The sequence below is a fragment of the Undibacterium sp. SXout20W genome, from assembly GCF_049340285.1.
Lineage (GTDB): Bacteria > Pseudomonadota > Gammaproteobacteria > Burkholderiales > Burkholderiaceae_D > Undibacterium.
Map to the genome: position 1 here is coordinate 1 of NZ_JBMPPH010000004.1, position 115,343 is coordinate 115,343.

Sequence of the window (115,343 nt, forward strand, 5' to 3'; positions counted from 1 at the left end):
CCATCCCGAACAGGACCGTGAAACGACTCTGCGCCAATGATAGTGCTGCAACCAGTGTGAAAGTAGGTTATCGTCAGGCTCCCTATTGCTACCCCTCCCTGTGAAAACAGTGAGGGGTTTTGCTTTTTGTCATGCAAAAATTCTTGAGTTGCAGAAATTTTTTGGAGATAACCGGGATTGCTCATCAAATTCTATTGCCAGATCACTTCCTAAATTAATCCATTGGTTAAGCAATCAGCCAAACTGATTTACCTCTCCGCCTCAATCTGATGCGCGAAACAGTACTTAAGCCTTCGCTATGGCTTATTGCCATTGACCTCGGATGAGTCAAAAATTTAATCAGTTTTCATTTCATTTCAATCCATTCCGCCTGAGCAATATAATTTACGTCGACGGGTAAGTAATAGCAAACACGGATAAACCTTAAACGCCAGGTTTTTTGACATACATAGAGAGAAATCTGATCAATATTTTCTCGAAAATAGATCACCTATATCCGTCAATTTTTCTACTTAAGATGTATTTAATATTAATTATTTAAGAATATTTTTGAGGATAAGTTGCTTAAAAAATATAGATATAGATATAATAAAATGTAAATTTTATATCAATCTGTATTTTGTTTAACTTTTCGGGATAACGGGATGACTAATGGAGCATCAAAAAAAGTGAATTCATTACGCTTTTTTATAGGCAGTTTGTTGTCGTTACTGTTAAGTGGTTGTTTTATTGCAAATGACATCGCTACTGCAATCGTAAACGACTTAGGCCCAGTGAGCTTTAACACCGTTTGCATCATTTCTAACTGTACAAATTCTAACGCTGATGTCGTCAGTGATATTCGAACTAGCTACGTGGTAACTCAAAAAAATGGAAAGGTAACCATCACAGCTTCGATCGGACAGACCGCCAATTTATTAACAGCGGTGGCAATTACTGGCGGAGATAGTTTGACTGCGACAGTTGATGGGCAAGCGGCCACATTTCAGTCGACACCTGATACCGGGACCCCCTATACAGCAATTGTGCCAGATGCTAGTTTGCAACCAGTCGTTGTGGTGAATTTTCAACGTGGTGCTTCCGTGTATCCAAGCACTGTGACATTGCCGCCATCATTTGTGATGCTATCGCCGATGGGCACTGTTAACTTGGGGAAGAGCGCAGGAAAATTGCAGGTACAACTCAGCTTATCACCGATGGCTAAGATCGGAGCCGTCGTCAATATGAAATGTAACAGAGCAGATAGTACTAGCTTTAGCGCGCAAGATGCGGTGCCAGTTTCGTATGTAGCGAATACAAATAATAGCTTTGCCATTTATACGTCGGATCTTGAAGTCGTGTTGAATGGCGCGAGCCAAACTCCAAATAACCAAGGGGTTTCAAATATATCGCCAGTCACAACATGTGGATTGACTATTGATTGGCAAACGAAAGTTTATGGCACAGTCAGTTCAGGTTTATACCGTTCGAGCTACATTGTTGGAATTCAATCGGTTCAGAATCAGGTGAATTACGATTCACGCCTTTAAATTTCAAGCATATAGTTTCCAAGAGGCCGCGATCACTATGCGGCCTTTTTAATTTCTTGCTACCTAAAATAGGGAAGTCAAATTGCGTGTTTTTGTCAGTGCTAGCGTTTGAATATTTTCACTATTAGAAATGTTCATTTGAATATCATATTTTCATATGAAATAAAAATTTCCGTCATAAGCCCGTCATAAATAGATAATATAGTGGTCTTATCGCTGAGAGACTCACTAAATGAACATTCCATACAGCCCATATTCTGAAACTCTGCAACTCGCTGCACGAAGCGCGATTGAGCGTGCCGAGGCGATTGTTGAGCTCGTACGTACGGCAGGATTTCAGAGTATAGAAAATCTGTCCGCGCAGTTCGGAGTTACGCCGCAAACAATACGTCGCGACGTCAATAGTTTATGTGATCGTGGTCTTTTACGACGCCGGCATGGCGGCGTTGATGTTCCTAACAATGGCGAAAATCTTGCCTATACGATGCGTCAGGTGTTGCATATTGATGCAAAACGCAGTATTGCCCGCAGAGTAGCACATGAAGTCCCCGAAAATGCCTCGCTCTTTTTTGGCATTGGTACTACACCTGAGCAATGTGCGCTGGCTCTCGCAGAGCATTCGCAGCTACGGGTTATGACCAACAATATCAATGTTGCCGTCGCCTTATCTTCTAATCCACACTGTGAGATTACCCTTGCCGGTGGGCGTATCCGCAATCTCGACCAAGATGTCGTTGGTAGTGAAGCACATTCTTTTTTTGGCCGTTTTTCAGCAGATATCGGTATCTACGGCGTTGCCGGGGTCGCTGAGGACGGTACGCTACTCGATTTTAGTAGCGACGAAGTGCATATGCGCACAGAACTGACGAACCACTGTCGCCAACGCTTTTTGGTGTTGGATCATAGTAAATTTGGCCGCAGCGCAACCGTGCGTGGAGGCCATATCACTGATGCCAGTGTCGTTTTTACTAACAAGCCAATTGCACAAGAGTTAGAAAATCAACTGCATGAAGCTGGGGTGCGATTGATTATTTGTTCCGACCCATTATTACCTCGTAACTTCCGGAGAAGTGGATGATGACATTTTTTAAAATTAGCCGCACGATTGCTTTCCTTGCGTTCAGTCTTGTGGCCGTCACTAATAGCGTTCAGGCAGAAGATCGCGCCATTTGCTACAACTGTCCACCAGAATGGGCCGATTGGGGCTCGCAATTAAAAGCGATACAAGCACGTTTGGGCATTCAGGTGCCGCCAGACAATAAAAATTCTGGTCAGTCAATAACGGCATTAATAGCTGAAAAATCGAATCCAGTTGCTGACGTGGTTTATCTTGGCGGTATTGCTTCTGATCAGGCGAAAGAAGCTGGAATTATCACGCCATACAAGCCTAAAAATTGGGACAAAATCCCCGCTGATTTAAAAGATCCTCAAGGAAACTGGTTCACGATTCATTCTGGCACATTAGGACTCTTTATTAACAAGGCAGCTTTGGGGAAAAAGCCGGTACCTCAAAATTGGTCGGATTTGCTTAAGCCTGAATACAAAGGGCTTGTTGGTTATCTCGATCCGACTTCTGCGTCCGTTGGCCAGGTTGGCGTGATGGCTGTGAATCTGGCACTCGGCGGCACCTATGAAAACATCACGCCTGGCATTAATTTCTTTAAGGCACTGGTAAAAAATCAAGCGATCGTTCCTAAGCAAACATCGTATTCCAGAGTCATCAGCGGCGAAATTCCAATTTTGATCGATTACGATTTTAATGCTTATCGCGGCCAGTACACGGACAAAGCACCAGTGGTTTTTGTGATTCCAAAGGAAGGTACGGTCGTCTTTCCTTATGTAATGGCATTGGTTAAAAATAGCCCTAACGCTGAAAATGGCAAAAAGATTTTAGATTTCGTTTTGTCCGATGAAAGTCAGCAAATGTGGGGTAATGCGTATTTACGGCCTGTGTTTTCTGACAAATTATCATCTGCCGCAAAAGCGAAGTTCTTACCGGACAGTGAATATGCAAGAGCTAAACCGGTTGATCTGAAGAAGTTGGCGGCCGCACAGTCAATGATTATTGAGCGTTATAAAAACGAAGCGAAATAAAGTATCGGCACCCTCGATTCCACCGCGGTGTCATCTTGAATTCAAATGACACCCGTATCAACCTATTTTCGCTCTATCGTCATAGCCTTCAACATGCCTATTGAAAACCGTCGTCTGATTCTTTTATTGCTTCCTACCGGAATCTTCTTTTCGGCTTTCTTTTTGCTACCGATGATGAAGTTATTTATGATTGGCGGCAGCGGTATCCACGGCTGGTCTGCTTATGCCGCCATTCTCACGGATCATAATTATCTCAACTCCTTGTTAGCAACGTTGGGAGTCGGATTTGCAACGACGATGACTACCTTGATTATTAGTGGCATTAGTGGCGTATTTTTACAGCGACATCAATTTCGCAGTAACGCGTTATTAGTGAGCTTATTGACTTTGCCATTAGCGTTTCCCGGGGTAGTCATTGGCTTTATGGTGATTATGCTTGCAGGTCGACAAGGCATTATTGGTGACCTGAGTGAGGCGTTGGGAGGAGAGCGTTTGGTATTTGCTTACTCTTTACCTGGTTTGTTTATGGGATATGTGTATTTTTCTGTGCCACGAACAATTTTGACGGTCATGGCGGCGGCAGAGAAACTTGATCCTCGTTTGGAAGAAGCTGCTCGTTCATTAGGCGCCTCACCTTGGCGAGTGCTCATTGACGTGATTTTACCGGGACTTAAACCTGCCATGATTTCTGCAGGTGCAATATGCTTTGCCACCGCCGTTGGTGCGTTTGGCACTGCCTTTACTTTGGCATCCAGTATCGACGTATTGCCAATGGTGATTTATACAGAATTTACGATGTCAGCTAATTTTGCTATGGCCTCGGCCTTAAGTTTTGTACTAGGTGTAGTGACCTGGTTGGTTCTCGCATTAGCGAGAAGTGCTAGCAGCGCGACTGTTGCGGCGGCAGCTTGAGGACGCAATCATGATACGGAATCAGTTTTTATTTGCGTTGCAGTTATTGTTCACGTTGCTGGTCTGTGTATTTTTGATCGTGCCGGTCGGCATGTCGATGCTCGCTGGTATTACCACCAATTATCAGGTTGGGCTTGAAAGTGGTCTGACACTACGTTGGATCACAGAAGTTTGGGATGGTTATCGTGACACTTTATTTGCCTCACTTGGTTTATCCGTTGCTTGTCTGATGGTGACCTTAGTGCTCGGTATTCCAGCCGCCTATGTCTTGGTACGTACACAAAATCGGTTTAGTCGCGTGATCGAAGAATTGCTGGTGTTGCCGATTGCGATACCTGGTCTGGCGACTGCCTTGGCTTTGATTGTGACATTTGGCGGTGTCCCAGGCTTTCGGACATCGTGGTTATTTATTTTAGTTGGCCACGTTTTGTTCACATTGCCGTTTATGGTGCGCTCAGTTCTTGCTGTCATGCATGCCATCGACCTCAAAACCTTAGAAGAAGGCGCAGCATCGTTAGGAGCCAACTTCAGGCAACGCTTTTTTGACATTGTTCTACCAAATTGCCGCGCAGGGATTTTAGCCGGCTCACTCATGGTGATCACCTTGTCTGTCGGTGAATTTAACATGACCTGGTTGCTGCATACCCCACTCACAAAAACGTTGCCGGTTGGATTGGCCGACGCATATGCGTCCCTACGGTTCGAAATTGGTAGTGCATACACGCTGATTTTCTTTTTACTGATCACCCCTCTGTTATTGGCGATACAGGCCATTGGTAAAGTGCGCAGAATGCGCTTTGTTTCTGATGATATCGCTACAGAAAGCAACTAATGGAAATGCAAGCTTCACTTTCAATTTCTCTGCAACAATGTAGTAAAACCTTTGCGGATGGCACGCGCGCGCTTGAGCCAATTAATTTGGAAATCCATGCTGGAGAAACTATAGTTTTGCTTGGCCCGTCCGGCTGTGGAAAAACTACCACTCTGCGCATGATTGCCGGTCAGGAACAGCCAGATAAGGGTGGCAAAATTCTTTTCGACGGTGTCGATGTGACCTCCGTGCCGATCGAAAAAAGAAACGTCGGTATGGTGTTTCAATCTTATGCGTTATTCCCGAATATGACCGTGGCAGAAAATATCGGTTACGGGTTAAAAATTCGGAAAATGCCTGCTTCGGAAAGCAAGCTACGCATTGCGGAAATGCTCGCAATGATGCAAATTGAAAAATTAGCTGATCGACAGATTTCGCAATTGTCGGGCGGACAGTGCCAGCGTGTCGCTTTGGCAAGAGCCATCGCCGTCCGTCCGCGTGCCTTATTGCTAGACGAGCCGCTGACTGCGCTCGATGCTAAGTTACGCGATAGCCTTCGATTGGAAATTAACGGATTATTGCGCCAGCTAAAAATCACGGCGGTTTATGTTACTCATGATCAGACGGAAGCTATGGCTTTAGGTGATCGTATCGTCGTCATGGAACATGGTCGCATAGCGCAAATTGGGTCGCCGCGAGACATTTATCAACGACCTGCAAACAGATTTGTTGCTGATTTTATTGGTGTGATGAACCGATTAAATGGCAACATCCGTGACGGTATATTTTATTGCAATGCTGGGCACTTGCACTGGCATCAATCAGATGCCGCAACTCGTTCAATTTTATTCCGCCCCGAAGATATTAAAATTACCGAGACGCACGAGCAAAGCACGTTACATGGCATTGTCAACACTGCGGTATTTATGGGCGATCGCACGCGGATTTTAGTCGATGTCGGAGAAGCTCAACCGCTGGTCATCGATAGTCACAGTCGTTATGATTTCAAAGCTGGTGATCGTGTTGGTCTCAATATCGATTTCCGCGGCATTATCACATTATAGAAATCTGTATGTTAATTGCACAAATTAGTGATACGCACATCAAGATGCCAGGTAAGCTGGCTTACAACATTGTTGATACAGCGAAAATGCTGCGCGACTGTGTTGAACATATCATGCAGTTAAAGATTCAGCCTGATTTGATCTTGTTGACGGGCGACCTGGTCGATTTGGGACGAGACGAAGAATATGTTTTTCTGCGCAGCATACTGGCACCCATTCAACAGCGCATCATTGCAATTCCTGGTAATCACGATGAACGTGAAGCAATGCGTCGCGCATTTAAAGATGAGGGCTATTTGCCCGAGAATGGCTTTTTGCATTTCGCGATAAACGATGAATATCCATTTCGCATTATTGGCCTCGATACTCTGATTCCTTTTTCTGGCGGCGGTGAGCTATGCCATGAACGTTTAACGTGGTTAGACCAAACTTTGCAACAACAAGCCGATGGTCCAACGTTAATAATGATGCACCATCCACCATTCTTAACCGGAATTGGTCACATGGATGACATTGGCTTAAAAGGCCGTGAAGAATTTGCGGATATTATGTCGCGTCATCCGCAAGTGAAAGCGATTTTATGCGGACATTTGCACCGGACTATCCATGCGCAAGTTGGCGGACGTCCTGCAATGACCAGTCCTAGTCCCGCACATCAAATCGCACTCGATATCCATCCATCCGCCCCCAGTTTTTTTCGTATGGAACCACCTGGGTATCTACTTCATTGGTGGCACGAAGGGCAACTAATCAGTCACACCGCATTGGTCGGCAGCTTTCCTGGGCCATTTCCATTTTTCGGGGATGATGGAAAACTAATTGTCTAGCGTATGAAGTTATCAATCACCCACCGACGATTTGAATAATCAGCACGCGGTTGTAACCCGTAGACGGCCTCTCGGCTTCAAACTCTATATTTACTGAGATGGTCACAACTGTGGCTTGTTTGTGCGTTAGTTCGTCGACTAAATCGTTCATGAGAACCATTGTGATTTAGTGTTGACTGAATGCTGACGAATTGAGGACTAATTTAGACTCCCTTAGACCACTTGAAGGCGATCTAAGGGAAGCTTGAAACCCGCTTGTACACAAGGCTGGATATAGTCTTGAGTGGTCTAAGCTGGTAAATATTCTGGTGGCGGAATGCGGACCCGGGTTCAAACTCGCTATCTTCGCTAGAGTCCGTCCGCAAGCATGTAGTCCTGATTTTCAATCATTCGGCCGTTTTCGCCGCCTTTCGTCCAGCCAAAAAGGCTGCCAAAGTTAATGTTTTCGATGTGCAAATTGCTCGCCAGTCACCATCCGAGCCGACGAGTGGAATGGAAGCGCCGGATGGTAATGCACTTGCATTGACAAGACAAGGCGATTGCATTACCATGGGCGCAGTACATCCCTTTAATCGGAGCGCGCTATGGCTGCCACCCTTGAAGTTGAATCCACCCTGACCGACCGCTACCAGACCACGGTGCCGGAAACAGTTCGCCGCGCCTTGAGGCTGGGCAAGCGGGACAAGATTCACTACACGATCCGTCCCGGCGGCGAAGTCGTGCTCTCTCGCGTGGAAATTACCGAGGAAGACGATCCGGTGCTCGGGCAGTTCTTAGGCTTTCTGTCCCGCGACATTGCCAACCATCCAGAACGGCTCCAGGCCGTTGACGCCAGTCTCGTGCAACGAATTCATTCGTTGGTCGGTGGCATCGAAGTCGATCTTGATGCCGCCTTATCGGCAGACGATGAATGAGCAGGGGTCAGCCCGCTCCCTTGGTGGTCAATGGCTGGACGATCTTCGCACACCCACTGTTCCTCGCCGAGCTTGAGACAATCACTCGGCAGGTCGAAGCGCTCAAGCAAAAAGACCCGGTCGGATTCACCAAGAAAAATGCCACCAAGCGAATGACAGCGATTGCCAAGCTGGCGTTTGAGGTGATTCCACAAGATCCGGCGCGGGCCGAATACCGGCAAGGCAACACGCTGGGCGACGACCACAAACATTGGTTTCGCGCCAAGTTTTTCCAGCAGTACCGGCTGTTTTTCCGCTATCACGCGCCCAGCAAAGTGATCGTCTACGCCTGGGTGAACGACGAGGACACCAAACGCGCCTACGAGAGCAGCGACGATGCCTACCGTGTATTTCGCAAGATGCTGGAAAGTGGCCACCCTCCGGATGACTGGAATCAACTACTGGCAGAGGCGCGTACCGAGAGCGACCGACTTCAGTGCATCGCGGCAGGGGTGGCTCAGGTGCAGCCCTGAATTGAGAGCGCGCTTGCCTTCCATGGTGAACAGAGGTGTCATGGTGGCATTTGGTGAGGAGATAAAATGCACCACCCTGTGATGACTGAGCGGCAAGTAGCCGCCCGCTGGAAAGTCAGCCTGAAAACCATGCGGCGCTGGCGGCAGGATAAGGTTGGCCCGGTATGGTACAAACTTTTCCATCACGTTCGTTACCACGAGGCTGACGTTTTCGATTTTGAGCAACAGAGCGCCCAGCACTGGCTCACAATTCTTGGTGACCGTGAGCGCGTCCCCCGCGTCGTGACGCATCCGCCAAAAGAAATCGCCGCTCCCAAAGATCAGGACATCCAACCGGACCCGGCAGTGCATTACGTCAGCGCCAAGGAGGTTGTTGCCGCCACCGGTTTGCCTGGCCATCTATTTCAAAATCGCGTTGATCGGGGTCACAAGCGCATTCCTCACTTGATGCTGGTCGGAAACCTGCGCTTCTCGATGGAAGCCATTTTGCAATGGGAGTTGGCTAACAGTGTGCCGGGTATCGCGCCAGAACCACCTCCTGCCATTGCCGCAGCAGAAACTGACAATCAGCCCGAGGTGCCGGTGCGCATTCCGCGTTGGTATGAAGTCGCCCGGGAGCAGGCTGGAGGGTAGTTCGATTCTCCGCAGTGTCCAAACAGGTGTCCCTGCTTTTGTTTCAAATGGCACTGTTTAGGCCATTTGTCCGCGAGTGGCGGAACACGGAACCGAACCCGCGTCCGCAGTCCGACGAGGATAGCAACATTTCGGCCTTGAGGACACGGTTTATATGATTTGTCAGGTTTGAGTACTTGCTCAGGTACAAGCAATGGCGCATAATGTCATCACTTTGATGATATGGACCGTCTAGCGATGAGCAACAAATCCGTATTTTTTGGTCTGACCGTCGTTTCTGGTAGATGAGGAGCACGGTTATGCACCCCCAACGTGTCGAAAGCCTGAGCCACGCCCAGCGTGAACGCCTGGCCTATATCGACTTCCGTCTCTACTTTATGGGTGAGGTCGGGCGACCTGATCTGGCGAGTCGCTTTGGGGTGGCCCCTGCGGGCGCGACTCGGGATCTCGCACTTTATCGAGAGATTGCTCCACAGAACATCGAGTTCGACGGTAGCAGCAAGATCTATCGAATCGGCAAAGAGTTCGGTCCTTTGTTTAACCATACTCCGCAGCGCGTGTTGTCGGCGCTTTCCCTTGGATTTGGTGATGGCGTGAATGGCGACGCGCAGCCAATGCTTCCCTGCGAATCACCGGCTGTTTTAAGCAGTCCGCGTATGGAGGTTCTTGCGCCGATTTGCCGGGCCATTCATGCCAAGCGTCCAGTTGCAGTTCGATATCACTCGGTTAGCAGCGGTGAATCTGACCGCGTGATCGTGCCATTCGCGCTGGTCGATACGGGCCTACGCTGGCATGTTCGAGCCTTTGATCGCAAGTCTGGAGAGTTCCGGGATTTTGTAATCACCCGTATCGAAGCGCCATTGCTTCTCGATGAAGAGCCCAAGGCTAACGAACGGTCTGACAGTGACATCCAGTGGACAAGAATCGTGGAGGTTCAATTAGTTCCGCATCCCGATCAGCCTAGGCCAGCAATCACCGAACGGGATTTCAATATGGTCAACGGCGCGATTGAGTTGAAACTTCGAGCAGCAACTGCGGGATACATGCTTCGCAGGTGGAGTGTTGACTGTTCGCCAGACCATAGTCTTCGCGGCCCTGAGTACCGTCTCTGGCTGAACGATCCACTGGCAATTTACGGTGCTAAGAACGCAATGTTGGCTCCGGGCTATCGCTCGCCTGACAAACAAGAACAAGGGAGAGCCATAACATGACATATGACCCAAAGCGGGCGCTAGAGTTGCTCCGGATAGGTTCGGGTCGCACCGACGCCACATTCCGTGAAGATCAAGAGGATGCGATTCGCCACATCGTCGACGGACGCGGTCGACTGCTAGTCGTTCAGAAAACAGGCTGGGGCAAGAGCTTCGTCTACTTCATCGCCGCGAAGCTTTTGCGCGACGGCGGAAATGGTCCCGCGCTTTTGATTTCGCCATTGCTGGCGTTGATGCGAAATCAGATTGCTGCTGCGGAACGTATGGGCGTTCGTGCCGCAACGATCAACTCCGACAACATCGACGACTGGACGCAAGTCGAGGCCAAACTCGCACACGGGGAAATCGACATCCTTTTGATCTCACCCGAGCGCCTGGCAAACGAGCGTTTCCGCACGCAGGTCCTGGCAGGCATTGCCGCACAGATTTCGATGCTGGTCATCGACGAGGCGCATTGCATTTCCGACTGGGGGCACGACTTCCGCCCTCACTATCGCCTGCTGGAACGGATCGTTAAAACACTGCCTCCAAACCTCCGTCTACTGGCCACTACAGCGACAGCGAACAACCGCGTGATGGAGGATCTCGCTGCTGTACTGGGTCCAAAGCTGGATGTGTCGCGTGGCGACTTGAACCGAACATCTCTTTCCCTGCAGACCATCCGTCTGCCGAGTCAGGCAGAACGCCTTGCCTGGCTGGCAGAGCAGCTAGCCACGCTGCAAGGCAACGGCATCATTTACACGCTGACGGTGCGCGACGCCAACCAGGTCGCCGACTGGCTCAAGTCCCGGGGCTTCAATGTCGAGGCATACACAGGGGAAACGGGCGAACGTCGAGAGGCGCTGGAGCAGGCTCTGCTAAACAACGAAGTCAAAGCGCTGGTCGCAACGACGGCACTGGGCATGGGGTACGACAAGCCCGATCTGGCGTTCGTCATCCACTACCAGATGCCTGGTTCCGTCGTCGCGTATTACCAGCAAGTTGGACGTGCCGGGCGCGCGCTGGACTCTGCCTACGGTGTGCTGCTCAGCGGCCAGGAAGAGTCGGACATCACGGATTGGTTTATCCGCAGCGCCTTTCCGACTCGACAGGAAGTCGCCGACGTCCTCGGTGCATTAGAGGATGAAGAGAACGGGCTGTCAGTACCTGAGCTGCTTAGTCGCGTCAATCTGAGTAAGGGGCGCGTCGACAAGACGATTGCACTGCTCTCCCTCGAATCGCCAGCGCCAATTGCCAAACAAGGCACCAAGTGGCAACTCACTGCAGCAACCCTGAGCGAGGGGTTCTGGGCGCGAGCCGAACGGCTCACGACCCTGCGGCGTGATGAGCATCAGCAAATGCAGGATTACGTCAGCCTGCCCTTTGGTGATCACATGGGTTTCCTGATCGGCGCGCTTGACGGCGATCCAAGTGGTGTCACGAAACCCGCGCTTCCACCTCTGCCAACCGGCGTGAATGAAGCGTTGGTTCGGGACGCCATCACGTTTCTACGGCGCACCAGCCTCCCCATCGAACCCCGCAAGAAGTGGCCTGATGGAGGGATGCCTAAGTACGGCGTCAAGGGATTCATTGCCGCCGGCCACCAAGCGCAACCCGGAAAAGCCCTGTGCGTATGGGGTGACGCTGGTTGGGGTGGTCTCGTTCGGCAGGGCAAGTATCACGACAGCAAGTTTGCCGACGACCTGGTTGGTGCATGCGTAAAGATGGTTCGCGAATGGGACCCACAGCCCAAACCGACTTGGTTGACGTGCGTTCCATCGCTTCGACATCCGGATCTTGTCCCCAACTTTGCGAAGCGGTTGGCTGCGGCACTGGGTCTGCCATTTCATATGGTCATTGTGAAAACTGACAACAGACCCGAACAGAAAACGATGGCAAACAGCACACAACAGGCGCGCAACATCGACGGCTCGCTGGCTCTCAACGGTCAGCCGGTCCCGCATGGGCCGGTGATCTTGGTCGACGACCTGGTGGACTCACGCTGGACGCTGACCGTGGCCGCGTGGTTGCTGCGCACGAGCGGAAGCGGTGAAGTCTGGCCTATGGCCCTCTCTCAAACGGGGCACGACGAATGACGCCCACACTATCCCCAAACACCCAAGCAATCCTGCTGCTGACAGCGCCACTCATCGCTGGACGAGGCACTTCATCATCGGAACTCTTGACGCCCGGTGAATACAAGCGCCTCGCCCGCCACTTGCGGGAGATACAACATCAGCCAGCAGACCTTGTGTCGCCAGATGCGGCCGATCTCATGCGGGCCTGCCAACCTGTGATTGACGAAGCACGACTACAACGCTTGCTGGGGCGAGGCTTTCTCCTAAGTCAAGTCATCGAACGCTGGCAAGCACGTGCCATCTGGGTGGTCAGCCGCGCTGATGCCGAGTATCCCCGCCGCTTGAAGGCGCGCCTGCGAGAAGACGCCCCGGCAGTGATCTACGGCTGCGGCGACATGGGCTTGCTGGAGTCAGGCGGCCTCGCTGTTGTCGGATCTCGCCACGTGGACGATTCGTTAATCGACTACACAATGGCCGTGGGTCGGCTGGCGGCTCGGGCTGGACGGACCCTAGTATCGGGTGGTGCCAAAGGCATCGACCAGGCAGCTATGCGCGGTGCGCTTGAAGCTGGTGGCAAGGTCAGCGGCGTCCTCGCAGACAGTCTGGAAAAGACAACCATGAACCGCGAGCACCGCAACTTGCTGCTCGATGGCCAACTGGTGCTGATTTCGCCCTACGACCCGAGCGCCGGGTTCAACGTTGGCAACGCCATGCAGCGCAACAAGTTGATCTATGCGCTGGCGGATGCATCCCTGGTCGTCAGCTCCGATCTCAACAAAGGCGGCACCTGGGCCGGTGCCATCGAGCAACTGGACAAGCTCAAGTTCGTTCCCGTCTACGTTCGATCGACGGGCGAGTCGTCTTCCGGCATCGATGCGCTGCGAGGTAAGGGTGCTATCCCCTGGCCAAATCCACAAGACGCTGACGCGTTTGAAGGTGTATTCGATGTCGCGGCACCAACTCCGGTGGTGTCTCCGCAGACTGGCCTCGCGCTGTTCCCCGGCAACGGACCGTCCGACATGGCATCCACACCACCAGCAGCTCCGGAAGTACTACCAGCGATCGAAGCGCCAACCGAAACAGCACAGCCACTAGTTTCTGCATCAACTGCCGAACCAATTGAACCGGTTCCAGATGGGGCGCCATCGACTACACAGGCACCTGTGGACATGGCCGAAGGAGCCAGCCTGATTGCGACAAGTGTTGCAACACCTGCGGATACGCTGTTTGCCACTGTCCGAGGAGTAATTCAGGTTCTGCTGAAAACTCCCATGAAGGATGCAGAAGTTGCATTGGCTCTCGAAGTGTCAGGCGCCCAAGCCAAGGCGTGGCTGCAGCGTCTTGTCGACGAGGGTGTCATCGAAAAACAAAAGAAGCCAGCTGGTTATATCGTCAAACAGTCGAGTCTGTTTGAGTAAGCGATGACTACAAACTTCAGTACCGGTCAAGAACACTACCACTTCAGGCTCAGTGACCCGCTGGGCCTATATGGAATCGACAACGTGAAGTCGCACCCGGTGTCCGAGCCTTGGCAAATAACATATTAAAGAAATAGGATAAAAATAAATGGCCATCAAAAAATCAGACCTTTACTCATCCCTCTGGGCGTCTTGCGATGAACTGCGCGGCGGCATGGATGCCAGCCAGTACAAGGACTACGTCCTGTTCATGCTATTCATCAAGTACGTCTCGGACAAGTACGGGGATTCTGATGACTTTGCCCCGCCAGTCACCATTCCGCCCGGTGCCAGCTTCAAGGACATGGTTGCCCTTAAGGGAAAAAGCGATATCGGCGACAAGATCAACACACAGGTCATTCAGCCGCTGATCGATGCCAACTCGCGCCTTGCCCGCAGCGACTTCCCTGACTTCAATGACCCGAACAAGCTCGGTGAAGGTCAGGCGATGGTGGATCGCCTAAGCAACCTGGTCGGCATCTTCCAAAAGCCTGAACTGGATTTCTCGAAGAACCGTGCCGAGAACGACGACATCCTCGGCGACGCCTACGAGTACCTGATGCGGCACTTCGCCTCGCAGAGTGGCAAGAGCAAAGGCCAGTTCTATACCCCATCCGAAGTCAGTCGGATCATGGCCAAAGTCGTGGGAATCTCCCCGGCCAATGCCGTGGCCTCGACCACCGCGTATGACCCCACCTGTGGCTCCGGTTCCTTGCTGCTCAAGGTGGCGGCCGAAGCTGGCAAGCACATCACGCTGGAGGGGCAGGAAATGGACGTGACCACCGCTGGTCTCGCCCGTATGAACATGATCCTGCACGACTTCCCGACCGCCAACATCCTGCAAGGCAATACGCTGGCCGCACCCAAGTTCAAGGATGGCGAAAGCTTACGCACTTACGATTACGTCGTCGCCAATCCACCGTTCTCCGACAAGACCTGGGGTACCGGCCTGATACCTGCGAGCGATGCCTACCAGCGCTTTGCTTGGGGCGAACCGCCGAAGAAGCAAGGCGACTATGCCTATCTGCTGCACATCATTCGCTCACTGAAAAGCACCGGCAAAGGTGCATGCATTCTCCCGCACGGTGTCTTGTTCCGGGGTAATGCCGAGGCGGCCATCCGTGAGAAGCTGGTGCGATCCGGCGTCCTCAAAGGCGTCATCGGCCTGCCGGGCAACCTGTTCTATGGCACCGGCATCCCCGCCTGCATCTTGGTGCTGGATAAGGAAAACGCATCGGCCCGCAAAGGCATCTTCATGGTTGATGCATCGAAGGGCTTCATCAAAGATGGCCCCAAGAACCGCCTGCGCGAGCAGGACATTCACAAGATCGTCGATGCCTTCACCAAGTTGGCTGAGCTGCCACGCTACTCGCGCATGGTGCCGCTCACTGAGATCGCGGACCCGAAGAACGACTACAACCTCAATCTGCCGCGCTACATCGACAGCACTGAGCCTGAAGACATCCAGGACATCGATGGCCATCTGCGTGGCGGCATCCCTGAGCGTGACCTTGATGCGTTGGGCGACTACTGGAAGGTGATCCCCGGTGTGCGCAGCGCCCTGTTCGAATCAGCCGGTCGCGCTGGTTATGCACAGTTGAAACTGCCCATCGCCGAGGTGAAAACCACCATCTTTGCACATCCCGAGTTCACTGCATTCAATCAGGCCGCCACCAAGGTGTTTGTTGACTGGAAGCAGGCCAGCACGCCGCAGCTGAAGGGCTTTGCGCAAAATGGCCACCCAAAGCAATTGATCGAGGCGCTGTCTGAGAATTTGCTTGCCCGATTCAAGCCGACGCCACTGGTCAACGCCTATGACGTGTACCAGCACCTCATGGATTACTGGGCAGAGACGATGCAAGACGACTGCTACCTGATCGCCGATGCTGGCTGGCAGGCTGGCGCGCAGCCGCGTGAAATTCTTCAAGTCAAGAACAAGGATGGCAAGCTGGCGTGGCCCGAGGCGCATGACTACAAGAAGGGCAAACGTCGCTTTAAATCCGATCTGATACCAGCGCCGATCCTGATCGCCCGTTACTTCATCACCGAACGCGACGCGATTGAAGCGCTCGAGGCCAAGCTGGCCGATGTCGAGCAGCAACTTCAGGAAATGATGGAAGAAAACAGCGGCGAAGAAGGGCTGCTGGCCGAGGTCATTGAAGGCGAAGGCGACAAGCAAAAGATCACCGCCAAGGTCGTCAAAGCACGGTTGAAGGAAATCGGCAAAGACCCCGACTACGCGGACGAACGCAAGGCGCTGCAGGACTACGCAGCGCTGCTCGACAAGCAAACCGATGTGAAGGGCAAGCTGAAAGCAGCGCAGGATGACCTTGAGGCCAAGCTGGATGCCAAGTACCCCAAGCTGACCGAGGAAGAGATCAAAACGCTTGCGGTGGACGACAAATGGCTGGCGACCCTGGCCGATGCCGTGCAAGGCGAGCTTGATCGAGTTTCTCAGACCCTCACAGGCCGCATCCGCCAGCTTGCAGAGCGGTATGCCACGCCGCTGCCGACGCTAACTAAAGAGCTCTCAACACTTTCAGCGCGGGTGGATGAGCACCTGAAAAAAATGGGGGCGGTATGGAACTGATGCCTGGCTACAAGCACAGCGATGTGGGAGTGATCCCGGGCGAATGGGATGCCAAGCTTCTGGGCGATATCGGCGACAGTCTCATAGGATTGACTTACCGCCCCTCCGAAGTTCGCAAGTATGGAACGTTGGTGCTGCGCTCATCCAACGTTCAAAAGGGAACCCTTTGCTTTGATGACAACGTTTTTGTCGAAACCGATATTCCTGAACGCATCATGGTCAGGCCGGGAGACATTCTTGTCTGCGTGCGAAACGGCAGTCGCGATCTGATAGGTAAATCCGCACTGATTGATGAGCGAGCCATTGGCATGACATTCGGTGCATTCATGGGGGTTTTCCGTAGTGACCACGGACAGCTCCTGCATCACGTATTCCAGTCTGGAATTTTCAAAAAGCAGATTAACGAGCATCTTGGTGCGACCATCAATCAGATCACCAACAAAAGCCTGAACTCGTTCAAGGTTCCGTTACCGCCAACGAATGAGGAACGAACGAAAATCGCAAAAGCGCTAAGCGATGTAGATGCTTTGCTCGCGACCCTTGACCAAGTGATCGTCAAGAAGCGCGATCTGAAGCAGGCGGCCATGCAGCAACTACTTACAGGAGAAAAGCGTCTTCCTGGATTCTCAGGCGATTGGAAATTAAAGTCGTTTGGCGACTTGTTTGATTTCAGTGGCGGTTATTCTGCCTCGCGTGATCAGCTGTCCGACGAAGGTCATTGCTATCTGCACTACGGTGATATCCACGGATCGTCAAAAACCTCTGTTAACACCAAACGGGACTTCTTAGACATTCCTAAGCTAGATATTTCGCTCAAGCGAATTTCGGAAAGCTCACTACTTAAGCACGGCGATGTTGTTTTCGTTGATGCATCAGAAGATGACGCTGGAACGAGCAAGCATCTCGTTATTGAAAATGAGGGCGATGTCCCATTCATTTCCGGTCTGCACACGATAGTCGCCAAGAGCAAGACAAATGATCTTGCGGATACTTATAAGCACTACTGTTTCCAGACACCGGCAATACGGCAGCAATTCATGTTCTATGCGGTTGGCACCAAAGTATCCGGTATCAGCAAGACCAACATTGCAAAATTGACGCTCCCTATTCCGTCAATTCCGGAGCAAATAGCAATCGCCGCTGTACTCTCCAACATGGACGTTGAGTTAGCTGCACTTGAAGCACGCCGCTATAAAACCCGCGACATCAAACAAGCCATGATGCAGGAACTGCTCACCGGCAAAACGCGTCTGATTGCCAAGGAGGAAAGCCATGTCTGAACAAGCCCGCTCAGAGCGCAAGACGCAGAACCGCGTTGCAGCCCTGTTTACTGATGCGAGTCGCCCTGACTGCCTTGGCTACGATCACCTGGGTGAGTGGAGCAAACGCGACAACAACCGGCCCATCGAAGCTGACTTGTTGCGCAGCAATCTCAAGAAGCGTGGTTATTCTGATGCGCACATTTCGGCGGCTCTGCAGAAGCTGCTGACTGCAGCAGATTCCACCGGCATCACCCTCTATCAAGCTAATCTACGCACCTACCAACTGCTGCGCTACGGTGTGCCCGTGCAGATTGCAGCCGGTCAGGCCCACGAGACCGTACACCTCATCGATTGGGAAACGCCCGGCAACAACGATTTCGGGCTAGCCGAAGAGGTCACCCTGCGGGGTGGCTATGAGCGTCGGCCTGATCTGGTGGTGTACATCAATGGTATCGCCATTGCAGTCATCGAACTGAAACGCAGCTCGGTGGAGGTGGCCGACGGTGTTCGCCAGCTCATCACCAATCAGGAAGAGATTTTCAACAAGGGCTTTTTCAGCACGGTACAGCTGGTGCTGGCGGGCAGCGACTCGCAGGGGCTGCGATACGGCACCACCGGCACACCGGAGAAGTTCTTCGTAGAGTGGAAGGAGCGCAAAGACAAAAGCGCCACCACGTCTGAGCCGCTTGCTGAGGGTGTTTTGCTAGATAAGCCGCTGGCGCAGATGTTTGACAAGGTGCGCCTGCTGGATCTGATACGCAACTTCATCATCTTTGATGGTGGCCAGAAGAAGGTGCCCCGCGTCCATCAGTACCTCGGCGTGAAAGCCGCCCAGGAGCGGGTGAAGCAGCAGGAAGGCGGTGTGATTTGGCACACCCAAGGTAGCGGCAAGAGCATTCTGATGGTGCTGATTGCAAAGTGGCTACTGGAGTTTGACCCGCACGCCCGCATCCTGGTAATCACCGACCGCGATGAGCTGGACAAGCAGATCGTGGGTGTGATGAAGAATGCTGGCGTGATTGGCGAGGATGCCGCATCGCCGCGCATCACCTCCCGCGCGGAATTGGTCGAAAAGCTGGGGGCGGCCACGCCGCGCCTAATGTGCGCGCTGATCCACAAGTTTGACACGACCGATCTGAAGGGTGAGCCTCCCAAAGTGGTGGGCCGTGTCTACGTCTTCGTCGATGAATGTCATCGCACGCAAGGTGGCGACATGAACAAGCAGATGAAGCGTTGGCTGGAAGCCGCGATCTTCATTGGCTTCACCGGCACGCCACTGCTGCGCAAAGACAAGCAGACCACCCGCGAGGTGTTCGGCACCTACATCCACACCTACAAGTTCGATGAAGCGGTAGCCGACAAGGTTGTGCTTGACCTGAAGTACGAAGCGCGTGATGTGCCGCAGCGCCTGACGTCAAAGAAAGCCATCGATGCGTGGTTTGATCAGAAAACCAAGGGGCTGAACAACTTTCAGCGTTCGGTTCTGCGCAAGCGCTGGGCGACGATGGAAGAGCTGATGAGTGCCGGTGAGCGCAAGCAGCGCATCATCGCCGACATCATCCACGACTTCGGTGTGCAGCCGCGCCTGAACAATGACCGGGGTACGGCCATCCTGGTGGCAGCCTCCATCTACGACGCCTGCCATTACTTCCGCCTGCTTCAGAACACTTCGTTCGGCAAGTACTGCGGAATCATTACCTCTTACGAGCCCAATCACAACGCGATCTCGCGCGAACCCAAGGACAGTGACGAGCGCTACAAGTTCGACACCTACACCCAGCACGTCCTGCAGAAAGACCAAACCACCAAGGACTACGAGGACAAGACCAAGCAGCGCTTCATCGACGAGCCTGCCAATCTGAAGCTGCTGATTGTGGTGAGCAAATTGTTGACTGGGTTCGATGCTCCCTCTTGCACCTACATCTACCTAGACAACGAGCTGCGTGATCACAACCTGTTCCAGGCCATTTGCCGCACCAACCGGCTCGACGGCGACGACAAGGACTATGGCCACATCGTCGACTACAAAGAGCTGTTCGAGAAGGTGCAGGACTCCATCGCCGTTTACACCTCGGACGAGTTGGACATCGACGATGGTGGCGACGACGGCAATGTCACCTTAAAAAACTGGCTGAAGGAAGGCAAGGCGCAGCTCGATGCTGCCCGCGAGGCGTTGCGCTATTTGTGCGAGCCGGTGGCCACGCCGCGCGAGATGGAGCAGTACCTGCATTATTTCTGCGGTGATGCCAACGATCCGGAGGCGCTGCTGAACACCGAGCCGCTGCGCATTTCGTTCTACAAGTCGGCAGCTGCGTTCCTGCGAGCCTATGCGGCAATTGCCCAGAACCTCGAAGAAGCAGGATATTCAGCGGCTGACATCGCTGCGCTCGAAAACGAAATTGAGTTCTACAGCGACACGCGCACTGCGATCAAAAAGCATTCAGGCGAAGAGCTGGACATCAAGCCTTACGAGGCGGATATGCGCCACCTCATCAACACTTACATCCAAGCAGACCCGGCTGAAGATTTGGGCAACCTGAGCTCGCTCTCACTGACTGAGCTGATCATTGAAACCGGTATTCACGATGCCATCGCCAAGAAGCTGAACCAGAAGGGAAAGCTCTCGAGAAATGCGATTGCTGAAGGCATCATCAACAACGTCCGTAAAACGATCATTCGTGACCAGCTGACTGATCCGAAGTTTTACGACGAGATATCCAAGCTCCTCGAAGACCTGATCAAGCAAAAGCGCGACGACACCGCTGCCTACGAGAAATTTCTCCAGAAGGCAGAGGAGTTGGTGAAAAAGATGGCGGCAAAGAATACGGGTAGCCATCCCCATGTACTCAACGGCCACCCAGAGGCCATCGCCCTTTTCAACAACCTGGCGAGCATCTCGACCACAACTTTCGTTTGTCCGGCTGACGACGATGGCAAAGCGACGCTCGCGCTTGAACTTGATCAGGCGATGCGAGAGCAGGCACCGGCAGGCTGGAAAGGCGATGACACTCGGGAGAAGCAAGTGCTCAATGCCCTGTTCCCCATCATGTCTCGTGATCGCGTGGCGACGCAGGCCATTTTTGAAATCATCAAGAACCAACCGGGGTACTGATGAACGAGACGATCCAACTGGGCGAGATTTCGATAACGGTGACCAGGAAGGACATCAAAAATGTCCACCTCACCGTTCATCCGCCTGATGGACGTGTGACCCTTGCCGCTCCGAGCAACACACGCCTAGAAGTAGCGCGCGCCTACGCGATCTCCAAGTTGGTCTGGATTCGTGAGCAGCAGAGAAAGTTGGAATGTCAGGCGCGGGAAACACCACGCCAATTCATTGAACGCGAGAGCCACCATGTTTGGGGGCGTCGCTATTTGATGACGGTCGACTACCAAGATGTGAAGCCCTTAGTTGTCCTCAGCAACAAGCGGATCACCTTGATTGTTCGTCCTGGCTGCAGTGCAGAAAGGCGCGCAGAAGTGATGCATGAGTGGCACAAGTCGCTGCTGCATGAGGTCGTACCGCCACTGATTCAAAAGTGGGAGCGAAAGCTCAAGGTGAACGTTTCAGGCTACTTCCTGCAGCGGATGAAAACCAAGTGGGGCAGTTGCAATCACGCAGCGGGAAATATCCGCCTCAATACGGAGCTGGTGAAAAAGCCAAAGGATTTAGTTGAGTACGTCATCGTGCATGAAATGGCCCATTTGATTGAGCCCACGCACAGCGACCGATTCATCGCAATCCTTGATGAGCATTTCCCTACTTGGCGCGAGGCACGGGACGAGCTTAATGAGCTTCCGTTGGCAGCAGAGGTTTGGAAAGAGTGAACATCGGAGAAAAATTTTGGCGTTGAATAGATACGATGCATTGTCCTCGACGTGGAGCATGCCGAGACATGGCAGTGGAGTTGGCAATGGCTAAGACCAAACGCCCCTCTTCGCTTAAGGCCATATGGCTGCTGGCGGATGTTGATATTGTTGTGACCGTTTCCACACCGATCTGGACCTGCTCCAAAAAGAGAAAAATATGGACCCGCAATCATCGCTAAATAAAGAATACGAAAGTGATGGTCTTTGCCGCATCCTTGCACTCGATGGGGGCGGTGCGAAGGGCTTTTACACGCTCGGCGTCCTCAAAGAAATTGAGGCCATGCTGGGCTGCCCACTCTACAAGCGATTCGACCTTGTTTTTGGAACGAGCACTGGGGCAATCATCGCGGCGCTCATCTCCCTTGGCTACGATGTTGACAAAATCCACGATCTCTACAAAGAGCATGTACCGACTGTCATGTCGCGCCGCACTCAGGCGGGTCGCACTGCGGCTTTAGCTGCTCTTGCCAAGTCAGTTTTTGCTGATAAGACCTTCACCGACGTGAAGACTGGGATCGGCGTGGTCACTGCGAAGTGGATGACCGAAAGACCGATGATTTTCAAGGGGAATATCCAACAGGCACATGGAATGCAGGGCACCTTCGTGCCAGGTTTTGGCGTATCCATCGCGGATGCCGTGCAGGCATCGTGTTCGGCATTCCCATTCTTCGAGCGCAAGGTCGTGACTACGGCTGGTGGCGACAAGATCGAGTTGATAGACGGTGGCTACTGTGCAAACAATCCGACGCTCTATGCAATCGCCGACGCAGTCGCGGCGCTTAAGAAAGACTATAAGAACTTGCGGGTGATCAACGTCGGCGTCGGCGTTTATCCAGAGCCGAAGAAACTGCTCATGTGGTTAGTGAAAAAATTCCCTTTCAATAGCATCGAGTTGCTTCAGAAGACACTCGAAATCAATACGCAATCGATGGATCAGTTGCGGACCGTTCTGTTCAAGGACGTACCGACTATTCGGATCAGCGATACTTTCGAGCGCCCCGAGATGGCAACCGATCTTCTTGAGCACGACCTTGGGAAGCTCAACATCCTGCGGCAGCAAGGGCGAGAGTCGTTTGCATCGCGTGAGGTTAATCTTAAGAAATTCCTTATTTGAGGGAGGCAACGTGGGCATACCTGAATCTCAGTTGCAAACGTGGTCACACCAAGGCTCGATAACGCAATCAAGCAATACCTACAACAGCATCAAGAATGTGCTGGAAGCCTCGACTACGCCGTATAGAGACAGAAATTTCGAGTGCTTTTTGCAAGGCTCATACGGCAATGACACGAATATATTCGCAGAGAGCGATGTCGATATCGTGATCAAGCTCGACGATTGTTTTCACAGTGATTTGGAATCACTCAACGAGGATGAAAAATCAAACTACAAACGGATGTATTCAGATGCGACATACTGCCATTCGGATTTCAAACGCGACGTACTAAAGGTCTTGACCGCCCAGTATGGTGCTGACGTCAAGGACGGTAAAAAGGCAATTTCCATTGCAGCACGCGGCAATCGCCGCAAGGCTGATGTGATAGTTGCCACGGCATTCCGTCGCTACCATTCGTTCAAGAGCTCAAACTTAGAAAACCACACCGACGGCATCTGTTTTTTTACGTCTGCTGGTATTCGAGTCGACAACTATCCAATACAGCACCGCGAAAACCTTACGATGAAGCACCAGAATGCCAATGAATGGTTGAAGCCGATGATTCGCGTCCTGAAAAATATGCGTAGCCATCTCGTCGCCAATGGGGTTCTTGAAGCAGGGGGTGCCCCCTCTTACTACATCGAGGGATTGCTTTACAACGTACCGGAAGACAAATTTGGATCGAGCTACGGCGATTGCTTCATCAACGCATTTAATTGGATTCAGACAGAGGCAGACAAGACAAAATTTGTCTGTGCAAACGAGTTGTACTATCTGCTGCGCGATGATTCGTTTACCTGTTGGCCAGAAGCGAACGGAGAGGCTTTCATCAATGCAGTAATCAACCTCTGGAACAACTGGTAAGCGATGGGCATCTACTCAGGTTGTTATCGACATTTCTGCTTCTCGCCGTCTATGCCGCTCCGTTCACACGTTCCGCCACATGCAGCCCACCCAGGCCAAGCATGCCAAGCGTGAGCGTGGTCAGCGGCCCGATGTCGAGCGAAGGCAGGTTGAGTGGATGCCCCACTGCGGCGGCTACCGCATTCGTCAGCGGCCCACCCACAAAATTCCAAGCGTACCCCGCGACGCATACCCAGCCCAAGCCCCCGCGCCAGTGCTGCAGTGGGTCCGAGCTTTGCGCCTCGGCCTTGTCGATATCGGTTTGTGTTTGAAGAAGAGCAAGCGATGCGGCGAGTTTGGCCTTGTCCTCTTCCGTCTTGTCGGGAAAGAACATGCCGATGATGCCTTTGGCGGCTTCTGCTGCCGTGCCGATGCCAGAGATGTCCATGTCAACCTCCTTCAGGCTTGGCAGGCGGCCGGCTCACAGCCTGGTGCCCAGTGATATTCGACGGTGTGCTCCCTGGCGCCGACGAATTCGATCAGTTGCGCCAGGGTCGTGCGGCTGTTGAGGATGGCCATTTGCGCGCTGCCGTCGTCATTCGCCAACGCTCCGTAGCGGCTGCCAACAAGCGTGCATCCATGCACCTGGGTTTCCATCCCCTGTGACACATCTCCCGCGAAATTGCCGCAATGGATCAGGCAGTTCTGGCGTCCATGCCTGTCTTGCAGACGCAGCACATCACAATCGAGATGATCGGAATGCCAGATCGACGCGCTGTAGCTGTCATCAATGATGCAAGAGATGCCGGGCGTGTTGTCCTGCCACGGCAACTCCAACGTTGCGCAGGCAAAGGTGTCGCCAGCGGGATTGGTAACGACCAGATCGCCAGGCGTGCCACTGGACGTCGATTGTTTTCGGGTGATGGTGATGTTCATTTCAGACCTCCGGTTTTGGTGTAGGTGTAACCAGCCAGCATCAGAATGCCGGCGATCAGGATGCGTTTGAGCCAGGACACGACGCCCCGGCCGATCAAGCGTTCGAATTGCGCTTGCAGTGCGTCAGACAAGGCTTGACTGAGCACCGGCGCGGATTTTTCAAAGGCATCGCACAAAGCAGCGGCAAGCGCCTGGCGATCGTTTTCGGACAGCAGGTCGCCCTGCCGTTCAACATGAGATTCAATGGGACGGCCGCATTCACAGACATCAGACATGCCTGACTCCTTTCATTCAAATTGGGAATGCCGCCAGAGCTGGCGGCGGGATTTACGCGGGCACGCGACCTTCGCGCAACCACTTGACTGCGATCCACTTTTCACCCTCAATCACGGCGTTACCGCTGTGCAGGGTGCGTGGATCGAGTCGGCCTTCTGCATCGCAGTAGGAAAAGAAACAGGCATTCCCCTGTACAGCAGCCACCTTGACGCCGGCGCTTGGAAACTCCGTTTCGCCGCCCATGGGCACCGTGTTCAGGTAAATCAGGAAGGTGGCGATGCGCTGTCCGCCCTTGTCTGGTCGAACGATGTCGGCAGATGACGCACTCTCCAGTGGGAAGTAGTCCCAGTGCGGAACGTAGTGCTGGCCTGGCTGGTAGTTCAACACCTGCAGGCCTTCGCCGTTCTCAACGGGTATGCCGGTGATGTCAGCAATGCGCTGCTCGATATCCGCAACGACGGGAAGCTCACCTCGCTGAAAATAGCAACCTGAACTGGTGCGCGAGTCATCGACCCGTATGCCGTCGAGGTGGTGGACTACGGAGGACCGCTTCATGCGCGGCCGAGCAAGATCAATCAGTGCCTGGCACGCGGCGGCATCCAGAAACTGGTCCAGTACAACCACATTCGGCTGCTTGATAGCGGCCAGAACCTGACAGCGTCGGCCGCCGGCTAAAACCTGAGCCGGCGGATAGCTCAGCTGGATCGTGGCCGAGTCACTCATGGCGCACCGCCGCGAGATACGTGCGGTTGAGCATCGGGTGATCCTGGTCGGTCGGTCCCCAATCCCCATCGGGGTGAAAGGCAATCACGTCGAGCCGTTCATCTTCGGTGCGAAAGCGATGCAGCTCCCGTTCCTCAATACAAAACAGCGTGCCAGCGGTCAGCGGAATTTCCTGATCAGTCAGGCAAGCGAATCCGGCGCCGCGCGCGACCACGCCCAGCCGGATCGATGGGTGAATGTGAAACGATTGGCGCACATCCGCCGGAAACGACAGGTGGTTCAGACTGGGGTCGCCACGGCGCGGCGGATAGACCAGGAGTGAATCGGAGCAGTTGTCGATGTAGCACAGCCGCCCCGATGCCTCGATCGGCCCACCGACCAGACCTTGTCCGCGAAAGCCATGGCGGACCACGGCAAAGACCTGTGCGTCTGCATCATCGTCGTCAAGCGTCAGCGTTGCCGGCTCGTCATCGGTCGCATGGCAAAAATACTGGCCTGGGCCGACTGACCGCAGGCGTTTGGACGTGGCGGCTCCATGTTGCCCGGCAATGATGTGCGCAGCCTGTTCCGCATCGGCCGACACCACAAACCCGTACAGCGTCGAAAACGGCGGTACGGTGATGTGTGCCGTTTCGTCTCTCGACAAGAGCCAGGCCTGCGATGGATACATCCCGTGACGGGCATCGATATACATGCCAGTTTTCATGGTCAGGCTCCCGTAGTGGTTGTTGCGACCACGATGCCGTTGGCCTTGTTGTAGGTCGATGCGGCACTGCTGAGCTTGGCCAGATCACTGCTATTGGCAGTCCGGAATTCGTTGTAGGCGGACTGACTCTCCCAAACGGTGGTCGTCGTTTTGGTGAGCCCATCGGGCGACATCGCGACCGATCGCGATTGCACCGCAGGGTTGGTGCGCAAAGCGTGGTCGATGTTGGCGATCGACGTGGCGACGTCCGGATCGATGTCAGCACTGTCTTTGAAAACGGCCTGGCTGTTCGATGTGCGGGTCGATGTTTTGGTTACGGTGAACGACATGGGGTCTTCCTCTCTCGGAATGGTGGGTTGAACAAAGGGGTAAACGATGAACTGCGATGGATGCCGCAATGCAGAAATTCCGCTCAGCGATTTACTGCGCGTTGAGTACGAATGCCTGCAGGCCAGCCTGGTCGACCGGCAAACCATCTGCCGTGATGGCCGCCACCGGCGGATACTTGAAGACCCGGCATAGCGAGCCGATCTTCAGCTTGGTCAGATACCCGGCATCGCCGGTGAAATCGACGATGTAGCGTTTTGCCGGCATCTTGTAGGTATCGATCCGATCCCCCATTTTGTCAAAGGGATGCGTCATGCTCCAGCACTGGAAGGCTTCGCTATCGAAGAAGTGCTGAACCCGGCCGATCAGCGCCCGGTAGTCGGCGCGCTGCTCATACAGCAGATGACGGAACTTCACGTGCTGCCACTTCTGCGAGAAATTCCACCACCACAAAAAATCCTGGGTGCTCGCCAAGCGGTACGGTGCTTGCGTCGCAATCGGCGCATAGTGGCGATAGATGGTCTCGCCCATCTGCGCATCGCCCGAGAGGCTGGCGAACAAATTCGGCAAGACCTCAGCGTATGGGCGCGAAAGACTGTCGAATCCCAATCGCCGGGTGCATTCGAGCATCAGGTCCGAGCCAAACAGCTGGTCACCCAATTCGCCGGTAAGCACCACCTCGTCAAACAAGCCAGCCTTGCCGACAGTGCGCTGCACCGCCAGCTTGCCGGCAATCTGCGTGTGATAGAAGGCTGGGTTCTCCATGATGCTGTGACTGGAGAGAAACACGGTCAGCCGGTCGTGCTCATGGACGGGAAGCGCCTTGAGCAAGGCGACCAGCGTCACGGTCGAATCGATTCCGCCCGACCACATGATGTGCAAGTGAGGATGGGCGGCGAGCAGTTCCTGCGCGCGGGCATCACAGCAATCAGCGAAGGAAACATCTTGTCTGCCAGCCAGGCTCGCCGGATTTGGCATGGGACAGCAGGCAGCAAAGCGCAGCAAATCAGGTTTGATGACCAGCCGCGAAGTGGTGACAACGCCTCCCAGGACCTGACGCAGTCCACTGGCCAATGAATGGCCCGCGACCAGATTGCGTGCCACAAGCAATTGAGTCGGCAGTTCAGTCATGGCAGCCATACCTCACGAACAGTGAATCGAGATCGTGGTGATCGCGCGTGGCGCAAACCTCCGCGAGTGCCTGGAGCCGTCGCACCTCGGACTGCACCAGCGCATCCTGCCGGTCAGCGAACTCGATGCGCACGCGATCGGCCGCGACGGCAAGCGTCGTGTTCGAGGCCTGCGCCATTGCGTCCAGCAGTGGAAGTGCTTCTGAAGTCTTGCTCGTTTCCAGGCGCTGACACTCGACATAGGCCAAGTCGAGCAACCGATCCTGAAGCGGCAATGCGCCCGGAGCATGGGCCGCACGCTGAGCACGCAAGGCCGCATGCACGCGGTCCATCAATAGAAGTCGCCGGTAGTGGAAGCGGTAGTCCTCCGCATCCGGCGCCGCTGCTTCCACCACCCCGTCACGCAATCGATACCGATAGGGCTTGCGGTAGTTGAAATCGTCTGGCACTTCGCCCCAGTAGTGGAACGGCTCGTAGCGCTCGTCTAGCTCGCGAGCAAGATGCTGCCGGTCGAGATCGACGTAGTTGATGACATAAACGATGACGCCAGTCGGCATGAAAGCCAGCCCGGCCATTTGTACATACATGAATGACTCCCTTGATCAACCACCGGTTGGCGGGGGTGGGGGTGGAGGCGGCGGTGGCGGAGGAACCGGCGGAGGTGGTGGTGGCGGAGGTGGCGGTACCGGCACAGGTGGCGGCGGCGGTGGTGGCGGAACCGGCACGGGTGGTGGTGGCGGCGGTGGCACCGGTGTTGGGGTCGGAGCCGGCGTCGGTGTCGGTGCCGGTGCTGGTGGTTGGTAGGCCGCCAGCGCAGACGCAATCGCCACGTTGACCATGTTTTGAATGGTCGGCAGCTCTGCGGCAATCGCAGCGCGAATCAATGCCTCTACGGCCAGCGTGAGCTGGTTAAGGCTGTTGCGATCCGGCGCGAGGCCGCCCGCGACAATGGCGTTGCGAATCTCTTCGCTGATCTGAAAGAACCAGTAATCTCCGGGTGTGGTGGCCGGTGTATTGGTCGCCGGGTTGCCATCGGTCGGGTAACCAATGGACGGATTGCTTGGCACGGCAGGTGGCGTTTGGGCAGCATTGGCTTCCCATACTCGGTTGTCCATGAAATCTCCTACAGTTCGTTCACGTATAGCTAAACAGCAAGGTGGTGTGCGCGGGCTTGATGCGTCGCATGACGCACTCAAGCAAGGTGTTGCCCCAGGCAGCCAGCGGATCGGATACGCGACCGTTGACGGTGAGCGTGGTTTTCGTGTCCCCTACGGGCGTGGTGATCGTCCATACATAAATCCAGCCGCTATTGGCCAGCGGGTTGTTCACCGGCGAGATGACGGTATCGACTTCTTTCCAACCCTCAGTGATCGCGATGGCAAAACCCATCGCCCGCGCCACGGCAATGAAATAGGCACGTGACTGACCGCCAACCTGCACGAGTTTGGAAACCAGCGCGGCTTGCAGTTGCGGCTGCATCTGTTGGCCGCCAAGCGCAATCACGCACGGATCTGGTAATCCCGCGACGCGCTCCCAGTCAGCGAACAGTTCAGATGTCGTGCGCGGATCGGCCTCCTCGATGAGTTGCCACGCGCGCGTATCCAGCCGCGCCAGTTCCTGCGCAAGCCCCGTAAACAAACGGGTAATGCCCGCATCAGGGTCATCCGTCCATGCAGGCCCGTAGGGCAGCAACTGCTGCAACAACGTCTGATAGTCGGTCGCCGCCAGCGGCTTGCTGACCTGGTTGGTCACCGCCGAGCTCATTGGCGTGTTTACAGCCACGTCACGCCCCCCATGACCGGGATCTGGCCGGCGGACATGACGATGTTGGCAGCAGGCGTTATCAGGACGTAGTCCCACTCTCCAGCCGCCGCAGAGATGGCCGAGCGCATATGCGAGAGCAGGATCGTGCCACCAGGCTGCCCCTCGCGTGCCAGCAGGTCAGCCAGTTCAGACGTGACCGCTCTTTGTTCGGCCAGGGTATCGGGGCTCAATCCCTCGACTGTGAAGTTGACTGGCACTGCGACAGGCGCGTAGACAGTCACATGGGCCGTCACCGGGCGCAGGCCATCGATGAAATTCGCTATTGCCGCAATCTGCGCTGCGGTCGGCAGGATTGCGGCGCCGGTGCCGTTGCCGTCGCACACAAAGGCAACGCCGACAGTGCCCCGGCCGAATTGTTCCGGCACACACCACGCTCGGGTGGCTCCACCGCCCGGGGCTGCCAAGGTCCATTGCACGTAGTCATTGGCATCGCCACCCTGGGGCGGCTGCTGAATGCGATTGAGCAAGCGCGCACGCAGGCTGTCGTCTGATTCGAGATCGCTGCCACCAGAGAGAGGGCCGAGCGTGGCAGCTGTCTGCACGCCGAGAATGGGCGTGACAAGATTGACGGTTTGGTTGGCGTAGCCATTGCCGGCTGCGGCAGGATTGACGGCGGCAACGGACGCTGTGGCGAGATTTCCAGAGACGGTGATGTCTGCCGTAGTGTGAAACTGCGTGCCGTCCAACGTCTGCACCAGGGTGCCAGCCGGGATGTCGGCAGCGCCGGGCGTCACTGTGAAAACAATGCTGCCCGTGGCAGGTGTGGCGACCAGTCGCTGCACACCCCAGACGGATGCCCAGCGCTCCAGAAACTCGGCTTCGGCGGTGTCAATGATGATCTGGCGACTGATCCATTCGATGAAGCCGTACAGGCCATGTGCGACACCAGCGAGCACACGTGCATAAACCTGAGCGTCGGCGCGGCGCAGTACGTTGTCCAGTTGCAGCCGCTGAAAAACATCATTCGTGGTGCGGTTGATCAGATCCGCGAGGGACGGTCGATTAAACATATTCAGACCACATTCAAGAAACTCCAGAGGTTCTGGAACCGGATGACGGCCAAGGCGCTGCCATCCGCGTTGTAAAAAGTGCAGCCAAGCGCCAGGGTCGACAAGCCTTGGCGCTCAGCAGAGACATCAACCCGTGCTGCCACGCCATCGTCGAGCAGCCACTGCAAGGCTTCCCTGGCATAGTCCTTGGCCTTTTGAGCCGTGGTGTCGGTGAGCTTGGCGCGTGACAGCAGCCAAAGCCGGGAACCGATGCGGTCGTTCGCTGCCGGCGGGTACGAGTCACCCCACCAACCCATCCGTGAACCCGAGACATTGGGCAAGGCATCGTCCGCATTGGCGCGTCGCCAAGTGAAGAGACTGACAATGACCGCTCGCACCAAGGGATCGGCCTTGTCGTTGTCGATGTCCTGCAAAAGGCCGAGCGGAGTCATCCGACCGTCAACGGTGACGGTCAGCGGCATCGTGTCGCGCATGGTTTATTCCTGTTGGTTCGGCACGGCCGTGGTGAAACCGTCGCCGTGGCTGTCGGTGCCGCTGTGCGTATGGCCGTTGTAGGTCGCACGCATGCCGGCCATGGTCTTTCCGCCACCTTGGTCCGCCACGTCGTGCGCAGCGGTGATGGTCTGGTCGCAGGTCAGGTTCTGCGTCACTTCCAGAGTGCCGACTATTTTTGAGTTGGCATTGATGGTCAGGCCTGCGGCGAAAGTCATTTCACCGCTGCCATCCCCATTCATTTGCACAGTCGAACCGGCCTTATCGGTCAGCCTGATCCCGCCACGCATGAGATAGACCGATTGGCCCTGGTCGTCATGCAAGATCACTTCGCCAGTCGTCAATCCTTTCACGCGATAGCGTCGATCGGCAACGCACACGACGACACCATGCGAGCGATCGCCATCGAGGAACAGCGCCAGGCACTCCGCGCCGGGATTGGGTTGGCTGGTAAAGCCATAAGGCTCGAAGTGCTCGACCTTGTCCTTGGACTCACCGGCCAACAGGCGCAGCTGCAGCGATTGCATTTTGGTCGTGGCATCGACCAGCGTGACGGTGCCGCGCGCGATCATGTTGGACAGCCGCCGGGCATAAGGGGCAACCAGTTTTGCGAAATCTGTCATTGCACGCTCATCTCACATCACCCCAGGTATCGGCGCCGCCTTTTTTGACTTTGCCCTTGACCGGTTTGGCTGCCTTGGATCGATAGCCGTCCGGCGGGCCGACACGCAGTTGGGTGCGCAAGCCACCGGCGTCGAGTTGGTAATGCACTTCGGCGATGACCATGGTTTGATCAAACCCGATCAGGCTGTCCGTGACGCGCACCAGCAAGTTGGGTAACCACAAGCTGCCATCAAGCTGGCGCCAGCCCGCCACCGTGTAGGTGGTCTCAAGCGCCTTGGCCGCCCGGTGCGCGCGCTCATACAGGGCGCGGTCCTCGCAGGTGCCCGAGTCCACATGGCCGGCCTGCTTGAGCACCAGCACCCGAAAGCGCTTGGACCTTGCATCCAACAGGCTCGCGGTAACCGGCGCACCGGTGTCCGTGATGCCGCCCTCGAATTCGGCTTCGCTCTCGTCATCCCCCTCGGCTTCATTGGCATCGACGCCGAAATCACTATCGTTACCTGCGCGCTGCCCCTTGACGACATAGCGCGACATCACCGCCTTGAAGTCGAGCTCGCAGGCGGCATCAAAGATGTTCTGGCCCAACACCAGCGCGGTGCTGGCATTGCCGGCGCTTCCCACGTCGATGAAGACGAGGTCACCTCTTTCGTTGTCGGTGGAGAGCACATGGCGCAAGCGCATCAGCCGGTCGATGCTCTCGAACACCGTTTCTCCAACCTGCACGTGATGCTCCGCGATGGGCGAACCTGTATCGATTTCGGATAGCACGCGCACGCCATAGGGCGCGGCAAGTGCTGCGGCAATGGTCTCGAGCCTGGCGTTGCGCCAGACGTTGGCACCACTGCCAGCAACGGCTGCAGCGGGTTTGATCACCTTGCCCGTCTTGCCATCCTTGCCTTTCACGTCGGCCCACAGGCTGTTCCCGGGTGATGTCGGCGGCGAACCGCCTGAGTCTGGCGGACAGCAGTCCACCAGATCACAGGTCTTGCTTCTGCCTTTAACGGTGACGCTGAGCGAATGGCCGCCGTACTGGATCGGTGTGGCATCGACAAAACCGGTGAGCACCAGGTCGTTGCCGATGAATACCTGAGCCGCGTCAAACGGACGGATGCTTCGCGAGAGAAAGGCAGCAGAAGTCGGCTGCCCCGGCCAGCGGTCGGTGACTTCCAGCTCAAAGCTGCGGGCCTGACGTTCGATGCCGGCCTCGATGTTGATTTTTTTCCAACCGCCATACTCCTGACCTTTGATAATCAGGCGCACCTGATTCTCCGGCGCATTTGACAATATCGCCGCCGGATACCCTGGGTCACTCGTCATGTCAGGCGGCCAGTACTGAAAGCGGAATTGGCGGCGTCATACCGGGATGCCGGATGCCGTTACGAAAGAGAATCTCAGCGTCACGCGTGGCATCAAAGTAGAGCTCGTAGGCGATGGCCAGCATCGGCATCGTCTCCAGCGGTGTCCATGTGGTCAAACGAGCCGCGCTTTGCGCACGGCTAGTCAAATCCAAGTAGACAGCAGAGCGCACTTCTTGCAAGGCATCAAAGGTGGCATCGCCACAGAGGCGCATTTCTGCATCAAGCGCCGACAGCAGCGTGTCGCGCACCGCCAGCATGGCGTCCTGTGTCACCTGCTGAGTGACCGCCTGCGGCTGTGTAACACCGGCTTGGGCGTTGTCCTGTTCGGTGCCAACCAGTGATGAGATGCCGACCGCCTGCGCCAGCAGCAGTTGCCGGCCGAGTCCATACACCGCGCCGGTATTCGTGTTGGTTTGTTTCCGCGATGGTGTGTCGTTGCGAGTCACTGGATTCACGCCAGGCGGCAGCATCGCGCTCGACGATGCGGTCCCACTGATCAGCTTAACGACACTGGACCACGCGGCAACGCTACCGGCGGCACCGGACAGACCGAAGGCACCCAGCAGCGTCTGCCCCAGCATCGCAGGATTGCTGATGAATGATGCGGCTTGCGTGATGAGATTGGCAGTGGTGGTCGCAGTGCCGAGCACTTGCGCAATCTGCCCGGCGCCGAGAAATCCCAACATCGTCGACAACTGCCCCTGCGCCGCGCTTGACACAAAACTCTGAAAACCCGTGACGGTGAACGACTGCGAGAAATCAGCCACTGCAGCAGAGGCCAAACCGTCTGCAGTCAGCCTGCTGGCCGCCTGCGTCGAACTGGTCGGATTAGGGAACGCCAGTTCACCCGACTCCACGAAGGACATGGAAACGGTTGCCATGCCCAGCTCGGAATCGAAGCGCACGCGTGCAGGTGCCGAAAGGCACACTTGCATCGAACCCAGCCAGGGATGCACGAGCGTGGCCGCACCGGCAGTTTCCAGTGCCGCCAGTAGTTGGTTGGCCTGATCGACATAGTCGGTACCGATCAGAAAGCCATCGAACGACATTTCACGGGTAGCCCGGCCCAGGTCCTCCACCCACGGTTGATCGCGCTGGGGGTATTCATGAACCTGCACGCGGCGGCCGACACCGAGATCGGCGCCATTGACCTGAAAGGGCACGCCACGAAACGAGGCAGGCCGCAGCAGACTGGATAAATGACTCATCAGGAATTTCCTAAGGAAACGCAGATTTATTCATCAAACAAGCCAACCTAAAACTAGCTCAAACGTTATGAGAGAAGTTCCAACGACTTGATCGAAAAAAATGAATTCAACGACTCCAACCCAAATCAGTTTTGCCGAAGCGGAATACGCGAAGAAGAAAAAGCAGACACGTCGAGAGTTGTTTTTAGCGAAGATGGAGCAAGTCGTTCCTTGGGCGAGGCTGATGGAAGTGATCGAGCCGCACTACCCCAAGAGTGGAAGAAGAGGCCGCCCGCCGATGGGATTGGAACGCATGCTACGGATGTACTTCATACAGCAATGGTATGGATTAGCCGATGAAGCAGTAGAAGACGCCATCTACGACTCACAAGCGCTACGTCAATTTTTAAGCATCGATCTGAGTCAGCACAGCGTGCCTGACGCCACCACCCTGATGGGGTTTCGCCATCTGCTTGAAGCCCACCACCTAACGCAAGCGCTGCTCATTGAAATCAACGCGATGTTAATCGAGCGAGGCTTATTGATGAGCAAAGGCACGTTAGTCGATGCCACCCTGATTGCCGCCCCCAGCTCGACCAAGAATCAACGTCATTCGCGCGACAGCGAGATGCACCAGACCAAAAAGGGTAATCAATACTACTTTGGCATCAAGGCACACATCGGCGCAGATGAAGAGTCCGGGCTGGTTCACACCGTCATCACCACCGCCGCCAATGTCAGCGACATCAGTCAAACGCACGCATTACTGCACGGGCAAGAACAAGAAGTGGGCGCGGATGCCGGCTATGTGGGTGTAGACAAGCGCGCAGACATGCAGCAAGCGTTGTTGAAGAATGAGCAGGACGTTCAATGGCGCATAGCCAAGCGACGCACGACCATCAAGAAGATGGATGAAGGATGGAAGAAGGAATTAGCGCAAGCCTATGAGAAGTTAAAGGCCAAAATCAGAGCGCGGGTAGAGCATCCCTTTCACGTCATCAAAAACCTATTTCGTCATAGGAAGACGCGCTACCGAGGTATCGCCAAGAATGATGCGCAGCTTCAGATGCTGTTTGGTTTGAGTAATCTATACATGATGAGGGAATCATTACGCCCATAGTGGGCGTTGTGGTGCTTGAAGCACCAGGAAATGCAGTAAAAAAGGCAAACAAAACGGAAAAACAAACGCCGCAAGAAATAATTCATCGTGGCTTCATGATTTGATGCAAAAAAAAATCGCATCAAATCAGTCGGATCGGTGAATGTTGATTAAATCCGCGTTTCCCTAAAGATTGCTTTTCATTGATTGCTGGAATGTGCGCCTGAATAGCTTTAAATAAGCTGTCAGGGTCTACAAAGCAAATTTGCATTGTGTCGATCAATGCGCGTGCTGATTTTTCGCCTGAGATGTAGGCGATGACGTGGTTAAGTTCGCTCATGGCTTAACCCTTGATAATTTTGTAACTAGCAGATTGCGCATTTAAGCGACGCATCAGGGCTTCATCTACGTAGTTGCATCCGACTTCCTCGGCTTCCACGCTGATGCTGTTATTAGCCTCCATTGCTTTGCCCCATATTGCACTCAGAGCGTTGGCAATGTCGTTAAGGTGCATATAAGCATCCGGCGATTCAAGGCGGAATAATGCCAATTTAGCGATCGAGACTATTTCGCTTGATGCGTCAGAAGATATGCGATCGATAAACTCAATAGTATTGTGGAGTTCTTTAACATCGATAGATTTGCCTTTTGAGGTGGATTTGTTGTTAGACATGGTTAGTCCCTCGATTTCTGCAAGTGCTTTTTTTGATATTTCTAGATTGCGCTCAATTAATCCGAGACGGTAAGTCGAAAGACTGTAACCAATGCCGCACAATTTACTGATGACGTGCTCGTCACTACGTCCAGAAATAGAAAGGTGCTGAATAGCTTCAAAAATGGCAGATAAATCACTGATTACTTCATGCGCAAGCGAATGAGCATCGACGGCATCCTGTGCCAAGGAAAAAGCAATTTCGGATTGAGTTTGATTGGAGTTAAGCATTGTACGTTCCTTCGTTTTGATCTAAACAAACCACCTCACTCTCAAATGAGGTGGTCAGCGAGCGATAGAGTTTGAGAGACAGGCACGAAAGTACACCTGCGAGTCTTGCGACTCCTCTACCGCCGCCGACCATTGAAGGCAAACGAAGGCAAACACACGTAAAAAAACCGCATTGCGCGGTTCGTGCGCTTTCGTAATTCTGGCTCTCACCCCAGGTCACTTCTTTTTCAGTGACGTACAAAGAATAATTGCTTACATCCAGATTCGTCAAGAAGTTTTTTGATGGTTTTAGTAATTGAATCATTACTTCACCTCAGCGCGGTAGTTCAATGGGTCGGCAAAGAATCGGTGAAGCTCAAGATTAGGGTAAGCGGTGCAACGTTCGGAAAATTTGACTGGCTGTGGTGCGCGTCCGGCTTTGACAAGTTGGCGGAATTTCTCACGGCAGAATGGGGAGAACGGGGCGATTTGATTCCAACGGCTCATGCCGTCGGCTGGAAGGGTTTTACTTTGTGGTGTGTTTGATTGATTGTTCATGATTGCCTATCTTTGCTCGTTGCCGCCTCAATGTGGCGGGGTGATGCAACGATAGGCAATTCATACAAAAACTAACTCGATTTCGATTTTATACAACTCGATTTCGGTCTAATGGCTAATATTCATGCAGGTTTCCAAAGGGTCGAGTTATTTTGATTTTGGTTTCTCAATAACCTGTGCTGCTTCTTTAATCCACTTGCTCATCGTTTCTGAAGTAATAGAAATACCGTTTTTTTCAAAATCTCGCACAATGTCATCTAGCTTGTCCAACCGCTTAGCATGGATATCCATCCCATATCCGCCAATAGCTAGGCCGCCAATTAGTCGGAGTGCTGTCGTTTTGGCTTTGCCATCTAAATCTGAAATTTTCATATCTTCCGCAATATGAGGGAAACGATCAGGAAGTTGCCAGCTCTTCGATTTTGCCCAATTATAAAAAGCGTTCGTACTGATCGTTCTTTGAGGAATTGGAAGCGTTGATAATTCACCTTCAAAATCAACATCTCTATAAGACGCGACGGCGATTTTTAAGCGCCTAGTAAGCTCGTAGGAAGTTATAGAACCGAATGTTCGCTTACCGTTCGTTTTGTCAACGTCAAGCGGGAAAGCTTTTTTAAAGCTTGGAGAAATACCACATGACACCATTACTGTATCGACGAGAGTTGCTCTTGGCATTTCCCCCCACAAAGCCCAATCTGGAGTAAAAAAATCGATAGTTTTCTGAAATAGAAGCATCTCTGTATCGTTTGCGGGTACTTTTTCTTTAATTTCATCGATTAATGTTTGAATCACGCTTGCCCCTTATCCCCTTTAAAGCGGAAACCATGCCGGCAAGCAAAGGGGCAATGCTTGTTTTCCCGCCGTCGCGGTAGGCATGGTTAAACTGGTGTAAGGCACTTGGTTGCATGTGCCGTTATGTGAGTCGCTATCGACCCGTATTAATTTACTCCTATACTTGGCATTATTGCATCAAATAACCGCGTATGTGCAAAGTATGTCAAGCCGTGTGAATGTTGGCTAGTCGAATTTGCGAAGTATTATTCTGTGAAGATGCTCAAATAAACCTGAAGATGCTCACGTTTTTTTCTTGAGCATCTTGAGCGCCTTGAGCACCTTGATATTAGGTTTGCAACTTTAAAGATTGAGAATATTTACATCAGGAATAGCCTGAAAGCTAAAAACTCAACATCAACTGTCGCAAGTGTCGCAACTGTCACTGTCGCAAAACCTCAGAATAGATAATCTGTGATACCAAGTTATAAGGTGTTACTTCGTAAATTTTTCTTGAGGTGAAACAAGGTTTAATATCCAAGTCGCGTTTCAAACGCGGTAGGGCGCTACGCTGCTCTAAATGGTATGACCTGAGCGCCAGACTTTAGGCCGTCCGCATAGTCCGCCCACGCTTGCATCATCTTTCTACGTTCATCAAGATACTGCGCTTTCTGATATACGCCTTTAACGCCTTGTTCTTTATGGGCTAACTGACGGTCGATAGCGTCTGTATTCCAGCCCATTTCTGCCAGCATTGTTGCTGCTGTATGCCTGAAACCATGCGGTTGAATAATGTCACTGCTGTAGCCAAGGGTTTTCAGCGCGGCATTGATCGTATTTTCAGATAGTGGACGTTCGCCCGCGCGAACACCAAAGACATATTCACCATGCCCGGTAAGTGCTTGTAACCCCTGTAGTTTCGTGGCTACCTGATTAGACAAGGGTACGATATGGTCTGTCTTGGTTTTTGTCGCAATATAGCGCCACTCTCTAGTCTCAAGGTCAATATCTCGCCATTTGGCGCACCTAAACTCAGCGGGTCGGGTAAATACCAAGGGCAATAGAGAAAGGGCGACCTTCACCATGGGAGTGCCAGCATAATTATCTATGTCGCGTAGAAGTTGCCCTAACTGCTTAGGGTCTGTGATATGAGAGAAGTTTTTGCCGACATGCTTAGGCAGCGCGCCAATTAGGTCTGCGGCAATATCACGCTTTGCTTTCCCGTTAGCGATAGCATATCGCCATATTTGACCATTGACAGCTCGCAACCGGTTAGCCGCTTCTGTTGCGCCGCGTTGTTGAACTCTGCGCAAACATTCCAATAGATCAGGTGCTTCTATGTCGGCAATAGGTTTGCGGCCTAACCACGGTATTAAATCTTTTTCAAGATAAGCTAGAGTGCGGCTGGAATGACTTTCTGACCATGATGGCTTCATGCCCTCGAACCACTCCATAGCAATATGAGCAAATGAATCAACAGTGGGTAAGCCGGAATCTTCGCGTTTCTCAATGGCAATTTGCTCTTTCTGCTTCGCTATACCTTCTTTGCGTAACGCGCTGGGATCTCTCTTGGCAGATATCTCCTCCCGCGCTGCCTTTGCCTTTTCTCTGGCTGTTGCTAAAGTAGTATCGGGATATTTGCCGAGACTAATAGATTTTCTTTTGCCCGCGAAAGTGTAGTTAAAGCGCCAAGCCCTGCCGCCGCCTTTTACTGCCAGCAATAATACTAAGCCGCCGCCATCATCAAGGCGCTGTTTGCCCTTGTATTCGGTCGCACCTGCCTTAATCGCTCTCAGGGTTGTATCACTGAGCTTTTCTATTGCCATGATGCACCATGTAGTAACTGTAAAATGTAGTAACTAGAAAGTGTAGTAACTCATTAAATGTCAGTTACTACGATAGTTACTACATATTAGCGTAGGTTACTACAGCAATCAATGGGCAACGCTAGGCGAAAAAAAACCCAGTTACCTATGAGAGTAGCTGGGTTTTGGTCATACATTGTCATGCTTTTGCAGTAATTTGGTGGAGTCGGCGGGAATCGAACCCGCGTCCAGAAGCACTCTACAGACAGTTCTACATACTTAGTGCTGCCATTTGATTTAATCTTGACGACGCGGACGCACACGCTGCGGCAAGACGAGTTACCTATTATTTAATCCTGAGCCAAGTAACCCGACCCAAGACGATTCCATATGAATGTCCTTACTGCTGTTGCCAGCCCACCCTATGGACGAGGTAGTGTAAGGTTAGCCGGTATTAAGCGGCTAATGCGTACGAGTTATCGTTTGCAGTTATAAATTTCAGATTGTATTTACGAGGTAGTCTGGCCTCGGTATGCCCTGCGCTGCTTTGCAACCCCTGTCGAAACCTGGTCGACCCCTAAGCTTGCTAGTATACCTCAAATGGAGATGAAGGGCAGGAGATTCAAGAGCTGCTCGTTTTTAAATGTTTGGCACGTACTATGTCCAGTAATTCTAAAGGGCTATGTAAAATCAAATCTGCCTCCCAATGAGCAGGTTCTGTTGCGCCACAATAACCCCAGGCGGCGGCGATACTATGCATGCCGGCAGCCTTTGCTGCTTGGATATCACGCAAATCATCGCCCACATACCAGCAATGTGCAGCATCTATACCGAGTTGTCTTGCTGCTTCATAGAGCGGCGCTGGATGAGGTTTTGCGTGTGGTGTCGTGTCACCTGAAATGATGCATCGCGCTTGCTTTAAATCCAGTAAGGGTACGAGTGCATCCGTAAAACGCATTGCTTTATTTGTGATAATGCCCCACGGCAACAGCAACTGATCAATGCCACTCAGCAGGCCTGGAACTTCTTCAAACAAACAACTTTGGTCGGCAATTGCAGATGCATATTGATCTAAAAACTCGACACGCATTGCTTCGTAGATAGGATCTGTTGGCGCCACATTAAAACCTGCGCCAATCAGGCCGCGAGCACCTGCGGATGCGTAAGGACGCAGTTGCTCATAGGGTGCCGGTGGCAAGTTTCGTCTGACGCGCATAACGTTGACTGCTGCCGCCAAATCGGGTGCCGTATCGGCCAGCGTACCGTCGAGATCAAATAGAATTGCTTTTGGAGTTTGCATGAAATTTAAAAAAGTCGTCTGAGCTGAATCGGAATGATTGAGCTCAGATTGGGTATAGGCGGCGTTGACTTAAACTGGTTTTGTGCAAGCGATCATGTAATTGACACTCGTGTCATTATTGAGCGAATACATTTTTGTTATAGGGTTGTAACTGAGGCCTTTCATTGCATGTAAATCCAGGCCTGCATTACGCACATCTTGCGTCAATTCTGCCGGGGTTATGAACTTGGCATAGTCATGTGTGCCCTTAGGGAGTAATTGTAGGACGTATTCTGCCCCGATAATTGCGAACAGATAGGATTTTATATTGCGATTGAGAGTGGAAAAGAAGACATTGCCACCTGGTTTGACCATTTTGGTACAGGCGCGAACGATGGATGCCGAGTCTGGCACATGTTCCAACATTTCCATGCAAGTGACGACGTCGAATTGTCCGGCTTCAAGCTCAGCCATGTCCTCGGCAGGTATTTTTTTATAACGCACTGCAACGCCTGACTCAAGGCCATGTAAGTCCGCAACTTTCAAGGCTCTGTCGGATAAATCAATGCCAGTGACGGTCGCACCTTTCTTAGCCATCGATTCCGCCAGGATGCCGCCCCCACATCCCACATCAATGACGTTTTTGCCAGCCAATGGAATGCGCTGATTAATCCATTCAAGGCGTAAAGGGTTGATTTCATGAAGCGGGCGGAATTCAGAGGTTGGATCCCACCAGCGATGGGCAAGTTCACTGAATTTTTGAATTTCTGCTGGATCTGCGTTGATAGTAGACATGATGTAATCGCTGAAGCACATGAGGTGCGAATGGCAAAGAACGTATTGTAGGCCATTCGGACAGATGCCGCATTAGCCGACATCAAATCGTGAAGGTTTGAGGGTGGCGGCGTAAGCTTCTTATTAAAGCTAAGTCAGGCTTGCCAGAGTGAAGTGCTTGCTTTGCAATGCATGACTTGAGTCTGGAAAACAAAAAGCCCCGCAATTGCGGGGCTTTTACACAACTAAACCGAAGTTTAATTATTTAGTTACTGTGTGAGTACCAACAACTTCGATCTCTACACGGCGGTTTTTAGCACGGCCTTCTGCTGTTTTGTTGTCAGCAACAGGTTGTTTTTTGCCTTTGCCTTCAGTGTACACGCGGTTAGCTTCGATACCTTTAGTTACCAAGTATGCTTTAACTGCTTCAGCGCGACGGATGGACAATTTTTGGTTGTATGCATCTGTACCAACAGAGTCAGTATGACCAACAGCAACAACAACTTCCAGGTTGATTTGTTTCAACTTATCAGCCATGTCGTCCAGTTGTTTTTTGCCTTCTGGTTTCAATACAGCTTTGTCGAAGTCAAACAACGCGCTAGCAGCGAAAGTTACTTTTTCGGAAGTAACGACTGGTGCAGCTGGTTTTGGTGCTGGTGGCGCTGGCACTACAGCTGGAGCTGGTTTTGGTGCAGGAGCAGGAGCTGCTTCTTTTACCAATGGTGCATCGCAACCTGCAACTGCGTCAGCTGGGGTGTAGTACCCAGTACGCCAGCACAGACCGAATGGGTCAGTAGCGATAACACCGCGACCATCCTGAACGTAAGCACTGTTAGGTGTGCTTGCTTTGATGTCTTGTGCGGATACAGAAAAGGAAGCCACTGCGGACGCTGCGATAACGAGCTTAACTAAAATTTTCATATTTCTCCTCTCGGGTGAGATTGAATTACCGCAGATTAAACTGCGCAAAATGCTGCATAAAACCGGATGATACCACGAGCTTGAAAACAATACCATTTCGGCAAACAAGCTTCGTTCCTTCGGACGTATTTTGCCATAGTTAGAACCGACATAGGCCCTCTTGATAATTCATTAGAGCGACGAGTTCGCAAATATGTCGTGTATTGGCAACGAAATTGTCAGAAGTTTGTTGGTTTTAGAGTAATTTTGATGGGTTTTTTGGAAAGTTTCTCCAAATGTTAATCTTTGTCTTTGAGATGGTATTCATGTTGTTGCTAATGTGATGACATCTTTATTTCTCATAGATTGCCTGGAAGTGGTGTATTTCGTCGAAAAATAATGTCCTTTTTTGTGAAGATAGTTCGCCCTTTTCGCAAATAAGAATGTAAAAAAACTTTTTGAATATGTGGAAATGCTGCAACGCACTATCTTTAATTGAAATGTGAACAAAAAAATTGATTCAAAACAATGTAAGCACTTTGGGTACGCATGTATTTAACTGCACTTAGGTAAAGTGTGGATAAGTAAAGTATGGAAATGCTATTTATGACGCTTCAAGAGCCACAGGCATGTTAGAATCAAGAGTTAAATGTCATATAAATTAATCTGACTTACACAAGTCGTCTGGGGCAGTTGACCAGGTTCAGCGTTGGCCTGTTTGTTGAGGTACCAGTTGAATGGCGCTGTCCAGATGTGTGGGGGCTCTGATTAATATTCATGGCGTCATCAATTAACCAAGCTCTAATTTGCCGGCCTGCCAATGGATCAATTCGCAAAAGAAACACTCCCGATTTCCCTTGAAGAAGAAATGCGCAAGAGTTACCTCGATTACGCCATGAGCGTCATCGTTGGTCGAGCCTTGCCGGATGTGCGTGATGGCTTAAAGCCAGTGCATCGTCGCGTTTTGTTCGCGATGCATGAAATGAATAACGTCTATAACCGTCCTTTCGTGAAATGTGCACGTGTGGTCGGTGAAGTCATGGGTAAGTATCACCCGCATGGCGACGCTTCTATTTACGACACTCTGGTACGTATGGCGCAGGATTTCTCTTTGCGTTACACGCTTGTTGATGGTCAGGGTAACTTCGGTTCCGTCGACGGCGACAATGCTGCGGCGATGCGTTATACCGAATGTCGCCTCGATAAAATCGCCAATGAAATTCTGGCCGATATTGAAAAAGAAACCGTCGATTTCGTCCCTAACTACGACGGTAAAGAAAAAGAACCATCCGTATTGCCGACCCGTATTCCTAACTTGCTGATCAACGGCGCTTCCGGGATCGCGGTGGGTATGGCGACAAATATTCCGCCACATAATATTACTGAAGTCATTAACGGTGCGTTGCACGTGTTGCGCAATGCAGATTGCACGATTGATGAACTGATCGAAATTATCCCGGCACCAGATTTCCCGACAGCCGGTATTATTTATGGCGTCTCCGGCGTACGCGATGGTTATCGCACAGGCCGTGGCCGCGTTGTGATGCGCGCTAAGACGCATTTTGAAGAATTCGGCAAAGACAATCGTACTGCACTGATCGTCGATGAGTTGCCGTATCAGGTTAATAAGAAATCCTTGCTTGAACGTATCGCTGAATTAGTGCGCGACAAAAAGCTCGAAGGTATTTCTGATATTCGCGATGAATCGGATAAATCCGGTATGCGCGTTGTGATCGAATTAAAGCGCGGCGAAGTGCCCGACGTCGTTCTCAATAACCTGTACAAACAAACGCAATTGCAAGATACGTTTGGTATGAACATGGTGGCGCTGGTCAATGGTCAGCCAAAATTGCTGAATTTAAAGCAAATGCTGGAATGTTTCTTGTCGCATCGCCGTGAGGTTGTGACACGCCGTACCGTATTTGAATTACGCAAAGCCCGCGAGCGTGGTCATGTGCTCGAAGGTCTTGCTGTTGCTTTGGCAAATATCGATGATTTCATCGCGATCATTAAAGCCGCTCCAACACCGCCAATCGCGAAACAAGAATTGATGACGCGTGCGTGGGATAGCTCCATGGTACGTGAAATGTTGACGCGTACAGCGGCTGACAATCCAGGTGGCATCGCTGCCTTCCGCCCAGAGAATCTGCCTGCGCATTACGGTATTCAAAACGACGGTTTATACAAACTGTCGGATGATCAGGCACAAGAAATTCTGCAAATGCGTTTGCAACGTTTGACTGGTCTGGAGCAAGATAAGATCGTCAACGAATACAAAGATGTGATGGCTGAAATCGCTGATTTGCTCGATATTTTGTCGAAGCCAGAGCGCGTGACAACCATCATCACCGATGAATTGACATTAGCGAAAAACGAATACGGCGAAGGCAACAAAGATGTACGTCGTTCAGAAATCACGCATAACGCCACGGATCTGGAAACCGAAGATTTAATTACGCCGCAAGATATGGTCGTGACTTTGTCACACACCGGTTACATGAAATCGCAACCGCTGTCTGAATACCGCGCGCAAAAACGCGGCGGTCGCGGCAAGCAGGCGACAGCAACCAAAGACGATGACTGGATCGAACAATTATTCGTCGCCAATACACATGATTACATCCTGTGCTTCAGTAACCGTGGTCGTTTGTACTGGTTGAAAGTCTGGGAAGTACCACAAGGTTCTCGTACTTCACGTGGTAAGCCTATTGTGAATATGTTCCCGCTGCAAGACGGTGAAAAAATTACAGTCATTCTGCCTTTGTCAGGCGATAACCGTAGCTTCCCTGAAGATCATTATGTCTTCATGGCGACTAGCCTTGGTACTGTGAAGAAAACACCGTTAACGGATTTCAGTAACCCACGTAAAGCCGGCATTATTGCGGTCGATTTGGATGAAGGCGATTTCCTGATCGGTGCAGCATTGACCGATGGCAAACACGATGTCATGTTGTTCTCTGATTCTGGTAAAGCAGTCCGCTTTGATGAAAATGATGTACGTCCTATGGGGCGTACCGCACGTGGCGTTCGTGGTATGAATCTGGATGAATCGCAACAAGTGATTGCTTTGTTAGTGGCAGAAAATGAGCAGCAATCAGTCTTGACAGCGACGGAAAATGGCTTCGGCAAACGTACACCGATCACGGAATACACACGTCACGGTCGTGGTACCAAAGGGATGATCGCAATCCAGACGTCTGAGCGTAACGGTAAAGTCGTCGCTGCAACCCTGGTTGAAGCAACTGATGAAATCATGCTGATTACAACGGGTGGTGTGTTGATCCGTACCCGCGTTTCTGAAATTCGCGAAATGGGTCGTGCAACACAAGGCGTGACACTGATCGCCGTTGAAGACGGCACGAAGTTGTCTGGCTTGCAGCGTATCGTTGAAACGGATGCAGACCCAGAGGCGATTGATTCTGCCGATGTTGGTGAGGTTGATGCAAGCGCTTCGGATGCCAGTCCAGATGCTGATGTAGCGGAGTAATTGAATGACGGTCATCTACAATTTTTCAGCCGGTCCGGCGGTCTTGCCTAAAGAGGTTTTGCAGCAAGCCGCTGCCGAGATGTTAGATTGGCATGGCAGTGGTATGTCTGTCATGGAGATGAGTCACAGGGGCGCGGAATTCATGTCGATCATGGATGCCGCGCAACAAGATTTGCGTGATTTGCTGGCGATCCCGGCAAATTACAAAATCCTGTTTTTGCAGGGTGGTGGTTTAGGTGAGAACGCGATTGTTCCCATGAACTTAATGGGCTTGCGTCCAGATGCGACAATCGACTTTGTGCATACCGGTTCGTGGAGTGGCAAGTCCATCAAAGAAGCGCAGAAATACGCTAAGGTGAATGTCGCAGCCTCTGCTGCTGAAAACGGATTCACCTCTGTGCCTGCACGTGATAGCTGGAAATTGACAGCCGATGCCGCGTACGTGCATCTGTGCACCAACGAAACCATTGATGGGGTTGAGTATCATTTCGTGCCGGACGTCGCAGCTGATACCAATGGCGCGCCTATCGTTGCAGATATGTCTTCACATATTTTGTCACGTGAAATTGATGTGAGCCGTTACGGCGTCATCTTTGGTGGAGCGCAAAAAAATATTGGTCCCGCTGGTTTAACCATTGCGATAGTGCGCGATGATTTATTGGGGCAGGCGTTGCCGTGCTGTCCTTCTGCGTTCGATTGGAAAATCGTTGCTGAAAATGGTTCTATGTATAACACGCCACCAACCTATGCAATTTATATTGCGGGCTTGGTGTTCCAATGGCTGAAACGTCAGGGTGGCGTCGCAGCGATGGAGCAAAAAAATATCGCCAAAGCAACCTTGCTTTACGATTATCTGGACGCTACGGATTTTTATGAAAATCGCGTAGAAAAAGAGTTTCGATCGCGAATGAATGTGCCTTTCTACCTGAAAGATGAATCCTTAAATGCGAGTTTTCTTGCTGCGGCAAAAGCGCGCGGATTACTGCAATTAAAAGGGCATAAATCTGTTGGTGGTATGCGTGCATCAATTTATAACGCGATGCCCATTGAAGGTGTTCAGGCTTTGGTTCAATTTATGCAGGAATTTGCGCAAGTCTCTCACAAGTAAATTGCAACAAATTGGATTTATCTCACAGCAGAGATTGCAATAATCAGAAATATTAAATCTTCGGTGTAAAAATCTTTGTCGGCAACGCTTTCTGAGCATGGTATCCCCCATCACCTGGAAGCCGTAGCGTTGCCGGACCAGATCACAAGTCTGGTATAAGTACACGAAATATCACGCAGCTCGCCTCGAGTGCGAACTGCCTACACATTGATAAACACGGTTTTTAGGTGCAGCATGAGCGATAACAAATTACTCCCCTTACGTCAAAAAATAGACGCTATTGATGCACAGATTTTAGATCTGTTGAATCAACGCGCACGCGTCGCCGAAGAAGTCGGTCACGTTAAAGCAGAAACAAACGCGCCGGTGTTCCGTCCTGAGCGCGAAGCACAAGTATTGCGTAGCGTAGCGGAACGCAATCCCGGCCCTTTATTAAGTGACGATATTCAACTCATTTTCCGTGAAATTATGTCGGCCTGTCGTGCGCTGGAACGTCGCGTTGTTGTGGCGTTTTTAGGGCCAGTCGGCACGTTTAGCGAGCAAGCAGTTTATAAGCAATTTGGACATGCAATTCAGGCTTTGCCTTGCGTTTCGATCGACGAAGTGTTTCGCGCCACAGAAGCGGGTACTGCTGATTTTGGTGTGGTACCGATTGAAAACTCTTCCGAAGGCGCAATCAATCGTACGCTTGATTTGTTGTTGCAAACTAGCCTCGCCATCAGTGGAGAGTTAGCGATCCCAGTGCAACATAGCTTGATGAGTAAATCAGGCAACATGGAAGGGGTGAGCCGTATCTGTGCGCATTCGCAAGCACTGGCGCAGTGTCAGGCATGGTTGAATCAGCATTACCCGCATGTCGAGCGTCACGCTGTCGCATCGAATGCGGAAGCAGCGCGTATGGCGAGCGGCGACTTTACAGTTGCAGCAATTGCCAGCGAGATCGCTGGCCATCAATATAATTTGGGTATTGTCAGCGCACATATTCAAGATGATCCCCATAATCGCACTCGTTTTGCGGTCGTCGGGCGTTTGCAAACCACGCCAAGTGGCAAGGATCAAACCTCGATCGTTTTAGCAACGCCAAACAAAGCCGGCGCTGTCTACAACCTGCTGGCGCCGTTATCTAAACATGGCGTGTCAATGACGCGTTTTGAGTCGCGTCCGGCACGGACTGGCAATTGGGAATATTACTTCTACGTTGACGTCGAAGGGCATGTCAAAGACGCCAAAGTTGCGGCAGCCATGGCAGATTTGAATGACAAAGCGGCCTTCTTCAAGGTCCTCGGTTCTTACCCGTGTACTTTGTGAGCGAACGATGCAAACAGTGTTTAATCGTATCGTCATTTTCGGTGTTGGTTTAATCGGTGGTTCATTTGCCTTAGCTTTAAAAAAATCAGGATCGGTCAAGCAAATCGTAGGCGTAGGTCGTAGCCGTGCATCGCTGGAAACCGCGCAGCAGTTGGGTATCATTGATGACATTGCTGATTCGGTCGAGGAGGCTGTTAATGGTAGCGATCTGATTCTGATTGCCGCACCTGTAGCGCAGACCGAAAGTATCTTGCGTGCTATAGCGCCATTTTTGCCGGCAAATACTATTGTTACTGATGCAGGAAGTACCAAGGCAGATGTGGTGCTCGCGGCACGTGCGGCTTTGGGTAACAAAATCGCACAATTTGTTCCCGCACATCCTATCGCTGGACGTGAGTTGAATGGTCCGGAAGCAGCATTGACTGATTTGTACGTTGGTAAAAAAGTCGTTATCACACGCTTGCCAGAAAATACAGATCAAGGTGTTGCGGCAGTTGGCTGGGCATGGCAACAATGCGGCGCAATCATTCATCAGCTTAATCCGGCACAGCACGACGCTGTATTTGCGGCAGTCAGTCATTTGCCACACTTGTTGGCGTATGCTTTGGTCGATGACGTAGCGCGTAAGCCGCATGCAGATACCTTGTTTCAATATGCGGCGAGTGGCTTTCGGGACTTTACGCGGATCGCTGGTTCGTCACCGGAAATGTGGCGCGACATTACGCTCGCTAACCGCGTGGCAATGCTGGAAGAGTTGGATTCTTACACCGCACGTTTAGCGATACTGCGCGAACATCTGGTGCAGGCGGATGGCGCTGCTATCGAAGGTATATACAGCCATGCTCAAAAGGCGCGTCATAATTGGATTAGCGCGATCGAGGCAGCCGAAAAGCAGCAGCGAGAAGGTGGCGATTAATTGCCGCGCCTTTTAATTTATCCTCAGATAACATTCAGATAAAACACCAATAAAAGACAGAACGAGAATGACACAACACAGCAAACATTATCCGCATTACATCGATTTGCAACCTGTGATGCACGCCCAGGGTACCGTGCGCCTGCCGGGGTCTAAAAGTATTTCTAATCGTACATTGCTGCTTGCCGCCTTGTCTGAAGGTGTGACCGAAATTAAAGATTTACTGTCTTCTGATGACACGATGGTGATGCTCAATGCCTTGCAAAAATTGGGCGTACATTGGGAACGTGAAGGCGAAACACAGAACTACATTGTGCACGGTGCCAATGGTAATTTCCCGCATCATAACGCTGATCTGTTTATGGGTAATGCGGGTACCGCGATACGCCCCTTGGTTGCCGCACTGGCAGTGATTGGCGGCGATTACACGGTGCATGGCGTTGCGCGCATGCATGAGCGCCCGATCGGCGATCTGGTGGATGCTTTAAATCACGCCGGCGCTCAAATTGATTACACCGGTAATCCTGGCTACCCGCCATTGCATATCCGTCGCGGTCATATTCATGCGCAACGTTTGCAAGTGAAAGGTAATGTATCAAGCCAATTCTTGACAGCGTTGCTGATGGCAGCGCCACTCATGGCGAAAATGCATGATGTTGTGATCGAAGTTGTAGGTGAGCTGATTTCAAAGCCATATATAGAAATCACACTGAATCTGATGCAAAGATTTGGCGTACAAGTTGAACGCGATGGTTGGCAAGCATTCACCATTAAGCAAGGGCAGCACTATAAAGCACCTGGTGTCGTGCACGTTGAGGGCGATGCATCGTCCGCTTCTTATTTCCTGGCGGCGGGCGCTATTGCGGGTGGCCCAGTGCGTGTAGAGGGCGTTGGCGCCAATAGCATACAAGGTGACGTCCGTTTTGCGGAAGCGCTGGAACACATGGGGGCGACGATTACTCGCGGCGATAACTGGATAGAAGTGCAATCGAATGGCGTGTTGCAGGCGATTGATATGGACTTTAATCATATCCCTGATGCTGCAATGACGATTGCGATTGCGGCGTTATATGCCAATGGCACCACCACTTTACGTAATATTGCGAGCTGGCGCGTCAAAGAAACGGATCGTTTATCCGCCATGGCAACAGAATTGCGCAAACTCGGTGCGGAAGTGGAAGAGGGCACCGATTACATGAAAGTCACGCCGCCAGCGCAAATCTTGGCAGCCACGATTGATACCTACGACGACCATCGCATGGCAATGTGTTTTTCACTTGCAAGTCTGGATGGCAAGGCACGACGCGGTGCGCAGATGCGTATCAATGATCCGCACTGTGTGGCGAAGACTTTTCCAGATTATTTTGAGGTGTTTGCTAAAATTAACCATCAAGAGCTTTTTTGATACTCCCAGATAGTATATAAAAATAATCTTGATTTTTTCATGATATATGAATGATTTTCACGGATACTCCCAAAAATGAGTCAGATTAGCCCAGTAATTACGATTGATGGTCCCACCGCCTCAGGTAAGGGAACCGTCGCCCACCGCGTCGCTAAACATCTTGGCTACCATTACCTCGATTCTGGTGCCCTTTATCGTTTGACGGCGCTGATGGCGCACAAGCAAGAAATCGCGCTCGATGATGAGCCAGCGCTGGCTGCTCTGGCACGTGAATTGCCTTGTCGTTTTAATCATGGTCACGTTCTATTGGATGAAATTGATGTGACAGAGGAAGTGCGGGCGGAAGCGATTGGTGTGGGCGCATCCAAAATTGCCGTTTTGCCTGAAGTGCGTAAAGCGCTTATCGATTTACAGGTGTCATTCAGAAACACCCCTGGTCTGGTGGCTGATGGTCGCGATATGGGAACCGTTATTTTCCCGGATGCGCAGTTAAAAGTTTTCTTAACAGCAAGTGCTGAGGCGCGCGCGAGTCGGCGATATAAGCAATTGATTGAAAAGGGAATTTCTGCTAATATGGAAAACTTGGTGAAAGATTTGATGGAACGCGACGCAAGGGATAGTGCCCGAACCGCAGCGCCGCTCAAGCCTTCACCAGATGCAATTATTCTCGATACGTCAGAAATTACCGCTGAACAAGCGGTGCAAAACGTGTTGGAATGGTTTGCAAAAACACAAAAATCTGCGTAGTTTTTTAAAGATACTTGTGTTGTACGTCCCCTTTGACGAGGCAAGCTTGTTAAAGGGTTGTTTAACCTAACCCGGTAAATAGTGCCATTGTGCTATTCCGGCTAACTCGTAAATATTATGTCTACTGTATTCATGTCCCAAGATTTCGCAACCGGTGCAGACAGCTTCGCAGCTTTGTTCGAAGAGTCCCTGTCACGTCAGGATATGCGTTCCGGTGAAGTGATTTCTGCTGAAGTCGTTCGTATCGACCACAACTTCGTGATCGTGAACGCAGGCTTGAAGTCTGAAGCCTTCATCCCTGTTGAAGAATTCAAAAACGACCAGGGCGACCTGGAAGTTAATATCGGCGATTTCGTTTCCGTAGCGATTGACTCGCTGGAAAACGGTTTCGGCGACACAATTTTGTCCCGTGACAAAGCTAAACGTCTGGCTTCCTGGCTCGCGCTGGAAAAAGCGCTGGAGTCTGGCGAGATCGTTACTGGTACAGTTAATGGTAAAGTTAAAGGTGGTTTGACTGTTTTGACGAACGGCATCCGCGCTTTCTTGCCAGGTTCTTTGGTTGATACACGCCCAGTTAAGGATACAACTCCTTACGAAGGCAAAACCATGGAATTCAAAGTAATCAAGCTTGACCGCAAACGTAACAACGTTGTTCTGTCGCGCCGCGCTGTTGTTGAAGCGTCCATGGGCGAAGAGCGTCAAAAATTGATGGAAACCCTGAAAGAAGGCACAGTGGTTACCGGTGTTGTTAAAAACATCACCGACTACGGCGCGTTCGTTGATCTGGGTGGCATCGATGGCTTGTTGCACATCACCGACTTGGCATGGCGTCGTGTACGTCACCCTTCCGAGGTGTTGACAGTTGGTCAGGAAATCACTGCAAAAGTATTGAAATTCGACCAAGAGAAAAACCGTGTTTCTCTGGGCGTAAAACAATTGGGCGACGACCCATGGACAGGCTTGTCCCGTCGTTACCCAGCGAACACACGTTTGTTCGGTAAAGTCACTAACCTGACCGATTACGGCGCGTTCGTTGAAGTAGAACAAGGTATCGAAGGTCTGGTACACGTTTCCGAAATGGATTGGACAAACAAAAACGTTGCACCAAACAAAGTAGTTCAATTGGGCGATGAAGTTGAAGTCATGGTTCTGGAAATCGACGAAGAACGTCGTCGTATCAGCCTCGGCATGAAACAATGTAAAGCTAATCCTTGGGATGATTTCGCGATCAATCACAAGAAAGGCGACAAAGTTCGTGGCGCAATCAAATCTATCACTGACTTCGGCGTGTTCATCGGCTTGTCCGGCAACATCGACGGTCTGGTACATTTGTCTGACTTGTCCTGGAACGAAGCTGGCGAAGAAGCAGTTCGCAAGTTCAAGAAAGGTGACGAGCTGGAAGCCATCGTTCTGGCAATCGACGTTGAACGTGAGCGCGTTTCCCTGGGCGTTAAGCAATTGGAAGGTGACCCATTCAACAACTACTGCGCAATGAACGACAAAGGTGCTATCGTTGTTGGTACAGTCAAATCTGTTGAATCCAAAGGCGCAGTGATCCAATTGGCAGACGACGTTGAAGGCTACCTGCGTGCATCAGAAATCTCCCGCGATCGCGTGGAAGATGCTGGTACACACCTGAAAGTCGGCGACAGCGTTGAAGCGTTGGTTCTGAACATCGACCGTAAAGCACGTGGTATCCAGTTGTCTATCAAAGCAAAAGATAGCGCTGAAACACAAGAAGCAATGCAAAAAATGTCGACAGCCGTTGACGCTAACGCAGCTTCTGGTACTACAAGCCTGGGCGCGTTGTTGAAAGCTAAGCTCGACAACAAAAACTAAGCTCAATCTAGTCATTAGGTCTCATACATATGACGAAGTCGGAGCTGATAGCTCGTCTGGCAGAGCGATATCCACAACTGGTCGCTAAAGATGTGGATGTCGCTGTCAAAACCATCCTAGATGCGATGTCCGATGCTTTGGCAACCGGGCAACGCATTGAGATCCGTGGTTTTGGTAGCTTTGCTCTGAACAGTCGTCCACCAAGGATAGGTCGTAATCCTAAGTCTGGCGATAAAGTGATGGTGCCTGAAAAACGGGTGCCACATTTCAAACCAGGTAAGGAATTACGCGAACGTGTCGATGCCATGGTAGGGCAGCCGATACGAGATGATTAGACGGGTCGTCAGACTTCGCGCTTGACGCAAAATAAGAACGGTATATCGGTTTCTCCGATATGCCGTTTTTTTTCAGTACAATGTCTACTTTGGTAGTAAATTAGTTCACAATATAAGCTGGGTCTGAGTCACAACGCCATTGTTGTTTCAATTGCTTGGTATTGCTTTTTGGTAATTTTGCATTGAAGACATTGTCTTGCGGGTCGGTGTGGTGTGTTGCCCCTTTTTCTTTTTAGGATGCGTCCATGAAATATGTTTCCAGACTGCTTACTTTTGTACTTTTTGTTTTGTTTTTTGGCTTCGCGCTAAAGAATGATAGTGAAGTCACACTCCATTATTTTTGGGGGTATGAACAAAGAGCACCTTTAGTGATTATGCTGCTGGTATTTTTTGTTGCCGGTGCGGTTTTGGGAATATTAGCGATGGTGCCGATGATTTACCGCCATCGCCGTGATTTATCTCGCCATAAAAAGACCTTGGCTGAGATTGAAAAAGAACGTCAAGAGGCGGAGCGCGCAAGCACACAGGCACCACAACCTGATAGCATTCGTAATACTTGATTCAAGAGAAACTGAGGGTAACTATGAAATCAAAAAATTGATCGATGCCTTACTCTTTGCCGGAATCATTGGTGTTCATGCTGGATCTTTGAAAGAAAATAAGAAAAAATGGAATTTGAAATTTGGTGGTTGCTAGGCATCCCCTTGTTTTTCACTCTGGGTTGGATGGCGGCGCGTGTTGATATTCGGCAGCTATTGTCGGAATCACGTAGCTTACCCAATGGTTATTTTAAAGGGCTCAATTTCTTATTAAACGAGCAGCCGGATAAAGCGATTGACGCTTTTATCGAGATTGTTCGTCTCGATCCTGAATCCGTTGAGTTGCATTTTGCCCTTGGTAACTTGTTTCGCCGCCGTGGAGAGACGGAGCGAGCTATTCGCGTGCATCAAAATTTGCTGGCGCGTCCAGATTTGCCGATTGAGCAAAAGACGCAGGCTCGATTTGAATTGGGTCAGGATTATCTGAAGGCAGGTTTACTTGATCGTGCTGAAGAAACGTTTACAGTTTTGCTTACTGGTAACTATGAAGCTCAGGCAAGACGTGCCTTATTAGAGATTTATCAGCGTGAAAAAGAGTGGGCAAGAGCCATTGAGGCAGCACACGCATTGCAAGAAGCAGGTGCCGGCGGAAGGCAAAAAGAAATCGCCCAGTTTTACTGCGAAATCGCTGAGGATGAATTAGTGCATACCAATGCCGAGGCAGCAATGGTGATGCTGGATAAAGCGCTGGCAACTGATCGTCATAATGTTCGCGCTACGATACTTTCTGGTGATGTTTATCAGGCGAAGGGTGATACTGAGAAGGCAGTATTAACCTGGCGCCGCGTCGAACAACAAAGCGTACCCCACGTGGCATTGGTGGCGCAGAGATTGATGGATGGTTATCGCAAGCTGGAACGTCCTCAAGAGGGTTTGAATTTACTAAAAAATTATCTGGCAGAAGCGCCATCGATCGATTTGTTAGAGGTGGTGTTTAAGGCCACGCTGGAGCTTGATACGGTCGCTGCGGCAAATCAACTGGTTCGCGATGAATTGCGGCGGACGCCGACCCTGCTCGGTCTGGACAAACTATTGGATGCGCGCATGATCGACGCCCCGGCAGAAGTGCGTCCAGAATTGGCGATTGTTAAAAATTTGGTACATGGTTATGCGCAAAAACTGGCACGTTATCAGTGCTCACATTGTGGATTTAAAGCACGTCAATTTTATTGGCATTGCCCTGGCTGCAGTCGCTGGGAAACCTACCCGCCAAGGCGCACTGAAGAACTGAATGTGATGAACTAAGTGATTGACTCATTAATGAGTCAGTAATGAGTCAGTAATGAGTCAGATAGCGAATCAAAAAATGAATCAAAAAATGAATCAAAAAATGAATCAAATAATGAATCAAATAATGAATCAAGCAGAGAATTAAAATTTGCCTTAAACCTTGAACTAAGCCGTGAATTCGTTTTTGAATTATTCGGTGAAAAGAAGTGACGATACGAATGCAACGCGACAGCTTTTAAAAGAAATCGCTGCTTGCACCATATTTGCGTTCATATCGAAACACGACCTCAGCATTTTTAGATTGTGATCATAAAATGAAAATTACTATTATTGGCACCGGCTACGTTGGATTGGTAACAGGTGCGTGTCTTGCGGAATTAGGCAACGATGTTTTTTGCCTTGACGTTGATGCCAGAAAAATTGAAATTTTGAATAATGGTGGTATCCCAATTCATGAACCTGGATTAGAAGAAATCGTTGCACGCAATCGTGCTGCAGGCCGGATCCGTTTTTCAACTGACGTTGAAGCCAGCGTTGCCCATGGCGATGTGCAATTTATTGCTGTCGGCACACCACCTGATGAAGACGGTTCTGCGGATTTGCAATATGTTTTGGCCGCTGCCAGAAACATTGGTAAATACATGAACGGCTTTAAGGTGATCGTCGATAAATCGACCGTACCAGTTGGCACCGCTGACCGAGTTGCCGCCGCGGTGCAGAACGAAATAGCGACGCGTAACAGCGATGCACAATTCTCGGTTGTGTCGAATCCAGAGTTCTTAAAAGAAGGCGCTGCGGTTGAAGATTTCATGCGACCAGATCGCATCGTGATTGGCTGTGATAACACGCCACAAGGTGAAAAAGCGCGTGGTTTGATGAAGAAGTTATATACGCCGTTTAACCGCAATCACGAACGTACTTACTGGATGGACGTTCGCTCGGCTGAATTTACAAAGTACGCCGCCAATGCGATGTTGGCTACACGTATTTCGTTCATGAATGAGTTGGCGAATCTGGCGGATCACGTTGGTGCGGATATTGAGGCAGTGCGCCACGGCATTGGTTCTGATCCTCGGATTGGTCATAGTTTCTTATATGCAGGCTGCGGCTATGGCGGTTCATGCTTCCCGAAAGACGTGCAAGCACTTGAGCGGACGGCACAAGACTACGGCTTGAACCTGTTGATTTTGCAGGCTGTTGAAGCTGTCAATGCGCGTCAGAAGCAGGTGCTCGGAGGCAAAATTTTGCAACGGTTTGAACAGAGTCTAAAAGGCCGTCACTTTGCGATTTGGGGATTAGCATTTAAACCAAATACCGACGACATGCGCGCTGCATCATCCCGTGTATTGTTGGGCGAGTTGCTGCGTCATGGTGCGACAGTGGCGGTCTATGACCCAGTTTCAATGGAGGAAGCAAAGCGCGTATTTGCACTGGATTTTGCAGATGCGCCAGAATTATTATCGTCAATCCGATTTGCTGAAAATCCTATGGATGCGTTGAATGATGCTGACGCATTAGCGATTGTGACTGAGTGGAAAGCGTTCCGCAGTCCCGATTTTGATCAAGTCAAAGCGCGCCTCAAGCAACCAGTTATTTTTGATGGGCGCAATTTGTTTGAACCTGGAGTTATGACGGAGATCGGTATTGAGTATCATGGCATCGGTCGCTCGGTTCTCACACGTAAGTGAGGCAACTTGTGAGTGAAACGGTAACTCAAGTAAAGAACAACTCCTTCGCCAGCAATCAAAATAAACGTATTTTGGTTGCTGGGGATGTGATGATGGACCGATATTGGTTTGGTGAGGTCAATCGTATTTCCCCTGAAGCGCCGGTACCTATCGTTCGCGTGGAACGTCGTGAAGAACGTTTAGGTGGCGCTGCCAATGTTGCCTTAAATGCGGTCGCTTTGGGCGTTGATGCTGGCTTGATGGGCGTGATAGGGAATGATGAGGCGGGCGATAACATCAATCGCTTACTCGAAAAATCTGGGATTGACTCTTATCTGAGCTGTGATCCGCAAATTTCGACGATTATCAAACTACGTGTCATCGGACGACAGCAGCAGTTGATTCGCATCGACTTTGAAGAGCGTCCGACTGAACATGTTCTGCAGGATAAGCTTAATCGCTTCAATACCTTGCTCAATGCTGCTGACGTGGTGATTTTTTCCGATTACGCCAAAGGTAGTTTGGTCAATGTCACTACCATGATCTCGGCCGCAAAAAGTGCTGGTAAGATAGTTTTGGTAGATCCTAAGGGAAGCGATTTTGTGCGCTACGCAGGTGCGACGCTACTGACACCAAATAAGTCTGAGCTGAAACAGGTTATCGGCGAATGGTTTAGTGAGGATGAACTGACTGAAAAAGCACAAAAATTGCGTCGCGACTTAGATTTGCAAGGCTTGTTACTGACGCGTTCAGAAGAAGGGATGACCCTTTATACCGAAGGTGAAATTGTCCACGTTCCAGCGATGGCGCGCGAAGTTTACGACGTATCCGGCGCTGGTGATACGGTCATTGCAACAATGGCGGTCATGATGGCAAATGGGTTGTCCATGCATGAGGCTGTCGTGATTGCTAATCGTGCCGGCGGCATTGTTGTTGGTAAGCTCGGAACCGCCACTGTTTCTCGCGAAGAATTATTTCCTGAGCAATTTGTTCAAGGTTAAAAATAGTAAAAAATAGTCAACCTTTTTGACGTCAATATCGTTCATTTATCAGGGTGATGGCTAACATGCAAAAGCAGTGTTTTCCAGCGTTCTGTCTTGTTGATTATTTTGATGACTATTTTTAGGAGTATTTTTCATGTTTAAAAAATTATTATTCGCCGTTGCTGCCATGGTCATGATGATGGGTGCCGCATTTGCCGACGTGGATGTTAATAAGGCAGATCAGGCTGCGCTGGATGGTATTAAAGGAATTGGTCCGGCAAAATCGAAAGCCATCATTGCCGAACGTTCAAAAAATGGTACCTTCAAAGACTGGAGTGATTTTGAAACTCGTGTAAAGGGCATCGGTGACAAAAATTCGGTCAAATTGTCGGCAGCTGGATTAACCGTGAACGGCCAACCGAAACCAGGCACTGCACCTAAAGTAAATGATAAAGTGAATGAAAAGGTGAACGCCAAGCCAGTGAAAGCCGACGCTGGTGCAACGTCAGCAAGCGCAGCATCTGTTAAAGCTAAATAAGCGCTGACAGAACAATTCCCAAATTGACATCGGTCATCCTTAAAAACCTCTGACTTATCATCAGAGGTTTTTTCTTATTTACTTATTTGAAGAATGTATAAAGTGCTTAATCACCTGAATGATGAAGGTAAACTGAAAATTACAATAATTTAAATGGTAAATAAATGATTTTGAGAGACTTTAATCGACAATCGTAAAAATCAGGCTTCGCATAATGACCCGAGAAAGATGCACGCATTTGCCGCTGCGTTTAGAATGACAGTTTGAATGACGAGAGGAAAATAAATGGCTTATCTGACGATAGAAGACACAATAGGTAATACCCCGCTCGTGCAATTGCAGAGAATTCCTGGCGAGGACAATGTGCGTCGTAACAACATTATTCTCGGCAAGCTTGAAGGCAACAATCCCGCAGGTTCAGTCAAAGATCGCCCTGCGCTTTCAATGATAAAGCGGGCAGAAGAACGCGGTCAGATCAAACCTGGTGACACGCTGATTGAGGCGACGAGTGGTAATACCGGCATAGCATTGGCAATGGCTGCTGCAATGCGCGGTTATAAAATGATTTTATTGATGCCAGAAAACCTCAGTATCGAGCGGCGTCAAAGTATGGCGGCATATGGAGCACAGATTCTATTGACGCCAAAAACCGGCGGAATGGAGTACGCACGTGATTTGGCTGAACAAATGCAGGTAGAAGGCAAGGGCGTGATTCTCGATCAGTTTGCCAATGCGGATAACCCACTAGCCCATTACGAAGGAACCGGTCCGGAAATTTGGCGCGATACCAATGGTAAGGTCACACATTTTGTCAGCGCAATGGGCACGACAGGTACGATTATGGGGGTGTCTGCTTACCTGAAACAGCAAAATCCAAGTATTCAGATTATCGGCGCACAGCCTGAAGATGGGTCGCAGATTCCAGGTATTCGTAAATGGCCTGAAGCCTATTTGCCTAAAATTTATGATAAAGCACGCGTTGATCAGGTTGAGTCCGTCACGCAATCAGACGCTGAGCACATGGCACGCCGACTGGCCGTTGAAGAAGGCATCTTCTGTGGTATTTCGGCAGCGGGCGCTTGCCAGATAGCATTGCGTATTGCACAAACAGTTGAAAATGCGACGATTGTCTTTATTGTTTGTGATCGCGGTGATCGCTATTTGTCGACAGGGGTGTTTCCTGCTTGACCTGCAACAATGTGGTGAGAATAACATCGGACGTGATTATCTGTTCAGCGTTGACCCGCGGATTGTCCGGTGACAGATTGTAAAATGAACGACATTGAATTTAGAAATGTTGGCTAGTTGTCAGACTAAATAGTTGGCCATTTTTTCGAAGACAAAAAAATACCGAAATTACTCGCAGGAGTAGCTTCGGTATTTTGCCTTTGAAATACGAACGCGTGGATTCGTATTTAAGGGGGTGTTTATTATGCAGCTTCTTTAGGTTTGAATTGCTTGTCGCTGATACGGAACTTAGCACGACGGTCGCCCATCAGTTCACGTAATTCTTTGATGCTAACATCGCTAATTTCATGCATGCGAATCAACAAAGACGCGCCAACAGGCAAGCGACGATGTCTGATTTTACTAATCACTGGTGGTGCAACTTCCAGTGCTCGTGAGAGCGCTGCGTCATTTTTTAAATGCAATTGTTTGATCAGAGTGTCCAAAAGATTATTTGGATCGTAGTCTATTTCATCTGATTCAAGCTGGGTCAGATTTGCCATAATTACCTCGCTGTCTAGTCTATTGATGCTGGATTTAGTTGCTTCAATGAGAATTAATCATACGGTAATATTGTATCTTTAAGATAGAAAATTCTTATCATAAAAATAGCAAAACATTGTTAAATCTATTGACACATTTCATTAATTGCATGCCATAGTATCAACGAGATTTTATCACTGTAGTTTAATTTATATTGAATAACAATTATTTTTTGAAAATAAATGATGGATAGATTTACCATCTTTTTTGCCTGGTTGAAAATACCCTGCAATACTAGTATTGGGCAAAATGTACTTTAGATCAATTGGTATATGTGAAACATATTGTTAAAAGTTGTTTTCTTCTCGCTATTTTTAGCTAATTTTTCCTTGCTATACTAATAACGCGGCCTAGATCAATCACTGACATTGCATAAAAGTAGCTACGGTTATATTGCGTAATCGCGTAAAAATTATCGGTACCTAGCCAGTATTCAGTTGGTTCATCACCGTTTTGCAAGTCAACAACGCCATATTGGATACCACCTGGCGCTTCTGCACTGGCTGTAGTTAATAGGCGCCCTAGATCCCCTAATGAGTAGGTGGCGCGCAATCCCTGCGATAAAGCAGTATGTAATTGCGCTTGCTCATCATTCCCTGCAATCAAAGTCGCTGGAAACACAGTAGGTAAGTGACGTTTCCAGCCGTGCACCGCAAGATAGTTGGCGACACTGCCAATAGCATCTGCAGGTGAATTCATCAAATCGATTTGCCCGTCACCATCAAAATCGACGGCATATTGACGTATGCTGCTTGGCATGAACTGTGATAAACCAATTGCACCAGCATACGAGCCTTTGAATGCAAAGGGATCGGCGTCAGATTCTTTTGCGATGAGCAGTAAATTTTCTAATTCTGATTTAAAAAATTGCATGCGTGCGGCACGCGTCGGCGTTTCTGGGTAGTCAAATGCCAGGGTAGTCAGTGTATCCATCGCTCTGAAGCTACCCGTATTTTTTCCGAAAATTGTTTCGACACCGATCAAACCCACAATAATTTCAGCAGGCACCCCATATTGCGTCTCAGCGCGAGCCAATACATCTGCGTTTTGGTTCCAGAATGCGACGCCAGCATCAATGCGGTGGGGTTCTACAAACCGGGCGCGATAGGCTTTCCAATTTTTGGGCTTCCCCGGCGGTGCCGGCCGCATTAGCTGGCGTGCAGTTTCGACATAACGCGCTTGATTAAAGGTAGCAATAAGTTCAGCTTCTTTAAACCCGTGTTTGTTGACCATATCGTTAATGAAACTGGTGACTTCCGCCCATTGCGTAAAATGGACATCCTCCTGCTGCCGTCCGGCGGAGGCTTTTTGCGATTTATTTGTTTTCTTGGTCGTGCTGGCGTGCGCCTGATCCGGGACAAGGCCAGCGTTAAATATCAGTGCGCTCAGGCTGAGGAGCAATAAAAAATGAGAATGTTTCAAAATTCGTATCTGCAAATTATCGGCAGGCAGCCAGTAAAACTTTCAGCCTTTGGGTGACACTGCGGTCTGATAGGTCATGCTTACCGTACTTAGCAGTCGTATAAAAATTTAAAAAATGTTCTACTGGCGTCAATTTATCACCGGGTAATTCATTGCGCAGACGATGCAAATAGGCCTGAGGCCCTTCGTCGATTTTACGGGCTACCGCCAACTTCTCCATTCGGGAGCAGAACGAAAAGTATACTCTATCCAATGGTGATATTGTTGGTTTGTTAAGCACCAATGGTAGGGCAATGACACTGATCAAAACGCAGCCGCTCATAAAAAACAACAGACTGATCTGCCCCCAATCGAAATTTTTAAATCCCAGCGAGTCGAGAAGATTTCTTTGTGTGTTCTGGTTGTAATTTAAGATCCATTGATTCCATGAGTTATTCAATGCGTCCCAGCGCATGTGTAGCCCCTTAACCCAGGAGATGCCGGAGAAAGCTTGCCCCATGAATCCAGCTAATCCCTTTTGTGGTATTGCCCGAGCAAGATTTTGTGTGACACGTTCCGGCGCTACCGCGGCAGTTGGATCTATTCTGACCCAGCCTTCACCCTTCAGCCATACCTCTGACCAGGCGTGAGCGTCTGATTGGCGAATTTCAAAAAAACCATCAACGTCATTGAGTACACCGCCTTGATAGCCAGTAATCACCCTTGCCGGGATATTGGCTGCACGCATAATATTGACGAACGCGCTGGCATAATGCTCGCAAAAGCCAGCACGACTTTTAAATAAAAAATCGTCGATGCTATTGATCCCCAAGAGAGGTGGCTCTAGTGTGTAGGCGAATTCCTGATCATGAAAATAATCCAGCACGGCCCTGATTAATTGGTGATCATCGCTATAGTTGCGCCTCAACTGTGTCGCGAAATTGTGCATGCGCGGATTGTATCCGTTGGGTAAGTCTGTATCCATGATCCGTTCGTCAGCCTCGAGATCAAGCTGAAATTGAAATTGCGGCGTTGATGCGATTTCATAACGTAATCGTTGAATAACGGGTTCTGTACTTCTTAGTTCCATGTATTGGTTGAGCTGGCCCACGCTACGTTCTTCAAACGTCGCGGATGAGCTGGGCATATCGATCGCAAACATCCAGCGCTGCCCTTGTGGCTCGAGGATAATTTGTTGGTTGATTTTTTTGCCGGAGAAGGAAATCATCGCAGTTTGGTTCCTCGTACCGGCTGGTGCGGGGCTCCAGGTTTTTCCATCGTAGTCGCTCATCACAATGCCACGCCAGTAGAGCATCGACTTATTGGCTATGGGCTGGTCAAATTTGGCGCGGAAGGCGATTTCTTCTGATAGTACCAAATCGCTAATCCCACCCGGCGCCATCGTTTCTGACAGACCTGAGCGTCCATTATGCGCGTCACCCGGCAAGCCCCAAAGCGGGCCCTGGATTCTGGGAAACAGAAAGAACGCACATAAAGTTAATGGAATTGCGAGCCCCAAAAGACTGATGCTAAGCTTGAATTTTTTCCGCAGAGTTGGTACAAGCCCGGTATATTGAAATGACAGCTGGGCAGTTAATAAGAGCGTGGTAGCTAACAACGTAAATGCCGCAGCGAAGATCGTTTGCTGATAAAAAAAGCTACTTAATAATAGGAAAAAGCTGAGAAAAATGACGACAAATAAATCCCGTTTTGCATGCATTTCTAAAAGTTTGCATGTCAGCAGAAGTACGAGCATTGTCACGCCAGCTTCACGTCCTAAAAACGTGCGGTACGTCAGATAAACACCAAGCATCAGTAAGCCAGCGATCGGTAACAACAACCATGTTTTTGGCAAACGCCTGCCAGTCAGTGTTAGCCATGCACGCCAACTGAGCATGCAGCCACATCCTGTCGTGACCCACCAACTAACATGACCTGCATGCGGAAGAAGTACACACAAGCAGGCGGTTAACAGCAGCAAAGTATCCACTTTGTCGCGGCTTAAAATGGTAGAAGAGAATCCTGGGCGCATGGATTTACAACTCGTAGAGTGCGAGTACACGCAAGCAGGCGTTGCGGTGCGCAGGCCCCTGCGCCGCGATAAAATTGTTACCACCAAGGCGAAACGCGTAGGGCAAGCCGCTACGGTCAGCTTCGAGTACCCAACTGGTCATGCGGGAGAGCTTCAGTTCGGTGTCCATCAACTTGGGGAGCACGGCAAAGTCAATGACGATATCGCTACCAGCGCCACCTGCAAATTGTTTTGTTACCAGTTGGCCGCCAATGGAGGTATCAACGCGGGCAATGTGTTTCCATGCCAGATGTTTCATGGGGTCACCCGCTTGATACGCACGCACGCCGGCGAAATCGTCGTGTCCTGATTGTCCATGCACGGCATCTTTACTTTCTCCGGCGATGGGAAGCGGAGGTGCATTCGGCTCGGGTTGTGGGTAAATGAGCGCTTTGCTATCTGGCAGCCAGGTACTCCAGGCACGGAGTAGCCCCAAAGGAAACCATGTCTGTAAACGAATTCTTGGGATCGCTTGCCAACCTCGTTGCCGTGCAGGGTAACTGAGTTGTAAAGCAATTTGGCTCTGTGGTGCAACATCGACCGCCGTTTCTGGATGTCCAGGCTCTGAAATACCAACCCAAATGGCAAAACGTTGATGGGAACGACGGTTAATCAGCATGATCGTGAACTGCGCTTCTTCACCCGCAAATACCGCTTGCGCTGCACCTGCCTTTAAATGCAAATAAGCAAGATTGCGGAATCCGAAAAATGCATTGATTGCAGCGACACTTGCCAAGACAAAGGTTAAGGCAAATCCCAGACTCAGATTGTAATTGGTGGCAGTGACAAACATTAATAACAACAGTAAGACAAACATCCAGCCTGGCTTACTGGGAAGCGTAAAGACGCGTCTTTGTTTCAGAAATACTTCACCACTTTCTGGTTGATGTTCCAGAAAAATGATCTTTCTCAGCCGTTGCCGCCATAAATCAAGCATGGTCTTAAACTGGTACACGTTTCATTAATTCGGCGAGCAATTCGCTACTCATATTGATTTTTCCGGTGACGGATTTAAGTGGCCTGAGGCGATGCGCAATGACCGGAATGATCACCGCCTGTACGTCTTCTGGCAGGACATGATCGCGCCCTTCAAGCGCCGCCCACGCCCGCGCTGCCTGCAACAGAGCGATGGACGCGCGTGGGCTCATGCCTTCAGCGAACAAATCGCCTTGACGGGTCGCGCTGGCAAGAGATTGTACATAGTCGATTAATGGGCCTGAGGTATGGATTTTTTTGAGTTGTTGCTGCGCCTGAACCAATTCCTCGGCTTGCATAACTGCTGGCAAACTTGCTAATAAGCTACGACGGTCTTCGCCCAAAAGTAATGCCCGTTCAGCTGCCGCATCCGGATAGCCCAGTGACAAACACATCAGAAATCGATCAAGTTGTGATTCAGGCAATGCAAAGGTTCCCACCTGATGCGCGGGATTTTGCGTTGCAATCACAAAGAATGGCGAAGGCAGGGGGCGTGTTTGTCCCTCGACGGAAACTTGTCGTTCTTCCATGGCTTCAAGCAAAGAAGACTGCGTCTTAGGCGTTGCCCGATTAATCTCATCGGCCAGCAATACTTGCGTAAAGACCGGGCCAGGATGGAATATGAATTGATTTTTTTCACGATCAAAAATGGAAATCCCGACCACATCGGCAGGCAACAAATCGCTTGTAAATTGTAATCGATTAAATTTCAGACCCAGGGAAATAGCCAAGGCATGCGCCAACGTGGTTTTGCCGACGCCTGGCAAATCTTCGATCAATAAATGCCCACCAGCGAGCAAGCAGACTAAAGCCTGTCGAATCTGCAGTTCTTTGCCAATGATGACATTATTGACTTGTCTGGCAACCTGATGCATTTTGGCAAACATGCTTTTCCTTCATTTAAAAATCAAATCATAGTGTAAACCGATTTGTTGACTTGTGTTGTAATCCAAGATGAACAGCCACGCCGATTTGCAAAAGCGTGCAAATAGGCGGAAACTTATTAAAATTAATAAAAATTTGAGACATGACAACCGCGTATTATTCACACCCAGACTGCAAACGCCATGAAATGGGCGCTTGGCACCCAGAGTCCCCTGATCGTTTGCAAGCGATTGAAGATCAATTGATCGCGAGTCGTATCAATACCTTGCTTGACTATCGTGAAGCCCCTTTGGCGCTCGAGTCGGACCTCGCCCGGGTACATACCTCTGACGCTATTTATCGTATCCGCGAAAACTGCCCTTCGGAACGCTCTGACTATGAGCATTTTCCTTTAGATGCAGATACGTCCTTAAATGCCTACACGTGGCGTGCTTCTTTACGAGCGGCAGGTGCTGCTATTGCGGCAACCGATGCAGTCATTAACGCCGAAATCGAGAATGCATTTTGTGCGATCCGTCCGCCGGGTCACCACGCGACCAGCAAAGAAGCAATGGGTTTTTGCATGTTTAACAATGTCGCTGTGGCAGCCAAGCATGCCTTAGAAGTACGTGGTTTGCAACGCGTGGCAATTGTTGATTTTGATGTCCATCACGGTAACGGTACAGAAGAGATTTTTAATCACGATCAACGTGTATTAATGGTGAGCTTCTTTCAGCATCCTTACTATCCGTACAGCGGTGCAGAGCAACCATCGGAAAATATGGTCAATGTGCCGGTTCCTGCGCATAGCTATGGCAATGTTATCCGCGAATTGGTCACTGAAAAGTGGCTGCCGGCGTTGCGGGAATTCAAACCAGAGATGATTTTTATTTCGGCCGGTTTCGATGCGCACCGCGAAGATGATATGGGGCAGCTGGGCTTGGTGGAAGCGGATTATGCCTGGATGACCCGTGAGATCATGAACGTGGCGAAGTCGTATTCGCAGGGACGTATAGTGAGTTGTCTTGAGGGAGGGTACAATCTGTCCGCCTTAGGACGAAGTGTGATTGCCCACGTCAAAATGTTGGCAGATCTGGAGTGAGTCCAAGGTTCTGGTTTTTTTGACTTGAACCCTAAGATTGCTCGGACGGCCATTACCTGCCACTTATAACGGATTTGTAAAGGATTCATAAGGAATTCGTTTGCCCCATGGGATATATCTATGAATAAACTGTGCCGCATCTTCTTGCTACTTTCTTCATTGGTTTTTGTTCCGGCCGTTGTTACCGAAGTTGCCGACGCTGCCGACCTTGCTAACGCTGCCAATAGTCAAACTGAGACGATACAAAAACTGAATCAATTTATTGACGGCTGGCACGACGATGCGGCGCATGCGCGGCTTGCTTATTTTGACAAGATGACCGCTGATGCGGTGTATATCGGCACCGATCAATCCGAGCGCTGGACTCGCGATGAATTCAAAATCTGGGCGAAGCCAGCCTTCTCAAGGCCTGGCGCTTGGGCATTTACCGTCATCAATAGACATATTGCGATGACCGAAGACCAAAGCGTACTGTGGTTTGATGAGCAATTACAGACCAAAATGGGGATTTGCCAGGCATCAGGGGTAGTCAGGCAGACGGCCGAAGGTTTTAAAATTGCGCACTACCAATTGTCGCTCACAGTGCCCAATGCGCTGATTGATTATCTGGCAGAAGGTGTAAAAAAACAGGCGCAGTCAGAAAAAAATAAACCATCACCTTAAACGCATCGTCGTCATAAATAAAGGCGGTGATCTGTCACCACCTTCGATGTGTCCTAGCCACGTTGCTTGGCTTTCATATAGCTTTCCGGCGTCAATAAGGCGGAAACACCGATAAATGCAGGATAGGGATCGGTAATCACAAACGTTGGAATTTCTTGAAGGTAGCTGCTAAATCGACCCTTTTGTTCGAAGCGTTGACGGAAAGGTGATTCAATAAAAAAATCCCCAAGGCGGGGAACAATTCCGCCACCAATATAGATACCGCCCTTGGTTCCCAAAGTGAGCGCAAGGTTGCTCGCTGCGGTACCCAAGATTTCACAAAACGTATTGAGTACTTCGCGGCATAGCGGACATTGATTTGAGAGCCCGCGCGCCATAATGTCGGGCGGTTCAAGGTCATCAAATGCGACATTTCTTAAGCTTGCAAGAGCGTTGTAGATCAATCGCAAGCCTGCGCCAGAAAGTAGTCGTTCCATCGAAACGTGCGCATATTGTTCAAGCGCATATTCCAATATCGCAATTTCTCTGCGGTTTGCGGGTGAAAATGATGCGTGTCCACCTTCGCTTTCAAGTGCTACCCAGCCATTGTTTGTATGAATTAGGCCAGAGACACCCAAGCCGGTTCCGGCGCCTAATAAGCCAATGACACTTTGATGCTGCGGTTCGCCTTGGCCGCATTGGTATTTTTGATGTTCATCTAAATGCGGTAGGGCCATGGCCAAGGCATTGAAATCATTCATTACCAGTAACGTCGACAAATTGAATTCGGCTTGTACTGCGCTGATCGAGAACGACCAATCGTGATTTGTCATTTTTATCAAATCACCATGCACCGGATTAGCGATCGCAATGCCTGCTTTTTGAATTATTTGTGCGCCTGCCAGGATGGGAGGAGCACTCGTTAAATAAGTGCGTATGGCGGCTGAAATTGTCGGATATTCCGAGCATTGTAAAACGGCGATTGTCTCACATTTTCCATGTGCCGTTTCTATAGCGAATCTGGCGTTGGTGCCACCGATATCAGCCAGTAAATGAGGATATGACATGTCTTGGAGTTAAGTTTAATTAAGAATGAGAATGCAGTTGAGACTTTGTAATTACTGCTCGCAAGTTTGATTGATGGCGAGCATTTCTTACTTACCTATTGAAACTTTACGATGGCCTTGTTTTTACTTGATACTTGATCGCTGATATGAGCATGGTTTGAAAAAAAAGACTGTAATGATCTACAGTCTTTTTTTGTCAATCGATTGTTTGGCGATGCGCATGCTGTTGAAGTTTTTCCTCATCAGCATGCGTTTAGCTCATTGCGACTTTTACCAGAAGTAAATGTTTTGAACGTAGACTGTTCCACCGCTAGCAGGTGTAACACCGACCAACATTAATTGGAAAACATTTTTCATATCAACACCGGTAAAGCTACTTAACGGAATATCGATGCTGTTCCAACCTGCTGTTGTCGTGGTCGCCAAAGTCAATGGGATGTTCACTTGCGTTTGTACTGGACCTGGTGAGATCAAATTCAAACCAAGGCTAGTGACGTTAGGCGTCCATACATCGATGTGAATGCGAGTCGCCGTAGTGACGTTTGTGTTAGCCGCCAAAGCGATACCCTCGTAGTTCAACGCGGTATAGCCTTCAGTTTCAACACCACCAACTGTTGTCAAAGTACACTGCGTAGCCTGACCCCAGTTTGGACAGAGATTTGTGCCAGCAATATCAGCACTGCTCTGCGTTAAGATTGAAAATAATACTGGGTGGCTTGGTGCAGGTGCTGCAACCGTCGGTGCAGTGACTGCAGGTGCTGCTGTTACGGTAACGGCTGTCGAGCCTGCTACAGAGAGTGATCCGAGTTTTGCCGTGATCGTGCTGTTACCTGCTGACACGCCAGTAATCAAACCTGTTTTGTCAACCGTGGCAACTGCTGGGTTGCTTGAAGTTAAAGTGTACCAACCCCAACCCACGTTATTTTCAAAACCGCTTGGCAAACCGCTAAATCCAACGGTATTTGGTGCAGAACCGTTAGCAGAAGACATCGATGTTGACGTTCCTCCGACTGCGACGGAAACCGGTGCGAAAGTGCCAACTGCAGACGTTGCGACAGGCGCTGGGCTCAGTGTTTCATATTGAATATTGTTGAGCCAGACGGTGTAATTATTGTCACCATCAGCGAAATAAAATAAACCGCTGTTAGCGCTGAATTGCGCAGGGTTTGGCAGTGGAATGATGAATTTTTTCCATGTTGAAGTGATTGAAAATCCGATAACTTCTGCTTGGAAGGCACTGCTCGTCGCGCTACCGTCTTGACCGATACCAACTTTAAACGAGGTCGTTGTCGGGCCACTTGTTTTTGCCCAGAATGTTAAGGCATTAAATGCGCTCAGATTCTGTGGTTTTGCAGCAATCAACATGCCACCAACGTAACCGTCGACATTGCTGGCTGGTACAACAATTTTCAGAGAAGCAGTCAGGCTGTTCGCTGGATTTGTGGTGCTGGTATCAACGGTCATGACAGGTGTACTGTTGGCACCGTCAAAACCAGTAAATGTGACGCCGGACGCATAATTATTTTGGAACACGGCTGCTGTTACTGGTGCTGCAGCGACGTTAATGGTTAGCGGTGCTGAATTTAAACCTGTTCCCGTGTCAGTTGCAATCACTTGAGCAGTACCACCTGCCACCGCGGTAACAGTTGCGCCAGAAATGGTGACGGCGCCACTTGGAGAAACATTGCTCAACGCATAAGTGACGGCTGTGTCAGCGCCAGAGCTATTGTCTGTATGCGTTGATGTCACTGCAAGAGTTGAAGTCTGACCGACTGTTAAAGCCAGTGGACCTGTGGCCGGTGTCGTAATCGCAATTGATTTGACGGGGGAAGCCAACACGTTCACGGTCAAGGGCGCTGAGGTCAAACTTGCTGCGGCATCATTGGCAACCACTGTCGCGGATCCTGTGCAAACACCAGTTAAAACTGCACCAGAGACGGTTACGCAACCAGCAGGGCTGACATTGCTTAATGTGTAAGTGACTGCCGTGTCGACGGCAACTGTATTGGTACTATCGGTCGATGACGTTACCAAAGTTGATGTGCTGCCGTAGGCCAAATTCAATGGACCTGTTGCGGGGGTTGTGATGGCAATAGAGGTCAGCGTCACGGCAGGATGCGTAACGGTAATGACATAGGCAGATGATTTAGTACTAGTAGCCGTATCTGTAGCGATCACCGTCGCGCTACCTGCTGCAACAGCGCTAACCTGAGCGCCGTTGATCGTCACAGCGCCAGCCGGGCTGACATTACTTAACGCATACGCAACACCGGTATCCGCTTTGCTTGTACCGTCACTGTAGGTCGCAGTAACCGCGAGTGTGGTTTGGTGCCCCGCCTGCATAGACAGGCTGTTGTTGGTTGTTGGAGTCGTAATCGCAATGCTGCTAAGCGTTGCTGCTGGAATATTTGGCGTGACCGTATTGGTCCCGCCGCCGCAGGCCACCAGCGCAATCCCCGTATACGTTATCAGGCCGAGTCGGGCTAATCGATGAAACAAATTCATTGTATGTCTCCTTAACCAATCCGTTGCTCAATGGCCTCAAAGTGGTCAAATAATTTTTTAGTTAAAGTGGGAAAGTCTAATGAAAGCGCTTTCATAAACGAATATATTGGAATCAAATATTCATGTCAAGAAATATGCGTTGGAAGCGGCGAGCGAAGGTCAGGATTATGAATATGGATCTTTCATAAAATCTCTATATTTCATTGGTAAATGATGAAATTATTCAGGATGTTTTTTTGTGGAAACATGTACCTAAATTACGACTAAGATTAGCTCGCCGGGTGATTTTTAATTTTTATGAAAAATATTGCTTTTTGAAAGCGATTTCAAAAATGACACTATATTTTTAAAATAGTCGTTGTATTCATTGAATGAAACATGCACGAGTGGCAAGCTTTTATTGGTTAGTTAAGTACAATGTTTGAAGGATCATGTTGCCTGGCAATATTGCCGCAATATGTTTATAAAAAATGAGACTCACAAGTCAGATCAAACTAGGCAAAAAAGAAATGACTAAACGACGGTGGATTGGATTTAATCGCTTGGTTACTCAGCCTATGCTTCACTGATCGAGGCGAGATTATTTTGTGTTTTCATTGGATTAATATTGAAAAATAGACAGTCATCTTCAACAGTAATCTGGTTACGCCCGACGGCACCAGGTAAGCCGGACGTAGGGCAGCCGTGCAATGGATGCGGAGTGTGCTGCGCCGCTGAACCTTGTCCCGTGGCGTTAATTTTTTTGTGGCAACGAAAGGGCAGTTGCCGCGCCCTGGTATGGGAGGGGGAGCAGCATCATTATCGCTGCGGTATGCTCATTCAACCAGCGAATTACCTGTGGTGGTTGCCTGAGCCGTGGCAGCGATGGTTCGCTCGGCGTGTCAGACGTTGGATCGCTGCTGACGTCGCTTGTGATTCTTATTCAACGATAGAATTCAACGACAGAATTCAACGATAGAGCAAAAAAGGGGCAAAAGTAAAACAGGCGCGAAAGTAAGACAGGCGCTAAAGTTACATGATTTTTTCGCGCTGCATTATTTTATGGCTGCTATGGCCGTCTAGGTAAATCGGCTTTTCGCCAAAGGCGGATTACGGGCGAAGTATTTTTTAATGCCCTTCATCACAGCTTCCGCCATCTGATCCTGATACGCTTCATCAGTCAGTTTTGCTTCTTCTTGCGGATTGGAGATAAAGGCGGTTTCTATCAAAATACTCGGAATATCGGGTGCTTTTAATACTGCAAACCCGGCTTGTTCAACGGCTCCCTTATGGAGCTTGTTGATACCGCTAATTTCAGATAAAACGACTTTGCCAAGTTTGAGGCTGTCATTGATCTGCGCTGTGGTCGATAAGTCGAGAAGGACGCTCGCAAGTTGCTTGTCATGCGATTTAATATTAACCCCGCCGATCAGATCAGCGGCATTCTCATTGTCTGCGAGCCAGCGCGCGGCTGCGGAGCTGGCGCCTTTATCAGATAACACAAATACCGATGATCCTTGTGCCGAAGCATTTACAAAGGCATCAGCGTGTACTGACATAAATAAGTCTGCTTGAACTGCACGTGCTTTTTGCACCCTGACGTTGAGTGGTACAAAGAAATCAGCGTCCCGTGTCAACATCACGCGCATATTGGGTTGTTGTTCAATTTTCGCTTTTAAGCGCTTTGCGATGGACAGTACAACGTCTTTTTCGCGGTTGCCGCCGCGGCCAGTAGCTCCAGGATCTTCACCGCCATGCCCGGGGTCGATCGCAATTGTAATCATGCGACCATTGCTGATTGGTTTGTCAAAGAATGGTATCTCAGATTTGCTTTCGGGCTTGGCATCTGCTTTTGCTTCCGCTTTGCCGTCCATTTTTGCATCAATTTTTACATCAGGTTTTGAATCAGCTTTGGTGTCAACTTTCGTGTCAGCTTTTGTGTCACCGCGGGCGATCGTGGTCGATGCACCAGGTGTTGGTATATTGGTGGCTGGCGCGGGGATGATCGGTGTCGTTGGCGCCACTTGCGTCTGTTTTCCAGGGCTTTGCCATTCACCTTTCTCGATCATTGCCATGATGGGATCCGGTGCGGTGGCGGGATACAAGTCAAACACGAGTCGATGTTTATAATTACCGACTGGTTGCAGGGTAAATACCTGCGGACTGACTTCTTCCTTTAAGTCGAATACCAGCCGTACTACGTTTGGTTTATTCTGACCGACCCTGACTTGCTTGATATACGGGTCATTGGCTTGAATTTTTGCAACCAGCTCTTTGAGTGTTGGGTTAAGTTCCAGCCCTTCAATATCAACCACCAGACGTTCTGGATTTTTGACCGTAAAATAATTCGTCGTAAGTTCAGTGTCATTTTCCAGAGTGACGCGCGTGTAGTCGTCGGCTGGCCACACCCGTACGGCCAAAATTTTTGCCGCCTGTGCGGTGTGTGGGACCAGCACTGAAAGGAGCAACGTTCCCCCGGCTTTGAGCAGGGTGCGACGTTTTTGGGCGGATTTCAAACCGCCGCGCTGTGGGTGATCTGTGCTGATTTCAGCGCTTATAGATTCGGGACAAATTGGAGTGATGCGAGACATGCGATACCTTTGGCGGACAACGCTTGTAATTCTACCTCACGACCTTCACCCGAAACGCGTAAAAATACATGTAAATCTGGCTCTGGCAGCAGTCCATCCGCTTTTTCTGGCCATTCGATGATACAAATAGTGCGTTCGTTAAATTCTTCCCTGAATCCTGCCTCCAGAAATTCTTCTGCACTGATCATCCGATATAGGTCAAAATGCATGATCGTTGTTGCGACGCCCTTGATCTGGACCGCATACGGCTCAGCCAGTGTATACGTCGGACTTTTGACCGTACCTGCATGGCCAGCCGCATGAATCATGGCACGTGTGAGCGAGGTTTTGCCTGCGCCAAGATCGCCGTGTAAAAAAATGCACATTCCGGGAGTCAGCGTATGCGCAAGGCATTTACCTAATGCCTGGGTAGCAGCTTCATCGTGTAGTGTAGTTTTATAATGTGACATTTCCAGCCTGAATCCTATTCATGAATTCGCTAAACATAGCATATTGCCCAGCCCTTGTGTATTCACCGGAGTATTCTGCGTGAATCTGAACGAACAAGCATTAGCTGATTTATCAGCGAAAATTAAACAATGGGGTAAAGACCTGGGCTTTGCTGAAATTCGTATTGCTGATACTGATCTGAGTCAGGCTGAAGGTCAATTACAGCAGTGGCTAGAGGCTGGTTATCATGGTGAAATGGCGTATATGGCGAGCCACGGGACAAAACGCAGCCGTCCCGCTGAATTAGTCCCGGGTACAGTGCGTGTTATTTCAGCGCGTATGAATTATTTGCCGTCGTCGGCAGCGTGGCGCGCGATCGAAAAACAGCACGCGCCGGACACCGCCGTTATTTCCATCTATGCACGCGGCCGCGATTATCACAAGGTATTGAGGACGCGCTTGCAGCAACTGGCAGAGAAAATCAACACCGACATTGGCGAGTTTGGTTATCGGGTGTTTACTGATTCAGCCCCGGTCATGGAAGTAGCGCTAGCTGAAAAATCAGGCTTAGGATGGCGCGGCAAGCATAGCTTGCTATTGAGTCGCGAAGCCGGTTCGATGTTTTTTTTGGGTGAGATTTTGGTCGATATTCCGTTACCAGTGGACGAACCTGTGGGGGACCATTGTGGCCAGTGTCAATCTTGCATGGATGTCTGCCCGACCAAAGCGATTGTTGCACCCTATCAGGTCGATGCCCGTCGTTGCGTTTCATATTTGACGATCGAGTTACACGGCAGTATTCCGGTGGAACTGCGCCCTTTAATCGGTAACCGTGTGTATGGTTGTGATGACTGTCAGTTATTTTGCCCATGGAACAAATTTGCCGAACCTGCGGTAGTCGATGATTTTGCCGTTAGAAATGGTCTTGACCATGCGCGCATGGTGCATTTATTGCTTTGGAGTGAAGAACAGTTTTTGCGTATGTTGGAAGGAAGTCCAATCCGGCGTATCGGGCATGAACGTTGGCTGCGCAATATGGCAGTCGGGTTGGGCAATGCTGCTAGTAGCATGCGCGGGGATGCTGAAATCGTCGCGGCTTTACGAAGCAGACTAGCGCATCCGTCGGAAATGGTGCAAGAGCATGTCAAATGGGCACTAGCACAGCACGGCGATGGAGCGTAAATAAAATAGCAATAATTTTTAAAAAAGAATTTCTTTGTTGGAAATGTTTGTCGTTTTCCAGGTGTATCTGGCGTGCATGGAAAGGGAAAGTGAGCAAAAAAAACCTACCCGTACTCAAGTTGGCGAAATTTACCGCTATGATTGCGGTTTTCGTGTCATGCGAATGAAATACTCCGGACTGAGGCGAAGTCAGTGCAGTAAGCAACTAACAGCAAGCGGCAAGCAGCAAGCAGCAAGCACCAGACTGAATTTTTGTCGGTTCTATGAAATTGTTACGTATATTCTGCGTTCATTAGTAGTACATAGTATGCCAGCGAGTATGCCAGCGCAGATTCATTTGAACATCAGAGTTGAACATCAGAGTTGAACATAAGAATAAGGATAGATTTTGAGACAATCATCATTACTACAGCAATTGACACGCACCAAAGCGGTCGAGGCGCATGACATTATTTCCGAAGATCAACAGCAAAACAGTTTACATCGCTCCTTGGGCATTTTTTCCCTCACCATGATTGGTGTCGGTGCGACGATAGGAACGGGTATCTTCTTTACGATGGTCGAGGCTGTTCCTAAAGCGGGACCTTCCGTCATTTTATCGTTTCTAATTGCAGCGATGACCGCCGGATTGACGGCCTTGTGTTATTCAGAACTGGCAGCGCGGATTCCCGCTTCGGGGTCCTCGTACTCATTTGCGTATGCGACCGTTGGCGAGTTTGCTGCGTTTGTCGTGGCTGCTTGCTTATTGCTCGAGTATGGGTTGGCCGCTAGTGCGACCGCGATCGGCTGGTCGGATTATCTGAATAATTTCCTGCAAAATGCGATGGGCTGGAAAATTCCAGAAATGCTACGCTCGCCGATGATTGTATCGGGGCCAAATGGCGTCGAAGTGCACCCCGGACAATTCAATTTACCCCCTGTGGCGCTGGTTGGGCTTTGCTGCTTTTTACTGCTTCGTGGCGCCAAGGAGTCTGCGACGGTGAATGCGATCATGGTGATGATTAAATTGGCAATTTTAATATTTTTTTGTGTGATTGCTTTCTCTGGTTTTAACATCGAGCACTTCACCCCATTTTTTAATACGGACAATAGTAAAGGGATGGCTGGGATGGCAGGTGTGACTTCTGCTGCTGGCACTGTATTTTTCTCGTTCATAGGACTGGATACGGTGGCCACTGCAGGCGCAGAAGTCAAAGATCCTAAGCGAAATGTACCGCTGGGCATTATGGCGGCGTTAATTGTGGTAACGGTGTTTTATATGCTGGTTGCCGTCGCTGCCGTAGGAGCGCAACCAGCAAGCCAATTTCAAGGTCAGGAAGCGGGGCTGGCTGTCATTTTGCAAACGGTCACTGGCAAGGCGTGGCCTGCTTTGATTTTGTCGGCAGGTGCCGTAATTTCCGTATTCAGCGTGACCTTGGTGACCATTTATGGACAAAGCCGGATCTTGTACGCGATAAGCAAAGATGGTCTCATCCCATCGTCGTTTCAAGTGGTTCATCCGCGTACCAGAGCACCAGTTGTGAATACGGTATTGGTTTGTATCGCCGTTGCGATCGTTGCTGGATTGGTTGATTCCACCTTTTTGTGGGACATGGTCAGCATGGGCACCTTGGTGGCCTTTATCGTCGTGTCATCGGCGATTCCAGTGATTCGCCACAAAGGCATCGGCCGTGACAGTGATGGCTTCCGTGTACCATTTGGGCCTTATTTGATACCGGCGTTGAGTATCTTTGCGTGCTTATATATTTTGAAAGATTTATCTGCTACAACATACAAGGTCTTCTTTATTTGGATGTTTGTGGCGATTGGAATTTATTTTGCCTATAGCAAGCGTCATTCGCGCTTAAATAAGTAACATCGTAAATAAGGTACATCGTAAATAAGGTACATCGTAAGCAAGTAACATCGGACAAAAAAGGGTTCAACCCAGTTTGCCTAATCGCAGGCACTGGAAGAGATCCAAGCATCCGGATATGACAAATAACGAAAGAATGGTGATAAATATGAAATCAACAGTTCGCGCATTAAGCTTGATGGGGTCCTTGCTGGTTGCTAGCACAGGTTTAGCACACGCTGAAAATGTGGGTAGTGTCAATACGGTTTTTAAATTGTTCGGGCCGGACCATAAGATCGTCGTTGAAGCGTATGACGATCCGAAAGTGAATGGGATTACTTGTTATGTCTCCCGTGCCAAAACCGGTGGTATCTCTGGTGGTTTGGGTTTGGCTGAGGATAAATCCGAAGCGTCAATTGCATGCCGTCAGGTTGGACCGATCAGTTTTACGGGGCCATTGAAACAGGAAGAAGAAGTGTTCAATGAAAGTTTGTCGATTATGTTCAAAAAACTCCGTATCGTGCGGATGGTTGATCAGAAACGCAATGCGTTGGTTTATCTCACCTATTCGGATAAAGTGATTGAAGGATCGCCCAAAAATAGCGTAACAGCCGTGGCAGTTGATCACAGTACGGTCATTCCAGTTAAATAAAGTCGTGCTATCTTGGGTGTAATGTTAATTGAATGACCACTTGGCTAAGCTAGTCAGTCATCCCTGCTAGCCTAGCTCTCATGTACAGTAGAGTAGAACTTTTTGCTGATAGAAAAATTTCTTAAAAGCAATGAGTACGTTAAAATACGGTATGCCGAAAATGACTTTTTCACTGTTTTAACATGACACCTCCGAGTAATCCATCTGTTGCGAATGATCAGTCTGTTGACGCGTTGATCAAAACAATCCGGATACCGCCACGCCCAAGCATGTTAATTGACGTGCAGACAGAATTAGCCTGCAAAGAACCAGATCCACGACGCCTCGCAGCGACGATCGCCAATGACGTGGCGTTGGCAGCGTCGCTCTTGAAGTTGACGAATTCTCCATTTTTTGGCTTGCGGTTGAAGGCCAGTTCAGTAGAGCACGCGGTGCATTTGCTGGGCATGCGTCAATGCGGATTACTAATGACCGGAATTATTGCTCGCCAATCGGTGCAGGTAAGCAAAGTTTCATTGGTCAAATTCTGGGATTTTTCTTCAAAACGTGCGCAAGCCATGGCACATCTGGCAACGCACATGCGGGTATGTTCCACCGATATGGCGCATACCTTTGGTTTGTTTTGTGATATTGGTATTCCTTTATTGCTCGAAAAATTTGCCGGCTATCAAAAAACATTGGATCTCGCCCATCAAGAGTTTGAAAATAACTTCACCTTGATCGAAGAGCAACGCCACAGCACGAGTCATACCTCGATCGGTGCGTTGATGGCACGCACCTGGGGTTTGCCTGAAGAAGTCTCGACCGCGATTTTATTGCATCATGATTACGATATACTCAGCGATGGTGCAACCTCAGAAACGGTACGTTCATTAATTGCTTTGGCCTTGGTTGCCGAATATAGTATTCATAAATACCACGGCGAAGAGACCCTCGCCGAGTGGGACAAAGGCGGACAGTCCGCTTGTGATTTTCTTGGCCTCGGGAATGACGAGCTGGAAGACCGCTTTGAAGAACTGCATGATGTTTTTAATCATGCCCATTGATGGCACGCAAGGTGCATCAACTTGCTGTAATACTTTTGCAACGATCGCTAGCTAGACTTTCGATCGTTTTACAGCAATCTATTCACCAGCCTTGCTGGCAGCATGACGACCGCACGCAGTAATTCAAACACACCTTCGACAGCGATGCCAGCCAGGCGCAACGGCAATAACAGCAGCCATATCAATGGATAAAGTACGATTGCCATTAAAGCCAGTGGCCAGCAAAATATAAACAAACCCATCCAGATAATAAACGTCAACATGTCGGTCTCAATTTGTGAATAAACGCACCAGATTGCTCAACATCACTAAAGCGATAGTAGCGATGACGACGGCATCCATATTAGCACTGAGTTTCATGATATTTCCTTTCGAGTTCGGGTTGGAGTGATGTCACTGTAATCCACGATAAAAGGCAATACGAGATCAATGAGATAAACGGTCATTTACGCATGACAGGATGCTGATAAGGGTGATGAAGGTGGTTTGAAATTTGACCGACGTGAACTGCAAGGCTGAATTCAGAGAAAGACGTTCACTGATTGGCAAAAACATGATCTGCCAATCAGTGTAAAGCGGGTTTTTGTGAATAAACCAGACGCACTCAGAGGCGACTAATCAAAGTCCCTTTTGCATCAAAAGCAAGCACGTAGTCGTGATTAAATTGCAGTCCTACAACGTCACCGGCGGCGAGCTGCACTTGTGAATCACTTTGTTTTATTTTGAATAATTCTTCGCCACCCTGAAGTTTGACGTGGACAATCATGGCGTCACCCAGATACTCCACTAGCAACACTTCGGCGGGAACGCCTTCTTGCGCAGACGCTAAGCGAATGTGTTCTGGTCGTACACCAACGCTCGCCGCGGCAGGGTTGGTGCAGTTTAATTGTTGCCACAGGAAATGCACCTGCTGTGTTTTGCTTTGATCTGGCCGATTGACGAAATTGATCGTTGGTGAACCTAAAAAGTGTGCAACAAACTTATTTGCCGGGCGTCGGTAAATATCCATAGGACGGCCGATTTGTTCAATCAAACCGCCATTGAAAATGGCGATTCGGTCGCCCATGGTCATTGCTTCAACTTGATCGTGGGTCACGTAAATCATCGTTGTCCCAAGTTCTTTGTGAAGGCGGGATAATTCGATGCGCATATCCACCCTCAGAGCGGCATCCAGATTGGAAAGAGGTTCGTCAAATAAAAAAACTTTAGGCTTTCTGACGATGGCGCGTCCGATGGCAACGCGTTGTCGTTGGCCACCAGAGAGCTCTTTTGGGTAGCGATCGAGCAGCTCCGTAATTTTTAAAATACTGGCAGCATGGTTGACCTGTTCGTCACGTTGAGTGCGTTTTACACCAGCCATCTTAAGAGAAAACCCCATGTTTTCTCTGACCGTCATGTGAGGATAAAGCGCGTAACTTTGGAACACCATTGCCGCCCCACGATCGGCTGGATTGGTATCATTTGCGCGTAATCCGTCAATCAGCAAATCGCCGCCGCTAATCGACTCTAGTCCTGCGATCATCCTCAATGTGGTTGATTTTCCGCAGCCGGATGGACCGACAAACACCATGAATTCCCCATCCTCAACAGCAATGTCGATCCCTTTGATGACATCGTTGTTTGCGTAGCTTTTGCGAATTGCTGTTAACTGAACTTGACCCATATCACTTCCCATCCGTAGTGGTGTGCTGCAGAAAATCTTGATACCACAATGCGCTATCTTTCAAGGTGCGCGATTGCGTTTCGTAATTGACGTGAACGATACCGAAACGTTTTTCATAACCGGACGCCCATTCAAAATTGTCCAAGAAACTCCAGACCATATAGCCGCCCATTTTGACGCCCTGTTGCATCGCTGCATACATGGCGGCAATATGGCGTTCGATATAATCGGTTCGTTCGACATCATGCACGCGACCATCATCGTTGATCTGGTCTTTAAAGGCGCCGCCATTTTCGGTGACAAAGAGGGGCGGGACATTGTAGTCATTGTGGACGCGCAGTAAAAGTTCTGTGAGTCCTTCGGGATAGATTTCCCACCCCATATCAGACACCGCTTTGCCGTTGCTTTTGGCATCCCAAGGCTCGCCTGCGCTGACGATCGTACGGGAGTAATAGTTAATACCTAAAAAATCCATCGGCGTCGCAATAATGTCAAGGTCGCCGTCGTGTACGATCGGCGCATCGACGCCCAGATCAGCCCAGACATCGTTGGGATAGGATTTCTTAAACAGGGGATCCATGTACCAACGCAACAGCTTGCCATCTTCTAATTGCGTTTTTGCCAGGTCAGCGAGGCTATTGGTTGCGGCGTGCATTGGTGCCAGATTGAGAACGATACCGAGTTGGCAGGTGGCGCCTTCTGCACGCAATGCACGCAAGGCCATGCCGTGGCTAAGAAGTAGATGGTGCGACGTTTGTGCCGCGATTGCCCGGTCTTTAATGCCCGGTGCAAAGATGCCTTGTTCATGTCCGAGTGTGGCAACCACCCATGGCTCGTTATGCGTAGCGATTGAGGCGACTCGATCACCAAAACGTGCGTGAATACCTTGCGCATATTCAACAAAGCGATAAACAGTTTCACGGTTGGCCCATCCGCCCTGATGTTGCAACGCTGCGGGTAAATCCCAATGGTTTAGCGTCAGGTAAGGTTTGATACCGCGCTGTATCAAACCATTAATTAAGCGATCATAAAATGCCAGACCGGCTTCATTCCATTCCCCCGAACCTGTTGGGCGCACCCGTGGCCACGAAATTGAAAAGCGGTAGGCATTCACATGCAACGATTGAATCAGGTCGAGATCATTTTCATAACGATGATAATGATCGCAAGCAATGTCGCCGTTGCTGTTATCGGAAATGACGCCGGGAAGCTGGCAAAATTCATCCCAGATAGAAGGCCCTTTGCCATCCAGCGTGGCCGCACCTTCAATTTGAAAGGCACTGGTCGCCACACCCCAAATAAAATCTTTGGGAAATTGGCTCTTAGTGATACTGGCGGACGGTTTAAGCAAAGATTGAGTCGACATAGCTTGATTAAAATAGGTGTTGAAAAGTACAGTCCATCATTTGACAGCGCCGGCCGTAAGTCCGGATATCAATTGCTTGGACGAGATAATAAAAAGGATCAACAACGGTATAGTGGCAATCGCTGAACCCGCCATGAGTGCCCCCCATTCCGTATTGACCGGGCTTTGCAAACTGCGTAGTGCCAGTGGTAAGGTCGCCATGTCGGCGGAGCGCATGACGATCAATGGACTGATAAAATTATTCCACGATGCAATAAAGGTGATGAGCCCCAGAGTGCCCATTGCCGGTTTAAGCAGCGGTAAAACGATGCGCAGGTAGATGCCGATTTCTGAGCAACCATCCATACGTGCAGCTTCGATCAAATCTTTTGGGATCGACGTCGAGACAAATTGGCGCATCAAAAAAATCCCAAATGCACTGGCTGCCCCCGGGATATACAGAGCGCGTGGTTGGTCAATCCAGCCCAACGCATCCATGATCATGAAGGTGGGAATCATGTTCATGAACGACGGCAATAACATCGTACCCATGACCAATCCAAACAATTGATTCTTCCAGCGAAAACGGAACATCGCAAACGCGTAGCCGCCCATAGAACAAAAAATCAAGGTCAAAAAGGTCGACAATAAGGCGACATACAAACTCCAACCCAGATTACGCCAGAAAGGAATGTGCTCGAGAATGATATGCAAGTTCAGTAAAAAATCTTTACCAAAAAACACAGGCGGTGGCAAACTGAAAATATCTGTCCGTGAGTGCGTGGCAAACACAAACATGAAGTAAAACGGCGTTAACATGACGACCGCACCGACAGCGACCAACGCATTCGCCAGGAATTGTGTGGTTTTAAGATTGTTCATGGATTTAGTTTTCCTCTTTTGACGTACTGCGTTCACGGAAAACACGGTTGGTCAGATAAGTCAGTCCTGCAATGATGACCAACAAAATCCACGACATCGCACTGGCAGCACCAAAATCATTGAAATCAAATGCCATCCGGTACAGGTAAATGGCGCTCGTCATACCCGCCTGATCTGAACCGCCGTTGCCGTTGGTGAGAATGAAGGGCTCTTCAAATAATTGCAGACCGCCGATCAGCGACAGCGTGACGCCAAAGAAAATCATCGGACGCAAACTAGGGAGTGTGATATACCAGAATTGCTGCAGACGTCCCGCACCATCCATGGTGGCCGCTTCATAAATATCAACAGGAATCGCCTGCAATGCGGCCAAATAGAGCACTACGTTAAAGCCCACATAACGCCAGAACACAATCATGGCGATCGCTGGTTTAAGGTGTTCGGGATTATTGATCCAATCTATGTGTTCTTGTGGAAAAATATGGCCTATTCCCGGTAAAGAGGCAAGCTGTTCAAGCCCCTGATTGATCAGTCCATAATCAGTAGAAAATAGCGTACCGAACATGATCGCTATCGCGACGGTTGATGTGATGTACGGTACAAAGTACACGCCGACCACCAGATTACGTGCTCGCTTAAACGCGGCATTGATAAAGCATGCCAACGGGATTGCAATCAGATGTTGAGGGATTCCTGAGGCCAATGTGAGCCACAAGGTATTTTTGAACGATTTCCAAAACCATTCGTCTGCTAACGCAAAACTGAAGTTACTGAAACCGACGTATTGCATCGATGTCAGACCCGCGGTGGGCTCCCAACTTTGGAAGGCGAGAAACAGCGAAAACAGCATCGGAAACAAGCCGAAAACGATAAACAAACCAACAAACGGCACCAGAAAAATATACGGTGCGTAGCGTTTAGATACGGTCAACCTGAAGCGACGATGTGCAGTTGGATAGGCGTGGTTCATCGAAAGGCTCTCTTTTCCAGTAAGCGATAAGCGTCATCTAGCGCAACGTTGATATCTTTGCCGTGGTCCAGCACTTTGTCGAGTTCGGTGTTAATGACTTCTTGGGCAAATTTGTCTTGTTTATGCACGGTTACTGCCTGAATGTGTGACGTGGCCTCACGCCACATCACTCGTGCCTGCTGACCACCAAGAAATGCAATCGGTTGATCAAAAAATGCATCGTTAAACGTCGAAAGCAGGGCAGGAAATGCATTTTGATCCTTGAAGGCGGCAATTTGCATTTGCGGATTCAGTGTCAGAAATTGAATGAGTTTCCAGGCGTCTTGTTTCTGTTGTTCAGCAATACCTTTTGGGATGGAAAAAAAACTGCCACCAAAGCCCGCCCAGCTATGTTCTGGTAGTTGCGCGGCACGCCACAAACCGCTGGTGTTGGGGGCTAACCAGTTGCTGAGGTGACCAGCTAACCAGGCGCCAGACATCTGTGTCGCCAACGTCCCACGCTTAAAACTTTCCGACCACTCTGAAGACCATTGTGTAGTCTTGGCATCCAATTTATTGAGGCGTACTTTCTTTGCCAACTGAAATGCTCTGACAAATCTGTCAGATTTAACTAATACGTGTGATTGTGAATCGAAGTAAAGTCCCTCACCGGGCTTAACGCCGGTGCGAATGATGATGTCAGTGATGTCCTGGACGTTCGATACCAAATAGGCACCGGTCGTTTTTTTAATTTTGATACCCGCATCGATAAAACTATCCCACGACGTATTGAGATCGTTTTCCGTCACGCCAGCGCGAGTGAGCAAGTCAGTGCGGTACAGAAGCGTGCCAGGGCCGATGTCAGAAGGGGCCGCGTAGATCGCACCAGTTTTGCTCGTCGCTTGTGCGATGGCGTACGGGACATAGAGCGATTGGTAATGACGAATGCCATATTGTGGCGCGGCCAGATTTTCCAGACCGCCCCCTTGCGAGAAGCGTCCCAGGTAGCCGACCTCCAATGCCATGACATCCGGTAAATGTGAGCTCGTTGATAGCGCTGTCGTCATGGCGGAATGGTGATCAACGATCTGACGACTGATGACATTGATGTCGATATCCGGATGAATCTTTTTCCATTCAGGAATCGCGGCACGAACGATGGCATCGACAGATGGAAACGCGGCCACCGTGAGCGTGGTCGTTGCGTGCACAGAGGTGCTTAAAGCCGTGTTTAAGGATGTGCCTACCAACAGGGCGACAGAACTGCCCCACAACAAACGGCGTGTTTTACGCCAGGTCGCACCGCGCTGAATGTGCGATTGCTTGTTTACCTGCATCTTGTCTCCGGTATAAATGGGGATTGTCATTTTTATGCGCCCCTTTTTTATAGTACTTAACGCAATGATCTCAGAGCCTGGCGGTGCCAGGAGCTGATATCTTCAATCCTGGCAACCCTATTTTCTTATGAGGATATTACGCAAGTTCTCGTTACAGTTTGAAGCCTTTTTGATCTTTGAAAGCGCTTTCATTGGTTGATTTTATGAATTCAGGCAGTGAGTGTCAACACTTTCCTCAGAATTATTCATGCAAACTGTTTTTGCAGTCGCTTTATGCGACAGAGGTGGTTGAATAGTTGAGTAAAAGTTATTTTGAAGCGACGTTTATCGCGATTAAATAAAATGGGAAGGAATGGAATGGAATGCGTAATTTTTTACGGATCAATGAGGCGCAGGGTGAGTTGAATTCGCGTGGTCATCGCGCATGAATAGGGTTGGCGGGTTGCATCCTTCAAGAGGAGCATGCGCTAAACTGTGCTTCTTAGCTCTTACCTGCGCATGCGGCGGCTTGATTCACGCACAATTAATTGTGGCTTTGGAACAATGGCAGTGGGTTTTTTACCGGCCAAGAGTTGTAACATGGCCGTCGCCGCTAACTGGCCGAGTTCATACGCTGGTTGATGGATGGTAGAGAGCGGTGGAATGCCATACAAAGATGCTGGCAGATCATCAAATCCTATCACTGAGACGTCTTCTGGTACGCGTAATGAACGACGGTTTAAACCTAACGATGCACCAATCGCCATCTGATCATTCGCGGCGAAAATAGCGGTAAATTGCTGGTTTGTATCGAGCAAGTGTTCAACTGCAAGCAAGCCGCTGACCTCGTGATATTCACCTTGAATCACGAGTTTGGGATCGAATGGAATATTGGCAGCTTCCAATGCAGATTTATAGCCATTGAAACGTTCAACAGAATCCGGATGTTCGGGGCTACCGCTGATAAACGCAATTTTCCGATGGCCTAGCTGAATCAGATGTTGGGTAGCCATTTCACCACCCTGTTTGTTATCAAAATTAAGTGAAAATAATCCTGCCGATTTCATATTTCGCCCGGTCACGACGACCGGTATGGTTTGAGCCAGTTTTGATAAGGTTTCATCGGGCAATCGGCCGGTCAGGATAATAACGCCGTCAACGTAGCGTGACTTGAGCACATCGAGACAACGCATTTCGGTTGCGGCATTCCAGTGACCACTGACAAACAGCGAGCTGTAGCCCAAGGGTTCAAAGGTTTCTTCGATACCGCGTAATGCGGCCCCATAAAATGGTGAGTCGATGGCTTGCGTAATAACGCCAATACTCATCGTACGACCGCCAGCGAGACCGCGGGCGACAGGATTGGGAACAAATCCCAATTTAGAAATGGCCTGATCGACAGCGTTTTTTTTGTCTTCGCTGACAATCGCGGTACCGTTCAATATGCGTGAAACCGTGCTGGGCGATACACCGGCTTCCTGCGCCACCATCTCCAGAGTGACTTTTCCTCTGGAGACGAGTGTTGTAGATTCAGTAATGGCAGATTTCGTTTTCAATTTACATCCTATTTTTTTAACCGAATTTTACTCTGCTTCACCCTCAAAATGTAGCTATCCGCATGTTATCGCAGATGTAAAACGGCAAGGTAGACTGAAAATGTCGACGAAAACTGACCCTTTAACTTTTTTTTAATTTAATCTTTTCAATTCATGCGCAGGAACCAGCATCGTGATGCCATCACTGAAGTGCACCTCGATTTGCTTGTCAGAGGCGTTATAAGCCAGATACGTACGTTTCCCAACGGCACTATTAAAGACGCTGTAAAGCGCCGTATCGGCGCTGACGGTAAAGTCCGGCTTTCCCATTTCTTTTAAACTCAATAACCAGAACAAAGTGTGGCTGCGGGTTTCGCCAAGTTCGACGCTGCCTTTTGGTTTCCAGTGCTCAAGCGCGCCTTGCGGTTCAGCGAGTGCGTAATACGACATCAGAACATCTTGCCATATATCGCCAGGCGTGCCGTCGTCCATGCCACGTTTGGTATAGGCGCGCTTTTCTGGTCCCAACCTGCTCATAAACTGGATAACATAAGCGGGATCGCGACCCAGATACAAGGCGGCGGGCGTGATCGGCATCAGATTAATGCCTTGAATCTGGCGCGGTTCCTCGGTCCACCAGGTGTTGTACGAGTAGCGTCCGCCAAAGACTTGTGCGGCTACGACCTTGCCAAACTCTTTGGCAAACACCGTGTGACGTTGATCAAACCAGTAGTCGGAGATGGATTCCGTTTCTGTGGTGTACAACCAAATACCTAAATCCCGCAGTGCGATGTTGTGTGTGGCTTCTCCCCACAAGATCAGGCCAGCCCAGGCATTGACTGCTTCTGAGGATGATTCTTGATTATTGCCATCAATAAAATCAGCATCTCCTGACGCCCAGGAGTGGCCCTCATAGGCATCGAAATTACGTATAAACGGAAAATCAGCGCGTCCGCGTTGTGCCGTAGCGATATCGGCGGCAATCAGATTTACCATGCCGCCCCAATGGTTTTGCTCGGCCCACACAGGGTCGCGCAGTGCTACCTGGGCTGCTGCATTGATCCAGTAGCCGTAGTGGAAGTGGTGGTCATTTAAATGCTGGATGCTACCGTATTCTTCCGGGTAGCCAAATAGGGCACCGACCTTGGCATCTTGGACAAAGTAGCCATTGGCTGCATCGCCTTTAAACCAGGTTTCTAAGTGCTGTTTGAGCGATGTCAGCAAAGCATCACGCATCGCCATATCACCTTCTTGCTCAGCGACACACATCAGTTGCGCGGTCGCAGAGAGGGCTTTACCGTACCAATAGGTTCCTGTGCCTAATTGGTTTGAGTACAGATTGTGGGCGCGGGCGGCATCGCCGGACATAATGCTATGAAGTTGATCACGGTCGGCAGTTTCTTTTAAGCCACTCCAGAAGGGCAAAATGCCGTGATAGCGATAGCTTGTTTCAAATTGATTTTGAGCGGCAACCTGAATATCGCCACGGATTGATTGATAGTGAAATGGCTGTTTGAGTGGTTCACTGAGTGCACGTGACTGGTGCAGATAAAGCCCCATCAACGCAATTTGCTGTTGGTTTTGCATAGGCTTACTGTCGACCGAAAACCGCGTGGTGACTTTGCTGTGTTCAGCGTCGTACTGCCAGGCGACGTGCGTGTCAGTGACAAATGCGAATGCGTGACGGGCGAATTCATTGACTGTATGTTGATCGTCATCTGGCAAAACGGCAACCGAGAAAAAACGACCTGAGGAACCGAAATGGATGACAGGATTCGCGCTGCTCTTATCGACCCAAGTCGCGTCGCTGGGTGCAAACACCGCGTACGCACGTTGTCCTATGCGTACACACAACCAAGCCTGATCATTCGCCGCACACGGTGTTGCGCCAGCGGCTAAATGAACTCGTATATCACCAGCGTCTAACTGGTAATAGCTCATCGGACTACCATGGACGATCGTCGACAAGAGCGCATGCCCCTGCGTATCTGCCATCGAAATGCGGGCAGAAAAATCACCGATGCCATCGAGTTTGGCGTCAGCTGGTTTAAATTCTGTGGGTGTCAGTGTCAATGCAGGATGATGTTGGTAGGCGATGTCTATCCCACGTCCACCGGCATCGACCACGGATTGTGTTGGGTAATCAATTTCAAAACCCTCGGGTCCGGCGCGATAGGTCGCTGGGTGAGCGTGAATGGGTTCTGACCATTGTTTGAACATGACCGAGGAATACCATTGATTGCTGGGAAGCGCCTGTTTGAGCATTGCAGCGGTGCGAAAGGGCGCTGCAGGTGACTGTGCAGATGTCGTAGCAAATGCGCTCCCTTTGGCCTGCGTTGCGACCATTCCTGATCCAACATTAATCGCGTGCGCATCGTCGGCAAAGGACTTTTCTGTCAGGGCGACGACGGTTCCTGTCGCTCCCAGACAGTGGATTAGTGCGGCGGCGACAAGTGGTTGAAATTTCATCCGGACTCCTTCAATTGACGGGATGACAGCGGACACTGCGACGCATAGTGATGTGCCCAGCTTAGAGTGAACAGATCCGCTTGATGATGCAAGGTTTCCCGGACAGCCGATGGCAATTGCGCAGGCTGACCCGGGATGATAGTAGGACTGAATCAACACTGAATCAAAACTTGATCAGAACTCGATCAAAACTTAAACAAAACACCGACAGTGCCACTCACGGACGAGCTTTGATTGCGCGGATCGACACCAAACACGGCGAGTTCATTTGGTAACGACGTAGGCGCCGGATTGAGTCCACCAAAACGTACATAACCCAAGCCACCATAGACCTGCAAGTGCTGAGAAATCTCTGGCAACTGGCGGTAGACGCCGAAATGCAGATACGTTGCCGTATTGCTTTGTCCCCATTCAGTTGGCGTCGTGGTGTACGCCTTGTTGTAACGGACAAAACCGCCGGTATAAGTCCATGGCCCTTTAAAGTACGACAAACCGCCCATAAAATCATATTCAATTGCCCGTCGTGGGACATTGTTGACGTCGTTATTGAATCCTTGCGAGGAGAAATAACAGCCAATACCCGTCACGAAATCGCATTGACGCATCGAGCCAGACCAGTCACTGCGTTTGGCACCCAATGTTAGTTTTAAGGACGGATTAAAGTAATGGTCACCTTGCAGTATCACCACGTTTTGATGCGGTGCGCTGTAGTTGGCCAGATTGTCTGCATTGCCGACATCACCGACCAATGCGCCTTTGGAAAACGACGATTGCAAGCCACCACGGCTGTTTTGCCAGATCAGCTCGATAAGATCAACGCTATTGGCAAACTGAACAAAAATTTCCCCGACCTTCGGGCGTGGTGGACGCTCGTTGTATAGCACTAACGCCGCATTTTTAGCAAAGTTAATATCGTTAGTCCCAAAGGTGCCTTCGAGCACCAATTTGCTGCCAAATAGTTCGATCGGGGAGGCGGTGTAACGTAATGCTTCTTTGAATAAACCATACCCAGCGCCGGTTTCACTCCACGCGCTGGACATCCCCAGTGGATACGTAAAGCTGTCGGAACGTGACCATGAGCGTGACAGTTGTGTACCGAAGCGCACCTCACCGAAAATCGGATGGCTCGCTGCAATATTTTTTTCGACAATGGTATTACCGTAAATATCGGCTTGGCCATTGCGGCTGCGGGTACTGATCTTGCCATCGACTTTCCATGCAGAATCAAACTCATGCGACAAACCTGCGCTGACGGACACTAAATTCAATGGTGGTCCGCTGGCAGTTTGCGCTGGTCCAGGCTGGCAAAAGGGGCCACCTGTAATGCCTTTGCCGTACACGCCGCGAGGATCTGGCGTAAACGCACAATTCAACAAACCCTCGGATCGGTTTGTTGAGATACCGTATTCACCGACACCGAATCCGGATATGGAAAGTTTAGCGAGGTTGCCCAGGCTAAACGTGCCGAGTTTATCATCATCACCAAAATCGGTAATTTGCTGAGCTGAGGCAAACCCCGCTGTGAGTGACAGTGTGACGACCGCCACATGCGCCAATTTTTTCATCTCGTCTCCATAGAGCATGTATTTGCTCAATGCTTTTTTTATGTGCGGATTGCGTTGAGCCATTGCTTCTTACAATGGGCAATGGCCTCATCGACAAACCACTCTTATAAGGTATTTAAGGTGGTGATATCGGCAGCTTTCATGGTGCCAGTAAAGCCAATATTTCCAACGACGACGGTATCAAATTCACCCTTGAGAATGCCTGGATTTTTGCTACCGACAATCTTGACGGCCACTGTCGTCACGCCAGCCGACTGCAATGTCGCCAACGAACCTACGCTACATGTAAAGGCGCTGAGTGGAATGGCATACGTACGTGCGCCCATGGCGGTTAACGCGACATTGTTGCCGACCACGGTGAGTTTTTGATCGTAAGAGCAGTCGCCTGTTGCCGCGGTGGTACCGGCAGCATTGTTAATATCGACGGTAAACACATTGGCATTACCACCGGTCGTGCTCGGTGCTACAGAGTTACCCATTTGAATCAACAACGTCGCTGCCTGGCTAATATCGACGGTGCTATTGCCAGGTGCCAGCATGGCGACATACACATAATCACCAGCAGCGGTTGCAGCGGCTGTTGCCTGCGCTTGCAATACGTAGAGTCCTGTCCGGTTAATATCGCCCTGAGACGAGCTATATTGGCCATAAATTAAATTACCGCCAAAACCTGTGTAGACGTCGCCTGATTGGGCACTATGCAAATAAGCGCCATTGGTTTGCGCCGAATAGCCGATATAGCCAGACGAAAATAAAATGTTTGGTGACGCTGTTACTGTCGTTCCACCGCCGCCACTGCTACCGCCGCCGCTGCCGCCGGATGCGGCATTGGGAGTAACCCCGCCACCATTGCAGGCAACCAGACCAGCGAGGGATAAAGATAAAACGGCAAGGGAAATGCATTTTTGGGCGAACTGACCCGCTGAACTGTTGTCTGGCATGATTGTCTCCGTCATATTTATTTGATAGCTGCTTTATGCAAGCTTTTGAAAGCGCTTTCATTATAATGTCGATTTTCTTTAAAGTGCAAGCGCAACTGTTGCATTTCTTGTGAATTTCAACCTCCTTCAGGGCTTACTGTAAGGTCAGCGATAAAATGATTTGAGAATAAGTAGCAATGGCTTTGCATAATGGTAATTTATTCATTTGCCACCTAAAAAGATCAAAATAACGGTATGTCGAAATGAACAATAAAAAACAGGAGAATGTGGTGCTGGGCACAGCCAATAATCGCCTTAACGCCAGGGTAGCCACAGCTATCTTGAGCATCTATTGTTTTGGGACGCATACTGCGAACGCCGAAATTATAGAAATAAGCCTGAAAATACCGGTGCAGGTTGAAGTTCCTGATCATCGTCAGTATCAGCATCAGCATCAGCATCAGAACCCGAACCCGAACCCGAATCAGCATCAGTTGACGATAAAACAGGATATCGTGGTGACCGTGGTGCGAGATACAGCGCAACGACATGCAGCGATCGCCTTGATTGCCCATGGGCGGCCAGCGAGTGCAGCCGATCGACTTCGGATGGGCCAAGTCAAATATCCCGGCAATGCACTCTGGTTGGTGCAGCAAGGTTTTGTGGTGATTGTTCCTACTCGTATGGGCTATGGTGCGACTGGCGGTCCAGATGTGGATTACAGTGGTGAATGCAATGATAAGCAATATTTGCCTGCTCTACAGGCGGCACAAAGCGAATATCGACAAGTTTTGGACTATGTGCGACGACAGTCTTATGCTGATTCGAAGCATACCTTACTGATTGGCGAATCGTTCGGTGGCATGGTGGTGTTAGCAATGACAACGGGTACGGCGGATCCCGGTGTTGATGGTGTCATTAATATGGCTGGCGGTGATGGTGGCGATAGTAGTCATCCTGACCAGCCTTGCCAGCCAGAACGGCTGGAGGCGAGTTTTGCTGCACTGGGTAAGCAAAATCAGCAAAATAAACAAAATAAACAAAACCAGATTCCTACACGCTGGATGTACAGTCTGAATGATCGGCTATGGGGCTCGACCTATCCGCGGCAATGGTTCGATGCATTTATACATGCCGGTGGTGTCGGGGAGTTTATCCAGCTACCGGCAGATAAAAATAATGGTCATTTTATTTTCAACCGCAATGTGCTTGCATGGCATCCGGCGGTTGAAAAATTTTTACTTGATATTAACCTCAGTGCGCCTAAAACACCGGCCGCACTGAGTCACTGACTGCTTGAGTCATTTAATTATTGAAAGTAACCAGCACCCGCATAAGGGTCAGGTGTGGCGCAAGCAGGCGCACCAGCGACCGCCGTACCGCAGAGAATATAGCGCGGGGTACGGTTTTGATCCCAGAGACCCCAACCGTCGTCGTTGCCTTTCCATGCTTCGTCGAAGCTTTCGAAGTAAAAAATCGTTTGTGGCCCGGTGCCTGCATTTTGCCAGGTGTTTAACAGGTCAAAATAATATTTCTGGTTGATAGGTTTGGCGGCGACAGTTTCAATCTGGCTGCCTTGATTTGTCTGCACGGCCTTCCATCCGGTTTCACCGATTACAATCGGCATGGCGGCACCCGTCGTGGTCTTAACATTCGCGCTATTGGTGAATGAGTAATTGGCTGCTGATGCGTAATTTGCCCGTGCATTGGCAATGGCGGCATTCATCATTGCAACCGCCCGTCCTTGACCTGCTGCGATGGCAGTTTGTTGCCAGTTCCAGCCACCATAATTACTCATAGGATAGGTGTGAATCGACGCAAAATCGATCAGCGGCAAAATTAGATCAGGCTTTTCGCCACTGGCTGTTAGACCTGCATAAAACGTATAGTCATCGTCAGCCGTCACTGGTTGGGCAACATTGGTTTTGACGAGGTTGACGTAGGTTGCCAGGCAGCTTGCTGGCAGATTATTGGCGAATGAGGTTTCATTGCCAACGCTGACAGTTGCGACATTGGAATAGGTGTTTGCTTGCTGAATGCCAGTTTGCATTTGAGCAGTATTCACCGCATTGACGCAATCAGTCGAGGCGCCAACCAGATAAATGCCAATCTGAAATTTTAAATTCGGAAAGTTCGCCTGTGCGGTGCTGAGGACGCGCGTGGAGACCTGATCGGCGCCAAACAATCTCAATAAGGTATAACCTGCAGATTGCAATAACTGCAGATCCTGCGTGATATTCGCCACACTCGGCAATTCTCCTTGATTTGGCCCACCAGCGCGGTAGGCGCTGTAATTGATTGCCTTTGCATTTTTGTAATACGTCGGGAGGCTGCGCTGTGCCATACTGTAGCTGCCCGCGCTGATGCCGATACCAGAGCTGCCACCGCTCCCGCCACCGCTACCTCCGCTTCCTCCGTTACTGCTGCCGCCAGGTAATCCGGTTGTCCCATCGCCACCGCAGGCACTGATTAAGCAGCATGCACTACAGGCAAGGATAAGAGGGCGTACTCTGAATTTAGCAATGCTGAATTGTGTGAAAAGCATATGGGGTCTCCGTAATTTGTTTTATGTTCTTGCTGATTTCATCCTGACAAAACGAACGGCAGCTTTTAAAACCAGCCTGAAGCTCATTTAAGTCGTTAATTTAGCAAATTATTCAAGGATATGAAAGCGCTTTCAAGCTAACTGAATTGAATGTTGTTGTCAAGTTGAATCAAATAGCCAACACTGAACTTAAATAGCGCGCAGACGTTGCCGTGAAATCGCTTTTTTACGAAGCAAGTTGATGGACTAATTTAATTACCCACATAAATAAAAGCATCTAACTGAATGCAAAAAATGAATCAAAGACACGATTGTCGATGGCTATATGTTTAAGTGGCTGTGCAATTAATTTGAACGCATCGTATGGTTGTTGATTAATTCACATTGAATTTTTTTATAGAGATTACAATTTCAAATAGCAAATTGAAAAATTTTGCTAAATAGTTGATTTTTAACGACAATATTTTATTAAAACGCTAATTTAAATCGGAGTTGTTACAAAATATTTCCATCTTTCTTTTGGATTTTTTATATACTTTGTTTGTATTACTTTTCGTAAATATTTATTTTAGGCAAACCCGACGAAAGCCGGGGACGCAAAGCTTCCGACCTACGGCGTAGTTATAAACGCTAAGGTAGCGGGGTTGCCAGTGTTGACATGTATTCTGACACTGTGCGTGCGCAGCCTTTTTCCGCCTTGGAGAGCTGACACCATGAGTAACAGACAAAAACGCTTGATTTCATCCGTTTTTTCTTCTTTTTCTTCCCCATTAGCCTATGCGTTAGCTTCTGCTGGCGTGTTAAGTTTGCTGAGTGCTTGCGGCGGAAGCTCTTCGTCCCCAACCGCTAGTGCCGATACCCCAGCGCAGATTTCCAGCGCAGTCTTGACGTTTGGCTTGAATCCAGACACACCAGCAACATCGGTGGACGCACCAGTACCAGTGCACCCAAGTTTTCATCTGGCGCCGGTGATCCTGTCTGAGCCTTCAAATATTGACGTGATCAATCCTGGTAATTCAGCCCGCATGTCGCCGAATCAACAGGCAATCCCAACCGAGTTCCAAGGCGTGAAAACGCGCGGCCTGACCTTGCAGGCGTTGCGCGCCGCACGTGCAGGCGGTCCTGCTCTGGCGGCAAACTCGACAGCAGCTGGCGTAACACCAAAAAACACGTCGTCAGTTGCGGTAACCTATACGCCAGCGCAGATTCGTGCGGCATACGGATTACCAACATTGCCTGCTAGTTTCACTGGTTTGACTGCAGCCCAGGCGGCACAGCTCGGTGCTGGTCAAACAATTTATATCGTTGATGCGCAAAGTGATCCAAATGTCAGTGCCGAATTGACGGCTTTTAATCAAAAATTTGGTCTGCCTGCGTGTACAGTGAAAACAATCGCAACAAACGCATCGTTGCCTTTACCGGCTCCTTCTGCAGCGTCTTGTGATTTGTCTATCGTCTACAGCACGCCGTCTGGCGGCATGACATCGACGGCGCCAGCGTATGACTCTGGCTGGGCGACTGAAATTGCATTAGACGTCCAATGGGCACACGCGACAGCACCATTAGCGCGGATTGTGTTGATTGAGTCTGCCGATGCGACCAATACAGGTCTGATCGGTGCGATCAATTTGGCAAATAACATGGGCCCTGGTGTTGTTTCCATGAGTTTTGGCGGATCTGAGGGAAGCTGGACTGCCTCTGTCGATTCCGCGTTTTCTAATACCCAGATGACCTATTTAGCAGCGACGGGCGACAATGGCGCTGCGGTCAGCTGGCCATCAGTCTCTTCTCGTGTACTTGCGGTCGGTGGTACGTCCCTGACATACACCGGCGGCACGCGTTCTGAAACTGCCTGGACTGGCACCGGCGGTGGTGTGAGTGCGTACACGGCAACACCAGCTTATCAAACAAGCGCCGTGCCTGGCATGGGAACGCCAGCGAAACGGACTGTCGCCGACGTTTCTTTTAATGCAGACCCATCGACGGGTCAATATTTGGCTGTTATTAGTCAGGGTAGTACGGCGGTTGGTTGGATGAGTGCTGGTGGAACAAGTTTATCGACACCACAGTGGGCAGGTATTATTGCCATTGCCAATGCGATTCGTGCACAGTCCGCCAAAGCAGTTCTTGGTGCACCACATAGCGTCTTGTACCAACAAATTTCGACGGTTGCGGCGACGTACTCCAGTAGCTTTGGCGATGTCAAGCAAGGTAGTGATGGTAGTTGCGGCACTTGTACCGCGAAAACCGGCTACGATTTTCTGACTGGTTTAGGCACGCCAAACGTGACTAACTTGTTGACTGCCTTGGCGGGTTCTGGCGCAGCAAGCGCACCAGTAGTGACCGGTGCTAATGTGACCGGTGCGGTTGGTACGCCACTGTCTTTCACGGTATCGGCAACTTCCCCAAATCCTTTGACGTACAGCTTGAGTGGCGCGCCAAGTGGCATGACGATCAATGCCAGTGGCGTTGTTAGTTGGGCGACACCGGTGGCTGGAACCTATTCAGTAACGGTAACGGCAACCGATGCCAAAGCAAATTTGTCTGGTAAAGGCGTGTACACCGTAACCATTACACCGCCTGTTGCGCCAGTCGTGACAGGTAGCGCTGTGAGCGGTAAAGTAGGTACAGCATTGTCGTTCAACGTCAGTGTTACTGATAGCAATCCTTACACTTTGAGTCTGAGCGGTGCACCGTCTGGCATGACGATCAGCGCAACAGGTGTGGTAAGTTGGGCGACGCCTGTATTGGGTACGTATTCCGTGACCGTGACGGCAACTGATAGCAAAAATGGTCTGAGCGGCAAGGGCGTGTATGTCGTAACGATCGCAGCACAACCGGCGCCAGTGGTGAGTGGCGGCAGTATTTCCGGCAAAGTTGGCAGCGCGTTGTCATTCACAGTCAGCGTGAATGACACCAACCCGTTGACTTACACCTTGAGTGGTGCGCCTTCTGGTATGAGCATCAGTAGCACTGGTGTCGTCAACTGGGCAACACCAGTTGCTGGAACCTACAATGTGACCGTGACGGTAAAAGATACAAAAACCGGTTTGAGCGGACAAGGCGTCTATGCAGTCGTCATTAGCGCAGCAACACCCGTCGGTCCAGTTATCACAGCGCCAGCAATGACCGGCGTTGCTGGTAAGGCGATGTCGGGCACCATTAGTATTGCTGATGCTGGCGCGACTGGTTTGTCGGTGTCTATTTCTGGTGTTCCTCTGGGCATGAGTCTGGCGCCAGGTAGCGGCAGTACTTTGACGTTAGTTGCATCTTGGGCGAATCCTGTCACTGGTACTTACACCTTAAAAGTGACTGTTACGGATAATCTCGGAAGAACGGCTTCGGCCTCCATCCCAGTAACGATTACTGCGCATTGATTGCTTGTTACTGTTGCAAACAAGCTAAATAAAAAAAAGCGGTACTGAAGTCATCAGTACCGCTTTTTTCATTGGCCGCTTTGTTTTTTCGTATTTTGATGGACGTCGTATTCAATAAATACTCCCCCAGGTATTTTTGGAGTGCGTTTATTTACCTCGATAATTTGAATAAGATCACACATACCCCCTTATTTCCTCTTAAATGACCTAAATATTCGGAGGCAGGCAGAAACTTTTGGGTCAAGCGCAGCAGACTTCCGTACAATATCGCTTTGATTTAGCAAAAAAGAAGAATAAGCATGTCCATACAATGGTTCCCCGGCCACATGAACGCCGCCCGCAAGAAAGCGGCGGAAACCATGGAAAACACCGATTTGGTGATTGAAGTGTTGGATGCCCGCATCCCGCAAGCAAGTTGTAATCCCATGGTGGAGCAACTGCGGGTATTTCGCCAGCGTCCTTGCCTCAAAATTTTAAATAAAGCTGATTTGGCTGACCCTAATGCAACGAAACAATGGTTGGATTTTTATAACGCCCAAAAAGATGTTTTTGCGGTCGCGATGAGTTGCAAAAAGCCAGCAGACGTTGCCAAAGTACCTGGTTTTGCACAAAAATTGGCGCCCCATCGCGCGGTGCCGACCAAGCCACTGCGCATGATGATAATGGGTATTCCTAACGTCGGTAAATCGACTTTGATGAATGCCTTGCTGAAAAAACGTGTTGCCAATGTGGGTGATGAACCAGCCGTGACCAAAACGCAGCAGCGTTTGTATCTTGGCAAAAATATGATTTTGACCGATACGCCAGGTATGTTGTGGCCGAAGATTGAACATCCTACCGATGGTTTGATGTTGGCTGCCAGCCATGCGATTGGTGTGAATGCATTGATTGAAGAAGAGATCGCAACGTTTTTGGCTGAGCAATTGCTGCTGCACTATCCAAAGTCTTTGGTGACACGTTATGGTTTTAATCTTGATGGCATGGATGCGGTTGCCGTGATTGAAGGCGTCGCGATGAAGCGTGGTTACAAGCTCAAAGGCGGTGATTGGGATTTTGAAAAAGCCTCACATACCTTGTTGCTTGATTATCGTAGTGGTGCTTTGGGACGCATTAGTCTGGAAACACCTGCGAGCCGTGAACATTTGTTGGCCACGTATGTGCCGCCTATCTTGTTAGGTCAAGGTAAGAGCGTACAAACGGGTATGGAACCAGAAATTGAGGATGACGATCAGTCATGAGCCTGCCAGCCTCATCACTTTCCGCACTCGTGTTGCGCCATGTTGAGGCGGGCGTGTGCACCCTAACCTTGAATAACGGTGATCGTTTTAATGCCTTGTCGGAAGACATGCTGACGGCATTGCTCGTCACGTTGAAGGAAATTGCACAAACCCCAGAGGTGCGTGTGGTCGTGTTGGCAGCCGCAGGTAAAGCATTTTGCGCCGGCCACGACCTCAGGCAAATGCAAGCAAATCCTTCGCAACAATATTATCAACATTTGTTTCAGCAATGCACCAAACTGATGCTCGCTATTCAACAATTGCCGCAGCCAGTCATCGCCCGCGTCCATGGGATTGCCACTGCAGCGGGTTGCCAGTTGGTTGCGATGTGCGATCTGGCTGTCGCGGAAGAAAACGCAAAATTCGCGGTATCTGGGATTAATGTTGGTTTATTTTGTTCGACACCAGCGGTCGCTTTGTCGCGCAACATCTCTCGCAAGCAAGCAATGGAAATGCTGCTGACGGGCGACTTTATCGATGCGTCAACGGCACTGCAACGTGGATTGGTCAATCGTGTTGTTCCTTTTGCCATGCTCGATACTTGTATTGCCGACTTAACGGCCAGCATCGTCAGCAAGCCAGTTGCTGCCATCGCCATGGGTAAGCAACTATTTTACAAACAGCTAGAAATGGGTGTCGACGCCGCTTATCAATTAGCGGGACAAACCATGGCATGCAATATGATGGAAGACAGTGCGCAAAAGGGTGTGCAGGCTTTTATCGAAAAACGCCATTCAAAACAATAGAAAACCAGATGTTCGCTGCTCAAGACAGTCATCATTATTGATGTGATTTAGCTGATTAACTGATTAGCTGATTGATTTTTCCCTCTGTCGATTTTTTCATGCGCTCATGAATAGCTACCTCGGACTAATTTTAAAGATTTTGTGTTGCTATGCAATTTCCTGGACGATTTATCATGTAATCAGCCCAGTGAGTTTCGAGGCTGCCATTATTACGTTGTTGTCGACCCTATTTTTGTGGGCGCATTTGTTTGCCAGAGATATTCTCAATTTTTTCATTGCCATTAAGCACAAAGCGGAGCGCGATGCCTTATCGTCCTGGAGTGGTCGCTACTACGAATTCGATGGACACCATATTCGGTTTTATTTCCATGACGAAAAAATCTGGATTCCACTACGTGATTTGACATCACTTGTGAAACCGGAAATCGGCGAACGTGAACTACGCTTGTTGGGTTCTGATTATTTTCTGCTGCCGGAAATAAACGAATGGGCAGTCAGCGAAATTGGTGTAGAAAAATTGTTGATGACGCGAACAGAACATCGCCGCGCCGATTATCAGATGATCCGTCTTAAGCGCTGGCTCACGCAACAAGCGCTGCCAAATGTGCGACGCTTGCCCCGTTCATCTGTGACAGGTTCTCACTAGCGTAGTCACCACTCTGCAAGTGTCACCTGGTCAGACGGGGACCAGCCGCGCGAAGGACTCCAGATAATCCATCAAACCGTCGATGGCTTTGGTTGCCATCTCTGTTTTACCCTTTGCGACCGCTTTTGCAACTAATAAATGGCATCGCGCACACTCTTCTAAATCACCTTCATGTTGGTGTGCATACCAAAAACGTCTGCTCTTGATAATCAACGGTATTACCGCCGCAACAGCGGATGGATTTGCGCAGGCATTTTGGATAATGTGGTCAAAAGCCTGATCGGCAGCCATGTAGTCGTTCAGCGTATGGCGTTTGGCTGCAATCAACATTTGTTCTGCACAAACCACGAGTTCTTTACGTTGTTGGGGCGTGGCTCTCTCGGCCGCATTTTGCGCAATTAATCGTTCCAGTACGCGCCGTGTTTCTATGAGCGATAGGTGTGCTGATACCTCGATATCACTGACCACCAGCCCGCGTCGTGGCATGGGTAAAATCAGCCCATTCGATGCCATGCGCATAAGCGCTTCGCGCAATGGGGTTCGTCCGAGCCCGGTTTTATCAATGAGATAGGCCTCAATAATCGGGGCGCCGGGCTTTAATTCCATCGTCACGATCATGCTTTCCAGCGCATCGTACGCGACATCAGCAGCACGTTTTTTTTCGACAGGATCAGTTATTTCAAAATTGGTGAGCATGGACTCGGCTTTTGAGTGGGTAAATATATTTTATGTTGATAATATCAAGTTATTTCCAAATTTTACTCTGTTTAAAGTAAATATTTCAAATATTACCTTGCATGGGTGTACTGAGACACTCTTGAAATATGGCGAGTGCGCGACGTTGCTCGCAATAACCTGATTTCGAAGGGTAAAATACCCTTGAACCAACTTTTTGTCGCGTCAGTCAGGATTCTTCGATAATGGAAAAAAAACAACTCTCTTTGTCTCAACAACGACTGGATCTGGCCGCACAAGTGGGTGACGCTTTTTTTGCAGAGACGTTGTTTGATGCGATGGACGACATTGTTTTTTTTGTCAAAGATCTTGCCGGACATTATCTGGTGGTGAATCAGACTTTGGTACGTCGCTGTGGACTCAGAGAAAAATCGGCGCTGTTAGGACGCACCGCCAGTGATGTTTTTCCAAGTAAATTAGCAGCAAATTATGTGGCGCAAGATGCCTTGGTGTTGAGCGGAGCCAAAGAACTCCGCGACCAGCTTGAGTTACATTTGTATCCGAATCGCTCGCCCGGTTGGTGTCTCACGCAAAAATTCGCTTTGCGTGACAGGCATCAGAAAATTATAGGAATGACCGGTATTTCACGCGATCTTGCCAGCCCGGATCAACACCATCCTGTCTACGAAAAGATTGCCGTGGCAGTGGCGCATTTACATCATCACCATGCGCAAAATATCAAGATGTCCGATCTGGTCACACTTACCGGGTTGTCGCTGGCGCAGTTAGAAAGAAATTTCCATAAAATATTTTCGATTACACCACGCCAGATGATGGTCAAAATTCGTCTTGATGCGGCATCAACCATGCTGAGTCAGTCCGAACAAAGCATCACCGATATTGCACTCGCTTGCGGCTATCAGGATCACAGCGCTTTTTCCAGAGTTTTTAAAGCCACGGTTGGCATGACGCCCAGAGAATACAGGGACATGCTTGCCGCCTCATAGTAAATGCGACAAACATGGCGATGGCGCTTACGGTTCAGCGTATTCCCCAAACAAACGGGTCATTGTCATCCAGTAATAAGTTCGCCTCTGCATTGATATATGCGGTACCGCGCAGACTAGGCAAAATCGTGGAAATTGCCACTGTGTTATCCGAATCGCTCGCTTGCTGAGTTAGTTGATTTAGTTGATTTAGTTGATTTAGTTGATTTAGTTGATTTAGTTGATTTAGTTGATTTAGTTGAGCTTGTGGATTTTGATAAGAGGCCACGAAGACACTCCCAAGGATGCTTTCCTGCCGCCATAATTCGCCGGGCAAGAGCTTACCATCGGCAGCCAGACAGGCGAGCTTTGCACTGGTTCCCGTACCACATGGCGAACGATCGTAGGCTTTGCCAGGGCAAAGTACAAAATTTTTGCTATCGTTTTCTGGATGACTGGCAACGCCAAACAGTTCAATGTGATCAATCAGGGCGCCATTTGCGCCAGTGATGCCATTGGCTTCCAATGCCCGCCGAACGCGCCAGCTGTAGTCGGTTAATGTCTCGACATTGGAGAGAGTCAACTCTTGCCCATGGTGATTCATCAGAAAAAACCAGTTACCACCCCACGCGATATCACCGGTGGCTATACCAATTCCCGGAACCTCGACGCTGACCGCCCGCCGAAACCGATACGCAGGAACATTATGGACGGTTACAGAATGATCTGCATGTAATTCAGCCTCTACGATACCAACTGGCGTTTCGATGCGATGTTGACCGATGCCGATTTTTCCTTGGTAGGCGAGAGTGACGATGAAACCTATCATTCCATGCCCGCACATACCGAGATAACCAACGTTATTAAAGAAAATCACGCCGGCGACGCAATTCGGCTCGCTCGGCGCGCATGCCAATGCACCGACCAGAACATCTGACCCGCGTGGCTCACAGACAGTGGCACTGCGGAAATGATCAAATTTTTCCTTAAATACGATCAATTGCTCTGCGACGCTGCCATGCCCCAGATCGGGACCGCCGTCAATAATGATACGGGTTGGCTCACCCCCTGTATGGGAGTCAATAACATGTAATTTTTTCATTGTAGACTCTGCGTATGATGGATGACATTAGCATACGTGGATTGCACTCAATTTGTCTTGCTCGGAAATTATCCCTGCGATGTGGAAATCGGCATAACGGTATCGGACGGTAAAGGGGACTTGATCGCTGCCCGCAAAGACATGCTCAGCCGCTTATATGAATAAATGATAAATTCACTATGAAATGGCTGCGAATCATAGGGACGGATGGTACAGTAGCAACCCAGACTTTTAAAACTTTAGCAAAAACAGTAGGGACGAAAAGCGCTTGCATGAATCTGTTTCCGCACAAATACGACCATAAAATGCCGCTCGATGTGAAACGTCGCTTGACGGCGGCGATCGTTGTTTCAGTATTAGTGCATGCTTTCGTCTTATCTTTACAGTTCGTCACGCCTGGTGCCGGGCAGCCTGATGTTGCCGTGCCTTTGAGTAAAAATAGCAGTGCAGTTGCAGAAATCAGCGCGGTGCTCATACCTGCCGGGCCGCTGCCAATACCAATTGAAAAAAATCCAACATCGGCCTTGAGACCTGTTCAGCCAACCGTGCCAGCAGATCCGCCAATATCTGCTAAGTCGGTGCAAAAGCAAGGAATGCAGCTAGTTGCGCCGATGCCCGTTGCTAGCTTGCCGCCACTTGCGGCAAAGGAGAACAACAGTAAGCACGCGCCGCATCGCCTGAGAAAATCTGCCAGCGCGCTAAAACAAGCCCATAAATACAAATCCTTGGCGACGGAAATTCCTGATTTGATCACACAGGATGTGTTAAGAGATGACAATTTTATTGTTGCCGTGCGTGATCCTGATGAGGTAAAAAAGGATAATTTGCCGCAGGAATTGGGTTCGACCTTGCCCGATCCTCATAACTCTGAACAAGCCGAGAAAAAGCTTATGCTTGCGTCAGAAGAAAAAATAATCACCCCATTAGCCGACGCTGATGCGGCAGTGGCGAGTGTCGCACGTTATGAAGTAGACGAAAGTCAACGCCAAAAGAAAGAAGCTGAACGTCTGCAACGTAGCCGACAATTAGCGGCAGAAAAAGCCCAGGATCTGTCAGCGCAGGAAAAAATGTTGAAGCAATTAGATGACGATAACCGCCAACAAACAGCACAACTGCTACGCGCTGAGGCCGCTGCGGCGGCACTAAAACACCAATTAGAGCAGGAAGAACAGACCCGACAGGCGCAACAAGATGCAGCCAATGCGGCCACCGTCGCACTCGCTGAAAAACAGAGTAAAGAGAATATTCGCCAGATTGATGAAAGTCTTAAGCAGCAATTACAGCAGGAATTAAATCAACGCGAACTTCAACGTAAAGAACGTTTGCGGGAACTGGCACTGGCTCGTCAGAAAAACGATGAGCTCGTAGAACAAAAAGAACGTGAAGAACAAGAAAAGCGCATTTTGCAAGCTGCTGAAATGCAGCGACAACAGCAAGCACAACAAGCACAACAAGCACAACAAGCACAACAAGCACAACAAGCACAACAAGCACAACAAGCACAACAAGCACAACAAGCACAACAAGCACAACAGTTAGCAGAACAAGCGGCAAGGCAAGCGCAACTTGCGGCACAGGCCGCGCAAGCCGCAAAACTGGCACAGGCAGCACAGGCAGCACAGGCAGCACAGGCAGCAAATCAACTCGCCCGAGCCCATAACGATACGCAAAGTCAGTCTGCACGTGTGGCGACGCAGGCTAATTCCGCGCAGAACAATGATGATATTTTTGGCTCTGGCAGCACGCGCGGTTCAGCGGATAACGGCAACTTGCCCAAGCCGTCTCTTGTATTGCCAAAAAACTTGTTCAACAGTGATCTTGCCAATCGTGCCCAAGATGCCATAAAAGGCTTAGGTATTTTGCCTGGTAAGCCACCAAAGCCACTTCTTGATGAAAAAGCCCGCCGCCACACCATTTTTAATAGCACGGAAAAAGATGTTCAAGTCCGTATGTATGCGGAAAGTTGGAAGCAAAAAATAGAACGCAACGGGAATTTGAATTACTCGCAAAGTTCTAGTAATAAAGCCCGTGGCGATCCTTTAGTCAGTGTCGCAATTCGTAGCGATGGTAGTGTTGAGGATGTGACGATATTGCGCTCAAGTGGTCGTGAGGATTTGGATCAGGCGGTGCGCAATATTGTCCGGCTCAATGCCCGTTACGCCGCGTTTCCGCCAAGTATCGCTGCACAGTATGATGTACTTGAGATCCGACGCATCTGGAGTTTTGATGATAATCTGAAGATTGTTGAGGAACTTCGTTAAATCCATCGTCATTTTTTGACCCGATTATTTACTAAAATAACAAGACAAGCAAAACATGGAAATTTTAATTACTGGCGGAACCGGCTTAATTGGTCGGCGCTTATGTGCTGCGCTGACGGCTCAGGGACATAGTCTGACAGTTCTTAGTCGTCGCAGTAAAATGGTGCCAACACTCTGCGGCGCGGGTGTAAAAGCAATATCCAGTTTGGATGAGTATCATTCCGACTTGTGTTTTGATGCTGTGATTAATTTGGCTGGGGAGCCGATCGCGGATGCGCGTTGGAGTGAGCAACGCAAACAAAAGTTGCGCCAGAGTCGGATTGATTTAACGGAATCGTTAATGCAAAAAATCCGGATGGCGTCACATCGACCAAAGGTCTTTCTCAGTGGCTCTGCGGTGGGTTTTTATGGCAATGGTGGCGACGTCGTTTTCAGTGAACAAGCACCGGCGGGTGGTGATTTTGCCGCACAACTCTGCGTCGATTGGGAGGCCGCGGGCATGGGCGCGGCAGCCATGGGAATACGTACCTGCATTTTGCGCACTGGTTTGGTGTTGGATAATACGGGCGGTATTTTACAAAAAATGCGATTGCCGTTCAGTCTTGGACTGGCAACAAGAATTGGTGATGGCTACCAATGGATGAGTTGGATACACATGCAAGACTACATTGCCATCGTCCTGTTTTTGTTGCAGCATGAAAATGCGGTCGGCTGTTTTAATTTGGTTGCACCTGAACCAGTCACAAATCGTAAATTTACGCGTCTTTTAGCCATCGCCTTGCACCGCCCTGTGTTATTTGTGACCCCCGCTTTTTTCCTGAATCTGGTATTAGGCGACATGGCGGAATTAGTCGTTGGTGGCCAGCGCGTCATTCCTGCCAAGCTTAAGTCGCTTGGATATGAATTTAAGTATCCGTCGCTGCTGCCAGCATTGACGGACTTGTTACGATCATCAAGGTAATGTTGCAGGCGCAGCGTAATAAGTGGTGCTGAGTTTTTTGAACTGCCCGCCATCGGTCTTGATGGTGGTTTGATGTACCTCACCAGCGCCAAACACGACGCCGAGAGCGCCTGCATTGACCAGATCAGCCGTATGATTCATAAAATAGTGCACCCGATTGTCACGCCATAATCCTGGAGATCCGCCGGCGGTCGTAGATGGCACGCCCAATGGGGTTTGCCACCATAAAAGTGGCAATTGTAAGGTGCTATTGAAATTCTTACCCTGCGTGATATTTTGAGCAAAGTTTGGGGTGCTCACATTTGCTTCATCCCAATACCAACCCGTACCAATGCGCGAGCAATACGATGGCTGTGGTACGGTTTCAAAACACCCCGCGTCACGATCGAGTGTCTGCATCACCACAAAATCAGCATTACCGGCCCCAAGCTTTTGCATAAAACCCAAAGACGCCGGATATAAATCGCTTGCTAATGAAGGGGGAAAGCCAACATAGGCTTTTGGCGCATAGGTGCGGGCGGTGAGCAGCAAACATTGGGCAACGCCACCCACCGTGTTGGCTAAATTGGGACAATCGGTGTTTGAATTGACGATCGCTGCCACGGTACTTGGATCTGAATTGGTGCTGGCTCGTTGTGCGTATTCCCAAAAATCAGGCTCAAAATTCACTAAAACGGGTTTTCCGTAAAGCTTAATTTGTTGAAATAGCAGCCGGACGTTGTTCCAATAGGCGCTCATAAAGGTCGGGTCCGTTAATACGGATAAATTACCATCGCCATTCGCTGCCATTTGATAGAGCGTGAACATGGGCACGGCACCTAGCGTAGACGCGTTTTGGCCCACGACTTGCACATACGCACCAGAAGGACTATTCCAGGTGGGCCAGGCGCCGCTACCGACGCCGGTCAAGTATTGATCATAGAGATCAACATGAATATTTTGCGTTTGAATATCGATAACATCGGTTGTTCCCAGTCCGATTAACAAACGCTTAGACAGACCGAGGTTCGTTGCCAGAACCCCCGGCTTTTGCTGCAAGGTGGGCGGCGTTGGCGTTGGCGTTGGCGTCGATGAGCTACCACCGCCACCGCCACATGCGGCGATGAGTAGTGCGGTACTTAAAGGTATCAAGCGTAATAGTTTCATTTTGGAAAGCCCAGCAGGTCAGCGATATAGGTATGATAGTCGAAGCGTTGCATCGATGTTTTGGTGCTGTGTAAATCAGTGTTTCAATAATTGCTATGCAGAAACGAAATTGTTTCACTTCAGTGAGCTGTCGTACAATGCAGACCTCTTTTCAACCGTTCTTTTAGGGTTTTCATATGCGTTCTGACAGGTGCGCACCTAGCACTAATTCTCGCCACATCTGCTCGCAATGTCAGCGTCCACTAACCAATTGTATTTGTCGTTGGGTAATGCCTGTGGCAAATTGCGTGGAGGTTCTGATATTGCAACACCCTCTTGAAGTAGGGAATGCAAAAGGTAGTGCGCGCTTACTTGGCTTGTGTCTGAACGCTTGTCAGTTAATGGTTGGAGAAAGTTTTGAACCCCAGACCTTACGAGAGGCGCTACATGCGTCCCCAATCAACAAGATGACTTCCAAGGCGTTACAGCCTGTGCTCCTTTATCCAGATACCGTTGACAATCAAGCGGTAGACCTGGTGCGGCTTGCACGATCAAACATGCCGGAAACGACCGATCCGAGCCAACTTAGGCTTGTTGTCCTTGATGCAACGTGGCGAAAAAGCCGCAAAATGCTCTACCTCAACGCCATTTTACAAACCTTGCCACGGCTCAGTCTGACAGCGATGCCGGCATCGCATTACCGAATTCGCAAAGCGCATAAGCCAGATCAACTGTCTAGTCTGGAAGCGAGTACTTACGCTTTGATGCGTTTAGAGCAAAATGAAGAAAAATTTCTGCCATTACTGAACGCTTTTGATGGTTTTGTCGAACAGCAATTGCAGTATATGCCAGAGCGAAAATAAAAAAGCCCCGCACAGTGGCGAGGCTTATCGGAAGTGATTTAACTCAGATCATCACGTTGATCAGCGCATTGCCAATACCAACCAATGCTGCACCAGAAATCAGACCTGCGCAGATTGGTTCGCAACCGTCTACCCAGAAATCATAACCTTTGGTGCCCGGCGTTGCATTGCGGCGACCCATGTACCAGAACACCATCGCACCTATCCACATCGCCAGGCATGATTCTGGTGGCAACACAACACCAAGCCCTATCGATACGGTGGATAAAGGGAAGCGTCCCTTCGTGACAATCCGCGCACCCTCAATGACTACTGCACTCATCGCAGCCACAATCATAGAGATCACTGCGGAGGTATGCAGACTGTGCACACCTTTGGCAATCAGGTCTGCGACGCCTTTCCATTGCACCGCTGATGGAAATGCAAACTGTTCAGTCACAATCGTGGCAGTACTACGAACACCATTTGCATCGGCGGGCAGGAACAACAAGTAATAAAGCGGAACGCAAGCCAAGGCACCGGAGAAAATACCGATCACGTGACCAATCGCTTGTTGACGTGGTTTTGCGCCCAGCATATAGCCAGGTTTAATATCAGACAGCAAATTCGATGCATTCATGGCTACTTCGGCCGTCATACCAGCGGGCAGAATATTATTGGCTGGGTTCACATGATCAATCGCACCAATTGAGAACTGTGTGATTTTTGCCAGCGCACCACTCGGCACCCATGATGTCAGCGCCATCGAGTTAATACCGATAATGGTCAACACAAATATCAATGGCAATGAGATGAAGGACAGTAACCAGGAAACACCAAAAAATTCGTGCGTTACGGCGGCGCCGATGACGCTGAAAATTGGTACGCCAACATACGATACCCATAAAGGCAGTTCAATCTCTTTCAGGACATCGTTAGTCGGTTCGGGCGCCGCTTTTTTCTTCAGACTCTTAAAAGTGTTAGTAAAAATTTCAGGTTTAGCCGCCAAGCCTACCAATGAGCCAACCACCATCATTGAGACACCCCACCAGAGCGACCATTGGTTGACGATTTCAGCGCGTGTGAGTGCAACGATATGTCCATCGATACCAATGCGTGGTGCAATGTCACCTTGGTTAATCATGATGGGAGCCAGAATCACAAAATTGATGAAAGCACCTAATAAGACGCTGCTGGCGACGCGGATACCCATCAAACCACCAACGCCGAACATTGCCGCATCTACCGTAAAACGCAGACCTAGTGTGCGGAAATCAACGCCAGCAATTTTAGGTGACCACAGATCGTATTTGACCATCGCGGCGTAATAGTAATCATCAAAGCGTTCGTGCAAATTCCATGCTTCTTTCATGCCGGCCCATTGGTCCATACGTAGAATTTTGAACTGTATCAATTTCATCCAGCCATCGCTGACGATCATCTGATACAGTCCGGTAAATACTGCTGTCATGGCTAACAAGCGTGCTTTATACATTCCTACGTCGGCATTGCCAGTGTACAAAGAATCTAAAACAACACCGCAGGCGCGCCCTTCTGGGAAGGGCAACTGGTCTTCATTGATGAAACGGCGTTTCATTGGAAATGCAATCAAGACGCCCAAAATAGCCACAACAACCATCCAGACCATCATTTGCCACCACGGAATAATTTTTCCGCTGACCAGCATGAAGGCAGTCAGGCAGGCCATTAATGGAGAAACCATGTAGCCAGCTGCTGTTGCGATGGATTGCGTGCAGTTATTTTCAAGAACTGTGAAATCGTTTGCCAAACCTGCTTGCGCCAGTAACCTGAACATGGCAAATGCCAAAATCACGGAGGTCAGTCCAACGCCGATGCCAACGCCGGTCTTCGCGCCAATGTATAAGGCTGTGGCGGCTAAGATGCCACCTAGGAGGAAGCCTGTCAGGGCTGAACGTAGCGTCAATTGCGCCATGTCGCCACGGTAAATATTTGTGAACCACCATTCATCCTTTTGGGATCGGGTCCATGTCTTGATCTGCTCTTCGGATAGATGTTGCAGCGCCATTATGTCTCCAGCGTCATGTTTAGGACAGAAAACGAGGGTAAAGTATCATTTTGATAAAATTATCAAAATGACGACTTTATTCGATTAAAAATGAAAGTTTTCTTTCAGGTGCCGCAGTATCTAAGTCTGTCAGCTGACTGTCAAGCATCATCAGGGAAAAACGACAATTTGCTTATGATGCGGTGCGATAAAAGAAGATTGATGAAAATGCTAAATTATTAATATAGCGGCTTCTGGTATCTAAGGCTATCCTGATGCCCGCCATTTTCGTCATTTTCAATATCTAAAATGATTGCTCGTTGTAGAGCCAAGCCGGGAGTGGCCCGGCGGCCACTTACTTTTCTTTGCTTCGCCAAAGTAAAGTAAGCAAAAGAAAGGCGACGCTGAGACTTTGCCCTGCGGGTGCCGTCACTGCGTGTCGGCACAATTTGCGCTTCACGAAAAACGGGAAAGTGTCGAAACTCGCTGCGCTCAGACAACGACACTTTCTGATCCGTTTTCCGTGAAGCGCAAATTGCTTTGTCTAAAGCGGGTAGGGTCTGCATCAACGTCCACTTCAACATCAACGTCCATTTCAACATCAACGTCCATTTCAACATCGACGTCAACATCAACATCAACGTCCATTTCAACATCGACGTCAACATCGACGTCTATCTCCAACTCTAGCGTTTAGGGTGGAGGTTATGCTTTAAGCCTTCGTTTCTTGTTGATTTTTAGTGTTGTACTTCGGGCGACCAGGCCGGGTGTGGCCCGGCGGCCACTTACTTTTCTTTGCTACGCCAAAGTAAAGTAAGCAAAAGAAAGGCGACGCTGAGACTTTGCCCTGCGGGTGCCGTCACTGCGTGTCGGCACAATTTGCGCATCACGGAAAACGGGAAAGTGTCGAAACTCGCTGCGCTCAGACAACGACACTTTCTGATCCGTTTTCCGTGAAGCACAAATTGCTTTGTCTAAAGCGGGTAAGGTCTGCATCAACGTCCACTTCAATATCGATACGATACGGCTACTCAATTGCAGAGCGGGTGCAAACCGCCAATATCGATCTGATAAGCACTAATTTTAGCCGTTTGAATCTATCTCATGTAAGTGGATGTCATGGCAATGGCGGTGCAGGGATCAGGGTGATTGGTCATCGGAAGTATAAAAATGCCGCTAAGACAAAAAGTTTGTTTATCTATGTAGTTAGCCCTTAGTACCACCCTCGCACTCTTTCCAGGCTCGCCGCACGCGAGGGAAGAGGGGTGTAAAGCACAATGTTTCAAGTTTCATTTACTCAGATAGCAAAAAGCCCCGCAACTTGCGTTGCGAGGCTTTGATGAATGCGACTCGGTAGCGAGTAGCAAGCGATATTACATCATACCGCCCATGCCACCCATGCCGCCCATACCACCCATGTCACCCATGCCGCCTGCTGGTTTGTCTTCAGACAATTCAGCAACCAGTGCATCGGTAGTCAAGATCAGGCCAGCAACAGACGCTGCATTTTGCAATGCAGAGCGAGTTACTTTTGCTGGGTCCAGAATACCCATTTCGATCATGTCACCGTAAGTGTCATTCGCAGCATTGAAACCGAAGTTGCCTGAGCCGTTCAAAATCGCGTTAACAACAACGCTTGGTTCGCCACCAGCGTTTGCAACGATTTCGCGCAATGGTGCTTCGATTGCTTTCAGAACCAGTTTGATACCGGCTTCTTGGTCAGCATTGTCGCCTTTGATGACGCCAGCAGCTGCACGTGCACGCAACAGAGCAACGCCACCGCCAGGAACAACGCCTTCTTCAACGGCTGCGCGAGTTGCATGCAATGCATCTTCAACACGTGCTTTTTTCTCTTTCATTTCTACTTCAGTTGCAGCACCAACTTTGATCACAGCAACACCGCCTGCCAATTTGGCAACGCGTTCTTGCAGTTTTTCGCGGTCGTAGTCAGATGTTGCTTCTTCGATCTGAGCACGGATTTGTTTAACACGTGCTTCGATGCCGATAGCCTGACCTGCGCCGTCGATCACTGTTGTGTTTTCTTTGCCGATTTCGATACGTTTAGCTTGACCCAGATCAGCCAGAGTTGCTTTTTCCAGTGTCAGACCAACTTCTTCAGCGATTACTTGGCCGCCAGTCAGGATAGCGATGTCTTCCAACATTGCTTTACGACGGTCACCAAAGCCAGGCGCTTTAACAGCAGCTGTTTTCAGGATGCCACGGATGTTGTTCACAACCAAAGTTGCCAGTGCTTCACCATCAACATCTTCAGCGATGATCAACAATGGGCGGCCAGATTTTGCCACTTGTTCCAGAACTGGGAGCAGATCACGGATGTTCGAGATTTTTTTGTCGAACAACAGAACGAATGGGTTTTCCAGGATAACGGATTGTTTTTCTGGATTGTTGATGAAGTATGGTGACAGGTAGCCACGGTCAAACTGCATACCTTCAACGATGTCGAGTTCGTTGTCGAGAGATTTACCGTCTTCAACTGTGATCACGCCTTCTTTACCTACTTTGTCCATTGCACGAGCGATGATGTCGCCGATGTTTTGGTCAGAGTTTGCAGAGATAGAACCAACTTGAGCGATTTCTTTGTTGGTTGTAGTTGGCTTAGACAGAGTTTTGATTTCTGCAACGATAGCCACAACTGCTTTGTCGATACCACGTTTCAAGTCGGTTGGGTTGAAACCAGCGGCAACGTATTTGAAGCCTTCGCGAACGATTGCTTGTGCCAATACGGTTGCTGTTGTTGTACCGTCACCAGCATTGTCAGAAGTACGGGAAGCGACTTCTTTCACGAGCTGCGCGCCCATGTTTTCCAGTTTGTCTTTGAGTTCGATTTCTTTAGCGACTGACACACCGTCTTTAGTCACTGTTGGCGCGCCGAAAGAGCGTTCCAGAACAACGTTACGACCTTTAGGGCCCAGTGTTACTTTAACTGCGTTTGCCAGAATATTTACGCCATTAACGATTTTCGCACGTGCGTCATCGCCAAAAATTACTTGTTTAGCTGCCATGTTATTTCTCCGAAATCTTGTGGATATCTAAATACTTAGGGATACAGGAATTACTTCTGTACGATCGCGAAGATGTCTTCTTCACGCATAACTAACACTTCATTGCCGTCAACTTTGACAGCTTGGCCAGAGTATTTACCGAACAATACGCGGTCGCCAACTTTAACTTCCAGGGCGCGCACAGTGCCGTTGTCCAATTGTTTACCTGTACCAACGGCTAATACTTCACCTTGATCTGGTTTTTCTGCTGCTGCGTCTGGCAGAACGATACCGGATGCAGTTTTTGTTTCTTGATCCAGACGTTTAACGATCAGACGATCGTGCAGGGGACGAAGGTTCATACAAGCTCCTTTAAATTTGCGAGTAATTACGAGGGAATACTATTGAATTCAATTTAAGCTGGGGAAAGACTTTGTTAGCACTCTCTCCCAACGAGTGCTAATTATATGGGCGAGGTGCTGGTATTTCAAGGATCAAAAAATGAAGATTTTATTTAAATCTTAAAAAACAATGACTTAGGATTTTTTGACGAAATGAAAATAAGCAATTATTGAGGTGAATTAGAAGCGCTAGGCATCATAAAAATGTTAAAAAAACAATTTCTTAAATTGTGATTTTTTGTGAAGAAGCCAATTTTTTGTAAAAAAGCGTACAAAATAAAGCCTTGTAACGGTTATAGCGAATGAGTAAACAGTAAATTTGATTTTAGAGGAGGCCGACTCGTCCACGACGGATTATCTGGTAATACCTAAAACTAACCGTGCCTGATTCAAAATTCGAATTGCAAATGTTGAGGCATTTCGAATGTAGGGAGTAAATATGAAAATTTGGCATCGTTGTATTTGGCATCGCTGTATGTCGCTTGTAGGAATGATTCTCGTCTTTTTGCCAGGTATTAGTTTTGGCATGTCTGTGACGTTTCTCAATCCCGGAAAGTCCGATGAAGTTTATTGGGTAACTGCATCACATTGTATGTCTGCTGCCGCACACAGCTTAGGCGTGCAATTAGAAATTCTCTATTCAGAACGCGACCATCTGAAAACGCTGACCATCGCAAAAGAGATCGCTGCCCGCGGCCCAGGTAATCGCCCGGATTATGTCATTTTGTCAAATGATTATGCGGTAGGTATGGAAGCGATGCGTATCCTTGATGCGGCTAAGATCAAAACGTTTTTTGCCTTCAGCGGTATCTCTGATCCGCATGAGCGCGACACGGTGGCGGGGCCGCGCCAGATTTATAAAGGGTGGCTTGGCTCCCTGGAACCTAAATCAGAAGAAGCTGGCTATTTGACAGCACGTGAACTTATTCAGCGCGGCGAAGCGATGCATTTATATGCCCCTGATGGCAAGTTACATATGCTCGTGATCGCCGGCGATCGGACGACAACGACTTCCTTTAAACGCAATAACGGCATGCGGCGGGCTATTGCGGAAGCGAAAAATTTGGTTGTAGATCAAGAGGTCTATGGTGAATGGAGTCGAACCAAAGCAAAAGTACAAAGCGAATGGCTGTATAAACGATATCCCGGTAAACATCTGGTTTGGGCCGGTAATGATCAGATGGCATTTGGCGCGATGGAAAGCTGGCGCGCTATCGGCGGAGTTCCCGGGAAGGATTCGTTATTCAGCGGCGTTAATACGTCATCAGAAGCCTTAACCGCGATTGAAGACGGCAGCCTGACTGCATTAGCGGGAGGACACTTTGTCGCTGGTGCATTTGCTCTTGTGATGTTGTACGACTATGACCACAGTAAGGATTTTACTGACGAAGGTCTCGAGTTAGATCGTTCCATGTTCATCTTATTTGACAAAGAAAGTGCGCATCGCTTTTACCATTTATTTGGCGGTTTGAACTTTGAACACGTCGACTTCAGGCAGTTTAGTAAAGTCTATAACGCCAACGTCAAAAAATATGAATTTAGCTTCAGGCAAATATTGATGCAAAGCGAAAAACAAAAATGAATTCGACTACCTTACAACCTATCGCCACGTTATTGATACGGCGGGTTTTTAAGTGGGTACTTTTATGTGTACTTGTTTTTAGCAGTGTCCAAGCATGGTTTAACTACACGTCGATTGAGAAAAATTTTAACTCGACGGTGAGAGATGTCGCGGATACCCATCTGCCGCTATTGGGCGTTGCGATCTGGGACATTGAGCCTCAGACAATACAAAAGCAAATAGTACTCATTTTAAAAAACACGTCGATCGCCTATGTCACGATCAAGGCCAGTTCAGGGCAAATTTTTGTGGGCGGCAATGCTAATGTTGCGGCTAGCGGACGACACGTGGTATTTGATATACCCTCGCCACTTGAAAACGCAGTGCCGGTAGGGACGATGGACTTGGTGATTGACACAAGTATTTTGCACCATGAGCTCATCCAGAGTTTTT

Annotated in this window: 106 protein-coding genes, 1 other RNA gene and 1 riboswitch (1 of these 108 running past the window's edge); of the genes, 54 read left to right on the plus strand and 53 right to left on the minus strand. The window is 49.8% G+C overall.

Translation table 11 applies throughout. The features are described 5' to 3' along the window. Positions 1-668 precede the first annotated feature (668 nt). From ACO0K1_RS03485 to ACO0K1_RS03580, 20 genes are all read left to right on the plus strand, one after another. Positions 669-1,529 (plus strand): hypothetical protein, encoded by an 861-nt coding sequence (locus tag ACO0K1_RS03485; RefSeq protein ID WP_423022740.1) that lies wholly within the window; start codon positions 669-671, stop codon positions 1,527-1,529. A gap of 232 nt (positions 1,530-1,761) precedes the next feature. Further along, complete coding sequence (locus ACO0K1_RS03490; RefSeq protein WP_423022742.1) at positions 1,762-2,607, plus strand: DeoR/GlpR family DNA-binding transcription regulator; 846 nt, start codon at positions 1,762-1,764, stop codon at positions 2,605-2,607. After that, a complete protein-coding gene (locus ACO0K1_RS03495) occupies positions 2,604-3,623 on the plus strand; it encodes an ABC transporter substrate-binding protein (RefSeq protein ID WP_423022744.1) in 1,020 nt (339 codons plus the stop codon). Before ACO0K1_RS03490 ends, ACO0K1_RS03495 begins: the two co-directional genes overlap by 4 nt. 93 nt (positions 3,624-3,716) lie before the next feature. Then, complete coding sequence (locus ACO0K1_RS03500; RefSeq protein WP_423023081.1) at positions 3,717-4,535, plus strand: ABC transporter permease; 819 nt, start codon at positions 3,717-3,719, stop codon at positions 4,533-4,535. A gap of 10 nt (positions 4,536-4,545) precedes the next feature. After that, complete coding sequence (locus tag ACO0K1_RS03505; protein ID WP_423022746.1) at positions 4,546-5,367, plus strand: ABC transporter permease; 822 nt, start codon at positions 4,546-4,548, stop codon at positions 5,365-5,367. 5 nt (positions 5,368-5,372) lie between these two features. Beyond that, entirely contained in the window at positions 5,373-6,410 is a 1,038-nt protein-coding gene (locus ACO0K1_RS03510) for an ABC transporter ATP-binding protein (RefSeq protein WP_423023083.1), read from the plus strand. An 8-nt stretch (positions 6,411-6,418) separates the two neighbouring features. Continuing rightward, positions 6,419-7,237 carry a phosphodiesterase gene (locus tag ACO0K1_RS03515; protein WP_423022748.1) on the plus strand — a complete coding sequence of 273 codons (819 nt, stop codon included), beginning with the start codon at positions 6,419-6,421 and terminating at the stop codon, positions 7,235-7,237. Between the two features lie 584 nt (positions 7,238-7,821). After that, the gene (locus ACO0K1_RS03520) at positions 7,822-8,151 is read left to right on the plus strand and encodes a type II toxin-antitoxin system PrlF family antitoxin (RefSeq protein ID WP_423022750.1); all 330 of its coding nucleotides are present in this window, start codon (positions 7,822-7,824) and stop codon (positions 8,149-8,151) included. Continuing rightward, a complete protein-coding gene (locus tag ACO0K1_RS03525; protein ID WP_423022752.1) occupies positions 8,148-8,663 on the plus strand; it encodes a type II toxin-antitoxin system YhaV family toxin in 516 nt (171 codons plus the stop codon). The genes ACO0K1_RS03520 and ACO0K1_RS03525 overlap by 4 nt, the downstream gene beginning before the upstream one ends. Before the next feature lie 66 nt (positions 8,664-8,729). After that, entirely contained in the window at positions 8,730-9,296 is a 567-nt protein-coding gene (locus ACO0K1_RS03530; RefSeq protein WP_423022754.1) for a helix-turn-helix domain-containing protein, read from the plus strand. Positions 9,297-9,595: 299 nt separating this feature from the next. Then, positions 9,596-10,507, plus strand: coding sequence for a helix-turn-helix transcriptional regulator (locus tag ACO0K1_RS03535; protein WP_423022757.1), 912 nt, complete (start codon positions 9,596-9,598; stop codon positions 10,505-10,507). Continuing rightward, positions 10,504-12,582 (plus strand): RecQ family ATP-dependent DNA helicase, encoded by a 2,079-nt coding sequence (locus ACO0K1_RS03540; RefSeq protein ID WP_423022759.1) that lies wholly within the window; start codon positions 10,504-10,506, stop codon positions 12,580-12,582. Before ACO0K1_RS03535 ends, ACO0K1_RS03540 begins: the two co-directional genes overlap by 4 nt. After that, positions 12,579-13,982 (plus strand): DNA-processing protein DprA, encoded by a 1,404-nt coding sequence (locus ACO0K1_RS03545; protein WP_423022761.1) that lies wholly within the window; start codon positions 12,579-12,581, stop codon positions 13,980-13,982. Before ACO0K1_RS03540 ends, ACO0K1_RS03545 begins: the two co-directional genes overlap by 4 nt. Before the next feature lie 148 nt (positions 13,983-14,130). Beyond that, positions 14,131-16,611, plus strand: coding sequence for an N-6 DNA methylase (locus tag ACO0K1_RS03550; protein ID WP_423022763.1), 2,481 nt, complete (start codon positions 14,131-14,133; stop codon positions 16,609-16,611). Next, a complete protein-coding gene (locus ACO0K1_RS03555) occupies positions 16,602-17,891 on the plus strand; it encodes a restriction endonuclease subunit S (RefSeq protein WP_423022765.1) in 1,290 nt (429 codons plus the stop codon). Before ACO0K1_RS03550 ends, ACO0K1_RS03555 begins: the two co-directional genes overlap by 10 nt. Beyond that, the gene (locus ACO0K1_RS03560) at positions 17,884-20,985 is read left to right on the plus strand and encodes a type I restriction endonuclease subunit R (protein WP_423022767.1); all 3,102 of its coding nucleotides are present in this window, start codon (positions 17,884-17,886) and stop codon (positions 20,983-20,985) included. Before ACO0K1_RS03555 ends, ACO0K1_RS03560 begins: the two co-directional genes overlap by 8 nt. Beyond that, a complete protein-coding gene (locus tag ACO0K1_RS03565) occupies positions 20,985-21,701 on the plus strand; it encodes a M48 family metallopeptidase (protein ID WP_423022769.1) in 717 nt (238 codons plus the stop codon). The genes ACO0K1_RS03560 and ACO0K1_RS03565 overlap by 1 nt, the downstream gene beginning before the upstream one ends. An 86-nt stretch (positions 21,702-21,787) precedes the next feature. Continuing rightward, positions 21,788-21,922: a hypothetical protein gene (locus tag ACO0K1_RS03570; protein WP_423022771.1), complete on the plus strand. Its 135-nt coding sequence runs from the start codon at positions 21,788-21,790 to the stop codon at positions 21,920-21,922. Continuing rightward, the gene (locus tag ACO0K1_RS03575) at positions 21,901-22,857 is read left to right on the plus strand and encodes a patatin-like phospholipase family protein (protein ID WP_423022773.1); all 957 of its coding nucleotides are present in this window, start codon (positions 21,901-21,903) and stop codon (positions 22,855-22,857) included. Before ACO0K1_RS03570 ends, ACO0K1_RS03575 begins: the two co-directional genes overlap by 22 nt. 10 nt (positions 22,858-22,867) lie before the next feature. Next, entirely contained in the window at positions 22,868-23,761 is an 894-nt protein-coding gene (locus ACO0K1_RS03580) for a nucleotidyltransferase domain-containing protein (RefSeq protein WP_423022775.1), read from the plus strand. A gap of 49 nt (positions 23,762-23,810) precedes the next feature. Here ACO0K1_RS03580 and ACO0K1_RS03585 read toward each other — a convergent pair whose 3' ends face one another. The 15 genes from ACO0K1_RS03585 to ACO0K1_RS03655 form a co-directional block, all read right to left on the minus strand. Continuing rightward, positions 23,811-24,188 (minus strand): 3TM-type holin, encoded by a 378-nt coding sequence (locus ACO0K1_RS03585; protein WP_423022777.1) that lies wholly within the window; start codon positions 24,186-24,188, stop codon positions 23,811-23,813. A gap of 11 nt (positions 24,189-24,199) precedes the next feature. After that, positions 24,200-24,676 (minus strand): DUF5675 family protein, encoded by a 477-nt coding sequence (locus ACO0K1_RS03590; RefSeq protein ID WP_423022779.1) that lies wholly within the window; start codon positions 24,674-24,676, stop codon positions 24,200-24,202. After that, complete coding sequence (locus ACO0K1_RS03595) at positions 24,673-24,951, minus strand: hypothetical protein (protein WP_423022781.1); 279 nt, start codon at positions 24,949-24,951, stop codon at positions 24,673-24,675. The genes ACO0K1_RS03590 and ACO0K1_RS03595 overlap by 4 nt, the downstream gene beginning before the upstream one ends. A 52-nt stretch (positions 24,952-25,003) precedes the next feature. Then, positions 25,004-25,675: a 2OG-Fe(II) oxygenase gene (locus tag ACO0K1_RS03600; RefSeq protein WP_423022783.1), complete on the minus strand. Its 672-nt coding sequence runs from the start codon at positions 25,673-25,675 to the stop codon at positions 25,004-25,006. After that, the gene (locus ACO0K1_RS03605) at positions 25,668-26,381 is read right to left on the minus strand and encodes an AraC family ligand binding domain-containing protein (protein ID WP_423022785.1); all 714 of its coding nucleotides are present in this window, start codon (positions 26,379-26,381) and stop codon (positions 25,668-25,670) included. The genes ACO0K1_RS03600 and ACO0K1_RS03605 overlap by 8 nt, the downstream gene beginning before the upstream one ends. Before the next feature lie 2 nt (positions 26,382-26,383). Continuing rightward, a complete protein-coding gene (locus ACO0K1_RS03610; RefSeq protein WP_423022787.1) occupies positions 26,384-26,710 on the minus strand; it encodes a hypothetical protein in 327 nt (108 codons plus the stop codon). Between the two features lie 91 nt (positions 26,711-26,801). Next, positions 26,802-27,839, minus strand: coding sequence for a hypothetical protein (locus ACO0K1_RS03615; RefSeq protein ID WP_423022789.1), 1,038 nt, complete (start codon positions 27,837-27,839; stop codon positions 26,802-26,804). Next, positions 27,832-28,425: a hypothetical protein gene (locus tag ACO0K1_RS03620; protein WP_423022790.1), complete on the minus strand. Its 594-nt coding sequence runs from the start codon at positions 28,423-28,425 to the stop codon at positions 27,832-27,834. Before ACO0K1_RS03620 ends, ACO0K1_RS03615 begins: the two co-directional genes overlap by 8 nt. Positions 28,426-28,440: 15 nt before the next feature. Continuing rightward, positions 28,441-29,034: a hypothetical protein gene (locus ACO0K1_RS03625; RefSeq protein WP_423022792.1), complete on the minus strand. Its 594-nt coding sequence runs from the start codon at positions 29,032-29,034 to the stop codon at positions 28,441-28,443. Next, on the minus strand, positions 28,973-29,602 hold the full coding sequence (locus ACO0K1_RS03630) for a YmfQ family protein (RefSeq protein ID WP_423022794.1): 630 nt from the start codon (positions 29,600-29,602) through the stop codon (positions 28,973-28,975). The genes ACO0K1_RS03625 and ACO0K1_RS03630 overlap by 62 nt, the downstream gene beginning before the upstream one ends. 8 nt (positions 29,603-29,610) lie before the next feature. Next, positions 29,611-30,672, minus strand: coding sequence for a baseplate J/gp47 family protein (locus ACO0K1_RS03635; RefSeq protein WP_423022796.1), 1,062 nt, complete (start codon positions 30,670-30,672; stop codon positions 29,611-29,613). 2 nt (positions 30,673-30,674) lie between these two features. Continuing rightward, positions 30,675-31,145 carry a phage GP46 family protein gene (locus ACO0K1_RS03640; RefSeq protein ID WP_423022798.1) on the minus strand — a complete coding sequence of 157 codons (471 nt, stop codon included), beginning with the start codon at positions 31,143-31,145 and terminating at the stop codon, positions 30,675-30,677. Between the two features lie 3 nt (positions 31,146-31,148). After that, complete coding sequence (locus ACO0K1_RS03645; RefSeq protein WP_423022800.1) at positions 31,149-31,787, minus strand: phage baseplate assembly protein V; 639 nt, start codon at positions 31,785-31,787, stop codon at positions 31,149-31,151. Positions 31,788-31,794: 7 nt separating this feature from the next. Continuing rightward, complete coding sequence (locus tag ACO0K1_RS03650) at positions 31,795-33,105, minus strand: phage baseplate assembly protein (protein ID WP_423022802.1); 1,311 nt, start codon at positions 33,103-33,105, stop codon at positions 31,795-31,797. 1 nt (position 33,106) lies between these two features. Next, the gene (locus ACO0K1_RS03655; protein WP_423022804.1) at positions 33,107-34,354 is read right to left on the minus strand and encodes a DNA circularization protein; all 1,248 of its coding nucleotides are present in this window, start codon (positions 34,352-34,354) and stop codon (positions 33,107-33,109) included. Between the two features lie 100 nt (positions 34,355-34,454). On the opposite strand from ACO0K1_RS03655, the gene ACO0K1_RS03660 reads away from it, so the two are divergent. Then, positions 34,455-35,453 carry an IS5 family transposase gene (locus ACO0K1_RS03660; RefSeq protein WP_423022806.1) on the plus strand — a complete coding sequence of 333 codons (999 nt, stop codon included), beginning with the start codon at positions 34,455-34,457 and terminating at the stop codon, positions 35,451-35,453. 121 nt (positions 35,454-35,574) lie between these two features. Here ACO0K1_RS03660 and ACO0K1_RS03665 read toward each other — a convergent pair whose 3' ends face one another. The 10 genes from ACO0K1_RS03665 to ompA all read right to left on the minus strand — a co-directional run bounded on the left by ACO0K1_RS03665 (position 35,575) and on the right by ompA (position 42,462). Beyond that, complete coding sequence (locus ACO0K1_RS03665) at positions 35,575-35,772, minus strand: hypothetical protein (RefSeq protein WP_423022808.1); 198 nt, start codon at positions 35,770-35,772, stop codon at positions 35,575-35,577. Between the two features lie 3 nt (positions 35,773-35,775). Then, a complete protein-coding gene (locus ACO0K1_RS03670) occupies positions 35,776-36,375 on the minus strand; it encodes a hypothetical protein (protein WP_423022810.1) in 600 nt (199 codons plus the stop codon). Further along, a complete protein-coding gene (locus tag ACO0K1_RS03675; RefSeq protein WP_423022812.1) occupies positions 36,368-36,679 on the minus strand; it encodes a hypothetical protein in 312 nt (103 codons plus the stop codon). The genes ACO0K1_RS03670 and ACO0K1_RS03675 overlap by 8 nt, the downstream gene beginning before the upstream one ends. After that, positions 36,679-36,912, minus strand: a complete 234-nt coding sequence (locus ACO0K1_RS03680; protein ID WP_423022814.1) for a helix-turn-helix transcriptional regulator — start codon at positions 36,910-36,912, stop codon at positions 36,679-36,681. Before ACO0K1_RS03680 ends, ACO0K1_RS03675 begins: the two co-directional genes overlap by 1 nt. Positions 36,913-37,059: 147 nt before the next feature. Then, on the minus strand, positions 37,060-37,704 hold the full coding sequence (locus tag ACO0K1_RS03685) for a hypothetical protein (protein WP_423022816.1): 645 nt from the start codon (positions 37,702-37,704) through the stop codon (positions 37,060-37,062). Between the two features lie 545 nt (positions 37,705-38,249). Continuing rightward, positions 38,250-39,509, minus strand: a complete 1,260-nt coding sequence (locus tag ACO0K1_RS03690) for a tyrosine-type recombinase/integrase (RefSeq protein WP_423022818.1) — start codon at positions 39,507-39,509, stop codon at positions 38,250-38,252. 197 nt (positions 39,510-39,706) lie between these two features. After that, positions 39,707-40,066: a transfer-messenger RNA gene (ssrA, locus tag ACO0K1_RS03695) on the minus strand. 44 nt (positions 40,067-40,110) lie between these two features. Next, positions 40,111-40,788: an HAD family hydrolase gene (locus tag ACO0K1_RS03700; protein WP_423022820.1), complete on the minus strand. Its 678-nt coding sequence runs from the start codon at positions 40,786-40,788 to the stop codon at positions 40,111-40,113. Between the two features lie 69 nt (positions 40,789-40,857). After that, the gene (ubiG, locus tag ACO0K1_RS03705; protein WP_423022822.1) at positions 40,858-41,562 is read right to left on the minus strand and encodes a bifunctional 2-polyprenyl-6-hydroxyphenol methylase/3-demethylubiquinol 3-O-methyltransferase UbiG; all 705 of its coding nucleotides are present in this window, start codon (positions 41,560-41,562) and stop codon (positions 40,858-40,860) included. A gap of 240 nt (positions 41,563-41,802) precedes the next feature. Beyond that, the gene (gene ompA, locus ACO0K1_RS03710; protein ID WP_423022824.1) at positions 41,803-42,462 is read right to left on the minus strand and encodes an outer membrane protein OmpA; all 660 of its coding nucleotides are present in this window, start codon (positions 42,460-42,462) and stop codon (positions 41,803-41,805) included. Between the two features lie 799 nt (positions 42,463-43,261). Here ompA and gyrA point away from each other — a divergent pair. The 14 genes from gyrA to cysM all read left to right on the plus strand — a co-directional run bounded on the left by gyrA (position 43,262) and on the right by cysM (position 59,791). Beyond that, positions 43,262-45,928, plus strand: coding sequence for a DNA gyrase subunit A (gene gyrA / locus ACO0K1_RS03715; RefSeq protein WP_423022826.1), 2,667 nt, complete (start codon positions 43,262-43,264; stop codon positions 45,926-45,928). 4 nt (positions 45,929-45,932) lie between these two features. After that, positions 45,933-47,036: a 3-phosphoserine/phosphohydroxythreonine transaminase gene (gene serC, locus ACO0K1_RS03720; RefSeq protein WP_423022828.1), complete on the plus strand. Its 1,104-nt coding sequence runs from the start codon at positions 45,933-45,935 to the stop codon at positions 47,034-47,036. Positions 47,037-47,270: 234 nt separating this feature from the next. Continuing rightward, the gene (gene pheA / locus ACO0K1_RS03725) at positions 47,271-48,344 is read left to right on the plus strand and encodes a prephenate dehydratase (protein ID WP_423022830.1); all 1,074 of its coding nucleotides are present in this window, start codon (positions 47,271-47,273) and stop codon (positions 48,342-48,344) included. Positions 48,345-48,351: 7 nt separating this feature from the next. Beyond that, entirely contained in the window at positions 48,352-49,260 is a 909-nt protein-coding gene (locus ACO0K1_RS03730; RefSeq protein WP_423022832.1) for a prephenate dehydrogenase, read from the plus strand. A 67-nt stretch (positions 49,261-49,327) separates the two neighbouring features. Beyond that, entirely contained in the window at positions 49,328-50,665 is a 1,338-nt protein-coding gene (gene aroA / locus ACO0K1_RS03735; protein WP_423022834.1) for a 3-phosphoshikimate 1-carboxyvinyltransferase, read from the plus strand. A gap of 75 nt (positions 50,666-50,740) precedes the next feature. Further along, positions 50,741-51,412 (plus strand): (d)CMP kinase, encoded by a 672-nt coding sequence (gene cmk / locus ACO0K1_RS03740; RefSeq protein WP_423022836.1) that lies wholly within the window; start codon positions 50,741-50,743, stop codon positions 51,410-51,412. A 117-nt stretch (positions 51,413-51,529) separates the two neighbouring features. Continuing rightward, on the plus strand, positions 51,530-53,251 hold the full coding sequence (gene rpsA, locus ACO0K1_RS03745) for a 30S ribosomal protein S1 (protein WP_423022838.1): 1,722 nt from the start codon (positions 51,530-51,532) through the stop codon (positions 53,249-53,251). A 29-nt stretch (positions 53,252-53,280) separates the two neighbouring features. After that, positions 53,281-53,586 (plus strand): integration host factor subunit beta, encoded by a 306-nt coding sequence (locus tag ACO0K1_RS03750; RefSeq protein ID WP_186912852.1) that lies wholly within the window; start codon positions 53,281-53,283, stop codon positions 53,584-53,586. 245 nt (positions 53,587-53,831) lie between these two features. After that, a complete protein-coding gene (locus ACO0K1_RS03755; protein ID WP_423022840.1) occupies positions 53,832-54,146 on the plus strand; it encodes a LapA family protein in 315 nt (104 codons plus the stop codon). 108 nt (positions 54,147-54,254) lie between these two features. Next, positions 54,255-55,430 carry a lipopolysaccharide assembly protein LapB gene (gene lapB / locus ACO0K1_RS03760; protein ID WP_423022842.1) on the plus strand — a complete coding sequence of 392 codons (1,176 nt, stop codon included), beginning with the start codon at positions 54,255-54,257 and terminating at the stop codon, positions 55,428-55,430. A gap of 299 nt (positions 55,431-55,729) precedes the next feature. Next, entirely contained in the window at positions 55,730-57,103 is a 1,374-nt protein-coding gene (locus ACO0K1_RS03765) for a UDP-glucose dehydrogenase family protein (protein WP_423022844.1), read from the plus strand. 89 nt (positions 57,104-57,192) lie between these two features. Continuing rightward, on the plus strand, positions 57,193-58,083 hold the full coding sequence (gene rfaE1, locus ACO0K1_RS03770) for a D-glycero-beta-D-manno-heptose-7-phosphate kinase (protein ID WP_423023085.1): 891 nt from the start codon (positions 57,193-57,195) through the stop codon (positions 58,081-58,083). A gap of 136 nt (positions 58,084-58,219) precedes the next feature. Next, the gene (locus ACO0K1_RS03775) at positions 58,220-58,603 is read left to right on the plus strand and encodes a ComEA family DNA-binding protein (RefSeq protein WP_423022846.1); all 384 of its coding nucleotides are present in this window, start codon (positions 58,220-58,222) and stop codon (positions 58,601-58,603) included. 285 nt (positions 58,604-58,888) lie between these two features. After that, positions 58,889-59,791: a cysteine synthase CysM gene (cysM, locus tag ACO0K1_RS03780; protein ID WP_423022848.1), complete on the plus strand. Its 903-nt coding sequence runs from the start codon at positions 58,889-58,891 to the stop codon at positions 59,789-59,791. A gap of 242 nt (positions 59,792-60,033) precedes the next feature. On the opposite strand, the gene ACO0K1_RS03785 is transcribed toward cysM, so the two are convergent. From ACO0K1_RS03785 to ACO0K1_RS03805, 5 genes are all read right to left on the minus strand, one after another. Beyond that, entirely contained in the window at positions 60,034-60,333 is a 300-nt protein-coding gene (locus tag ACO0K1_RS03785; protein WP_423022850.1) for a hypothetical protein, read from the minus strand. A gap of 358 nt (positions 60,334-60,691) precedes the next feature. Further along, a complete protein-coding gene (mltB, locus tag ACO0K1_RS03790; RefSeq protein WP_423022852.1) occupies positions 60,692-61,795 on the minus strand; it encodes a lytic murein transglycosylase B in 1,104 nt (367 codons plus the stop codon). A 16-nt stretch (positions 61,796-61,811) separates the two neighbouring features. Beyond that, entirely contained in the window at positions 61,812-63,806 is a 1,995-nt protein-coding gene (locus ACO0K1_RS03795) for a transglutaminaseTgpA domain-containing protein (protein ID WP_423022854.1), read from the minus strand. A 4-nt stretch (positions 63,807-63,810) separates the two neighbouring features. Beyond that, positions 63,811-64,782 (minus strand): DUF58 domain-containing protein, encoded by a 972-nt coding sequence (locus ACO0K1_RS03800; protein WP_423022856.1) that lies wholly within the window; start codon positions 64,780-64,782, stop codon positions 63,811-63,813. A gap of 4 nt (positions 64,783-64,786) precedes the next feature. Further along, positions 64,787-65,707 carry an AAA family ATPase gene (locus tag ACO0K1_RS03805; protein ID WP_423022858.1) on the minus strand — a complete coding sequence of 307 codons (921 nt, stop codon included), beginning with the start codon at positions 65,705-65,707 and terminating at the stop codon, positions 64,787-64,789. 140 nt (positions 65,708-65,847) lie between these two features. Here ACO0K1_RS03805 and ACO0K1_RS03810 point away from each other — a divergent pair, with 140 nt between their 5' ends. Both ACO0K1_RS03810 and ACO0K1_RS03815 read left to right on the plus strand, forming a co-directional pair. Next, positions 65,848-66,786 (plus strand): histone deacetylase family protein, encoded by a 939-nt coding sequence (locus ACO0K1_RS03810; protein WP_423022860.1) that lies wholly within the window; start codon positions 65,848-65,850, stop codon positions 66,784-66,786. 120 nt (positions 66,787-66,906) lie between these two features. Further along, the gene (locus ACO0K1_RS03815) at positions 66,907-67,449 is read left to right on the plus strand and encodes a nuclear transport factor 2 family protein (protein ID WP_423022862.1); all 543 of its coding nucleotides are present in this window, start codon (positions 66,907-66,909) and stop codon (positions 67,447-67,449) included. Between the two features lie 53 nt (positions 67,450-67,502). Here the strand turns inward: ACO0K1_RS03815 and ACO0K1_RS03820 are convergent, their stop codons facing one another. Next, a complete protein-coding gene (locus ACO0K1_RS03820; RefSeq protein ID WP_423022864.1) occupies positions 67,503-68,495 on the minus strand; it encodes a glucokinase in 993 nt (330 codons plus the stop codon). A gap of 270 nt (positions 68,496-68,765) precedes the next feature. Next, positions 68,766-71,000: a beta strand repeat-containing protein gene (locus tag ACO0K1_RS03825; protein WP_423022866.1), complete on the minus strand. Its 2,235-nt coding sequence runs from the start codon at positions 70,998-71,000 to the stop codon at positions 68,766-68,768. A 607-nt stretch (positions 71,001-71,607) separates the two neighbouring features. Between ACO0K1_RS03825 and ACO0K1_RS03830 the strand changes: the two genes are divergently transcribed. Continuing rightward, complete coding sequence (locus ACO0K1_RS03830; protein WP_423022868.1) at positions 71,608-71,958, plus strand: hypothetical protein; 351 nt, start codon at positions 71,608-71,610, stop codon at positions 71,956-71,958. A 100-nt stretch (positions 71,959-72,058) separates the two neighbouring features. Here ACO0K1_RS03830 and ACO0K1_RS03835 read toward each other — a convergent pair whose 3' ends face one another. Together ACO0K1_RS03835 and tsaE are read right to left on the minus strand one after the other, a co-directional pair. Then, positions 72,059-73,570, minus strand: coding sequence for an N-acetylmuramoyl-L-alanine amidase (locus ACO0K1_RS03835; RefSeq protein ID WP_423022870.1), 1,512 nt, complete (start codon positions 73,568-73,570; stop codon positions 72,059-72,061). Beyond that, complete coding sequence (gene tsaE / locus ACO0K1_RS03840; RefSeq protein ID WP_423022872.1) at positions 73,534-74,019, minus strand: tRNA (adenosine(37)-N6)-threonylcarbamoyltransferase complex ATPase subunit type 1 TsaE; 486 nt, start codon at positions 74,017-74,019, stop codon at positions 73,534-73,536. Before tsaE ends, ACO0K1_RS03835 begins: the two co-directional genes overlap by 37 nt. 79 nt (positions 74,020-74,098) lie before the next feature. Between tsaE and queG the strand changes: the two genes are divergently transcribed. From queG to ACO0K1_RS03860, 4 genes are all read left to right on the plus strand, one after another. Further along, on the plus strand, positions 74,099-75,181 hold the full coding sequence (gene queG / locus ACO0K1_RS03845) for a tRNA epoxyqueuosine(34) reductase QueG (RefSeq protein ID WP_423022874.1): 1,083 nt from the start codon (positions 74,099-74,101) through the stop codon (positions 75,179-75,181). A gap of 388 nt (positions 75,182-75,569) precedes the next feature. Next, positions 75,570-77,036 carry an APC family permease gene (locus ACO0K1_RS03850; protein ID WP_423022876.1) on the plus strand — a complete coding sequence of 489 codons (1,467 nt, stop codon included), beginning with the start codon at positions 75,570-75,572 and terminating at the stop codon, positions 77,034-77,036. Positions 77,037-77,214: 178 nt separating this feature from the next. After that, a complete protein-coding gene (locus ACO0K1_RS03855) occupies positions 77,215-77,667 on the plus strand; it encodes a CreA family protein (RefSeq protein WP_423023087.1) in 453 nt (150 codons plus the stop codon). A gap of 182 nt (positions 77,668-77,849) precedes the next feature. Next, complete coding sequence (locus tag ACO0K1_RS03860; protein WP_423022878.1) at positions 77,850-78,713, plus strand: HDOD domain-containing protein; 864 nt, start codon at positions 77,850-77,852, stop codon at positions 78,711-78,713. A 68-nt stretch (positions 78,714-78,781) separates the two neighbouring features. On the opposite strand, the gene ACO0K1_RS03865 is transcribed toward ACO0K1_RS03860, so the two are convergent. The 10 genes from ACO0K1_RS03865 to ACO0K1_RS03910 all read right to left on the minus strand — a co-directional run bounded on the left by ACO0K1_RS03865 (position 78,782) and on the right by ACO0K1_RS03910 (position 91,378). After that, positions 78,782-78,976, minus strand: coding sequence for a hypothetical protein (locus ACO0K1_RS03865; RefSeq protein ID WP_423022880.1), 195 nt, complete (start codon positions 78,974-78,976; stop codon positions 78,782-78,784). A 341-nt stretch (positions 78,977-79,317) separates the two neighbouring features. After that, positions 79,318-80,376, minus strand: coding sequence for an ABC transporter ATP-binding protein (locus ACO0K1_RS03870; protein ID WP_423022882.1), 1,059 nt, complete (start codon positions 80,374-80,376; stop codon positions 79,318-79,320). 1 nt (position 80,377) lies between these two features. After that, a complete protein-coding gene (locus ACO0K1_RS03875; RefSeq protein WP_423022884.1) occupies positions 80,378-81,742 on the minus strand; it encodes a GH1 family beta-glucosidase in 1,365 nt (454 codons plus the stop codon). A gap of 36 nt (positions 81,743-81,778) precedes the next feature. Further along, positions 81,779-82,603, minus strand: a complete 825-nt coding sequence (locus tag ACO0K1_RS03880; protein ID WP_423022886.1) for a carbohydrate ABC transporter permease — start codon at positions 82,601-82,603, stop codon at positions 81,779-81,781. Positions 82,604-82,607: 4 nt separating this feature from the next. Further along, entirely contained in the window at positions 82,608-83,573 is a 966-nt protein-coding gene (locus ACO0K1_RS03885; RefSeq protein WP_423022888.1) for a carbohydrate ABC transporter permease, read from the minus strand. Further along, positions 83,570-84,919: an ABC transporter substrate-binding protein gene (locus ACO0K1_RS03890; RefSeq protein WP_423022890.1), complete on the minus strand. Its 1,350-nt coding sequence runs from the start codon at positions 84,917-84,919 to the stop codon at positions 83,570-83,572. Before ACO0K1_RS03890 ends, ACO0K1_RS03885 begins: the two co-directional genes overlap by 4 nt. A 458-nt stretch (positions 84,920-85,377) precedes the next feature. Next, positions 85,378-86,424: a LacI family DNA-binding transcriptional regulator gene (locus ACO0K1_RS03895; protein ID WP_423022892.1), complete on the minus strand. Its 1,047-nt coding sequence runs from the start codon at positions 86,422-86,424 to the stop codon at positions 85,378-85,380. Between the two features lie 132 nt (positions 86,425-86,556). After that, on the minus strand, positions 86,557-88,872 hold the full coding sequence (locus ACO0K1_RS03900; RefSeq protein WP_423022894.1) for a glycosyl hydrolase: 2,316 nt from the start codon (positions 88,870-88,872) through the stop codon (positions 86,557-86,559). A gap of 185 nt (positions 88,873-89,057) precedes the next feature. Beyond that, positions 89,058-90,437 (minus strand): hypothetical protein, encoded by a 1,380-nt coding sequence (locus ACO0K1_RS03905; protein WP_423022896.1) that lies wholly within the window; start codon positions 90,435-90,437, stop codon positions 89,058-89,060. A 104-nt stretch (positions 90,438-90,541) separates the two neighbouring features. Continuing rightward, positions 90,542-91,378: a hypothetical protein gene (locus ACO0K1_RS03910; RefSeq protein ID WP_423022898.1), complete on the minus strand. Its 837-nt coding sequence runs from the start codon at positions 91,376-91,378 to the stop codon at positions 90,542-90,544. A gap of 242 nt (positions 91,379-91,620) precedes the next feature. Here ACO0K1_RS03910 and ACO0K1_RS03915 point away from each other — a divergent pair, with 242 nt between their 5' ends. Beyond that, entirely contained in the window at positions 91,621-92,649 is a 1,029-nt protein-coding gene (locus ACO0K1_RS03915; protein WP_423022900.1) for an alpha/beta hydrolase family protein, read from the plus strand. A 17-nt stretch (positions 92,650-92,666) separates the two neighbouring features. On the opposite strand, the gene ACO0K1_RS03920 is transcribed toward ACO0K1_RS03915, so the two are convergent. After that, positions 92,667-93,902 (minus strand): hypothetical protein, encoded by a 1,236-nt coding sequence (locus ACO0K1_RS03920; protein WP_423022901.1) that lies wholly within the window; start codon positions 93,900-93,902, stop codon positions 92,667-92,669. 561 nt (positions 93,903-94,463) lie between these two features. Continuing rightward, positions 94,464-94,554, plus strand: a riboswitch (cyclic di-GMP riboswitch). A gap of 61 nt (positions 94,555-94,615) precedes the next feature. Between ACO0K1_RS03920 and ACO0K1_RS03925 the strand changes: the two genes are divergently transcribed. The 4 genes from ACO0K1_RS03925 to ACO0K1_RS03940 all read left to right on the plus strand — a co-directional run bounded on the left by ACO0K1_RS03925 (position 94,616) and on the right by ACO0K1_RS03940 (position 99,948). After that, complete coding sequence (locus ACO0K1_RS03925) at positions 94,616-97,279, plus strand: putative Ig domain-containing protein (RefSeq protein WP_423022903.1); 2,664 nt, start codon at positions 94,616-94,618, stop codon at positions 97,277-97,279. Positions 97,280-97,578: 299 nt separating this feature from the next. Beyond that, the gene (gene ylqF, locus ACO0K1_RS03930) at positions 97,579-98,517 is read left to right on the plus strand and encodes a ribosome biogenesis GTPase YlqF (protein ID WP_423022905.1); all 939 of its coding nucleotides are present in this window, start codon (positions 97,579-97,581) and stop codon (positions 98,515-98,517) included. Beyond that, a complete protein-coding gene (locus ACO0K1_RS03935; RefSeq protein WP_423022907.1) occupies positions 98,514-99,302 on the plus strand; it encodes an enoyl-CoA hydratase in 789 nt (262 codons plus the stop codon). The genes ylqF and ACO0K1_RS03935 overlap by 4 nt, the downstream gene beginning before the upstream one ends. Before the next feature lie 106 nt (positions 99,303-99,408). Beyond that, positions 99,409-99,948 (plus strand): hypothetical protein, encoded by a 540-nt coding sequence (locus ACO0K1_RS03940; protein WP_423022909.1) that lies wholly within the window; start codon positions 99,409-99,411, stop codon positions 99,946-99,948. A gap of 30 nt (positions 99,949-99,978) precedes the next feature. On the opposite strand, the gene ACO0K1_RS03945 is transcribed toward ACO0K1_RS03940, so the two are convergent. Further along, positions 99,979-100,644, minus strand: coding sequence for a GntR family transcriptional regulator (locus ACO0K1_RS03945; protein WP_423022911.1), 666 nt, complete (start codon positions 100,642-100,644; stop codon positions 99,979-99,981). 224 nt (positions 100,645-100,868) lie between these two features. Between ACO0K1_RS03945 and ACO0K1_RS03950 the strand changes: the two genes are divergently transcribed. Beyond that, complete coding sequence (locus ACO0K1_RS03950; protein WP_423022913.1) at positions 100,869-101,630, plus strand: helix-turn-helix domain-containing protein; 762 nt, start codon at positions 100,869-100,871, stop codon at positions 101,628-101,630. Between the two features lie 34 nt (positions 101,631-101,664). Here ACO0K1_RS03950 and ACO0K1_RS03955 read toward each other — a convergent pair whose 3' ends face one another. Next, positions 101,665-102,711, minus strand: coding sequence for a proline racemase family protein (locus tag ACO0K1_RS03955; RefSeq protein WP_423022915.1), 1,047 nt, complete (start codon positions 102,709-102,711; stop codon positions 101,665-101,667). A gap of 21 nt (positions 102,712-102,732) precedes the next feature. Between ACO0K1_RS03955 and ACO0K1_RS03960 the strand changes: the two genes are divergently transcribed. From ACO0K1_RS03960 to ACO0K1_RS03970, 3 genes are all read left to right on the plus strand, one after another. Next, a complete protein-coding gene (locus ACO0K1_RS03960; protein ID WP_423022917.1) occupies positions 102,733-102,876 on the plus strand; it encodes a hypothetical protein in 144 nt (47 codons plus the stop codon). A 107-nt stretch (positions 102,877-102,983) separates the two neighbouring features. After that, complete coding sequence (locus tag ACO0K1_RS03965; RefSeq protein ID WP_423022919.1) at positions 102,984-104,972, plus strand: TonB family protein; 1,989 nt, start codon at positions 102,984-102,986, stop codon at positions 104,970-104,972. Between the two features lie 55 nt (positions 104,973-105,027). Beyond that, positions 105,028-105,933 (plus strand): TIGR01777 family oxidoreductase, encoded by a 906-nt coding sequence (locus ACO0K1_RS03970; protein ID WP_423022921.1) that lies wholly within the window; start codon positions 105,028-105,030, stop codon positions 105,931-105,933. On the opposite strand, the gene ACO0K1_RS03975 is transcribed toward ACO0K1_RS03970, so the two are convergent. Next, on the minus strand, positions 105,925-107,079 hold the full coding sequence (locus ACO0K1_RS03975; protein ID WP_423022923.1) for a hypothetical protein: 1,155 nt from the start codon (positions 107,077-107,079) through the stop codon (positions 105,925-105,927). The two genes, ACO0K1_RS03970 and ACO0K1_RS03975, sit on opposite strands and share 9 nt — an antisense overlap. A gap of 176 nt (positions 107,080-107,255) precedes the next feature. On the opposite strand from ACO0K1_RS03975, the gene ACO0K1_RS03980 reads away from it, so the two are divergent. Further along, positions 107,256-107,921, plus strand: coding sequence for a tRNA-uridine aminocarboxypropyltransferase (locus tag ACO0K1_RS03980; RefSeq protein ID WP_423022925.1), 666 nt, complete (start codon positions 107,256-107,258; stop codon positions 107,919-107,921). Positions 107,922-107,964: 43 nt separating this feature from the next. On the opposite strand, the gene ACO0K1_RS03985 is transcribed toward ACO0K1_RS03980, so the two are convergent. The 5 genes from ACO0K1_RS03985 to groES all read right to left on the minus strand — a co-directional run bounded on the left by ACO0K1_RS03985 (position 107,965) and on the right by groES (position 113,290). Then, positions 107,965-109,947, minus strand: coding sequence for an OPT family oligopeptide transporter (locus ACO0K1_RS03985; protein ID WP_423022927.1), 1,983 nt, complete (start codon positions 109,945-109,947; stop codon positions 107,965-107,967). 218 nt (positions 109,948-110,165) lie between these two features. Further along, on the minus strand, positions 110,166-110,594 hold the full coding sequence (locus ACO0K1_RS03990) for a hypothetical protein (RefSeq protein WP_423022929.1): 429 nt from the start codon (positions 110,592-110,594) through the stop codon (positions 110,166-110,168). Between the two features lie 130 nt (positions 110,595-110,724). Next, positions 110,725-110,922, minus strand: a complete 198-nt coding sequence (locus ACO0K1_RS03995) for a hypothetical protein (protein WP_423022931.1) — start codon at positions 110,920-110,922, stop codon at positions 110,725-110,727. Between the two features lie 377 nt (positions 110,923-111,299). Further along, complete coding sequence (groL, locus tag ACO0K1_RS04000) at positions 111,300-112,949, minus strand: chaperonin GroEL (protein WP_423022933.1); 1,650 nt, start codon at positions 112,947-112,949, stop codon at positions 111,300-111,302. A gap of 50 nt (positions 112,950-112,999) precedes the next feature. Continuing rightward, on the minus strand, positions 113,000-113,290 hold the full coding sequence (groES, locus tag ACO0K1_RS04005) for a co-chaperone GroES (RefSeq protein ID WP_423022935.1): 291 nt from the start codon (positions 113,288-113,290) through the stop codon (positions 113,000-113,002). A gap of 478 nt (positions 113,291-113,768) precedes the next feature. On the opposite strand from groES, the gene ACO0K1_RS04010 reads away from it, so the two are divergent. After that, a complete protein-coding gene (locus tag ACO0K1_RS04010) occupies positions 113,769-114,911 on the plus strand; it encodes an ABC transporter substrate-binding protein (protein WP_423022937.1) in 1,143 nt (380 codons plus the stop codon). Next, positions 114,908-115,343 carry the 5' end (the start) of a GGDEF domain-containing protein gene (locus ACO0K1_RS04015; RefSeq protein WP_423022939.1) on the plus strand. The gene runs 815 nt beyond the window's last position, so the window shows 436 of its 1,251 coding nt (coding positions 1-436); its start codon is at positions 114,908-114,910; the stop codon falls past the right edge of the window. The genes ACO0K1_RS04010 and ACO0K1_RS04015 overlap by 4 nt, the downstream gene beginning before the upstream one ends.

Coding starts and splice junctions, on each gene's coding strand:
- ACO0K1_RS03655 (WP_423022804.1), bottom strand. CDS start 34,354: ATGAGTCATTTATCCAGTCTGCTGCGGCCTGCCTCGTTTCGTGGCGTG.
- ACO0K1_RS03995 (WP_423022931.1), bottom strand. CDS start 110,922: ATGCAGACCTTACCCGCTTTAGACAAAGCAATTTGTGCTTCACGGAAA.
- ACO0K1_RS03630 (WP_423022794.1), bottom strand. CDS start 29,602: ATGAGCTCGGCGGTGACCAACCAGGTCAGCAAGCCGCTGGCGGCGACC.
- ACO0K1_RS03640 (WP_423022798.1), bottom strand. CDS start 31,145: ATGCGCGACACGATGCCGCTGACCGTCACCGTTGACGGTCGGATGACT.
- ACO0K1_RS03750 (WP_186912852.1), top strand. CDS start 53,281: ATGACGAAGTCGGAGCTGATAGCTCGTCTGGCAGAGCGATATCCACAA.
- lapB (WP_423022842.1), top strand. CDS start 54,255: ATGGAATTTGAAATTTGGTGGTTGCTAGGCATCCCCTTGTTTTTCACT.
- ACO0K1_RS03945 (WP_423022911.1), bottom strand. CDS start 100,644: ATGCTCACCAATTTTGAAATAACTGATCCTGTCGAAAAAAAACGTGCT.
- ACO0K1_RS03855 (WP_423023087.1), top strand. CDS start 77,215: ATGGGGTCCTTGCTGGTTGCTAGCACAGGTTTAGCACACGCTGAAAAT.
- ACO0K1_RS03615 (WP_423022789.1), bottom strand. CDS start 27,839: ATGACTGAACTGCCGACTCAATTGCTTGTGGCACGCAATCTGGTCGCG.
- ACO0K1_RS03755 (WP_423022840.1), top strand. CDS start 53,832: ATGAAATATGTTTCCAGACTGCTTACTTTTGTACTTTTTGTTTTGTTT.
- cmk (WP_423022836.1), top strand. CDS start 50,741: ATGAGTCAGATTAGCCCAGTAATTACGATTGATGGTCCCACCGCCTCA.
- ACO0K1_RS03510 (WP_423023083.1), top strand. CDS start 5,373: ATGCAAGCTTCACTTTCAATTTCTCTGCAACAATGTAGTAAAACCTTT.
- ACO0K1_RS03935 (WP_423022907.1), top strand. CDS start 98,514: ATGAGCCTGCCAGCCTCATCACTTTCCGCACTCGTGTTGCGCCATGTT.
- ACO0K1_RS03785 (WP_423022850.1), bottom strand. CDS start 60,333: ATGGCAAATCTGACCCAGCTTGAATCAGATGAAATAGACTACGATCCA.
- ACO0K1_RS03925 (WP_423022903.1), top strand. CDS start 94,616: ATGAGTAACAGACAAAAACGCTTGATTTCATCCGTTTTTTCTTCTTTT.
- ACO0K1_RS03960 (WP_423022917.1), top strand. CDS start 102,733: ATGACATTAGCATACGTGGATTGCACTCAATTTGTCTTGCTCGGAAAT.
- rpsA (WP_423022838.1), top strand. CDS start 51,530: ATGTCTACTGTATTCATGTCCCAAGATTTCGCAACCGGTGCAGACAGC.
- ompA (WP_423022824.1), bottom strand. CDS start 42,462: ATGAAAATTTTAGTTAAGCTCGTTATCGCAGCGTCCGCAGTGGCTTCC.
- ACO0K1_RS03905 (WP_423022896.1), bottom strand. CDS start 90,437: ATGAAAAAATTGGCGCATGTGGCGGTCGTCACACTGTCACTCACAGCG.
- ubiG (WP_423022822.1), bottom strand. CDS start 41,562: ATGTCTACTATCAACGCAGATCCAGCAGAAATTCAAAAATTCAGTGAA.
- ACO0K1_RS03910 (WP_423022898.1), bottom strand. CDS start 91,378: ATGCCAGACAACAGTTCAGCGGGTCAGTTCGCCCAAAAATGCATTTCC.
- ACO0K1_RS03550 (WP_423022763.1), top strand. CDS start 14,131: ATGGCCATCAAAAAATCAGACCTTTACTCATCCCTCTGGGCGTCTTGC.
- groES (WP_423022935.1), bottom strand. CDS start 113,290: ATGAACCTTCGTCCCCTGCACGATCGTCTGATCGTTAAACGTCTGGAT.
- ACO0K1_RS03955 (WP_423022915.1), bottom strand. CDS start 102,711: ATGAAAAAATTACATGTTATTGACTCCCATACAGGGGGTGAGCCAACC.
- ACO0K1_RS03645 (WP_423022800.1), bottom strand. CDS start 31,787: ATGACAGATTTCGCAAAACTGGTTGCCCCTTATGCCCGGCGGCTGTCC.
- ACO0K1_RS03545 (WP_423022761.1), top strand. CDS start 12,579: ATGACGCCCACACTATCCCCAAACACCCAAGCAATCCTGCTGCTGACA.
- ACO0K1_RS03690 (WP_423022818.1), bottom strand. CDS start 39,509: ATGGCAATAGAAAAGCTCAGTGATACAACCCTGAGAGCGATTAAGGCA.
- ACO0K1_RS03620 (WP_423022790.1), bottom strand. CDS start 28,425: ATGTATGTACAAATGGCCGGGCTGGCTTTCATGCCGACTGGCGTCATC.
- ACO0K1_RS03490 (WP_423022742.1), top strand. CDS start 1,762: ATGAACATTCCATACAGCCCATATTCTGAAACTCTGCAACTCGCTGCA.
- ACO0K1_RS03520 (WP_423022750.1), top strand. CDS start 7,822: ATGGCTGCCACCCTTGAAGTTGAATCCACCCTGACCGACCGCTACCAG.
- ACO0K1_RS03775 (WP_423022846.1), top strand. CDS start 58,220: ATGTTTAAAAAATTATTATTCGCCGTTGCTGCCATGGTCATGATGATG.
- ACO0K1_RS03560 (WP_423022767.1), top strand. CDS start 17,884: ATGTCTGAACAAGCCCGCTCAGAGCGCAAGACGCAGAACCGCGTTGCA.
- ACO0K1_RS03820 (WP_423022864.1), bottom strand. CDS start 68,495: ATGTCATATCCTCATTTACTGGCTGATATCGGTGGCACCAACGCCAGA.
- ACO0K1_RS03900 (WP_423022894.1), bottom strand. CDS start 88,872: ATGAAATTTCAACCACTTGTCGCCGCCGCACTAATCCACTGTCTGGGA.
- ACO0K1_RS03590 (WP_423022779.1), bottom strand. CDS start 24,676: ATGAACATCACCATCACCCGAAAACAATCGACGTCCAGTGGCACGCCT.
- ACO0K1_RS03835 (WP_423022870.1), bottom strand. CDS start 73,570: ATGTCTCGCATCACTCCAATTTGTCCCGAATCTATAAGCGCTGAAATC.
- ACO0K1_RS03500 (WP_423023081.1), top strand. CDS start 3,717: ATGCCTATTGAAAACCGTCGTCTGATTCTTTTATTGCTTCCTACCGGA.
- ACO0K1_RS03495 (WP_423022744.1), top strand. CDS start 2,604: ATGATGACATTTTTTAAAATTAGCCGCACGATTGCTTTCCTTGCGTTC.
- ACO0K1_RS03915 (WP_423022900.1), top strand. CDS start 91,621: ATGAACAATAAAAAACAGGAGAATGTGGTGCTGGGCACAGCCAATAAT.
- ACO0K1_RS03825 (WP_423022866.1), bottom strand. CDS start 71,000: ATGAATTTGTTTCATCGATTAGCCCGACTCGGCCTGATAACGTATACG.
- ACO0K1_RS03650 (WP_423022802.1), bottom strand. CDS start 33,105: ATGACGAGTGACCCAGGGTATCCGGCGGCGATATTGTCAAATGCGCCG.
- ACO0K1_RS03515 (WP_423022748.1), top strand. CDS start 6,419: ATGTTAATTGCACAAATTAGTGATACGCACATCAAGATGCCAGGTAAG.
- ACO0K1_RS03565 (WP_423022769.1), top strand. CDS start 20,985: ATGAACGAGACGATCCAACTGGGCGAGATTTCGATAACGGTGACCAGG.
- cysM (WP_423022848.1), top strand. CDS start 58,889: ATGGCTTATCTGACGATAGAAGACACAATAGGTAATACCCCGCTCGTG.
- ACO0K1_RS03980 (WP_423022925.1), top strand. CDS start 107,256: ATGCGTTCTGACAGGTGCGCACCTAGCACTAATTCTCGCCACATCTGC.
- tsaE (WP_423022872.1), bottom strand. CDS start 74,019: ATGTCACATTATAAAACTACACTACACGATGAAGCTGCTACCCAGGCA.
- ACO0K1_RS03920 (WP_423022901.1), bottom strand. CDS start 93,902: ATGCTTTTCACACAATTCAGCATTGCTAAATTCAGAGTACGCCCTCTT.
- ACO0K1_RS03535 (WP_423022757.1), top strand. CDS start 9,596: ATGCACCCCCAACGTGTCGAAAGCCTGAGCCACGCCCAGCGTGAACGC.
- ACO0K1_RS03665 (WP_423022808.1), bottom strand. CDS start 35,772: ATGAGCGAACTTAACCACGTCATCGCCTACATCTCAGGCGAAAAATCA.
- ACO0K1_RS03950 (WP_423022913.1), top strand. CDS start 100,869: ATGGAAAAAAAACAACTCTCTTTGTCTCAACAACGACTGGATCTGGCC.
- rfaE1 (WP_423023085.1), top strand. CDS start 57,193: ATGATGGACCGATATTGGTTTGGTGAGGTCAATCGTATTTCCCCTGAA.
- ACO0K1_RS03890 (WP_423022890.1), bottom strand. CDS start 84,919: ATGACAATCCCCATTTATACCGGAGACAAGATGCAGGTAAACAAGCAA.
- serC (WP_423022828.1), top strand. CDS start 45,933: ATGACGGTCATCTACAATTTTTCAGCCGGTCCGGCGGTCTTGCCTAAA.
- ACO0K1_RS03870 (WP_423022882.1), bottom strand. CDS start 80,376: ATGGGTCAAGTTCAGTTAACAGCAATTCGCAAAAGCTACGCAAACAAC.
- ylqF (WP_423022905.1), top strand. CDS start 97,579: ATGTCCATACAATGGTTCCCCGGCCACATGAACGCCGCCCGCAAGAAA.
- ACO0K1_RS03540 (WP_423022759.1), top strand. CDS start 10,504: ATGACATATGACCCAAAGCGGGCGCTAGAGTTGCTCCGGATAGGTTCG.
- ACO0K1_RS03555 (WP_423022765.1), top strand. CDS start 16,602: ATGGAACTGATGCCTGGCTACAAGCACAGCGATGTGGGAGTGATCCCG.
- ACO0K1_RS03985 (WP_423022927.1), bottom strand. CDS start 109,947: ATGGCGCTGCAACATCTATCCGAAGAGCAGATCAAGACATGGACCCGA.
- ACO0K1_RS03675 (WP_423022812.1), bottom strand. CDS start 36,679: ATGATTCAATTACTAAAACCATCAAAAAACTTCTTGACGAATCTGGAT.
- gyrA (WP_423022826.1), top strand. CDS start 43,262: ATGGATCAATTCGCAAAAGAAACACTCCCGATTTCCCTTGAAGAAGAA.
- aroA (WP_423022834.1), top strand. CDS start 49,328: ATGACACAACACAGCAAACATTATCCGCATTACATCGATTTGCAACCT.
- ACO0K1_RS03635 (WP_423022796.1), bottom strand. CDS start 30,672: ATGTTTAATCGACCGTCCCTCGCGGATCTGATCAACCGCACCACGAAT.
- ACO0K1_RS03795 (WP_423022854.1), bottom strand. CDS start 63,806: ATGCGCCCAGGATTCTCTTCTACCATTTTAAGCCGCGACAAAGTGGAT.
- ACO0K1_RS03600 (WP_423022783.1), bottom strand. CDS start 25,675: ATGAGTGACTCGGCCACGATCCAGCTGAGCTATCCGCCGGCTCAGGTT.
- ACO0K1_RS03885 (WP_423022888.1), bottom strand. CDS start 83,573: ATGAACCACGCCTATCCAACTGCACATCGTCGCTTCAGGTTGACCGTA.
- ACO0K1_RS03680 (WP_423022814.1), bottom strand. CDS start 36,912: ATGAACAATCAATCAAACACACCACAAAGTAAAACCCTTCCAGCCGAC.
- ACO0K1_RS03595 (WP_423022781.1), bottom strand. CDS start 24,951: ATGTCTGATGTCTGTGAATGCGGCCGTCCCATTGAATCTCATGTTGAA.
- ACO0K1_RS03815 (WP_423022862.1), top strand. CDS start 66,907: ATGAATAAACTGTGCCGCATCTTCTTGCTACTTTCTTCATTGGTTTTT.
- ACO0K1_RS03525 (WP_423022752.1), top strand. CDS start 8,148: ATGAGCAGGGGTCAGCCCGCTCCCTTGGTGGTCAATGGCTGGACGATC.
- ACO0K1_RS03610 (WP_423022787.1), bottom strand. CDS start 26,710: ATGTCGTTCACCGTAACCAAAACATCGACCCGCACATCGAACAGCCAG.
- ACO0K1_RS04010 (WP_423022937.1), top strand. CDS start 113,769: ATGAAAATTTGGCATCGTTGTATTTGGCATCGCTGTATGTCGCTTGTA.
- ACO0K1_RS03865 (WP_423022880.1), bottom strand. CDS start 78,976: ATGTTGACGTTTATTATCTGGATGGGTTTGTTTATATTTTGCTGGCCA.
- ACO0K1_RS03970 (WP_423022921.1), top strand. CDS start 105,028: ATGGAAATTTTAATTACTGGCGGAACCGGCTTAATTGGTCGGCGCTTA.
- ACO0K1_RS03940 (WP_423022909.1), top strand. CDS start 99,409: ATGAATAGCTACCTCGGACTAATTTTAAAGATTTTGTGTTGCTATGCA.
- ACO0K1_RS03585 (WP_423022777.1), bottom strand. CDS start 24,188: ATGGACATCTCTGGCATCGGCACGGCAGCAGAAGCCGCCAAAGGCATC.
- ACO0K1_RS03730 (WP_423022832.1), top strand. CDS start 48,352: ATGCAAACAGTGTTTAATCGTATCGTCATTTTCGGTGTTGGTTTAATC.
- ACO0K1_RS03700 (WP_423022820.1), bottom strand. CDS start 40,788: ATGCAAACTCCAAAAGCAATTCTATTTGATCTCGACGGTACGCTGGCC.
- ACO0K1_RS03805 (WP_423022858.1), bottom strand. CDS start 65,707: ATGTTTGCCAAAATGCATCAGGTTGCCAGACAAGTCAATAATGTCATC.
- ACO0K1_RS03875 (WP_423022884.1), bottom strand. CDS start 81,742: ATGTCGACTCAATCTTTGCTTAAACCGTCCGCCAGTATCACTAAGAGC.
- ACO0K1_RS03990 (WP_423022929.1), bottom strand. CDS start 110,594: ATGTTGACGTCGATGTTGAAATGGACGTTGATGTTGATGTTGACGTCG.
- ACO0K1_RS03575 (WP_423022773.1), top strand. CDS start 21,901: ATGGACCCGCAATCATCGCTAAATAAAGAATACGAAAGTGATGGTCTT.
- ACO0K1_RS03810 (WP_423022860.1), top strand. CDS start 65,848: ATGACAACCGCGTATTATTCACACCCAGACTGCAAACGCCATGAAATG.
- ACO0K1_RS03800 (WP_423022856.1), bottom strand. CDS start 64,782: ATGCTTGATTTATGGCGGCAACGGCTGAGAAAGATCATTTTTCTGGAA.
- groL (WP_423022933.1), bottom strand. CDS start 112,949: ATGGCAGCTAAACAAGTAATTTTTGGCGATGACGCACGTGCGAAAATC.
- ACO0K1_RS03965 (WP_423022919.1), top strand. CDS start 102,984: ATGAATCTGTTTCCGCACAAATACGACCATAAAATGCCGCTCGATGTG.
- ACO0K1_RS03605 (WP_423022785.1), bottom strand. CDS start 26,381: ATGAAAACTGGCATGTATATCGATGCCCGTCACGGGATGTATCCATCG.
- ACO0K1_RS03765 (WP_423022844.1), top strand. CDS start 55,730: ATGAAAATTACTATTATTGGCACCGGCTACGTTGGATTGGTAACAGGT.
- ACO0K1_RS03670 (WP_423022810.1), bottom strand. CDS start 36,375: ATGCTTAACTCCAATCAAACTCAATCCGAAATTGCTTTTTCCTTGGCA.
- ACO0K1_RS03530 (WP_423022754.1), top strand. CDS start 8,730: ATGCACCACCCTGTGATGACTGAGCGGCAAGTAGCCGCCCGCTGGAAA.
- pheA (WP_423022830.1), top strand. CDS start 47,271: ATGAGCGATAACAAATTACTCCCCTTACGTCAAAAAATAGACGCTATT.
- ACO0K1_RS03975 (WP_423022923.1), bottom strand. CDS start 107,079: ATGAAACTATTACGCTTGATACCTTTAAGTACCGCACTACTCATCGCC.
- ACO0K1_RS03660 (WP_423022806.1), top strand. CDS start 34,455: ATGAATTCAACGACTCCAACCCAAATCAGTTTTGCCGAAGCGGAATAC.
- ACO0K1_RS03860 (WP_423022878.1), top strand. CDS start 77,850: ATGACACCTCCGAGTAATCCATCTGTTGCGAATGATCAGTCTGTTGAC.
- ACO0K1_RS03570 (WP_423022771.1), top strand. CDS start 21,788: ATGGCTAAGACCAAACGCCCCTCTTCGCTTAAGGCCATATGGCTGCTG.
- ACO0K1_RS03505 (WP_423022746.1), top strand. CDS start 4,546: ATGATACGGAATCAGTTTTTATTTGCGTTGCAGTTATTGTTCACGTTG.
- ACO0K1_RS03880 (WP_423022886.1), bottom strand. CDS start 82,603: ATGAACAATCTTAAAACCACACAATTCCTGGCGAATGCGTTGGTCGCT.